This is a genomic window from Fluviicoccus keumensis, from assembly GCF_004217445.1.
GTDB classification, from domain to species: domain Bacteria; phylum Pseudomonadota; class Gammaproteobacteria; order Pseudomonadales; family Moraxellaceae; genus Fluviicoccus; species Fluviicoccus keumensis.
In genome coordinates, this window is sequence record NZ_SHKX01000001.1 from 1 (window position 1) to 85,409 (window position 85,409).

General features: G+C 62.4%; 77 protein-coding genes and 1 riboswitch. Of the genes, 41 read left to right on the top strand and 36 right to left on the bottom strand.

Annotated elements, in window-relative coordinates; all coding sequences use genetic code 11:
- Positions 1 to 135 precede the first annotated feature (135 nt).
- Complete coding sequence (locus EV700_RS00005; protein ID WP_130410309.1) at positions 136 to 1,830, bottom strand: bifunctional protein-serine/threonine kinase/phosphatase; 1,695 nt, start codon at positions 1,828 to 1,830, stop codon at positions 136 to 138.
- Positions 1,831 to 1,993: 163 nt separating this feature from the next.
- Positions 1,994 to 3,463 (bottom strand): MFS transporter, encoded by a 1,470-nt coding sequence (locus EV700_RS00010; RefSeq protein WP_130410310.1) that lies wholly within the window; start codon positions 3,461 to 3,463, stop codon positions 1,994 to 1,996.
- A gap of 369 nt (positions 3,464 to 3,832) precedes the next feature.
- Here EV700_RS00010 and EV700_RS00015 point away from each other — a divergent pair, with 369 nt between their 5' ends.
- The 5 genes from EV700_RS00015 to EV700_RS00035 all read left to right on the top strand — a co-directional run bounded on the left by EV700_RS00015 (position 3,833) and on the right by EV700_RS00035 (position 11,998).
- Positions 3,833 to 5,053 (top strand): NAD(P)/FAD-dependent oxidoreductase, encoded by a 1,221-nt coding sequence (locus EV700_RS00015; protein ID WP_130410311.1) that lies wholly within the window; start codon positions 3,833 to 3,835, stop codon positions 5,051 to 5,053.
- Positions 5,010 to 7,721: a molybdopterin-dependent oxidoreductase gene (locus tag EV700_RS00020; RefSeq protein WP_207224528.1), complete on the top strand. Its 2,712-nt coding sequence runs from the start codon at positions 5,010 to 5,012 to the stop codon at positions 7,719 to 7,721. The genes EV700_RS00015 and EV700_RS00020 overlap by 44 nt, the downstream gene beginning before the upstream one ends.
- Positions 7,722 to 7,867: 146 nt before the next feature.
- On the top strand, positions 7,868 to 10,396 hold the full coding sequence (nirB, locus tag EV700_RS00025) for a nitrite reductase large subunit NirB (protein WP_130410313.1): 2,529 nt from the start codon (positions 7,868 to 7,870) through the stop codon (positions 10,394 to 10,396).
- Positions 10,397 to 10,569: 173 nt separating this feature from the next.
- Positions 10,570 to 10,896 (top strand): nitrite reductase small subunit NirD, encoded by a 327-nt coding sequence (nirD, locus tag EV700_RS00030; RefSeq protein ID WP_130410314.1) that lies wholly within the window; start codon positions 10,570 to 10,572, stop codon positions 10,894 to 10,896.
- An 82-nt stretch (positions 10,897 to 10,978) separates the two neighbouring features.
- On the top strand, positions 10,979 to 11,998 hold the full coding sequence (locus EV700_RS00035) for a hypothetical protein (protein ID WP_130410315.1): 1,020 nt from the start codon (positions 10,979 to 10,981) through the stop codon (positions 11,996 to 11,998).
- 9 nt (positions 11,999 to 12,007) lie between these two features.
- On the opposite strand, the gene EV700_RS00040 is transcribed toward EV700_RS00035, so the two are convergent.
- Positions 12,008 to 14,380 carry a PAS domain S-box protein gene (locus EV700_RS00040; protein WP_165391275.1) on the bottom strand — a complete coding sequence of 791 codons (2,373 nt, stop codon included), beginning with the start codon at positions 14,378 to 14,380 and terminating at the stop codon, positions 12,008 to 12,010.
- Positions 14,381 to 14,580: 200 nt separating this feature from the next.
- Between EV700_RS00040 and EV700_RS00045 the strand changes: the two genes are divergently transcribed.
- The 3 genes from EV700_RS00045 (at position 14,581) to EV700_RS00055 (ending at position 17,279) form a co-directional block, all read left to right on the top strand.
- The gene (locus EV700_RS00045; RefSeq protein WP_130410317.1) at positions 14,581 to 15,510 is read left to right on the top strand and encodes a metal-dependent hydrolase; all 930 of its coding nucleotides are present in this window, start codon (positions 14,581 to 14,583) and stop codon (positions 15,508 to 15,510) included.
- A 179-nt stretch (positions 15,511 to 15,689) separates the two neighbouring features.
- A complete protein-coding gene (locus EV700_RS00050) occupies positions 15,690 to 16,070 on the top strand; it encodes a helix-turn-helix transcriptional regulator (protein ID WP_130410318.1) in 381 nt (126 codons plus the stop codon).
- Positions 16,071 to 16,109: 39 nt separating this feature from the next.
- On the top strand, positions 16,110 to 17,279 hold the full coding sequence (locus EV700_RS00055; protein WP_130410319.1) for a hydroxymethylglutaryl-CoA reductase: 1,170 nt from the start codon (positions 16,110 to 16,112) through the stop codon (positions 17,277 to 17,279).
- 2 nt (positions 17,280 to 17,281) lie between these two features.
- Here the strand turns inward: EV700_RS00055 and EV700_RS00060 are convergent, their stop codons facing one another.
- A complete protein-coding gene (locus EV700_RS00060; RefSeq protein ID WP_207224529.1) occupies positions 17,282 to 18,262 on the bottom strand; it encodes an esterase/lipase family protein in 981 nt (326 codons plus the stop codon).
- 15 nt (positions 18,263 to 18,277) lie between these two features.
- The gene (locus tag EV700_RS00065) at positions 18,278 to 19,474 is read right to left on the bottom strand and encodes a multidrug effflux MFS transporter (protein ID WP_242610154.1); all 1,197 of its coding nucleotides are present in this window, start codon (positions 19,472 to 19,474) and stop codon (positions 18,278 to 18,280) included.
- Between the two features lie 171 nt (positions 19,475 to 19,645).
- On the opposite strand from EV700_RS00065, the gene EV700_RS00070 reads away from it, so the two are divergent.
- A complete protein-coding gene (locus EV700_RS00070) occupies positions 19,646 to 21,436 on the top strand; it encodes an ABCB family ABC transporter ATP-binding protein/permease (protein ID WP_130410320.1) in 1,791 nt (596 codons plus the stop codon).
- A complete protein-coding gene (locus EV700_RS00075; RefSeq protein ID WP_130410321.1) occupies positions 21,433 to 22,311 on the top strand; it encodes a patatin-like phospholipase family protein in 879 nt (292 codons plus the stop codon). The genes EV700_RS00070 and EV700_RS00075 overlap by 4 nt, the downstream gene beginning before the upstream one ends.
- 66 nt (positions 22,312 to 22,377) lie before the next feature.
- Here EV700_RS00075 and EV700_RS00080 read toward each other — a convergent pair whose 3' ends face one another.
- Positions 22,378 to 24,396 carry a TonB-dependent copper receptor gene (locus EV700_RS00080; protein WP_130410322.1) on the bottom strand — a complete coding sequence of 673 codons (2,019 nt, stop codon included), beginning with the start codon at positions 24,394 to 24,396 and terminating at the stop codon, positions 22,378 to 22,380.
- Between the two features lie 217 nt (positions 24,397 to 24,613).
- On the opposite strand from EV700_RS00080, the gene EV700_RS00085 reads away from it, so the two are divergent.
- From EV700_RS00085 to EV700_RS00095, 3 genes are all read left to right on the top strand, one after another.
- Entirely contained in the window at positions 24,614 to 26,026 is a 1,413-nt protein-coding gene (locus EV700_RS00085) for a WS/DGAT/MGAT family O-acyltransferase (RefSeq protein WP_130410323.1), read from the top strand.
- 64 nt (positions 26,027 to 26,090) lie between these two features.
- Positions 26,091 to 26,795 (top strand): outer membrane beta-barrel protein, encoded by a 705-nt coding sequence (locus EV700_RS00090; RefSeq protein ID WP_130410324.1) that lies wholly within the window; start codon positions 26,091 to 26,093, stop codon positions 26,793 to 26,795.
- Positions 26,796 to 26,895: 100 nt separating this feature from the next.
- Positions 26,896 to 27,933 carry an NAD(P)H-dependent flavin oxidoreductase gene (locus tag EV700_RS00095; protein WP_130410325.1) on the top strand — a complete coding sequence of 346 codons (1,038 nt, stop codon included), beginning with the start codon at positions 26,896 to 26,898 and terminating at the stop codon, positions 27,931 to 27,933.
- 143 nt (positions 27,934 to 28,076) lie between these two features.
- On the opposite strand, the gene lnt is transcribed toward EV700_RS00095, so the two are convergent.
- Both lnt and EV700_RS00105 read right to left on the bottom strand, forming a co-directional pair.
- Positions 28,077 to 29,588 (bottom strand): apolipoprotein N-acyltransferase, encoded by a 1,512-nt coding sequence (gene lnt / locus EV700_RS00100; RefSeq protein ID WP_130410326.1) that lies wholly within the window; start codon positions 29,586 to 29,588, stop codon positions 28,077 to 28,079.
- On the bottom strand, positions 29,581 to 30,429 hold the full coding sequence (locus tag EV700_RS00105) for an HlyC/CorC family transporter (RefSeq protein ID WP_130410327.1): 849 nt from the start codon (positions 30,427 to 30,429) through the stop codon (positions 29,581 to 29,583). Before EV700_RS00105 ends, lnt begins: the two co-directional genes overlap by 8 nt.
- 125 nt (positions 30,430 to 30,554) lie before the next feature.
- Here EV700_RS00105 and EV700_RS00110 point away from each other — a divergent pair, with 125 nt between their 5' ends.
- Positions 30,555 to 30,806 carry a hypothetical protein gene (locus EV700_RS00110; RefSeq protein ID WP_130410328.1) on the top strand — a complete coding sequence of 84 codons (252 nt, stop codon included), beginning with the start codon at positions 30,555 to 30,557 and terminating at the stop codon, positions 30,804 to 30,806.
- A 3-nt stretch (positions 30,807 to 30,809) separates the two neighbouring features.
- On the opposite strand, the gene ybeY is transcribed toward EV700_RS00110, so the two are convergent.
- Positions 30,810 to 31,295, bottom strand: a complete 486-nt coding sequence (gene ybeY, locus EV700_RS00115) for an rRNA maturation RNase YbeY (protein WP_130410329.1) — start codon at positions 31,293 to 31,295, stop codon at positions 30,810 to 30,812.
- Complete coding sequence (locus EV700_RS00120) at positions 31,292 to 32,353, bottom strand: PhoH family protein (protein ID WP_130410384.1); 1,062 nt, start codon at positions 32,351 to 32,353, stop codon at positions 31,292 to 31,294. The genes ybeY and EV700_RS00120 overlap by 4 nt, the downstream gene beginning before the upstream one ends.
- A gap of 191 nt (positions 32,354 to 32,544) precedes the next feature.
- Here EV700_RS00120 and EV700_RS00125 point away from each other — a divergent pair, with 191 nt between their 5' ends.
- The gene (locus tag EV700_RS00125; RefSeq protein ID WP_130410330.1) at positions 32,545 to 32,787 is read left to right on the top strand and encodes a hypothetical protein; all 243 of its coding nucleotides are present in this window, start codon (positions 32,545 to 32,547) and stop codon (positions 32,785 to 32,787) included.
- 49 nt (positions 32,788 to 32,836) lie between these two features.
- Here the strand turns inward: EV700_RS00125 and EV700_RS00130 are convergent, their stop codons facing one another.
- From EV700_RS00130 to EV700_RS00155, 6 genes are all read right to left on the bottom strand, one after another.
- Complete coding sequence (locus tag EV700_RS00130) at positions 32,837 to 33,334, bottom strand: hypothetical protein (protein WP_130410331.1); 498 nt, start codon at positions 33,332 to 33,334, stop codon at positions 32,837 to 32,839.
- A 110-nt stretch (positions 33,335 to 33,444) separates the two neighbouring features.
- Positions 33,445 to 33,942, bottom strand: a complete 498-nt coding sequence (locus EV700_RS00135) for a DUF4124 domain-containing protein (RefSeq protein ID WP_130410332.1) — start codon at positions 33,940 to 33,942, stop codon at positions 33,445 to 33,447.
- Between the two features lie 105 nt (positions 33,943 to 34,047).
- The gene (locus EV700_RS00140) at positions 34,048 to 34,449 is read right to left on the bottom strand and encodes a helix-turn-helix domain-containing protein (RefSeq protein WP_130410333.1); all 402 of its coding nucleotides are present in this window, start codon (positions 34,447 to 34,449) and stop codon (positions 34,048 to 34,050) included.
- A gap of 1 nt (position 34,450) precedes the next feature.
- Entirely contained in the window at positions 34,451 to 34,741 is a 291-nt protein-coding gene (locus EV700_RS00145; protein WP_130410334.1) for a type II toxin-antitoxin system HigB family toxin, read from the bottom strand.
- Between the two features lie 81 nt (positions 34,742 to 34,822).
- Positions 34,823 to 35,671, bottom strand: a complete 849-nt coding sequence (locus EV700_RS00150) for a pirin family protein (RefSeq protein WP_130410335.1) — start codon at positions 35,669 to 35,671, stop codon at positions 34,823 to 34,825.
- Complete coding sequence (locus EV700_RS00155; RefSeq protein ID WP_130410336.1) at positions 35,668 to 36,666, bottom strand: LysR substrate-binding domain-containing protein; 999 nt, start codon at positions 36,664 to 36,666, stop codon at positions 35,668 to 35,670. Before EV700_RS00155 ends, EV700_RS00150 begins: the two co-directional genes overlap by 4 nt.
- 108 nt (positions 36,667 to 36,774) lie before the next feature.
- Here EV700_RS00155 and gstA point away from each other — a divergent pair, with 108 nt between their 5' ends.
- From gstA to EV700_RS00170, 3 genes are read left to right on the top strand one after another with little or no spacing between them, the layout of a single operon-like run.
- The gene (gene gstA, locus EV700_RS00160) at positions 36,775 to 37,383 is read left to right on the top strand and encodes a glutathione transferase GstA (RefSeq protein WP_130410337.1); all 609 of its coding nucleotides are present in this window, start codon (positions 36,775 to 36,777) and stop codon (positions 37,381 to 37,383) included.
- A gap of 35 nt (positions 37,384 to 37,418) precedes the next feature.
- A complete protein-coding gene (locus EV700_RS00165; RefSeq protein WP_130410338.1) occupies positions 37,419 to 38,597 on the top strand; it encodes a benzoate/H(+) symporter BenE family transporter in 1,179 nt (392 codons plus the stop codon).
- Positions 38,598 to 38,614: 17 nt separating this feature from the next.
- Positions 38,615 to 38,830, top strand: coding sequence for a 2-hydroxymuconate tautomerase family protein (locus EV700_RS00170; RefSeq protein WP_130410339.1), 216 nt, complete (start codon positions 38,615 to 38,617; stop codon positions 38,828 to 38,830).
- Here EV700_RS00170 and EV700_RS00175 read toward each other — a convergent pair.
- Together EV700_RS00175 and EV700_RS00180 are read right to left on the bottom strand one after the other, a co-directional pair.
- Complete coding sequence (locus tag EV700_RS00175) at positions 38,827 to 39,780, bottom strand: creatininase family protein (protein ID WP_130410340.1); 954 nt, start codon at positions 39,778 to 39,780, stop codon at positions 38,827 to 38,829. The two genes, EV700_RS00170 and EV700_RS00175, sit on opposite strands and share 4 nt — an antisense overlap.
- 13 nt (positions 39,781 to 39,793) lie before the next feature.
- Complete coding sequence (locus EV700_RS00180) at positions 39,794 to 40,309, bottom strand: Mpo1 family 2-hydroxy fatty acid dioxygenase (RefSeq protein ID WP_130410341.1); 516 nt, start codon at positions 40,307 to 40,309, stop codon at positions 39,794 to 39,796.
- 101 nt (positions 40,310 to 40,410) lie between these two features.
- On the opposite strand from EV700_RS00180, the gene EV700_RS00185 reads away from it, so the two are divergent.
- Together EV700_RS00185 and EV700_RS00190 are read left to right on the top strand one after the other, a co-directional pair.
- A complete protein-coding gene (locus tag EV700_RS00185; RefSeq protein WP_130410342.1) occupies positions 40,411 to 41,127 on the top strand; it encodes a Crp/Fnr family transcriptional regulator in 717 nt (238 codons plus the stop codon).
- Between the two features lie 80 nt (positions 41,128 to 41,207).
- A complete protein-coding gene (locus tag EV700_RS00190) occupies positions 41,208 to 41,651 on the top strand; it encodes a GNAT family N-acetyltransferase (RefSeq protein ID WP_130410343.1) in 444 nt (147 codons plus the stop codon).
- Between the two features lie 66 nt (positions 41,652 to 41,717).
- Here the strand turns inward: EV700_RS00190 and EV700_RS00195 are convergent, their stop codons facing one another.
- Positions 41,718 to 41,987, bottom strand: coding sequence for a hypothetical protein (locus tag EV700_RS00195; RefSeq protein ID WP_130410344.1), 270 nt, complete (start codon positions 41,985 to 41,987; stop codon positions 41,718 to 41,720).
- A gap of 169 nt (positions 41,988 to 42,156) precedes the next feature.
- On the bottom strand, positions 42,157 to 43,080 hold the full coding sequence (locus EV700_RS00200; protein ID WP_130410345.1) for a metal-dependent hydrolase: 924 nt from the start codon (positions 43,078 to 43,080) through the stop codon (positions 42,157 to 42,159).
- 111 nt (positions 43,081 to 43,191) lie between these two features.
- Between EV700_RS00200 and EV700_RS00205 the strand changes: the two genes are divergently transcribed.
- From EV700_RS00205 to EV700_RS00215, 3 genes are all read left to right on the top strand, one after another.
- Positions 43,192 to 44,199, top strand: a complete 1,008-nt coding sequence (locus EV700_RS00205) for an AraC family transcriptional regulator (protein ID WP_130410346.1) — start codon at positions 43,192 to 43,194, stop codon at positions 44,197 to 44,199.
- Positions 44,200 to 44,328: 129 nt separating this feature from the next.
- Complete coding sequence (locus EV700_RS00210) at positions 44,329 to 45,645, top strand: ammonium transporter (protein WP_130410347.1); 1,317 nt, start codon at positions 44,329 to 44,331, stop codon at positions 45,643 to 45,645.
- Between the two features lie 108 nt (positions 45,646 to 45,753).
- A complete protein-coding gene (locus EV700_RS00215; protein ID WP_130410348.1) occupies positions 45,754 to 46,137 on the top strand; it encodes a hypothetical protein in 384 nt (127 codons plus the stop codon).
- A gap of 35 nt (positions 46,138 to 46,172) precedes the next feature.
- On the opposite strand, the gene EV700_RS00220 is transcribed toward EV700_RS00215, so the two are convergent.
- Entirely contained in the window at positions 46,173 to 46,454 is a 282-nt protein-coding gene (locus tag EV700_RS00220; RefSeq protein ID WP_130410349.1) for a hypothetical protein, read from the bottom strand.
- Positions 46,455 to 46,709: 255 nt separating this feature from the next.
- Positions 46,710 to 48,068, bottom strand: a complete 1,359-nt coding sequence (gene miaB, locus EV700_RS00225) for a tRNA (N6-isopentenyl adenosine(37)-C2)-methylthiotransferase MiaB (protein WP_130410350.1) — start codon at positions 48,066 to 48,068, stop codon at positions 46,710 to 46,712.
- Between the two features lie 184 nt (positions 48,069 to 48,252).
- On the opposite strand from miaB, the gene EV700_RS00230 reads away from it, so the two are divergent.
- Positions 48,253 to 50,178, top strand: a complete 1,926-nt coding sequence (locus EV700_RS00230) for a lytic transglycosylase domain-containing protein (protein ID WP_130410351.1) — start codon at positions 48,253 to 48,255, stop codon at positions 50,176 to 50,178.
- A gap of 80 nt (positions 50,179 to 50,258) precedes the next feature.
- Positions 50,259 to 51,935 (top strand): GGDEF domain-containing protein, encoded by a 1,677-nt coding sequence (locus EV700_RS00235; protein ID WP_130410352.1) that lies wholly within the window; start codon positions 50,259 to 50,261, stop codon positions 51,933 to 51,935.
- On the opposite strand, the gene EV700_RS00240 is transcribed toward EV700_RS00235, so the two are convergent.
- The 7 genes from EV700_RS00240 to EV700_RS00270 form a co-directional block, all read right to left on the bottom strand.
- Positions 51,925 to 52,275 (bottom strand): RidA family protein, encoded by a 351-nt coding sequence (locus EV700_RS00240; RefSeq protein WP_130410353.1) that lies wholly within the window; start codon positions 52,273 to 52,275, stop codon positions 51,925 to 51,927. The two genes, EV700_RS00235 and EV700_RS00240, sit on opposite strands and share 11 nt — an antisense overlap.
- A gap of 53 nt (positions 52,276 to 52,328) precedes the next feature.
- Positions 52,329 to 55,511, bottom strand: a complete 3,183-nt coding sequence (locus EV700_RS00245; protein WP_130410354.1) for a response regulator — start codon at positions 55,509 to 55,511, stop codon at positions 52,329 to 52,331.
- Positions 55,512 to 55,602: 91 nt separating this feature from the next.
- Positions 55,603 to 56,520 carry a hypothetical protein gene (locus EV700_RS00250; RefSeq protein ID WP_130410355.1) on the bottom strand — a complete coding sequence of 306 codons (918 nt, stop codon included), beginning with the start codon at positions 56,518 to 56,520 and terminating at the stop codon, positions 55,603 to 55,605.
- The gene (locus tag EV700_RS00255) at positions 56,517 to 57,401 is read right to left on the bottom strand and encodes a multinuclear nonheme iron-dependent oxidase (RefSeq protein WP_130410356.1); all 885 of its coding nucleotides are present in this window, start codon (positions 57,399 to 57,401) and stop codon (positions 56,517 to 56,519) included. Before EV700_RS00255 ends, EV700_RS00250 begins: the two co-directional genes overlap by 4 nt.
- 153 nt (positions 57,402 to 57,554) lie before the next feature.
- Positions 57,555 to 58,637, bottom strand: a complete 1,083-nt coding sequence (locus EV700_RS00260; RefSeq protein ID WP_130410357.1) for a putative solute-binding protein — start codon at positions 58,635 to 58,637, stop codon at positions 57,555 to 57,557.
- 108 nt (positions 58,638 to 58,745) lie between these two features.
- Positions 58,746 to 59,876 carry a putative solute-binding protein gene (locus EV700_RS00265; protein ID WP_130410358.1) on the bottom strand — a complete coding sequence of 377 codons (1,131 nt, stop codon included), beginning with the start codon at positions 59,874 to 59,876 and terminating at the stop codon, positions 58,746 to 58,748.
- 155 nt (positions 59,877 to 60,031) lie between these two features.
- Positions 60,032 to 61,147: a putative solute-binding protein gene (locus EV700_RS00270; protein WP_130410359.1), complete on the bottom strand. Its 1,116-nt coding sequence runs from the start codon at positions 61,145 to 61,147 to the stop codon at positions 60,032 to 60,034.
- Positions 61,148 to 61,394: 247 nt separating this feature from the next.
- Between EV700_RS00270 and EV700_RS00275 the strand changes: the two genes are divergently transcribed.
- From EV700_RS00275 to EV700_RS00290, 4 genes are all read left to right on the top strand, one after another.
- Entirely contained in the window at positions 61,395 to 62,348 is a 954-nt protein-coding gene (locus tag EV700_RS00275) for a LysR family transcriptional regulator (protein ID WP_165391276.1), read from the top strand.
- Between the two features lie 73 nt (positions 62,349 to 62,421).
- A complete protein-coding gene (locus EV700_RS00280) occupies positions 62,422 to 63,249 on the top strand; it encodes a pirin family protein (protein ID WP_130410361.1) in 828 nt (275 codons plus the stop codon).
- 58 nt (positions 63,250 to 63,307) lie between these two features.
- The gene (locus EV700_RS00285) at positions 63,308 to 64,177 is read left to right on the top strand and encodes a Hint domain-containing protein (RefSeq protein WP_130410362.1); all 870 of its coding nucleotides are present in this window, start codon (positions 63,308 to 63,310) and stop codon (positions 64,175 to 64,177) included.
- 65 nt (positions 64,178 to 64,242) lie between these two features.
- A complete protein-coding gene (locus EV700_RS00290; RefSeq protein ID WP_130410363.1) occupies positions 64,243 to 64,995 on the top strand; it encodes a Hint domain-containing protein in 753 nt (250 codons plus the stop codon).
- Positions 64,996 to 65,879: 884 nt separating this feature from the next.
- On the opposite strand, the gene EV700_RS00295 is transcribed toward EV700_RS00290, so the two are convergent.
- The 6 genes from EV700_RS00295 to EV700_RS00320 form a co-directional block, all read right to left on the bottom strand.
- Positions 65,880 to 66,455: a TMEM165/GDT1 family protein gene (locus tag EV700_RS00295; RefSeq protein WP_130410364.1), complete on the bottom strand. Its 576-nt coding sequence runs from the start codon at positions 66,453 to 66,455 to the stop codon at positions 65,880 to 65,882.
- Between the two features lie 6 nt (positions 66,456 to 66,461).
- A riboswitch (yybP-ykoY riboswitch) is annotated at positions 66,462 to 66,639 on the bottom strand.
- A gap of 43 nt (positions 66,640 to 66,682) precedes the next feature.
- Complete coding sequence (locus EV700_RS00300; RefSeq protein WP_130410365.1) at positions 66,683 to 68,887, bottom strand: primosomal protein N'; 2,205 nt, start codon at positions 68,885 to 68,887, stop codon at positions 66,683 to 66,685.
- A gap of 63 nt (positions 68,888 to 68,950) precedes the next feature.
- Positions 68,951 to 69,991: a M14 family zinc carboxypeptidase gene (locus tag EV700_RS00305; protein ID WP_207224530.1), complete on the bottom strand. Its 1,041-nt coding sequence runs from the start codon at positions 69,989 to 69,991 to the stop codon at positions 68,951 to 68,953.
- 60 nt (positions 69,992 to 70,051) lie between these two features.
- Positions 70,052 to 70,573, bottom strand: coding sequence for a hypothetical protein (locus EV700_RS00310; protein ID WP_130410366.1), 522 nt, complete (start codon positions 70,571 to 70,573; stop codon positions 70,052 to 70,054).
- A 105-nt stretch (positions 70,574 to 70,678) separates the two neighbouring features.
- Positions 70,679 to 71,623: a magnesium/cobalt transporter CorA gene (corA, locus tag EV700_RS00315; RefSeq protein WP_207224531.1), complete on the bottom strand. Its 945-nt coding sequence runs from the start codon at positions 71,621 to 71,623 to the stop codon at positions 70,679 to 70,681.
- Between the two features lie 135 nt (positions 71,624 to 71,758).
- Entirely contained in the window at positions 71,759 to 72,445 is a 687-nt protein-coding gene (locus tag EV700_RS00320; protein ID WP_130410368.1) for a ComF family protein, read from the bottom strand.
- 93 nt (positions 72,446 to 72,538) lie between these two features.
- Here EV700_RS00320 and bioB point away from each other — a divergent pair, with 93 nt between their 5' ends.
- The 6 genes from bioB to EV700_RS00350 all read left to right on the top strand — a co-directional run bounded on the left by bioB (position 72,539) and on the right by EV700_RS00350 (position 78,430).
- Positions 72,539 to 73,561, top strand: a complete 1,023-nt coding sequence (gene bioB / locus EV700_RS00325) for a biotin synthase BioB (protein ID WP_130410369.1) — start codon at positions 72,539 to 72,541, stop codon at positions 73,559 to 73,561.
- A 48-nt stretch (positions 73,562 to 73,609) separates the two neighbouring features.
- Positions 73,610 to 74,782 (top strand): 8-amino-7-oxononanoate synthase, encoded by a 1,173-nt coding sequence (gene bioF, locus EV700_RS00330; protein WP_130410370.1) that lies wholly within the window; start codon positions 73,610 to 73,612, stop codon positions 74,780 to 74,782.
- Complete coding sequence (locus tag EV700_RS00335) at positions 74,779 to 75,495, top strand: alpha/beta fold hydrolase (RefSeq protein WP_130410371.1); 717 nt, start codon at positions 74,779 to 74,781, stop codon at positions 75,493 to 75,495. Before bioF ends, EV700_RS00335 begins: the two co-directional genes overlap by 4 nt.
- A complete protein-coding gene (locus EV700_RS00340; RefSeq protein WP_130410372.1) occupies positions 75,492 to 76,274 on the top strand; it encodes a methyltransferase domain-containing protein in 783 nt (260 codons plus the stop codon). The genes EV700_RS00335 and EV700_RS00340 overlap by 4 nt, the downstream gene beginning before the upstream one ends.
- Complete coding sequence (gene bioD, locus EV700_RS00345; RefSeq protein ID WP_130410373.1) at positions 76,271 to 76,948, top strand: dethiobiotin synthase; 678 nt, start codon at positions 76,271 to 76,273, stop codon at positions 76,946 to 76,948. Before EV700_RS00340 ends, bioD begins: the two co-directional genes overlap by 4 nt.
- 72 nt (positions 76,949 to 77,020) lie before the next feature.
- A complete protein-coding gene (locus EV700_RS00350) occupies positions 77,021 to 78,430 on the top strand; it encodes a C13 family peptidase (protein ID WP_130410374.1) in 1,410 nt (469 codons plus the stop codon).
- Positions 78,431 to 78,466: 36 nt separating this feature from the next.
- On the opposite strand, the gene EV700_RS00355 is transcribed toward EV700_RS00350, so the two are convergent.
- Positions 78,467 to 78,940, bottom strand: a complete 474-nt coding sequence (locus tag EV700_RS00355) for a DUF4124 domain-containing protein (protein WP_130410375.1) — start codon at positions 78,938 to 78,940, stop codon at positions 78,467 to 78,469.
- 400 nt (positions 78,941 to 79,340) lie between these two features.
- On the opposite strand from EV700_RS00355, the gene EV700_RS00360 reads away from it, so the two are divergent.
- The 6 genes from EV700_RS00360 (at position 79,341) to EV700_RS00385 (ending at position 85,263) form a co-directional block, all read left to right on the top strand.
- A complete protein-coding gene (locus EV700_RS00360) occupies positions 79,341 to 81,065 on the top strand; it encodes an acetolactate synthase 3 large subunit (RefSeq protein ID WP_130410376.1) in 1,725 nt (574 codons plus the stop codon).
- A gap of 2 nt (positions 81,066 to 81,067) precedes the next feature.
- Positions 81,068 to 81,559, top strand: a complete 492-nt coding sequence (gene ilvN / locus EV700_RS00365; RefSeq protein WP_130410377.1) for an acetolactate synthase small subunit — start codon at positions 81,068 to 81,070, stop codon at positions 81,557 to 81,559.
- Between the two features lie 77 nt (positions 81,560 to 81,636).
- Positions 81,637 to 82,653, top strand: coding sequence for a ketol-acid reductoisomerase (gene ilvC / locus EV700_RS00370; protein WP_130410378.1), 1,017 nt, complete (start codon positions 81,637 to 81,639; stop codon positions 82,651 to 82,653).
- A gap of 160 nt (positions 82,654 to 82,813) precedes the next feature.
- Positions 82,814 to 83,611, top strand: a complete 798-nt coding sequence (pssA, locus tag EV700_RS00375) for a CDP-diacylglycerol--serine O-phosphatidyltransferase (protein WP_130410379.1) — start codon at positions 82,814 to 82,816, stop codon at positions 83,609 to 83,611.
- A 34-nt stretch (positions 83,612 to 83,645) separates the two neighbouring features.
- Positions 83,646 to 84,650 carry a protein-methionine-sulfoxide reductase catalytic subunit MsrP gene (gene msrP / locus EV700_RS00380; protein WP_130410380.1) on the top strand — a complete coding sequence of 335 codons (1,005 nt, stop codon included), beginning with the start codon at positions 83,646 to 83,648 and terminating at the stop codon, positions 84,648 to 84,650.
- A gap of 1 nt (position 84,651) precedes the next feature.
- Positions 84,652 to 85,263, top strand: a complete 612-nt coding sequence (locus EV700_RS00385) for a protein-methionine-sulfoxide reductase heme-binding subunit MsrQ (protein ID WP_130410381.1) — start codon at positions 84,652 to 84,654, stop codon at positions 85,261 to 85,263.
- The last annotated feature ends 146 nt before the right edge of the window (positions 85,264 to 85,409 follow it).

An 85,409-nucleotide genomic window follows, 5' to 3' on the forward strand; every position in this document is an offset into this window, starting at 1 on the left:
AGCGTCAGACACTCGATCTATAACCCGTCGGGGACGGCTATGGCCACTTTGCTTTCAGCGGCCTACTGTCAGGTGAATACCATCACTACACATATAAACCAATTTTGAGTTCATGATGATGCGTCAGGCGAAGTCCTACCGCAGCAACCATCCCCCCATCACCAAATTCCCCACCACCGACACCGCCGCCAGCACCTTCCAGAACAACACCGGATCGCGCTCCAGCCACGGCTTGCCCGCCAGCGTCAACGCCGTGTTCGGCGTGCGGATATCCGCCAGGAACTCGCTCAACTCCGGATAGCGATGCTCCGCATTCAGGCTCAGCGCCTTCGACAACGCGGCATCCAGCCACACCGGCACATGCGCGTTCTGCTTGCAGGCGCTGGTGTAGGCCAGCTTGCGGAAATCGCCCGGCGAGACCGCATTCACATAACCCGGCCCGTAGGGAAACTGCCCGGTCAGCAACTCATAGAACAACACCGCCAGCCCGAACTGGTCGGCGCGATGATCCCGCTTCACCCCCAGCGCGTACTCCGGCGCGGCATACTCCGCCGCGCCCGGCCGCAGCGTCAGGTTCTCGCTCAGGCTGCCGACGGTGGCGCTGCCGAAGTCGATCAGCACGAGTTTCCCGTCTTTCGTTACCAGAAAATTATCCGGCTTTACATCCTGATGCAGGGTCTCCCGGCGGTGCAGTGCGCGCAGGGCTTTAACCGCGGGTAGGGCAAAGGCCATCACCGTTTCCACCGGCGCATCCGGGTTGTCGCCGCGCCATTGCCGCAGGGTTTGCCCCTCCACATAGTCCTGAATCAGGTACAGGAAAGTGCGCGGCCGTTCCGGGGCATGGGTGCGGATGATTTCCGGCTGGTGGAAACGCTGGCCGATCCAGTCTTCGCGCTGGAAGGCGCGCAGGGCTTCGGGGTCGTCACTGAGGTTGGGAGACGGTGATTTCAGGGCGTAGACCCTGCCGCTGGCCAGATCGGTGACGCGGTAGAGGTGGCTGCGGGCGTTGGCGTGAACTTCGGCTTCGATGCGGTAACCGTCAATGATCCGGCCGGGTTGCAGCGTGTCGGGCAACAGCGGCAGGGCGCTTTCGTCGGCCACGTGCTTGTCGGCGGGCGGTAGCGAGACGATTTCCACCAGTTGGCAGGAGCGGTTGTCATCGCTGTGCCGTGCTTCGGCGCAGGCCAGCAGTTCCTCGCAGCGTGCTTCCAGCGTTTCCGAGCGCATGGCGACAATGTCGCACAGTTCCCGCGAGGGCACGAAACCGTGGATGCCGTCGGTGGTCAGCAGGTAAAGGTCGCCGGGTTGCACGTTGATTTCGCGGTAGTCCATTTCCACCCGCCAGGCCATGCCCAGCGCGCGCGTCAGCTGGTTGCCGTGGCGGGTGACCAGCGCGTGGTCGGTAGTCAGGCACTCCCAGTCGTTGCCGCGCAAGCGCCACAGGCGGCTGTCACCGATATGGAAAATGTGCCCGGTGGCTCCCCGCACCACCAGCGCGGTGAAGGTGGTGAGGAAGGCTTGATGGGCGTGTTGATAATGCTGGCCCTGACCGTGCAGCCAGCGGTTCAGCGCCTCCAGCACCTTGGCGCCGGAGGTCTTGACCGACCAGCTGGCCGGGGTGGCGAAGAAGTCATTGAGGAAATTGGTGACACTGGTTTCCGCCGCGATCCGTCCGCCTTCCACGCTGCTGACGCCATCGGCGATGGCTGCCGCGAGAGTGCAGGCCGACAAGCCGTGGCCTTGCGGCAGGTGCAGGCCGATCGCGTCATCATTGCCGGTCTTGGGGCCGGTGGCGGAGAGTTGGGCGGCGCGGGCGGTGAGGGTGGGCACGGGTTAATTCTCCATAAAACACCTCCCTCTCCCCCAGTGGGAGAGGGCCGGGGAGAGGGGTGCGGAAAGTCGCCCGGACACAACGGCAGTTCAAGATCGGCCGCAGTACCCCTCTCCCTAACCCTCTCCCACAAGGGGAGAGGGAACTTTCAGCGGAGTCGTGTTACTCCACGGCAATCAAATGCACATTCCCCTCGGCATCCTTTTCCACCATATGGCCCTTGGGTTCGCTGATGTACAGACCGCCCAGGAAGGCCACCGCTGAGGTTCCGGCCAGCACCACGAAGAAGGCGGAGGGGCTGACGAAGCTGAGCACGGTGAGGAAGACAACGCCGCCGACGTTGCCGTAGGCGCCCGCCATCCCGGCGATCTGGCCGGTCATGCGGCGCTGGATCAGCGGCACCACCGAGTAGACCGCGCCACAGGCGCACTGCACGAAGACGGAGGTGGCGATGACCACGGCAATCGCGCCGCCCAGCGACCAGCTGCCGTTCATTTGCGACATCAGCAGGTAGCCCAAGGTCTGGCCGCCCAGCGCAATCAGCAGCATCTTGCGGCGGCCGAAGGCGTCGGAGAGGAAGCCGCCGCCGGGACGGGCGAACAGGTTCATCACCGCGAAGCAACCGGCGGTCATGCCCGCCATCACCTTGCTGACGCCGAAGTTGTCGATGAAGAACATCGGCAGCATCGACACCACCGCCAGTTCGGAACCGAAGCAGGCCATGTACGCCACGTTGAGGATGGCGACTTGCTTGAACTGGTAGCGCGGGGCGGCGGGGTGTTCGCCGGTGAACAGATGCTTGTTGACGTGCCAGATCTTGCTCCACTGGTAGACGGCCAGCGCGGCGATGACGGCGTAGGCGATATAGGCGCTATTCATCGACAGCAGTTTCAGCCCGGCCGGGGACAGACGCCAGGTGAGGATGGCCAGCGCGGCGTACAGCGGAATGTTCATCAGCGCGTAGGCGATGAAATCGCCCTTGCTGGTGACTTCCAGCCCGCCAACCTTTTGCGGCTTGAAGTAGGTGGAGCCTTCCGGGGTGTCGCGAACACCACGATAGAAGATGACGCTGTAAACGATGGCGATGATGCCGGTGCAGGCGATGGCGTAGCGCCAGCCGTCGTCGCCACCGAAGGCGAGGGCGAGGGCGGGCAGCGACATCGAGGCCACGGCCGCGCCGAAGTTGCCCCAGCCGCCGTAGATGCCTTCGGCGATGCCGACTTCACGCGCCGGGAACCATTCGCTGACCAGACGGATGCCGATCACGAAGCCCGCGCCGACCGAACCCAGCAGGAAGCGGGTGACGGCCAGCCATTCAAAGGACTGGGCGGCGGCGAAGGTGAGACAGAGCACACCGCAGAAGGCAAGCAGGAAGCTGTAGCTGCGGCGCGGCCCGTATTTGTCCACCAGCACGCCCACCAGAATCCGCGTGGGGATGGTGATGGCGACGTTCAGCATCAGCAGAGCTTTCACTTGCGCGTCGGTAAGGTGGAAATAGGCCTTGATGGTGGGCATTAGCGGCGCGGCGGCGAACCAGATGATGAAGGTGATGAAGAAGGCCAGCCAGGTGTAGTGCAGCGTGCGGATGCGCGGCACGTTCCAGGAGAGTAGCGGTAGCGTCTTGAATTTCATGGTTCAGGTCTCGCAACGGGGGCAAAAGGGTTCGTTACACCGTCGGCATTGACGGTATCGAAGGTCATTCAGCGCGCCATTGCGTGAAACCCGGTCTTGGAAACTGTTAAGCAAGGAGCGTGCCAGTGGTAAAGCCGGGTTTTCCCGGCCCTGGCGGCGGTGAAAGCCCCAAAACAGGCGTTCGGCGTGCTTTTGGGGCGATTTGTGCGTTGATCTGGTGCGGTGCACTACGGGCAGGCACGGTCGGGATCACACAGGTTTTTTTCGGCCTATAGATGAAGGGTTAAGGCCGCCGGCACCGTGTTGCTCGGTTGGCACAACTTTTGCCTTGGCGGTTGTAAACCTATTTTGGATTGAGTGGTCATCGCCATGAACAAAGCGAGACTGGTGGTCATTGGCAACGGCATGGCCGGGATGCGCACGGTGGAGGAGTTGCTGAAACTGGCGCCCGACCGTTACGAGATCACGGTGATCGGCCGCGAGCCTTACGGCAACTACAACCGCATCATGCTGTCGCCGGTGCTGGCCGGGGAAAAGCAGTTCGACGACATCGTGCTGCACACGCCCGAGTGGTACAAGCGCCACGGCATCGAGCTGGTGTCAGGGCAGACGGTGGTCGATATCCACCGTTCCAGGCGCGAAGTGCTGACTGATGGCGGTCTGGTCTTCCCCTATGACCGCCTGCTGCTGGCTACCGGCTCGGTGCCGTTCATCATCCCGGTGCCGGGACACGATCATCCCTCGGTGGTCAGCTTCCGCGACATCCAGGACGTGGAGCGCATGCTGTCCGTAACCGAGCACAAGCGGCGCGTGGCGGTGATCGGCGGCGGCCTGCTGGGGCTGGAAGCGGCCAACGGCCTGCTGAAGCGCGGTGTTGAAGTTACGGTGATCCACGATGTGAACTGCCTGATGAACCGGCAGCTGGACAGCGAGGCCGCGCACCTGCTGGAGCAGGATCTGGCTGCGCGCGGCATGAAGTTCCGGCTGGGCGCGCAGACCAAACAGATTGTCGCCCGCGACGGCGAGCATCTCAGCCACATCGAGTTCAAGGACGGCTGCCTGCTGGAAACCGATCTGGTGATCATGGCCGTCGGCATCCGTCCCAACGTGGCGCTGGCGAAACAGGCCGGGCTGCAGGTGGACAAGGCGATCCTGGTCAACGACACCCTGCAAACCTTCGACCCGAAAATCTATGCGGTCGGCGAGTGCGTGCAGCATCGCGGCAGCCTGTTCGGGCTGGTGGCGCCGCTGTATGAGCAGGCGCGGGTCTGCGCCACGCATCTGGCCGAAATTGGTGTCAGCCGTTATGTGCAGAAAGCCACCGCAACGACGCTGAAAGTCAGCGGTGTGAACCTGTTCTCCGCCGGGGATTTTTCCGGCAAGGACGCAGAAGTGATCGTGCTGCGCGACATCGCCGCCGGGGTCTACAAGCGCTTGTTCCTGAAGGAAAACAAGCTGGTGGGCGCGGTGCTGTTCGGCGATACGCAGGATGGTTCCTGGTATTTCGACCTGATCGGGCGGCAAGCCAATGTGGCCGGTCTGCGCGATGAATTGTTGTTTGGCAAACGGGAGATGGCGGATGCTTGCTGATGCGGTTGTGAAGACCACCTGCGCCTATTGCGGGGTCGGTTGCGGCATCGCCGCCACCGTCACCGATGCGGCGGCGCGGGTGGTGGACATCAAGGGCGATATCACCCATCCCGCCAACTTTGGCCGCTTGTGTTCCAAGGGCTCGTCGCTGGGTGAAACCGTCAGTCTGGAAGGACGGCAGCTGGTTCCGGAAATCAACGGCCAGCCCGTCGCCTGGGCCACGGCAACGACAAAAATTGCCAGTGAATTCAAGCGTATCCGTGACCAGCATGGCCCGGACGCGATTGCCTTTTATGTCTCCGGCCAGTTGCTGACCGAGGATTATTACGTCGCCAACAAGCTGATGAAGGGCTTTATCGGCAGCGCCAACATCGATACCAATTCGCGGCTGTGCATGTCGTCGGCGGTGGCGGGTTACAAGCGCGCCTTCGGGGCCGACAGCGTACCCGCCAGTTACGAGGACTTCGCCCATGCCGAGCTGATGGTGCTGGTCGGTTCCAACACCGCCTGGTGCCATCCGATCATTTTCCAGCGCATCAAGGCGATCAAGGCCGAAAAGCCGAACCTGAAGGTGGTGGTGATCGACCCGCGTGAAACCGCCACTCATGAAATTGCCGACCTGCACCTGCCGATCAAGTCCGGCGGCGATGTGCTGCTGTTCAACGCGTTGCTGGCCGAACTGGCGGAACGCGGCGCGGTGGATACGCTGTTCACTGCCGCGCATTGCACCGGGCTGGAAGCCGCCGTGGCCTCGGCCAAGGCCGATCGCGGCGACCGCGCCACGCTGGCGGCACGGCTGGGCATTCCCGCCGACCGCCTGCACACCTTCTTCGACTGGTTTACCGCCACCGAACGCACGCTGACGATGTATTCGATGGGCGTCAACCAGTCCAGCGCCGGCACCGACAAGGCCAACGCCATCATCAACTGCCATCTGGCCACCGGCCGTATCGGCAAGCCCGGCGCGGCGCCGTTCTCGCTGACCGGCCAGCCCAACGCCATGGGCGGCCGCGAGGCGGGCGGCCTGGCGAACATGCTGGCGGCGCACATGGATCTCGAAAATCCGGCGCACCGCGAGCGCGTGCAGCGTTTCTGGGGAGCGCCGTCGATTCCGCAACAGCCCGGCCTGAAGGCGGTGGACCTGTTCGACGCCGTGCATGAGGGCAAGGTGAAGGCGGTGTGGATCATGGCCACCAACCCGGTGGTGTCGTTGCCCAACGCCGACCGCGTGCGCGCGGCGCTGGAAAAATGCGAGCTGGTGATTGTCTCCGACTGTATCGCCGACACCGACACCATGCGGCTGGCGCACATCAAGCTGCCCGCGCTGGGCTGGGGGGAGAAGGACGGCACCGTCACCAATTCCGAACGCCGCATTTCCCGGCAGCGCGGGCTGTTGCCGCCACCGGGCGAGGCGAGGCCGGACTGGTGGGCGCTGGCGGCAGTGGCTAAGGCGATGGGCTACGCCGAGGCCTTTGCTTACGATCACCCGGCGCAAATCTTCCGTGAACACGCCGCGCTGTCCGCCTTTGAGAACAATGCCGAATCCGGTATCCGCGACTTCAATATCGGCCTGCTGGCGCAGCTGGACAACCGTGAGTACAACGCGCTGAAGCCCGTGCAGTGGCCGGTGACGCCGGACGCGCCGCTGGGCACCGAACGGCTGTTCACGGACAACCGTTTCTACACCCCGGACGGCAAGGCCCGGCTGGTGCCGCTCGCTTATCGTGCGCCGGTCAACGCGCTGTCGGCGGACTATCCGCTGGTGCTGAACACCGGCCGTATCCGCGACCAGTGGCACACCATGACCCGCAGCGGACTGACGCCGCGCTTGCTGCAACATATTGGTGAGCCGTTCGCGGAAATGCACCCCGATGAGGCAAAAAATCGCGGCCTCACCGAAGGCGGGCTGGTGCGTCTTTCCAGCCGCTGGGGCAAGGCGGTGGCGCGGGTCCAGTTCAGCACAGGCCAGCAGCCGGGTCATGTCTTCATGCCCATGCACTGGACCGGCGTGCTCAGCCGCAGCGGTCGTGTCGGCGCGGTGGTGAACCCGGCGGTGGACCCCGTTTCCGGTCAGCCCGAGAACAAGCACACGCCGGTGGCGGCGGAACGTTATCCCGCCGCCTGGCACGGCTATCTGCTCAGCCGCGCGCCGTTGGCCCTGCCCGCCGTTGATTATGCGGTGGCGATCCGGCTCGACAACGGCTGGCGCTACGAGTTGGCTAATGACCATGTCCCCGATGACTGGACCGGCTGGGCGACCGCCTGGCTGCAACAGCCGGAAGGGGAAGTGCTGGAATATCAGGATGTTACGCGCGGCATTCACCGTTACGCCTGGATTGCCGACAGCGTGTTGGCGGCGCTGGCCTTCTTCGGACCGGAAGCCGAATTGCCGCCGCGCGCCTGGCTGCAGTCGCTGCTGGGCAAGCCGGTGGATGCGCTCAGCCGCCGCGCGCTGCTGTCGGGCAAGCCCGCCGATCCGGAGGCCGATGTCGGTCGCATCATTTGCGCCTGCTTTGGGGTGGGGGAGAAGACCATCACCCGCGCCATTGGTCAGCAAAATTTAAAAAATGTCGCGGAAATCGGCAAATGCCTGAAAGCTGGCACGAATTGTGGATCATGTCAGCCAGAGCTGAAAAAACTCATTCCCTGTGAGGCGATCCCCGCCTGACAGAACCAGTCCTCCGAACCGGCAACGTCGTCGGCGGTGGGACTTCAGCAACACCCGTAACCTTTTTTGCAGACAACGTCGTCTGTGTGCGCCGCCGGAAACGCAACCGGTCGGACGCTTCCAGCCTTTAACCGCAGGAGACAGCGATGCGTATAGTCATGATTGGTCACGGCATGGTCGGACAACGTTTTCTGGAAACCCTGGCCGCCCGCGCCGGGGACATGGTGCACGTCACCGTCATTGCCGAAGAGGCCCGCCCCGCGTATGACCGGGTGCAACTCTCAGCCTTCTTCAACGGCAAGACTGCCGAAGACCTCAGCGTCACCCCGCACGATTTCTTCGACGCCACCGGCTACCAGCTGAAGCTGAACACCCGCGCCACCGGCATCGACCTGGCGGCCAAGACCGTCAGCACCGCCACCGGCGAAGTGGTGCCCTTCGACAAGCTGGTGCTGGCCACCGGCTCCTATCCCTTCGTGCCGCCGGTGCCGGGCAACGACCGCGAAGGCTGCCTGGTCTACCGCACCATTGAAGACCTGGAAGCCATCCGCGACGCCGCCGCCAAGTCGAAGGTGGGCGTGGTGGTCGGCGGCGGCCTGCTGGGGCTGGAAGCCGCCAAGGCGCTGAAGGACCTGGGCCTGCAAACCCATGTCGTCGAATTCGCGCCCCGGCTGATGGCGGTGCAGATTGATGACGGCGGCGGCCGCCTGCTGCGCCGCAAGATCGAGGCGCTGGGCGTTGGCGTCCACACCGAACGTAATACCAAGGAAATCGTCGACGGCGAAACCTGCCGCCACGCCATGAACTTTGCCGACGGCAAGGTGCTGGAAACCGACATGATCCTGTTCTCCGCCGGTATCCGCCCGCGTGACGAACTGGCCAAGTCCTCCGGCCTGATGGTCGGCCCGCGCGGCGGCATCGCCATCGACAACGTCTGCCGCACCAGCCACGAAGACGTTTACGCCATCGGCGAATGCGCGCTGTGGGACAACAAGATCTACGGACTGGTAGCGCCCGGCTACAGCATGGCCGATGTCGCCTGCAACCACTTGCTGAATGGCCATCACAAGGAATTCCTCGGCGCCGACATGAGCACCAAGCTGAAGCTGATGGGCGTCGATGTGGCCTCCATCGGCGACGCGCACGGCAGCACGCCGGGCAGCCTGACCTATGTCTACGTCGATGACCGCGCCGAAATCTACAAGAAGCTGGTGGTGTCTTCCGACGGCAAGAAGGTGCTGGGCGCGGTGCTGGTCGGCGACGTGGAAAGCTACGGCGACCTGCTGCAACTGAAGCTCAACGACATGGAACTGCCGGACAAGCCGGAAGTGCTGATCCTGCCCGCGATGGAAGGCAGCCCGCGCAAAGCCTTCGGCCCGGACGCGCTGCCGATGAGCGCGGTGATCTGTTCCTGCAACAACGTCACCAAGGGCGATATTTGCAGCGCCATCGACGGCGGCGTGAAAGATCTGCCCGGCCTGAAGGCGTCCACCAAGCTGGCCACCAGCTGCGGCGGCTGCTCGGCGTTGGCCGGGTCCGTCCTCAAGTGCGAACTGGAAAAGCGCGGCGTCGAAGTGAAGAAGGACCTGTGCGAACACTTCGCCTTCTCGCGCCAGGAGCTGTTCCACCTGATCAAGGTCGAAGGCATCCGCAGTTTTGACGAATTGGTCAGCAAGCACGGCAAGGGTCTGGGTTGCGACATCTGCAAGCCGACGGCGGGCTCCATCTTCGCCTCGCTGTGGAACGAGCACATCCTGAAGAAGCCGCTGGCCGGCCTGCAGGACACCAATGACTACTTCCTGGCGAACATGCAGAAGGACGGCACTTACTCGATCGTGCCGCGCATTCCCGGCGGCGAGATCACCCCGGACGGCCTGATCACCATCGGCGCCATCGCCAAGAAATACAACCTCTACACCAAGATCACCGGCGGCCAGCGCATTGACCTGTTCGGCGCGCGCATGGAGCAACTGCCGGTCATCTGGAAGGAACTGGTCGATGCCGGTTTTGAGTCCGGCCACGCCTACGGCAAGTCGGTGCGCACGGTGAAGTCCTGCGTCGGTTCCACCTGGTGCCGTTACGGGGTGGGCGACTCGGTCGGCTACGCCATCGACATCGAAAACCGCTATCGCGGCCTGCGCTCGCCGCACAAGCTGAAGTTTGCGGTCAGCGGCTGCACCCGCGAATGCGCCGAAGCGCAAAGCAAGGACGTCGGCATCATCGCCACCGAGAAGGGCTGGAACCTGTATGTCTGCGGCAACGGCGGCATGAAGCCCCGTCACGCCGAACTGCTGGCCAGCGACCTCGACCGCGAGACGCTGATCAAGTACGTCGACCGCTTCCTGATGTTCTACATCCGCACCGCCGACCGCCTGCAACGCACCAGCGTCTGGCGCGACAACATGGAAGGCGGCCTGGAATACCTGAAGGCGGTGATCATCGACGACTCGCTGGGCATTGGCGAGGAACTGGAAAAGCAGATGCAGTACCTGGTCGACACCTTCGAATGCGAATGGAAGGCCGCCATCAACGACCCGGAAACGCTGAAGCGCTTCAAGCCCTTCGTCAACAGCGACGAGACCGACAGCAACGTGGTCTTTGTCGATGAACGCGGGCAGATCCGTCCGGCTACCGGCGCGGAGAAGAAGGGCCGGATCGCGGTGGCGGAGGTTTGAGCGTAACCGAACACGCTTGGCTCCCTCTCCCGTTGCGGGAGAGGGCGGGGGAGAGGGGTGCGGCGGTGGCTCTGAGATAACGGTGTGTTTGAGTCACTTTCCGTATCCCCCCTCTCCCTAACCCTCTCCCCCCTAGGGGGAGAGGGGACTACATCATCAAGAGGAAAAACATCATGTCGAGCACTCTCGTCAAAGTCTGCAAGGTCCACGATATTCCCGTCAATCTCGGCGTCGGCGCGCTGGTGAAGGGCGAGCAGGTGGCGCTGTTCCATCTGCCCACCGGCGAAATCTACGCGCTGGGCAATTTCGACCCCTTCTCGGAAGCCAACGTGCTGTCACGCGGGCTGGTGGGCGACCTGCAAGGGCAGAAGGTGGTGGCGTCGCCGATCTACAAACATCACTTCAACCTGCAAACCGGGGAGTGCCTGGAAGACGCCGGGGTGAAGATTCCGGCGTATGCGGTGGTGGTGCAGGGCGACGAGGTCTATCTCGCGGTTTGAGCGGGCCATTTTGTCCCGATGACACCTGCTGCGAAATGGTGCAAGACTGGTATGATCGGCGTCAGTGACCTGGAGCGCCACCATGACCGACGATCAGCCCGAACAGCCCGTTTCGCCTGAAATACCGGAAGAAAGTCCCCGACCGACGCTGGCGCGCCGCGCGCTGGAACGCGCCACGGATGTCGCGGTAGCGGTGGCCGGCGTAGCGGGTGGCGCAGCCAAGACGGCGGTCGATGTCGCGGGCGGCACGGCCCGCGCCGTGGTCGAGGCCGCCGGAGAAGCCACCGCCGTGGTGGTGGAAGTGGCGGGCGATAGCGCCCGCACCGCGCTGGAACTGACCTCCAGCGGCGCTTCCATGGCCGCCAAGCTGGCCGAGGGCAGCGCCCGCGTTTCCGCGCAGATTGCCAGCGAAACGGCGCGGCTGGCGGCGCAGATCGCGCAGGAAGCCGCCCTGCAAATGGCCCAGACCTACCTGGGCAAGTCCACCATGACCTTCGCCCTGCCGGAAAGCCTGATCAACAAGCATCTGCGCGAAATGGCGAAGGAATACGATTTCATCGACTACGTCACCGTCGACTGCGACAAGGACCGCCTGCTGGTGGTGCTGGACGGGCATCACGAGCGTCTGGTCTATACGGTGACGCTGCAGTTCGACGTGCTGGAATGCAAGGTATCGCACGAGGAGAAATTCCTGCTGTTGCGGCTGGTGGATGAAAACCTGGATGCGCAGATGCGCGAAGCCAATCCGTTGGCGAACTTCGCGCTGCGGCAGGTGGCCAAGCGCGGTTTCAAGATCGCCAACAAGATTCCGGTCTATGCGCCCATGGTGCAGATGCTGGACCGCCTGCCTGGCCTCAGTCAGGAAGGGCCGCGCCTGTGGCGGGTGGCGCTGCACGAAAGCCATCTGATCGACCTGCTCAACAACCGTTCGTGGATGGTGGACAAGCTGATGAGCCTGAGCGACCTGAGCGTGCTGCCGGGGCTGTCGATTCTGAAGGACAGCCGGGAAATGCTGATCCGGCTGGTCAACCAGTTTGAAATCCGCTCGATGCGGGTGATGCCGGGGCGGCTGGAAGTGCTGATCGGGATCAATACCGACTGAGGCGGGCGTTTACAGCGCCCGCACCGCCGCCAGGATTTCGTCCATCGGGCAGCTTTTCACCAGATACGCCTTCGCGCCCGCCGCCAGCATTTCTTCCGCCATCTCGTCACGGGCGTGCATCGACAGGCCGATGATGCGGATCTGCGGCAATTCCGCCGTAATGCGTCGGGTGGCCTCCAGCCCGTTCAGCCGGGGCATCGACACATCCATCAGGGTCACATCCGGCCGTAGCGCCTGCGCCTTTTCCACGGCGTCCAGACCGTCCACGGCTTCTCCGACAATCTCCATGTCCGGTTCCTTTCCCAGCAACTGCACCAGCCCTTGTCGCAATACCGCATGGTCGTCTACCACCAGCAGCCGGATGCGGTGACGGTTGGCGCGGGCGGGCCGCCCCTTGGGCGAGGCGGTGGTGTCGGGAGGGAAGACCGCATCGGTGTCGGCGGCGTCTTCGCCCGCCGCCGGCACCTGCAGGGTGATTTCCGCGCCGTGGCCGGGCTGGCTGTTCACGGTCATGGTACCGTTCAGCAACGCCAGCCGCTCGCGGATATTGAACAGCCCGAAGGTCTGCTGGCGGGTGATGGCGTGACCGGGATCAAAACCGCATCCGCTGTCGCTGACAACAATCGTCAGGCCCGCTGCCGATGCAAACAGGCGTAACCGGGCGCATTTGGCCTCGGAATGCTTGACGATATTGAACAGCAACTCCCGGACGGCATGAAACAGGGTCAGACTGGTTTCCTCGGTCAACCCCGGCAGCGCGGTATCGCATTCCACGGCCACTGTCAGGTCGTGCTTTTCCTGCATCCAGCGCGCCAGCCAGTGCATGCCCGCCGCGAAACCGGCGTCACGGAAAATCGGCGGCGCCAGCTCCATGGTCAGTGCGCGCGCGCCGTCAATGCATTCGCCGAGAATGGCCATCAACTCGGTCGCCATGTCCTGCACGCCGGGGTCGGGGCTGCGCGCGGCCATCCGCGATACCGTCAGTTTCGCCGCTACCAGCAGTTGCTGCTGGTTGTCGTGCAGGATGCGGGCAATGCGCCGGCGCTCGCGGTCTTCCGTTTGCACCAGGTCGGCGGCCAGCGACTGGAACTGTCGGTTGCGCAGCCGCAGCTCGTCGCAGGTGCTGTCCAGCTTGCGGGTGCGTTCGGCCACCCGCTGCTCCAGTTGCCGGTTAAGATCGTGCAGCGCCTGTTCGCCGCGCTTCAGCGCGGTGATGTCCTGACCCACAGACTGGAAGCCGGTCATCCGGCCCTGTGCATCGAAGAATGCGCGGTTGGTCCAGCGCAGATAGACGGTGGAGCCATCGGCGCGGGGATGGGTTTCCTCATGGGTTTCCAAGGGCGAGTCGGGTGTCAGCGCCGCCAGCTTGCCGCGAACCATGGCCTGGTCCGCCGGGGTCAGCAGGGTGTAGAAGTTCAGCCCGGTCATGTCGGCTTGCGTCAGGCTGAACGCGGAAGCCAGCACCTGGTTCACATAAGTCAGCGTGCCGTCCGGTTCGCCGGTGGCGATGAACAGCGGCATGTCTTCCGCCAGCCGCCGGTACTGGCGTTCACTGGCCTGCAGCTCCTGCTGCCGCTTGAAGTCGGTGATGTCGGTGATGATGACGAAAAAGCCCTGAACCTCGCCGTCCACCCGGTGCGCGATATACTGCGCCCAGACATAGCAGCGCTCTCCATCAGCCTTGGTCAGCAGCCGCTCGAATTGCGGGTTTTCACCGCGCAGCACCGCCTCGATATAAGGGCGGTTAAGGCTGAACAGCTCTGGTCCCAGCAGCTCCTCCATGCGGATGCCGCGCATTTGCTCAGGCGTGCGACCAAACCAGGTGAGGTAGGCGCGGTTGGCGAAGGCGCAGCGCAGGTCGCGGCTCCAGTAGCCCAGCATTGAGGTAACGTTGTCCGCCACGGCTTCGGCAAAATGCAGGTTGGCGTCGGCGGCTTCGCGCGCCTGTTTCAGGTCGGTGATATCTACCGTGACGGTGACGCAGGCCGCGTCCGCGAAGGGCAGGGGGGCGGCGCTGACTTCCACCCAGATGGTGTTTCCATCCTCCTTGACGATACCGATCACTTCCTGGCGGATCGTCGTCTGCTCGCGCATGGCGCGAGTGGTGGGGAAGCTGGCGGCTTCGTAGGGCTGCCCGTCGGGTTGCAAATAGCGTCGATCCCGGTAACGGCCGTTCAGGATATCGTCGGAAGACAACCCGAGGATTTGCTCCAGGGCAGGATTCAGGCCCTGCATGCGGCCCCGGGAGTCCATGATGGATACCCCGACCGGCAGCAGCCGGAACAACGTTCGCCAGGTTTCCTCGCAATTGCCGGGGCGGGCGGGCATTGCGGCGGGACGGTCAGACCCGGAGGCGGTGGCGAGCGTATTATTGTTTTTCATGATCACAGCCATGCAATCTGTAGGGACATTATGCAACGACTGGGTCGCGGCGGCTACAGGCGGCAGATTAACGTTTCCTTAACGCGGCGGCCCGGCTGTCCCCAAATGATAAAAATCTGACCTCAACGCACCTGTTTACCGGACGTTTGTATTGTTACTTTCAATGCGTACATCAGCCAATGTCACATTGAGAGCCAATCATGACCGCAGCCGCCACCGAACTTCACAGCAATCCGGCCCCCAAGGCCGCCGCCCGTCAAGCGCTGGGCACGACCGTCAACATTCCCCCGCGTCGTCTGGATTTCGAGTTCAAGGCTGAACAGTATTCGCGTTATTTCTACGGCAACGACCCCTTCCTGTCGTCGTTCTGGAACACCTTCTCGTCGCTGCTGCCGCAGGGCGAATTCTTCTTCGTGCAGGCGGTGCGCCATTACCGCGACAAGATCACCGACCCGACGCTGAAGGCGCAGGTGGCCGGGTTCATCGGTCAGGAAGCCATGCACAGCAAGGAACACGACACCTACAACGAAATGATGGTGAAGATGGGCTTCCCCGTCGACAAGCTGGACCGCGATGTCGGCAAGCTGCTGAAGCTGGTGGCGAAAACGCTGCCGAAGAGCATGCAACTGGCCGCCACCGTCTGCCTGGAGCACTACACCGCCATCATGGCCGAGCAGCTGCTGCGCAACCAGGCGCACCGCGACATGATGCAGGATTCGCAGACCCTGAACATGTGGCTGTGGCACGCGCTGGAAGAAAACGAGCACAAGACCGTGGCCTACGATGTCTACGAACAGGAAGTCGGCAGCTATGCGCTGCGCGTCTTTGCCATGGTCATCACCACCATCGTGCTGTTTGCGGTGATGGCCGCCTTCCAGGCGCGTATGCTGGCGGCGGACGGCCAGTTGTTCAAGTTCCGCCAGAATATCAAGGGCTTCCGCTTCCTGTTCGGCATCAAGGGCCTGTTCGCCGATCTGGTGCCGCAGTTCTTCGATTTCTTCCGTCCCGGCTTCCACCCCAGCCAGCACGACACCGTCGCCCTGCTGGAAGAGTGGAAGCAGAAGCTGTTCGCGCCCGATGGCGACCTGTACGCCCAGTTGAAGAACAAGGCGGCTGTTGGCGTCCACTGAGTCCGGGCTTTACTTTCGGCAGGCTGCTTCCTCAGCGCCTGCCTTTTTTCTGTCTGGCGGGCCGACTGTCTTTTCTGACTTCCGGCCCCGTTCCGAATACCAATGCCTGTCCGCCGCCGCTGTGCGATCGTGTCGGCAGTCCAAGCTTGCGCACCGCCCGGCGGTAATCCGAGGTCATCATGCAGGAATCCCTTCACATCCACGAATCCGCGCCCCGCGAACCGGCGGTCCGCTTTCTGCGCACCGAGTCGATGAAGGCGGTGGTGCAGCGCACGCTGGCCGCCGTGCGCGAGGCGATGCCGTCGCTGGAACAGATGGCGGAACGCTTCAGCATGTCGTCTCGCACGCTGAAGCGGCGCTTGCAGGGCGAACAGGCCCGTTACAGCGATCTGGTGGAAAGCGAGTTGCGCCAGCGTGCCGAACGGCTGCTGCGCGAGGAGCGCCTGCCGGTAGCGGAAGTGGCGCACCAGTTGGGCTATCATGACGTCTCGAACTTCTCGCGGGCTTTCCGGCGCTGGACCGGCCGCACCCCGCGCGAGTTCCGCGAAAGCCGCCGCTGACCGCCGGCGGGCACATCAACAACAACAAGGAACCCCGCCATGCAGAAACTTCCCCGCGACCCTCAAAACGACTACAGCCGCGAGATGGCGGCCACCCGCCGCGCCGTGGTGACCGCCGAAACCGGCGCGGCGCTGGAGCATATCGGCGGCTTTTCCTTCGACCCTGCCTGCCTGCCCGGCAACATTGAAAACTTTGTTGGCGTGGCGCAGGTGCCGCTGGGCATGGCCGGGCCGATGCGCGTCAACGGTGAGCATGCGCAGGGCGATTTCTACATTCCCATGGCCACCAGCGAAGGCACGCTGGTGGCCAGCTATTCGCGCGGCATGCGCCTGACCCGCGAGGCGGGCGGCATCACCACCACGGTGATTGACGACGCCATGCAGCGCGCGCCGTTGTTCGTGTTCCAGGATGCGCGCGCCGCCCGTGATTTCGGGCAGTGGGTCGAGGCCAACTTCGACACGATCAAGGCCAAGGCGGAAGAGACCACTTCCAGCGGCAAGCTGCGCAACATCGAGCAGTACGCGCTGGGCAAGATGCGCTGGCTGCGCTTCTGCTACACCACCGGCGACGCCGCCGGGCAGAACATGGTCAGCAAGGCCACCCGTCACGCCTGCCTGTGGATGCTGGACCAGAATCCGCCGGGGCTGGAGCATTTCACGCTGGCGGCGCAGTTCGATACCGACAAGAAACATTCCCACGTCAATAGCCTGCACACCCGCGGCAAGCGCGTGGTGGCGGAAATCACGCTGCCCGCCGCCCTGATCACCGACGTGATGCACACCACGGCGGCGGCGCTGCACAAGCAGCGACAGTTCTCGAACATGGGCACCATGCTCTCCGGTTCCATCAACAACGGCGCGCATTTCGCCAACGGCATCACCGCCATGTTTATCGCCTGCGGGCAGGATGTGGCCAACGTGGCCGAATCGTCGGCGGGCTTTGTCTATGGCGAGATCAAGGATAACGGCGATTACTATTTCTCGGTGACCATTCCTTCGCTGATCGTGGCGACCTATGGCGGCGGCACCGGCCTGCCCACCCAGCGCGAATGCCTGGCGGTGCTGGGCTGCGTGGGCAAGGACAAGGTCTACAAGCTGGCGGAACTGGTGGCGGCGACGGTGCTGTGCGGCGAGTTGTCGCTGTCGGCGGCGATCGTCTCGGACCAGTGGGTGTCCAGCCACGACCAGCTGGGCCGCAACCGCAAGTAGACTTATAGTCCGGCGCGTTTCAGGCGGTTGGCGTGCTGGCGGTAGACGGTTTTCGGGTTGGTCTCGAACATGCTGACCAGCCCGCGCAGCTGGTTCACTTCGTCCAGATGGTTCATGAAGTAATTGTCGCGGATCACCCGGCCAAGATGGCTGGAACAATGTCCCACCATGCCGTCGTTCGGTTCGTCGATCAGCAGGCCGGTCACCGCCAGCGCCCCGTCCGAGATGTCCAGCAGGTTGGTGAGGTGGCCGGTGCCGCTCCACGAGTAGTAATGCACGCCATTGACCACCGGCGCGCCTTCGCCGCAATCCGTCACCGGAACCGCCTGCGGGAAGTGGCGGTTGAACGCCTTGGCGCCGTCGGTGGTGACCGCCGCCAGCGCCGCCAGGGCGTCCTGGGTGTAGGCTTCTCCCGATAATCCGTCCAGGCGGGTGAACACCCGGCTGATCCGGTCGCGGATGACGCGGGCGGCCTGCGGTCCGATCGGTGAGTTCCGCAACCGCGACTGGATGTGGTCGGCCACCGCCGAGCCCTTGTTCGGGCCGCCGATGCTGGTGACGGAGGCGACCAGGGCGGGCTTGACCGCCGCCACATAACGGATCGACATCGCGCCGTGGCTGTGCCCGATCAGGTTGACCTTGCCCGCGCCGGAAATGGCGACAATATCCTCCACCTGCTTCAGCAGCTGTTCGCCGCGCACCTCGGAAGAATGGAATGACGCTACCTGTGTCAGATAGACCGTGGAGCCGGTGGCGGTCAGGTCCTTGGGAATGCCGTACCAGTAGTCATGGTCGCCGATGCGGGTGAAACCGGCCATGCCGTGCGCGAACACCAAGGGGTAGCGGGTGCGGGTATAGGTGGAGAGAATGCGCACCGGTTCCGCCGTGCGGCAGCCGTCGGTGGCGCAAATCTGGTAGGTCGCCTCGGGAACGGGGGGCGCGCCCAGCACCAGCGGTACGGCGGCAAGCAGCAGGACTTTCAACCGTGGTCTCCCGATTCAGGCAGAACGGTGCATGACCGGTCGTAAAACGATCCGGTAGCACACCCAGGCGCCGCCGCCGCAGACGCTCATCACTACCATCAGCGGCAGCGCGTCCGGTCGTTGCCACAGCGCCAGCCAGGCGCTGACCACGGTGGCGGTCAGGAATTGCAGCGATCCCATCAGTGATGAAGCCGCGCCCACCCGGTGTTGCGGCTGCGAGGCCAGCGCCATCGCCCCGGCGTTGGGGGAAATGAAGCCGAGGCTGGTCAGGTACAGGAAGAACCCAGCCAGCAGCACCGGCAACGACAGCAATCCCGCCCGTTCCAGCGCCAGCAGGCTCAGCGTCACCAGACCCGGCAGCCAGATGGCGCGTCCCAGCAGCAGGTTCATTTCCAGCTTGCGCAGCAGCCGCGCATTCACCTGGCTGGCGGCGATAAAGCCCGCCGCGTTCAGGCCGAAAGCGATGCCGTAATGCGAGGGACTCAGCCCTTTCAGCGTGATCAGTACCTGCGGTGACCCGGCGATGTAGGCGAACATGCCGGTAAAGGCCAGTCCCGACGACCAGGTGTATCCCATCAGCTTGCGGTCCTGCAGCAGCAGCCAGAAGGTTTTCAGCGTTTGCGTCACCGACAGTTCGTCGCTGCGGTGCTGGTGGCCATGCGATTCGGTGAGGCTGCGCCACGCCCAGATCAGGAACAGCAAGCCTGCGCCCGCCTGCACGGCGAAGATGGCGCGCCAGTCCGCCACTGCCAGCAACAGGCTGCCCAGGCTGGGCGCCAGGATCGGAGCCAGCCCCATTACCAGGATCAGCCGCGACTGCGCCTGTGCGGCCGATCGGGCGTCGCAGCGGTCGCGCACCACCGCCCGGCTCAGCACCATGCCCGCGCATGCGCCCAAGGCCTGCAGGAAGCGGAGGGCGGTCAGTTGGTGGAGGTTGTCGGCGAAGATGCAGGCGAAGGAGGCGACGGTATAGACGCCCAGCCCGAACAGCAGCGGCGTGCGGCGACCGATGCGGTCACTGACCGGGCCGTAAAAGAGCTGGCCCAGCACCAGCCCGATGAAGAAACCCGACAGCGTCAGTTGCGCGCCCGCGCCGAACTGGCGTTCGATGGCGGGGAAGGCGGGCAGGTACATGTCGATGGCCAGCGGACCCAAGGCGACAATGGCCCCGAGCAGGATCAGCCAGGACGAGGAAGGGCGGGTTTGGGTCAAGGGGAATCTCCGGACGATGGGGCATTCTAACCCGACGGCGCGGACTGTGCGTTCCCGGTATCGCACACGGCGTGTTTCCCCACCGGCAACACCCCGGCCGGTGATCACTTACACCGGCATTGCGCGCGCGGGTGTATGCTTCCACCTTTAAGATTCCGGATTCCGGCCTACATGCGACACACCGCTCCCGACAGCGAGGCCCCCAGCGGCCCGCGCAACGACTGGCAAACCCTGAAAACCCTGTTTCCCTACCTGTGGCGGTACAAGACCCGCGTCGTACTGGCCTTGTCATTCCTGGTGCTGGCGAAAGTGGCGATGGTGTCCATCCCGCTGATCCTGAAGCATATTGTCGACGACCTTTCCAACGGCCCCAAGGCGCTGTTGGCGGTGCCGGTCGGGCTGATCCTCGCCTACGGCGTGCTGCGGCTGGCTTCCACCGCCTTCGGTGAACTGCGCGACGCCGTCTTCGCCAAGGTGGCGCAACGCGCCATCCGCAACGTGGCGCTGGAAACCTTCAACCACCTGCACAAGCTCAGCCTGCGTTACCACCTCAACCGCCAGACCGGCGGCGTCACCCGCGACATCTCGCGCGGTACGCGCGGCATCGGCTCATTGCTCAGCTTCATGCTGTTCAACATCCTGCCCACCATCCTCGAAATCGGCATGATCACCGCCATCCTGGTGACGCTGTACGACTGGCGCTTCGCCGTGGTGACGCTGGGCACCATTGTCGTCTACACCGCGTTTACCGTCATTGTCACCGAGTGGCGCAACAAGACCCGCCGCGAGATGAACGAGCTGGATTCCAAGGCCAACACCCGCGCCGTCGATTCGCTGCTGAACTATGAAACGGTGAAATATTTCGGCAACGAGCAGTGGGAAGCGAAGCGCTACGACCACGCGCTGGAGCGCTGGGAAGACGCGGCGGTGAAGAACGAGATTTCGATCGGCATCCTCAATAGCGGCCAGTCCGGCATCATCGCGGTCGGCATCACCATCCTGGTGTGGCTGGCGGCGGACGGCGTCGCCCGGGGAACGATGACGCTGGGCGACCTGGTGGCGGTGAACGCCTTCCTGATCCAGCTCTATGCGCCGTTGAACATCCTGGGCATGGCCTACCGCGAGATCAAGCAGGCGCTGACCGACATGGAGCGCATGTTCAGCCTGATGCGCGAGGATGCCGAGATTGAAGACGCGCCCGATGCCGTACCGCTGGCGACGCGCTCGGCGACGGTGGAATTCGCGGGCGTGGATTTCGGCTATGACGCCAAGCGGCAGATCCTGCATGGCGTCGATTTCCGTATTCCCGCCGGCCAGACGGTGGCGGTGGTGGGCAGTTCCGGGGCGGGCAAGTCGACGCTGTCGAAGCTGCTGTACCGCTTCTATGATGTCGGCGGCGGCGTCATCCGCATCAACGGCGCGGATGTGCGCACCCTGACCCAGGCCAGCCTGCGCGCCCACATCGGCATCGTGCCGCAGGACACGGTGCTGTTCAACGACACCATCTACTACAACATCGCCTACGGCCGCCCCGACGCCACGCGCGAGGAAGTGATGGAGGCGGCGCGGTCGGCCAGCATCCTCCACTTCATCGAGTCGCTGCCGGATAAATGGGACACCACGGTTGGCGAGCGCGGGCTGAAGCTGTCCGGCGGCGAGAAGCAACGGGTGGCGATTGCGCGGACGATCCTGAAGAACCCGCCGATCCTGATTTTCGACGAGGCGACCTCGGCATTGGACTCGCAGACCGAGAAGGCGATCCAGGCGGAATTGGCGCAGATTTCGGCATCGCGGACGACACTGATCATCGCCCACCGCCTGTCGACCATTATCGATGCCGACGAGATCCTGGTGATGGAACACGGCCGGGTGGTGGAGCGGGGGCCGCATCGGGAACTGCTGGCGCAGGAAGGGGTTTACGCGAAGATGTGGGCGCTGCAACTGAGCGAGGAGGAGGCGTGAAAACCGTTTCGCTCGTCCTGGGCAGCGGCGGTGCGCGCGGCCTGGCCCACATCGGCGTCATTCACTGGCTGGAGCAGAACGGCTACGTTATCCGGTCCATTTCCGGCTGTTCCATCGGCGCGCTGGTCGGCGGCATCTACGCGGCGGGCAAGCTGGACGAGTTCGAGCAATGGGTGCGCGCCATCACCCGCATGGACATCCTGTCGCTGATGGACATTTCCTGGAGCAAGAGCGGCTTGCTGAAAGGGGACAGGGTGATCAGCACACTGGCCGGGCTGGTGGGGCATCAGCAGATCGAGGAACTGCCGATCCGCTTTACCGCCGTCGCCGCCGATGTGCAGCACGAGAAGGAAGTCTGGCTCAATTCCGGCAGCCTGTTCGACGCCATCCGCGCCTCCATTTCGCTGCCCTTGCTGCTGACGCCGCATGCGGTCAACGGCGTGGTGCTGATTGACGGCGGGGTGCTGAACCCGGTGCCGATCGCGCCGACCTTCAGCGATGACACCAGCCTGACCATCGCCGTCAATCTGGGCGGTCCGATGCAAGTGGTCGCGCTGCCTGAACCCAAGCCCGCCCCGGCGGCGGCCCCGACCTCGGTCATCCATGACAAGATCGGCGGCTTCATCAAGCGCCTGCAACCCGAAAAAGTGAAAAGCCTGTCGCCGGACTGGGGCATCTACGATGTCGCCAACCAGGCCTTCGACGCCATGCAGGGCACCATCGCCCGCCAGAAACTGGCGGCCTATCCGCCCGACGCCATCATTGAGATCGCACGCAATGCCTGTGGTACGCTGGAGTTTGATCGCGCGGCGGAGATGATTGCTCTTGGGTATCGGAAGGCGGAAGAGAGTCTGGGCAAGTCCGCCAAAAGCTAGCGGCGGTAAAAAAGACCCGGACCGCAGGGGATGGCAACGGTCCGGGAAAGCCTTGATGCGGATGCTTCAGAAGCGTTGCGCCAGCTTCAGCCACAGCGTGCGGCCCGGTTCGTTGACGCGGGTGGTCTGCACATAGCCGGGAATCGTGCCGCCCGCGCGGCTGACCGCTTCGGCGTAAGTCACATCAAACAGGTTGTCCACCCCGGCGCTCAGCAGGCCGCCGGTCCACGGCTGCCAGCTGCTGTTCACCGAGAACACCACGAAGCCCGGTGTGGTCCCGATATCCTTGCCGACAATGTTGCCCTTGCCGATATCGACGCGGCTCTGGTCATCCACCGCCCGCAGCAGCGCGCCCAGCGACCAGGTCGCGGCGGCATAATTCAGTCCAATCCGCAGTTCCAGCGGCGACACCTGCGCCAGCGCCGTGCCGTCGGTGCGGTTGTCGCCCCGGGCATAGGCGAGGCTGGCGTCGGCCTTCCACGCGCCGAAACGCTGCGAACCGCCCAGTTCCGCGCCCCAGGTGCGGGCGTCAATGTTGCGGGTAACGCCGGTGGCCTTCTGGTCCATGGTGCCGCTGCTGAAGTCCACCAGCAGGTAATCGTTGATGCGGTTGGCGAACACGGCAGCGGACAGCTCGCGGTCGCCATTCTTGTAGATGGCGCCGGCATCCAGCTGCAGCGTCTGTTCCGGCGCGGCGCTGTCAAAGGCGCTGTCGCCGCTGACGCCGCGCTTGGCGATCAGTTCCCAGTAGTCGGGGAAGCGCTCGCTTTCGCTCAGCCCGGCAAAGACGGTGGTCGGGCTGTCCGCCAGCTCGCGCTCGTAGCGCAGGAAGCCGCTGGACAGGTTGTCGTCGCGGCTGTGTCCGGCGGTCGGGTTCATGTGCATGGCCATGCCGCCCATCGTCATCACCATGATGCTCTGGCGCAGATCGGTGGCTTCCCACCGGTCGAAGCGCGCCCCGGTAATGACGCGCTGCCGCTCGCCGACCGCCTGTTCCAGTTCGGCGAACAGGCCCTGCTGGCTGAACGAGGCATCGTCGGCCCAGGCCTTGTAGACGCCGCTGGGCGGCGCGCTGCGCGAGCTGTGGTCGTTGTCCTGGGCGTCGATGCCCAGCGTCAGCTCCGTGGCGTCGCCCAAGGCCAACCGTCCCGATACCTTGCCGCCCTTCGTTTCCCGCTTCAGGTTGGCGTAGCCCATCATGCCGGGGGTGCGCAGCGTCTGGTCATCCATGATGTGATCAACGCTGTTGGCAAAGAGATGCACCTCCAGCTGATCCAGCCGCCCCAGTTGCTTCCATTCGGCGCGCAGGTTGGCGCTGTCGCGCAGGAATTGCGTGCCGTCCATGGCGCGGTCGGCGTAGGCAGCTTCACCGTCGCTTTGCGCGGCGGCCAGTTCGAAGCGGGTATTGGCGTCCGGCGTCCAGCCCAGCGCGCCGTTGACGCTGTGGCGGCGGTATTCGGCGTGCACGGCGTTGCCGTCGCCGTCGCTGTAGTCATCGGACGCGGAATTGCTGCCGGTCAGCTGCACATAGCCCAGTCGGTTGCCGAAGGCGGCATCCACCAGTTCGTCATGGCGTCCGGCGCTGCCCGCCAGCAGGCTGGCGTAACCGCGAATACCGGATTCGGCAAACGGCGGCATCTTGCGCTCGAACAGCACCGTGGCGGCGGAGTTGCCGGGACCATGCTGCACGCTTTGCGGCCCCTTGATGACGGTGACGGCGTTGTAGATTTCCGGATAGATGTAGGCGGTGGGGGCGTCCATCCGGGCGTTGCAGCCGCCCAGGATGTTCTCGCCGTCGACCAGGATGCCCAGCCGCGACCCGGCCAGGCCGCGGAAGGTGGCGTCGCCGTCGGTGCCGCCCTTGCGCACGACGTTGAAGCCGGGAATGGTCTTCAGCGCATCGGCGCCATCATGGGCGGGCAGCGGCTGGCGCGGGCTGCGCGGATCGGTTTCCACATGCAGCGGCTGTTCCATGGCGGTGGCGGTGACAACCACGGCGGGCAGGCGCAGTTCTTCATCAGCGTGGGCGGCCGCGCTCAGGACGGACAGGATGGCCAGCGGCAACAGTTTGGGACGTAAAGTCATGGCGGAGTTCCGGAAGACAAGGGGGAAACGGGCGGGCAGGGCGGGCGCGTTCCGGGCGAAGGGAACGGCGGCGACTGCCGGATCATGTGGAAAATTATAGGGTTGCGCGCTGCGCGCCAGAATGCGGCATATTGTCGCAGCCGCGCCGCGCTTGAGGTCGCGGCAGGCCCTTGCTACTCTCGGAATACCCTCTGTCGGTCTTCATAAGGAAAACAACATGGCCGCCTCAAAACGCCTCAACAGTCTCGACTGGTCGTTCCTGGCCGGAGAAACCCGCGAATCGATGATGCATGTCGGCGGCCTCATGACCTTTGTCCCGCCCGATGACGCCCCCGCCGATTTCCTGCGCCAGCTGATGGACGAAGTCCGCGCCGACACCAACGTGCAGTCGCCGTGGAACCTGAAGCTGCGTCATCCCGACCTGCTGACCCACCCGCTGCAAAGCTGGGTGGAAGACCGCAACTTCGATGTCGAATACCACGTGCGCCGTTCCGCGCTGCCCACCCCCGGCGACGAGCGCGAGTTGGGCATCCTGGTGTCGCGCCTGCACAGCCACAACCTCGATTTCCATCGTCCGCCCTGGGAAGTGCATTTCATCGAAGGGCTTGAAGGCGGACGCTTCGCCATCTACTTCAAGGTGCATCACGCGCTGGTGGACGGCTACACCGGCATCAAGATCCTGTCGCGCAGCATGTCGCACACGGCAGAAGCCCGCGACACGCCGCTGTTCTACCTGATTCCGCCGCCGCCGCGTCCGCCGCGCACCCGCAAGGAAGACCCGGCCCCGACGCTGGAAGCCTTGTGGCAGGGCGTGCAGGGCCAGCTGGATGTCTCGCGCAGCGCCGTCAACGCGCTGATGGCGGTGATCCGTTCCGCCCGCAAGCAGGACCACCAGCTGGTCGCGCCGATGCAGGCGCCGTTGTCGCCGCTGAACCAGAAGATCAGCCGCAACCGCCGTTTCGCCACGCAGCAGTTCCCGGTGGAGCGTCTGAAGCGGGTGGCGCGCGCGGGCGGCGGTACGCTCAACGACGTGGTGCTGGCCCTGTGCGCCGGTTCGCTGCGCCGCTTTCTGGACGAACAGGGCAGCCTGCCCGCCCAGCCGTTGACGGCCATGCTGCCGGTGAACGTGCGGCCCAAGGATGATCCGGGCGGCGGCAATGCCGTCGGCGCGATCCTGGCCTCGCTGGCCACCGACGAGCCGGGCGCGGTGCAACGCCTGCAGGCCATCATCGAATCCACCGGCCATGCCAAGGAACAGCTGCAGGGCATGTCGAAGAACGCGATCATGCAGTTCAGCCAGATGCTGATGGCCCCGATGCTGCTGTCGATGCTGCCCGGCGCGGCGGGGCGGGTGCGTCCGGCCTTCAACGTCGCCATCTCCAACGTGCCGGGGCCGGAAAACCCGTTGTATTTCCGGGGTTTCCGGCTGGATTCCTATTTTCCGCTGTCGATCCCGTTCAAGGGTTATGCGCTCAACATCACCGTGGTCAGCTACGCGCAGACGCTGAACTTCGGCTTCATCGGCTGCCGCGACGCCTTGCCGCACCTGCAACGGCTGGCGGTGTACAGTCGCGAGGCGCTGGAAGACCTGGAAGCGGCGTTGGGGCTGGAACCGGCGGGCGAGGCTTGACGCTGACCGCCTTCCCCGTGTCCAATGCGCCCCTTTCCAAAACAACAGGGACAGGGGCACCGTGATGAAGGCAGTCTGGATCGGGATGATGGCGGTATTGGCGTCGATGGCGCAGGCGGATGAAGGCCGGTTCTATCTGGGCGGCGGACTGGGCATGGCCTATGTCAAGCAAAGCGGCCCGGATGAGTCACTGACCGGCATTGCGAAGGCCTACGGTTCGCGCGTCATGACCACGCACATCACCGAATACCGCTTTGACTCGTCTACCGAAACCGCCTGGCGGCTGAGCGGCGGCATGCGCTTGTCCGGCCCGTTTTCGCTGGAACTGGCCCTGTTCGATCTCGGTAACGCCAGCGCCGAGGAATATCAGCACATGGAATTCACCGATGGCTCCTTTGTGGATACGACCCGGCCGGTCAACATCCATAATCGTGGTGCGTCACTGGGCGTGGTGTTGGACAAGCCGCTGCATGCCGGTGTCCGCCTGCTGGGCGGACTGGCGCTGGCCCGCACCTCCCAGACGCGGGATTATCCGCAGCCGGTGACATCCATCAGCGTCATTACCAATGACACGGGCAGCGTTACCGGCTTTGTCCAGTATCAGGCGCATCAGACCGAAACGGAAACTTCCACCGACCTGAGCGCTACCGCCGGAGTCGCGTGGCTGCTGTCGCCGCGCTGGGAGTCGCGATTCATGGTCAGCGGCCAGGCGGTGGGTGAGGGTCGGGTGCTCGACGCCCAGCTGGGGCTGTTCTATCGCCTGCCCTGAACCGGCGGCCGGAAGCGGCAAATGGCCGCTTCCCCACTTCCCAACCAAGCATCCGCTCTGCTACACATAGCGCCTGAGCAATCCGCAGGCGCTGTCATCCATGAAAACCCGCATCACCGAACTGTTGGGCATCCGCTATCCCGTCCTGTTGCCCGGCATGAGCTGGATTTCCACCCCGGAACTGGTGGCGGCCGTCTGCAATGCGGGCGGATTGGGCATCCTCGCCCTCGGTCCGTTGAATCCCGAGCAGACGCGCGCCTCCATCCGCCGCGTGCGTGAACTGACGGACAAGCCCTTCGGCGTCAATTGCGCGCTGATCATGCCCGGCGCCAAGGAAAACGCGCAGGTGGCGCTGGATGAGCAGGTGCCGGTGATCAATTTCTCGCTGGGCAAGGGCGACTGGCTGATTGAAGGCTGTCATGCCTACGGCGGCAAGGCCATCGCGACGGTGACGACGGCGAAGCATGCGCTGGCGGCGGAAGCGCAGGGCGTGGACGCCCTGCTGGTGACCGGCCACGAAGCGGCGGCGCATGGCGGCGAGGTCACCTCGCTGGTGCTGGTGCCCGCTATTGCCGATGCGGTGAAGATTCCGGTGATCGGCTGCGGCGGCTTTGCCGATCAGCGCGGCCTGCTGGCGGCGCTGGCGCTGGGCGCGGAGGGCGTGGCGATGGGCTCGCGTTTCGCCACCTGCGCCGAAAGCCCGGTGCATGCCCGCACCAAGCAGGCCGTGGTCGAGAAGGACCAGCACGACACCGTCTATTCCGCCAACTTTGACGGCTTGCCCGCGCGCTACATGAAAACCCCCACCGCCGACCGCCTGACGCGCAAGCCGATGGGCTTCATTCCCGCCGCCTGGCATGCCCTGCTGGCCGCCCGCGCCCTGGCGGTGCCGGTGTGGAAGGTGTTGGCGGGACTGCTGGTGGAGCCGGGCAAGATTCGGCTGCTGGCGCTGTTCGGAGCCGCCACCCCGCGCCTGAAGGCCGCCACCGAGCAGGGCGACCTGGAAACCGGCATGCAGTTCATCGGCCAGTCGCAGGGATTGATCCGCGACGTGGTGAGCGCGGAAGTGGTGATGCAGCGGGTAGTGGGGGAGATCGGGATCGGCTGGAACGCGGTTCAGGCCAAGATCACCGCGTAGGTTTTCCCTCTCCCAAGGTCTGGGAGAGGGTGGCGCGTAGCGCCGGGAGAGGGTTCGGTGGTGGTGGCTTGAAGAGTCTTGCCCGGGCGACTGGCCGTCCCCCCCCCCCTCTCCCTGGCCCTCTCCCCCTGAGGGAGAGGGGATTAAGTCTTCTTCCCCCGCCATACCCCCAGCCCCAGCATCAACCCGCACAACATCATCACCGGCGCATAGCCGAAGCGCAGGTACGGGGTTTGTCCGGTGGTCATGAACACCTGGCCGCGCAGCACCGTGCGCTTGAACTGCGGCGCATGTTTCACGATGCGGCCGTGCTCATCAATAATGGCCGAGATGCCGTTGTTGGTGCCGCGCACGAACCACTTGCCGTTTTCCAGCGAACGCATCCGCACCATCTGCAAATGCTGGTCGGGGCCGATGGAGTGGCCGAACCAGCCGTCATTGCTGATGGTGATCAGGAAGTCGGCATTGACCGCATTGCGGCGGGTCAGCTCCGGGTAAGCCACTTCGTAGCAGATGGCCGCGCCGGCGCGGTAGTCGCGCACCAGCAGCGGCGTCTGGCCCGGCTCGCCGGCGCTGAAGCTGGACATGTCGCGGCTGAAGAAGGGGATGCTGCCGCGCAGCAGGCTTTCAAAGGGAATGTATTCGCCGAACGGCACCAGCCGTTGCTTGAAGTACAGGCCGTAACCCTGGCCGATGGCGGCGATGCTGTTGTAGAACGGCGGAATGCCTTGCTTGTCCAGCTTGCGCAGGTCGGCGAAGGGAATGCCGGTCACCAGCGTGCTGTGCGCGGTCAGGGCGTTGTTTTCCATTTCCACCAGAAACTCGGAAGCCTCGTACTGGAACATGGGAATGGCGGCTTCCGGCCAGATCACCATGTCCTGACCCCACTCGTTCTTCGACCACTGGCGATAGATATCCAGTGTCTTGTCACGCCACTCCAGCTGCCATTTCACGTCCTGCGGAATATTGCCCTGCACGATGCTCAGGCTCAGCTTCTGTGCCGGATCGACCTTGCTCCAGGCATGCAGGCCCAAGGCCGCGCCGCCGCCCCAGATCAACACCATGACCAGCCCGGCGGGCCAGCAGCGCCGCCCCCCCTTCAGCAGCGCCGCCGCCATCTGCGCGCTCACCACCGCCAGCAAACCGACCCCGAACACGCCCAGCACCGGCGCGTAATGTTCCAGCGGCGTATCCAGGAAGGCATAGCCGGTAAACAGCCAGGGAAAACCGGTGAACAGCCAGCTGCGCATCCATTCGAAGGCGATGAACAACGGCGCAAAGGTCAGCAGCGCAGCGCGGTCCAGCCGGAAACGCCGGTACAGGAAAGCCATCAGCGCCGTCAGCGAGCCCATGATGACCGCGACCAGCCCGACCATGATGACGGACAGCCACGCCGGGGTATGACCGAAATCGTGGATCGAGATATACAGCCACCATACGCCCGCACCCCACAGGCCGATGCCGTACATCCAGCCGATGCGGGCGGCGCGGCCGGGACGTTGCCCGTGCAGCAGCTCCGCCAGCAGCGCCGGCGCCAGCAGCGCCAGCCCCCAGACATTGAACGGCGCCAGCGCCAGGACGAACAGGGCTCCGGCCAGCAAGGCCAGCACCGGCGCGGCCCAGGGGCCGCGCAGGGTTTCAAGCAGCTTATTCATGCGGAAGTTTTTCGACCTTGAGCACTCGGATCATGCGGGCGTCGGCGGCCAGCACGGTAAAGCGGTAGGGGGGAATGTCGATGGATTCGTTGATGTTCGGCAGCCGTTCGAACTCGCTCAGCACAATGCCGCCGACGGTATCGAAATCCTCGTTGCTGTAACGGGTGGCGAACTGCTCGTTGAACTCGGGGATGGGCGTGATCGCCTGCACCACCCAGCTGCCGTCTTCCTGCTCGCTGATCCAGTGCGAGTCCTCGTCGGCATCGTCATGTTCATCGTGGATGTCGCCGACAATCTGCTCCAGCGCGTCTTCCAGCGTCACCAGCCCGGCCACGCCGCCGTACTCGTCCACCACAATGGCCAGATGGCTCTGCTTGTCGCGGAACTCGCTGAGCAGCTTGTCGATGTGGGCGGTTTCGGGGATGCAAAAGGCAGGGCGCAGATAGTCTTTCAGGCTGAAGCGTTCATTGTTGCGGCCGATCATGCGCAGCAGGTCTTTCGCCAGAAGGATGCCCACCACCTCGTCCGAATTGTCCTCGGCCAGCACCGGAAAGCGCGAGTGCGCCGACTCGATCAGCACCGGCAGGAAGTCCTTGGGTTCGTCGTCATCGCGGATACAGATCATCTGCGCGCGCGGCACCATGATTTCCCGAACCTGCATGTCGGCCACGCGCAGGGTGGCTTCAATGATCCGTTCCGCCTCGGCGTCCAGCACCCCGCGCTTGCCCGCGCTGCGGATGATTTCACGCAGTTCCTGCCGGTCTTGCGGTTCGTTGCTCAGCAGGCCGGTCAGGCGGTCCAGCCAGGATTTGTTCGCTTCGTTGCCTCGGTCATCACTCATGGTGCGGTGCGGGTTGTGGTCGGGACGGGAATTGTGACGGCAGCGGGGGGGAATTGCCAGTATTTTGGGCCTTTGCCGGGCTTCTGCTATGCTGCCGGAACGCCCTTTTCCGATGACCGGAGGCCATGATGCGCCGTGAACTCTGCCTGCTGCTGCTTGCCGCCGCCCTGAGCGCTTGCGGCAAGGAACCGCCGCCTCCCGCCCCGAAAGTAGAAACCCCGCCGCCCGCCGCCGATACCGGCCGTGCGGAAACCCGCGCCCTCAACAATCTGGATGGCGTCGGCTATAACGGTGAAGCCATCCGCAACAAGGTGGATGGCGCCATGAACGCCACCGATGACTACAACAAGCACATGCAGGAACAGGCGGACCAGTAAGCCTCAGTCCGCTTCCACATAGGGATTGGCGATGCCCAATCCCGCCAGCACCTGAATCTCCAGCCCCTCCATTTCCTCGGCCTCGTCATCCTCGATGTGGTCGAAGCCCAGCAGGTGCAGCACGCCGTGCACCGTCAGGTGCGCCCAGTGTTCGCGCGCCGCCTTGCCCTGTTCCTCCGCCTCCGCGAACACCACCGGCACGCAGATGATGATGTCGCCCAACGGCTCGCGCGGCAGGCTGTCGAGCACTTCTTCCGGTAGTTCGGAAGGGAAGGACAGCACATTGGTCGGCTTGTCCTTTTCTCGGTATTCGCGGTTCAGCGTCTGGCTCTCTTCCGCCTCCACCAGCCGGATCGCCATTTCACAGGGCTTCTTCCGGCCCGCGCCTTCCAGCGCAGCCTGCACCCACAGCTTGAAATCGGCCAGCTTCGGCAAATCCTTGTGCTTGGCCGCCTTTTGCCAGGTCACGGTACACAGCGGCTTGCTCATTCGGCGTCATCCCCGTCATGGTCGCGGCGTTCCCGGCGCGGGCGGTCCACCTTGGGCGGGTGTTCCTTGTCCCAGCTTTCATAGGCTTCGACAATGTGCTGCACCAGCGGATGGCGCACCACGTCGCGGCTGCTGAAGCGGGTGATGTGGATGCCCGGCACGTTGTCCAGCACGCGGATGGCGTGCGACAGCCCGGACTGAGTACCGCGCGGCAGGTCCACCTGGGTAATGTCGCCGGTAATCACCGCCTTGGAGCCGAAGCCGAGGCGGGTCAGGAACATTTTCATCTGTTCCGGCGTGGTGTTCTGGCCTTCGTCGAGGATGATGAAGGCGTGGTTGAGCGTGCGGCCGCGCATGTAGGCCAGCGGAGCCACTTCAATCACCTGTTTCTCGATCATCTTCGCCACGCGCTCGAAGCCCAGCATTTCGTAGAGGGCGTCGTACAGCGGGCGCAGGTAGGGGTTGATCTTCTCGGTGAGGTCGCCGGGCAGGAAGCCCAGCTTTTCCCCGGCCTCGACGGCGGGGCGCACCAGCAGGATGCGGCGGATTTCATCGCGCTCCAGCTGGTCGACGGCGCAGGCCACGGCCAGGTAGGTCTTGCCGGTGCCGGCGGGGCCGACGCCGAAGCTGATGTCGTGATTGAGGATGTTCTGCACGTAGCGGCGCTGGTTGTGGCCGCGCGGACGGATGCTGCCCTTGCGGGTGTAGAGGGCGACGTCTTCGTCCTGGCGCGCTTCGGCGGCGTCTTCGGCCGGGGTTTCCGGCAGCGGGGCGTCGGCGTCGGCGGGGGTGTCCTGGCTGGTCTGGATCATGAGATGGATGGTGTCCGTGGTCAGGTCGGGGCTTTGCGCGGTTTCGTCATAGAGCCGGGTCAGCAGGCGTTCGGCGCGGGTGACGGCGGTGAGCGGGCCGTGCAGGTGGAAGTGGTGTCCGCGGTGGTGGATGCGGATGCCGAGGCGTTCTTCCAGCAGCTTGATGTGTTCGTGCAGGGGGCCGCAGAGGGCCGTCAGGCGCTGGGGGTCCGGCGGGGTCAGGTGTAGCTGGCGGATGGTGGTGATGCTGCTGTTCAAGCTGGGGGTGGCTCCGGGGTGGGGGCTTGGGTTTGGGGTAAGTATAGCTGAGGCGGGGAGGGGCGGGGAGCGGGGTTTTGGGGCGTTGACGGTGGGTGGGTGGGGGAGTAGATTTCGGGTGGGCGAACTAGGTGAGATGCGAAGTCTGTCGTTGAAATGAAGTGGGGCATGGAAGTTATATGACTGTAGTCGTTAATGGGGTCATCTACGAGTTCACGCGAGGCAGCGATATCATTCGTGATGGCATGTTCTTGGAAGTGTCAGTCAAAGATACTAATCCGCTAAGACAGGTCGCAGAGATTTTCTACTCGGATGCCACTGCACAGTTCTTTTTATCTTGCTTTGAGTCAGATGTTCCTTTGCAAGTCTTAGAGGAGCTTATTCGTATTGCACACAGAGACCTGCCGCCCATCAAATCATGAGAAGTGCCCTACAGGCAAGCCGTGGACGACAGCGGATTTTTCTTCAACCTTAGTGTTGTTTGCAATGCCCTCCCCAGTCAGGCCATTGAAAATCTTCGGAGTATTTAAATAGTGTCTCCCTCGTTTTCAATGAGAATGAACTGCCTCGATACTTCACCTTAAGATTTATTTCCCCTTTGCAAAAAATATACTCATCACGCCCCTTATAGGCTAAAATCCATTCGTGCTTGTTGAAGTTCCTAAGATAAACATTAAACATTTCGTTTGGTTGGTGTATTGATTCAACACTGTTTCCTATCCACACAGTAGTTCCTTTCATAATTGATTCCGTATGAGCTATCTTTGCCCCGCCTCTATTTAAGTGTGCCGAAAGTCGAACGAGCTCAGGATAATAATCATATCCTCTATGGCGAAGACATCCCCGGACAAGACCTAAGCCGACAATCAAGACAAAAAGAGCATAATAATACTGCGCAGTTTGTTCATTTGGCCACCAAGGCCGCATCTTAGAGTCCGTTTTTTGCTTATCAATTTCATTAGGCCACATAGCATCCCTTATTGGAAAATTATATAAAATAATGGTGATAAACCAAAACTAGGGCCTGAGCGAAAAATCGCTTTCCTATCAAGCCTGATCTTTTGGTGGTACCTGCGCTCCTACAAGGGAATCTTCCTGACCTCGGTACGGGCGGGATCAACGTTAACACACAGATCCTTAAAATCCTGAACATCCCAACGCCATGAAATCAGTTTGCTTTTCCCGCAGGCAAGAACAAAGAAAACCTTTGATACACCACCCATGGCAACAAATCGGCCTTCATTAATGGAACTTTCCTCGGCCCGCAGGATAGTGGCATTAATATTGTTTTCAGTGAAGAACCTCGCGATCTTGCCGCAGTCATAACAATTGCTTCCGGCATAAAGCGTAACCTCCCTGTTTGTGACGAGAGGAGCTGGAGCATGATTTTCGGTATTCGGTGCTTTCGGAGCCGGTGACGGTAAAGCCGGCTGTTCGGATTTTTTATAGGTGGAGTGATCACTCCCTGGCGCTTTGTCGGTGAATTGGACTCGCCCCGATGCATCGACATAGCGGTATATTTCTGCAGAGGCTTGAGCACAAAATAAAATGACAGTAAAAAATAAAGGCAGTCTCATCTCGGTTTCGTCCTGTATTCAATGTATCCGTGATCGGTAGGGTGAGAGATTTGGGGGGCAGCGCAAAAATAAATTTCCTGACTGGCTATGGGGTGACATGGTTATTCAAAAAAACGTCTCCACCGACACCCCGAACCGCTTCGCCAGTTCCCGAATCTGCCGCACATTCAGCCGCCGTTTCCCGCTCAAAATATCCGAAACCACCGACTGCGCTCCAACCTCCGGCAAATCCGCCTGCCCCAGCCCATGCTGCTGCATCAGAAAGACCAATGCCGACCGGCCGTCACCTTCAGGCATCGGGTAATGCACCGTTTCATAAGCGGAAACCAGATCGCCCAAATGTTCCACCAAACCCGCCAGCGAATGGCTCTCATCGTCGCCGATTACGTCCAGTAACTCATCCAGTGCCTCCACCAAGGCTTGGTAATCCGCCTCGCAGGTGGGTTTGGACAGCAGGGGGGCTACAAAGCGCCAGTGCTCAGCGGCCTGTTGGGTCAGCTTGTTCATGTCAGTCCTCCTTCCAGTCGCCTTTGTCATATTCACTGTGCGTCAGAATGTGCCGGACATAGACGCGCTTGCCCTGATACAGCACGAAGGCGATCAGGCGCAGCTTGTTGCCGCCGATATCAAAAACATGATGCTTGCCTACCTTGTCCACAGCTGGGAACAACTGCTTCATGGCGGCAAAGTCGCCAGGTTCATTGGCCTTCATCAACCTGTACCAGCCATCCAGGGCGGTAGCGGCTTGCGGCCATTTCTGTATCGCTTCAACAATCCTTGCGTGCGAGATGATGTGCATGGTTTCTTATCGCAATTTGCTATGTTCAATGTAGCAGGAAATGAGGTGCATAGCAAATTGCTATGTGCTGGTTTTGAGCCTTCACCCCGCCAACTTCCCCGCCTTGAAATCCTCATACGCCTGCAAAACCTCCTCATAGGTATTCATCACAAACGGCCCATGCCCGTTGATCGGCTCATCAATTCGCGCCCCGCTCAACACCAGCAAGCGGCAATCTTCCAACGCCTTCACCGTAAACCCCGCCCCATGCTGCCCCATCACCGCCAGCCCGCCTTCCTCCATCGGTTCGTCCCCGAACGCCAGCCGCCCCGACAACAGGTACACCAGCGCCGTATCCCCATCCTCCGTCGCAAACACCGCCTCCCGGTCTGAGGGCAAGCGCACATCCAGCACGTTCATCCGCGTATGCGTCAGCGCCGGTCCGCGCACACCTTGGAATTCCCCCGCAATCACCCGCACCGAACCGGTTTCCAGTTCCACCACCGGAATATCCGCCCGTGACAGGTTCTGGTAACGCGGATCGCCCAGCTTGTCCTTGGCGGGCAGGTTCACCCACAACTGGATCATCTCGAAGCGCCCGCCGTGCTGGCGGAAGCCCTCGCTGAACAATTCCCGGTGCACCACGCCGCGCGCGGCCGTCATCCATTGCACATCCCCAGGCCCGATCAGCCCGCCGCCGCCCGACGAATCCCGGTGCTCCAGCTCGCCGTCATGGACAATGGTCACCGTCTCGAAACCGCGATGCGGATGCTCATGCACGCCCCTTAACGGCGAACCCGGCAGCAGGCGGCCGGGGCCGATATGATCCAGCAGCAGGAAGGGGGAGGTGGTGCCGCCCAGGTCGTACCAGGACAGCACCGAGGTGACCGGGCTGAAGTCGGCGACGGCGGAGCGGCCGTCGGTGCGGTGGATGAAGGCGAGGGATTTCATGGGACGGTACTCCGGCGAAAGCCATCGCTGAACACGTTGTCGCGCACCACCAAGCGTTGATGGGCCTCCATCGCTTCCCGGTTTTGCTTCTGACACTGCCGTTCCGCCTGCTCCCGCATCCATTCCGCAAAGAATCCGGTAAAGGCCCGCACCTTCGCCGACAGATGCCGCCGGTTCGGATACACCGCATAGATCGGCAGCGTCTCGCTTTCATATTCCGGCAGCACCCGCACCACGCGTCCGGCTTCCAGATGCGGCCGGGCGATGTAGCAGGGCGTGCTGAACACCCCCTGACCCTGCGCCGCCATTTCCATCAGGAATTCCGAGTTGTCGCTCTGCACCGAGCCGGACACCTTCACCTCGTGCCGTTGCCCGTCCGGGCCGGTGAAACGCCACTGGCCCTTGTCCGAATCGTGTTCGTAGAGCAGGCAATCGTGGGCGCTCAGGTCGTCGGGCCGCCGCAAGGGAGGGGCGCTGGTCAGGTAGTCCGGCGCGGCTACATGCAGCAGCGTGGTGCGGCCGATCTCGCGCGCCACCAGATTCTGCGAGCCCACCGGGCCGATGCGCAGGGCGAGGTCGAAGCCTTCTTCCACCAGATCCACCACCCGGCCGGACAGCGAGACATGGAACTGCAATTGCGGAAAGCGCAGCCGCGCTTCCGCCAGCGCCGGGGACAGGTAATTCAGCGCGAAGCCCACCGAGGTGGTGATGCGCAGCGTGCCCTGCGGATTCAGCGACTGTTCGCCGACGGCGGCTTCGATCGCCTCCAACTCCTGCAACCATTGCGCGCATCGTTCGTAATAGGCCTGGCCGCTTTCGGTCAGGCCCAGACGGCGGGTGGTGCGGTTCAGCAGCCGTGCCTGCAGATGGCTTTCCAGCTGCGCCACCCAGCGCGAGACGGCGCTGGTGGACACGTTCAGGCGTTCGGCGGCGGCGGCGAAGCTGCCGGTATCGACGACGGTGCAGAACACGCGCATGGCTTCAAGACGGTCCATGATTGTCCCGGAAAATAAAATGGATTGTTCTATGATAGAAGGTTTATCCCGGAAAGCGAAATGAATATGCTCTGTCCACGGATTCAACCCACCCGAGGAACCAAGATCATGAAACTGTATTTTTCGCCCGGCGCCTGCTCGCTGTCTCCCCACATCGCCCTGCGTGAAGCCGGCCTGCCGGTGGAACTGGTGAAGGTCGACCTGCGCGCCAAGACGCTCAGCGACGGCAGCGATTTCCGCGCCGTGAACCCGAAGGGTTATGTGCCCGCCATCCAGCTGCCGGACGGCAGCCTGCTGACCGAAGGCCCGGCCATCGTCCAGTACATTGCCGACCAGGCTCCGCAGTCCGGGCTGGCCCCGGCCGCCGGGACGCTGGAACGCTACCGTTTGCAGGAAACGCTGAACTACATCAGCACCGAACTGCACAAGAGCTTCTCGCCGCTGTTCAACCCGAACGCTCCCGAGGAATGGAAGGCGCAGGTGAAGACGATGCTGGCGGCGCGTTTCGACCTGCTCAGCGCCCGTCTGGACGGCCAGAGCTACCTGTTCGGCGAGCAGTTCACCGTTGCCGACGGCTACCTGTTCACCGTGCTGAACTGGACGCGGATGGTGGGTATCGACCTGTCGGCCTGGCCGGTGCTCACCGCCTTCCAGAAGCGCGTGGCGTCGCGTCCGGCGGTACAGGAAGCGCTGGCGGCGGAAGGCCTGAAAGGCTGATACTGCGTTCCCCCTGAAACCCGCCGGAGTGTTGGATGGCTGTCCGTTTGTATCGTGATGCATCGTTGTCGGCCGTCATGGCGGGTTTTGTCACCGTGCTGGTCGGGTTCACCGCCTCCGGCGTGCTGATCTTCCAGGCCGCGCAGGCACTGGGCGCCACGGCGGCGCAAACGGCGTCGTGGTTGTGGGCGCTGGGCGTGGGCATGGCGGTCACTTCGATCGGCCTGTCGCTCCGCTACCGTACGCCCATCGGCACCGCCTGGTCGTCGGCCGGGGCGGCGCTGCTGATCGCCAGTCAGGGCGTGTCCCTGGGCGAGGCGATCGGCGCGTTCATGCTGTCGGGATTGCTGATCGGGCTGGTCGGTTTTACCGGGCTGTTCGAGCGGCTGATGAACCGGATTCCGTTGTCGATGGCCTCGGCGATGCTGGCGGGCATCCTGCTGCAATTCGGCATGAACGCCTTTACCGCCATGACGCAGCGCTTCGAACTGGTCTTCCCGATGTTCGTGGCGTACCTGCTGATGCGGCGCTGGAAACCGCGTTACGCGGTGATCGGCGCGCTGCTGACCGGCAGCGCCATTGCGGCGGCGTTGGGGCAATTGCATCTGGGTTCGGTGCGGCTGGAAGCGGCGATGCCGGTATTCATGATGCCGGAGTTTTCCTGGCATGCGCTGCTGGGGCTTGGCGTGCCGCTGTTCGCGGTGACCATGGCTTCGCAGAACCTGCCGGGCGTGGCGGCCATCCGCGCCACCGGCTTCAATCCGCCGGTGTCGCCGGTGGTGGGCTGGACCGGCGCGGCGACGCTGGCGCTGGCGCCGTTCGGGGCCTTCGCCATCAACCTGTCGGCGATCACGGCGGCGATCATGCTGGGGCGGGAAGCACACCATGAGCTACCGCGTCGCTATGTCGCGGCGGTATCGGCGGGGGTGTTCTACCTGCTGATCGGCATCTTTGGGGCGACGGTGAGCGCGCTGTTCGCCGCTTTCCCCAAGGAGCTGGTGCTGGCGCTGGCCGGACTGGCCTTGCTCGGCACCATCGGCAACGGCCTGGCCACGGCGGTGGAGCGGGAAACGGAACGGGAACCGGCCATCATCACCTTTCTGGTGACGGCCAGCGGCGTCAGCCTGCTGGGCGTGGGCTCGGCGTTCTGGGGGATTGTCGCGGGCGGGCTGGCGCTGGTGGCCGCCCGCAGTTTCAGCGGATCAAAACATTAAGCCACAGGAGTTACATCATGCCGTACGTCAACATCAAGATTACCCCCGACGGCGCGACGCCGGAAAAGAAGGCCGAGCTGATCGCCGGGGTGACGGAACTGCTGCAACGGGTACTGAACAAGAACCCCGCCACCACGGTGGTGGTGATTGATGAAGTGAACACGGATAACTGGGGGATCGGCGGGGAGAGCGTGACGGTGATTCGGGAGAGGGCGGCGAAGGGAGGGGCTTAAACCCTTCCCCCCAGCACCCCCGCCACCGGCCGCAACCACTGGAACTGCGCCTTCGGCGCTTCCGCCCGGCCCCACAGCACTTGCTGGCAGCCCTCTTCATACAGCGGCAGAATCAGCTGTTCCACAAAAAATTTCCCCGCTTGCGGCGTCGCCAGCGACGGATAGCTGGTATAGCCCGGAAACGGTTTCAGCTTCATCCACGCCATCGCCACCGACGTATGCTCGATCTCGCGCGCCAAGGCGGGCAATCCGCCCAGCAGTTTGGTGACCGGCTTCAGCGGCGCGGGGACGTCCAGATCGGGGCAGGGCGGCAGCGTGCGGTAGATGTCCGACACCGTGTCCGGGGCCACTTCCAGCGCCACTGAAGTCTCGAAGAACCCGGCGTGTAAATCGAAGGGCAGGCGCGGAAAGACGATGTCGAAATCGGCGGGGTTGTCCAGCGTGTCGCGCAGGCCGCGGAAACGGGCCTCGTCGTAATTCACCACCGCGTTCAGCAACAGGTCAAACACCGACAGCGAGGGAATGCCCGCCTTGGCCAGCCGCTCGATCCCGGCATGGATGGCGTGGCAGTGGAAGGGCGAGCCGTGGAAGGTATGGAAGATGACCCGCTTCGCGCCCAGCGCGATCAGTCCGTCGCAGACGCCGGTGACCAGCTTCGCCAGCTGCGTGTAGGTGACGCCCACGGAACCGTCGCCCGGTGTCGGGTCGCTGCCGAAGTCGATGACGCCGCCGACCAGGAAGGGATGGTTCTCGCCCCGCACCGTGTTCAGTCGCGCGTGCAGCCGCCGGGCGATGCGCTCGCTGAGGATGCGGTCGTTGCCCAGCGACAGGTGCGGGCCGTGATATTCCACCGGGTTGACCAGCACATGCACCGGCAGGCCGGTGGCCAGCAGCTCACGGGTGCGGTGATGCGGCACATACAGCAGTTGTTCGTGCAGGGCCAGGCTCATGGCGGTCTCCGGATCAGGAACGGATCAGCGTCGGACCGGCGCGGCGCAGCACTTCATCCTTTTCCTTGCGGGCCAGGCCGACGGCGAAAGCGACTTCCGCCACCAGGAACAGCGGCCCCACCAGCAGGCCGACCAGATCATCCACAAAGGCCGGTTTGCGTTTCTCCCAGTAATGTCCCACGAACTGGAAGATCCAGCCGATCACGAACAAGGCGATACCAATGGCGACGGCCTGTTCCGGCTGCGCCTGCACAATCGCTTCGCCGCCCAGCACCATGCCGATCATCAGCGCGGTCATGGTCAGGCCGAAGGCAAGGTCGAGACGCAGGTAGAACAGGCTGGACAGCAGGGCCAGGATAATCGCGGCGCTAAGAGTCAGGCCGCCCAGGCTGAACGACAGCGCCGGAACGGACAACAGCGTGGTGATCGACAGCACGATCAGCGGGATGCCCACGAAATGGGTGGCGATGTTGCGCTTGTCGCGGTGATACTCGGCGTACATGGTCAGGTGATCGGTCAGGGTCTTCATGGGAATGCTCCTCATTGTTGTTTGATCATCATAGTCAATTCCTTGACGGCCTTTTGTCATCTATCCGACACTTGGATGGAATTTATCCGGAACCTTGCCTTATGTCGTCTTCCTCACGTTCCGATATTGCCGCTCATCGCGAGGCCATTGCCGCCGGCCGCTGGTTCGGCGGCCTGCCCGCCGCCCTGCAGGACGCCCTGCTGGAAGGCGCGGTGCTGCATGCGCTCGACACCGGCCAGCGCCTGTTCGCGCGCGGCGATGCCTTTGACGGCATCTACAGCGTGGTGCGCGGGGCCTTGCGCACGGTCGGCGTCAACGAGAACGGCAAGGAAGCGATGCTGGCCATTCTGGAGCCGTGCAGCTGGTTTGGCGAGATCGCGCTGTTTGACGGGCTGGCGCGCACGCATGACGTGATCGCCGACCAGCCGTCGCTGGTGCTGCGCGTGCCGAAGGCGGCGCTGGAGGCGATGCTGGCGGCGAATCCCGGCTGGTGGTACTGGTTCGGCCTGTTGCAAAGCCAGAAGATGCGTTTTGCCTTCATTGCACTGGAGGAGGCGGCGTTGTTGCCCGCGCCGATCCGCGTGGCGCGGCGGCTGGTGTACATGGCGGAAGGCTATGGCGAATGGCAGGATCGCTCGCGGCGGGTATTGCCGCTGCCGCAGGACCAGCTGGCCAGCATGCTGTCGCTGTCGCGGCAGACCATCAACCAGGTATTGCGGCAACTGGAAGGGCAGGGGTTGGTGAGGCTGAGTTACCGCGAGCTGGAAATCCTGGATCTGGACGGTTTGCGCCGGGCGGGCAATCCCGCTGCGAATTGATTGACGAATGAGCGGAAAAGTCGCAGCATTGGCGGCTTGTCATACCCCTGTCATGGGTATGGGTTTGCGAGAAGAAGAACATGGGTTTCGAGGTCAAGACGCTGGATATCCGCAATGAGGCGGATGTCGCCGGGTGTTTCCGTCTGTTTGTGATTTTGCGGCCGCACCTGACGCCGGACGAGTTCCGTCGCCGGCTGGAAGTGCAGTCCGCCGAAGGTTATTCGATTGTCTACATGGAACTGGACGGAGAGATCGCGGCGGCGGCCGGTTGCCGGGTGATGTCGTTCATGGCCTGGGGCAAGGTGTTTTACGTGGATGACCTGATTGCCGATCCCGACAAGCGCCGCAACGGCCTGGGCGGGGCGATGATCGACTGGCTGATCGAGGAAGGCAAGCGTCGCGGCTGCGATGAAATGCATCTGGACACCGGCTACCAGCGTCAGGACGCCCACCGGCTTTATTTGCGCAAGGGCATGCTCTTCGCCGGTCATCACATGGCGCTGAAGTTGACCTCCGCTGCCTGAAGCCCGGTCAGTCCGCCAATAAAAAAGCCCCGTTCACCGGGGCTTTTTGCTGCGCGGCGTTCCGGCTCAGAGATGGGTTTTCAGGATCACCGCCACCGGCACCCCGAACACCAGCAGTCCCAGCAGCGACCACACCCCCATCCGCAGCGGAAACGCCGCCTTTTCCCCGCCGGTATAGCACACGTAATACGCCAGGAACGGCACCACCACGGACAGCAGTCCCAGCTTGCGGTTGACGCCGATGGCGGAAATCACGGCAAAGACATAAGCCAGCGCGAACACGATAAAGCTGCAGGCCAGCAGGATCATCAGCAACGGGGTGAGGGTGGTCAGCATGGGAATTCCTTCGACAGGCAATGTCCCATTGTAAACCGGTCGCAGGCTGAGCGGCGAAACGAAAACCGGGAAAACAGCGGATGGGTGGCATCCTTGCCGGGTCATGCCACGGGTGTGTGACATTCGGGAACCGGCGGACTGGGCGTCCGCCGGAAATCCTGGACAGGCTTTAGGCGGCCACAGCCGTCTTGGTGGCTTTCTTCTTGCCGGAAGTCTTCTTCAATTGCGCGCTGAGGGTGCCGTCGGCGCCGAACAGCTTTTCACGCCATTCATGCAGCAGCGCGTCGGTGTCGTGATCCTTCGGGTGGAAACCGGGACGGAAGTAGTCCAGGTATTGCGGCAGCAGGCGCGAGAACACGCCTTTTTTGCCGCCCCAGCAGTACTTCAGGCCGTTCCAGTTGTCCTTGAAATTGGTCAGTTTGCCGTCGGCGGCCAGCATGCGGGTGTGGTTGATGGCGACCACGGCGAAGAAGATGGCGGTGACCGGAATCATGGTGCCCGCGCGCAGCAGGTAGCTGCCGCTGACCTGCTCGTAAACGTCGTAGGCGACGGTCTTGTGCTCGTTTTCTTCCAGCGCGTGCCACATCCACAACTGGCGCATTTCCGGGCTGAACTTTTGCTGGACGTCCGGGTCACGCAGCAGCATTTCGGCGATGATGGCGGTATAGTGTTCCAGCGCGGTGGTAATCGAGATCTGCACGGCTTTCGGCAGGAACTTCTGGCCGAAGCGCAGCAGGTAGCCCAGCTCCTTGTCCTGTTGCGTCACCGGGTAGCCCATGCGGGTGGCGGCTTCGTTGAAGGCGGCGTGTTCCTTGCTGTGCATGGCTTCCTGACCGATGAAACCGGACACCTGGGCGCGCAGCACCGGGTCGGTGATCTGGTCGCGGTAGGCGCGCACCGATTCCACGAAGAACGATTCGCCTTCCGGGAACAACGCCGACAGCGTGGTCAGGAAGCTGCTCAGGAAGGGACTGTCGTCGTAGTAGTAACGCTTCATCGTTTCCGGGAATTCGAAATCCAGACGGCGCGGCGGAATATTGACGCTGGCTCCGGTGGGCTGGCGGGTGGCGGCGGAAGCGGTGCTGGTAGTCATGTCAACCTCTATTGTTACATTGACGAATGTCATACTTGCAATTTAACCGTACGTACGTATGGTAAACAGGTGACTTGGTGCCAGTTTCATATCATTTGGGGACAACAGACGATGCATGATTCACCCAGCCTGCCGATGGTTTACGCCCTGTTCATCGTGGATATCGTTTCGCGCTGGGGCGTCAGCGATGCACAGTTGCTGGAAGGCACCGGCCTGACCCGCGAGATGATGTTGGAACCGCAGCGCCGCCTGGCGCTGGACGATTTCAACACCCTGATCATCCGCGCCCGCGACCTGACCGGCGAGACGGCGCTGGCGATGCATTTCGGGGTGACGATGCAGGTGTCGCTGCACGGCTTTGTCGGTTTCGCCGCCATGACCGCCGCCACCGTGCGCGAGGCGCTGACCGTGGCCGAGCGCTTTATCGGCATGATCAGCAATGCCTTCGAGTTGCGCGTGGAGGAAGGCCCGCAGGAGGCCAGCCTCACCATCATTCCCCACACCGACCTGCAGCCCCTGCGCGAGGCGGCCATCATCGGCCTGATTTTCGGCTTCGTGCACATGGGGCAGGCGGTGACGGGCAAGACCCTGACCGGTCGCGCCGAGGTCGAGTTCGCCGAGCCGCCCTACCTGGCGCCGATCAAGCAATACCTGCCCGGACCGGTGGAGTTCGACCGGCCGGTCAACCGGCTGATCTTTCCCTCGTCCTACCTTGACCTGCCGATGATCATGGCCAATCCGGTGGCCAGCCAGATGGCACTGACCCAGTGCGAACAGGACCTGCGCCGTTTCGGCATGGAAAAACCCTTTGTGGCGCAGGTGAAGGCGCTGATGTATGACGAGCGGCGGGGTTTTTCGACGCTGGAACAGGTGGCTGAACGCCTGCACATGTCGGAGCGGACACTGAAGCGCCAGTTGGCGGGCAACCAGGTCGCCTACAGCGACCTGGTGGAGGAGGCGCGCAAGCAGATGGCGACCGACCTGCTGGAAGACCCGCGCCTGAGCCTGGAAAGCGTGGCCGAGAAGCTGGGCTATTCCGATGTGGCCAATTTCAACCGCGCCTTCAAGCGCTGGACCGGGCTGACGCCCAGCGGATGGCGCAAAAACCAGCGCGGATAGATCGTTATTTCACCGTTGCGGTGCGTCTTGCACCGATGGTGTGCATTGGCACGAATTTGACGCAAATCCCGGGCCGAATTCTTGGCCCGCTTGTTGCAAGACTCCTGATGATACTTTTCAGGAGGCACCATGAAACCGTCCCGCGTATCCCCGCCGTTACTGACGGCTTTGTTCCTGCTGCTGGCGTCGTCCCAAGCGCTGGCGGAGTCCGCCCCTTTCCGTACTACCCCGGACAAAATCAGTGCAGGCGATACCGCATGGATGCTGACATCAACCGCGCTGGTGCTGTTGATGACCCTGCCAGGGCTGGCGCTGTTCTACGCCGGCATGGTTCGCAAGAAGAACGTGCTGGCGACGCTGCTGCAAAGCTTTGCCGTCTGCTGTCTGGTCACCGCCTTGTGGGTGGCCGTGGGCTATTCGGCGGCGTTCACACCCGGCAGCCCCTATTTGGGCGGCTTCGGCGAGGCTTTCCTCAACGGCATGGTCTTTGACCGCGTCGCCGGGGTGGTCAGCGTCAGCCATATCGCCCCGACCATTCCCGAATCCGTATTCGTGATGTTCCAGATGACCTTCGCCATCATCACCCCGGCGCTGATTACCGGGGCCTTCGCCGAGCGCATGAAGTTCGGCGGTCTGATGCTGTTCATGGCGCTGTGGTCGTTGCTGATCTATGTGCCGGTGGCGCACTGGGTCTGGGAGCCGGGCGGCTGGCTGGCGTCGATGGGCGCGCTGGACTTCGCCGGCGGCACGGTGGTGCACATCAACGCCGGGGCGGCCGGTCTGGTCTGCGCCTTCTATCTGGGCAAGCGCCACAATTACGGGCGTGAACCGTTCTTCCCCAACAACCTGGGCCTGACCATGATTGGTGCGTCGCTGCTGTGGGTGGGCTGGTTCGGCTTCAACGCCGGGTCGGCGGTGGCGGCGGACGGCCGCGCCGGTCTGGCGATGTTGGTGACGCAGCTGGCCACCGCGATGGCCGCCATGACCTGGATGCTGGTGGAGTGGATTCAGCGCCAACGCGTTTCTCTGCTGGGCGCCTGTTCCGGCGCGGTGGCGGGGCTGGTGGCGATTACCCCGGCATCCGGCTTTGTCGGCGTCAGCGGCGCCTATGTGATCGGCATGGTGGCGGGTATTGCCTGCTACTGGGGAGCCACCGGCCTGAAGCGCATGCTGGGCGTGGATGACTCGCTGGATGTGTTCGGCATCCACGGTATTGGCGGCATTGTCGGTGCGCTGTTGACCGGCGTCTTTGCCCTGCCGGAGCTGGCCGGGGGGCCGGGTAACGTTGGCGTACAGGCGATCGGGGCGTTCACGACCCTGGCTTACAGCGCTGTCGGCACGCTGCTGATTCTGGTGGTGGTCGACAAGCTGGTCGGCCTGCGCGTGGACGCCGAACATGAGCAGGTCGGCCTGGACCTGTCGCAGCATGGCGAGCAGATTCCCTGAGCCGGGCCTTCCTGACGCCCGGACCGGATCCGGGCGTTACCCTTTTTCCCATGACCCGCAGGTGCGCCGCACCTGTTTCCATCCCTACCTTGTTGGAGTCAGATGATCATGAATGACGCCCCGCACCATACCGAGCTGATGATGCTCGCCAGTCAGATCTATGTCCGCATGCGCCGTTGCAACGGCCGGATTGTGGACGCGGTCTACATGGTCAAGAACGAGGCCTATGCCCGGGAAATCCTGGATCTGGCCATGCAGCAGACCGACACCGAGTTGCAGATGCTGGCCAGCCGCTATGAGGGCTGGCTGGAGCCGGTCACACCCGTGGCGCTATCGGTTCCGCCCCAGGCTCCGGTGGTCGACCTGCCGGTGCTGACATTACCGGTCCGTCCGGGATTGCAGGTGGTGGAAAAACCGCAACCGGCCCCGGAACCGGCCCATCTGGTCACGGAAGAGGAAGTGGCGCAGCACTACGTGGGTGCGCTGCGCTGATCGGCAGCGTTCGTGGCCTACCGGGATGGCGCGGCTTACGAACGCTTGCGGAAGTTCAGCACCACCAGATTGGAAGAGGAGGGTGCGGTCGCCTTGCCGTTGACCCGGTCCCAGTCCTGACCGCAATCCAGACAAGTGAAGGCGGCGAAGCCGGTACGCACCAAGCGCACATTCTTGTGACCGGACTGGCAGCGTGGGCAGGCGTCTTCAAACTTGTCTGAACAATATTGGTTGGGGCAGAAAGGGCGGGCGGCGTCATGGCCGACCATCACCAGGCGGAAGCCGCAGGCCGTGCAGGTATTTTCGGTTGTGATCATGCTGCTGATTCCTCGTGTCAGGTCACGAAAATCCGTCTTGTTTTTGCTTTTCTCTCTGCTCCGAATATAAGGATCGTGTGTGGTAAATATAGTTGCGGATTTACTGGCGGTAGGGGAATTCCGATAAGTGGTTCACAGAAATATTATGTAACAACTGGCTAACCATTAACCCGATCATCGGTCAGGTTGAATGCGAACGCTATATTAACAATTGGCGGACGGATTAACGGGCCGGGTAATCCGGCCCGGCAATAATCAGGCTTCCATAATGACCGGTGCGCTGCCCAATAACGAGTTAATACTGGCAACTTCCAGAATATCCACGTCGACGAATTTGCCGATCAGTCCGGCATCGCCGGGGAAGTGCACCCAGCGCGTATTGCCCGCAATGCCGATCAGGTGGCCGGGGTAGCGGTCGGACTCGCGTTCCACCAGCAGCCGTTCACGTTTGCCCAGCATGGCTTCGGTCTTGCGCTGCGTCTGCTGGCGGATGCGCTCCTTGAGGATATGCAGGCGCTGTTTCTTGTCGGCTTCCGGCGTCGGGTCCGGCAATTCGGCGGCCGGAGTGCCCGGACGCTTCGAGTAAATGAAACTGTAGGAATGGTCGTAACCGATTTCGGCAATCAGGTTCATGGTGGCTTCAAAATCGGCATCGGTTTCGCCGGGGAAACCGATAATGAAGTCGGAGGAAATATGCATGTCCGGACGGACGGCCATTAATTTCTGAATGCGCTGGCGATAATCCGCGACAGTATGATTCCGTTTCATGGCGGCCAGCACATTATCCGAGCCGGATTGCACCGGCAAATGCACATGCGAAACCAGTTGCGGAATATCGGCATAGGCGGCGATCAGGTCATCGCCGAATTCCAGCGGGTGCGAGGTGGTATAGCGGATGCGGCCGATGCCGGGAACCTCCGCCACATGGCGCAGCAGTTCGGCAAAGCTGCAGATCTCACCGTCGTGGAAAGCGCCGCGATAGCCGTTGACGTTCTGGCCCAACAGCGTCACCTCGCGCACGCCTTGCGCGGCCAGGTGCGCCACCTCGGCGATCACGTCATCGAAGGGGCGCGACACTTCCTCGCCACGGGTATAAGGCACCACGCAGAAGGTGCAGTACTTCGAGCAGCCTTCCATGATCGAGACAAAGGCCTTGTGGCCTTCCACCTTCGGTTCGGGCAGGAAGTCGAATTTCTCGATTTCGGGGAAGCTGACATCCACCAGCGTGATCTTGCGGCTGTCGCGGGCATCCAGCATTTTCGGCAGGCGGTGCAGGGTTTGCGGGCCGAACACCACGTCCACGAACGGGGCGCGTTTCTGGATGTTGTCGCCTTCCTGCGAGGCGACGCAGCCGCCGACGCCGATCACCAGCTCCGGGCGCTTTTCCTTCATTTGCCGCCAGCGGCCCAGTTCGGAAAACACTTTCTCCTGCGCCTTTTCGCGGATGGAGCAGGTATTAAGCAGCAGCACGTCGGCATCGTCGGGCGTGTGCGTGCGCACCATGCCGTGCGACGAGCCCAGCAGGTCGGCCATGCGCGAGCTGTCGTACTCGTTCATCTGGCAGCCCTGGGTTTCGATATAGACTTTTTTGGGCTGGGTCGGGGTTGTGGACATGCTGGCGTACCGGTTGACCGCGAAGGGGGCGACATTATAGCGGGACGGGGCCTGAACGGGGAGGGCTGACCGGTTTTGTTACAGAGAAGGCATTCTGCCGACCGGCGGCAGCGGGTACCCTGTACCGATCCGGGCGCGTTATTCCGACGTTGCGCCGCTATCGCCCGCAAAAGGACCTGTTTTCATGTTTTCCAGACGCCTTCTCGCCGCCATGACCGTGATCTGGCTGGCCGCCGCATTCCCCGCCCGGGCCGATGACAAGGATTACCTGCTGGCCCGGGAAGCCTGGCAGCAGGGCGACCTGACCGCCCTGGCCGCGGCCCAGGCTCGCCTGCAGGGCGATCCGCTGGTGATCTACGCCGATTACTTCCTGCTGGGCAAGGATGCGGCTTCCATGTCGCCCGACGCCGTGCGCGCGTTCCTCACCAAATACCCCGATACGCTGCTGGCGGACAAGGTTCGCACCGACTTCCTGCGTTTGGCCGGCCGCAAGGGGGACTGGGCTGTCTGGAATGAACTGGCTTCGGGGCTGCAAAACCCGGATGCGGAATTACGCTGCTTCGACCTGCAAGCCCGCGCCGCGGTGGCGGCCGACACTCCCGCCGTCATGGCGGAAGTGCGCAAGAATCTGTGGTTCACCGGCAAGGACCAGCCGGCGCCCTGCGAGGCCCTGCTGGCGCAGGCGGAGGCCCAGGGCGTCATATCCCCGGACGAGTACTGGGACCGCCTGCGGCTGGCCCTGCAAGGCGGCAACAACGCGCTGGCGCGGCGGCTGGCGGGCAAGCTGGGTATCGACCTGCCCGCACCGCAACTGACCAAGCTGGCGGCGGCCCCGAAGGCCTGGCTGGCCCGGCCGGATGTGGAAACCCGCATCGGTCATGAACTCTATCTGGCGGCGCTGGCGCGCTACAGCCGCGATGCGCTGGAAGACTCGCTGGCGCGCTGGAAGGATGTGCAGTCGCGTTTTGACGCCGAGAGCCGCGCCTATGGCTGGCGGCTGCTGGCGCTGGCCGGGGCGCGCAAGCAGGATGAACGGGCGGTGGATTGGTTCAAGCAGAGCGAGGATACGTTGTGGGCGGAAGGCGACCGCGAATGGCAGTTGCGTATCGCCATTCGCGCCGAAAGCTGGCCGGATGTGCTGTTCGCCATCAACCACCTGGGGCCGGAGCGGCAGCAGGAGCGCGCCTGGCGCTACTGGCGCGCCCATGCCATGCAGAAAATGAACGACAAGCCCGTGATTGTGCAGGCCATCTACAGCGGCTTGGCGGTGGATGATGATTATTACGGCCTGCTGGCGCGCGACCACCTGGGCAAGCTGCTGACCAAAGCCCCCGACGCCTACAAGCCGGTGCCCGCCGATATCGAACGGGCGCAGCTGGACCCCGGCATCCAGCGCGCCTTGCGGCTGTATCTGCTGGACCAGCGTCCGGAGGCCATCCGCGAGTGGAACTGGGCCTTGCGCAATGCCGATGACCGCTTCCTGCTGGCGGCGGCCGAGCAGGCCGCCAACGCCAAGTGGTATGATCGCGCCATTTATGCCGCCGAGCGCACCAAGCAGCTGCACAGCTACAGCCTGCGTTACCTGACGCCGTTCCGCGAGGTGGCGCAAGGCTACGCCCAGGAATTCGGGGTTGATCCGGCCTGGGTTTACGGCCTGATGCGGCAGGAAAGCCGTTTCGTCACCAACGCCAAGTCCGGCGTCGGTGCGGGCGGGCTGATGCAGGTGATGCCGTCCACCGCACAATGGGTGGCCAACCGGCTGAAAATCCCCTATCACGCCGGGATGGCGAACGAAGTGGGGATGAATATCCGGCTGGGCACCTATTACCTCAGCAATGCGCTGAAAAACCTGGGGAATCAGCCGGTGCTGGCCACGGCGGGCTATAACGCCGGTCCCAACCGGGCGCGGCAATGGCAGCACGCCGTCAAACCGCTGGATGCCGATGTCTATGTGGAAAGCATTCCCTTCACCGAAACCCGCGACTACGTGAAAAAGGTGATGACCAACGCCGTGCATTACGCCATCGGCTTCGGCATGGGGCCGCAATCCATCAATGCCCGCATGGGCGTGATTCCGCCGCGTAACCAGGCGGTCCCGGACATGCCCTGAGCGCCGGCAGACGGCTGGCGTTGACGAACAGCGGCCGCTGACCTACGGTTTCAGGGAAAACAAGAACAAGAAGGTTTGACATGCCTGATTTCCATGCGGGGAGGAAGGCGGGCGGCAGGGGCTTCGGAGCCGGCGTCCTGCTGTTCCTGCTCCTGTGGCTGCAGGTGTTTGCGCCCCCCGTCTGTGTCGCTGGGGAAACCGTGGAAATAGAGCCGGTGCGCCTGCAACTCAAATGGCGGCACCAGTTCCAGTTTGCCGGTTATTACGCCGCCCTGGAAAAGGGCTATTACCGCGAGGCGGGTTTCGATGTGGCGATCCTGCCCGCGCATCCGGGCCTGGACCCGGTGCGCCAGGTGGCGACCGGTCAGGCCGACTTTGGCGTGGCTTCGTCAGAGCTGGTGCTGGACTACGCCAACGGGGAGCCGGTGGTGGTGCTGGGCGTCATTTTCCAGCACTCGCCGCTGGTGCTGTTCGCCCGTCGCGCCGCCGGCATCGCCACGGCGCAGGACCTGGTCGGCAAGCGGGTGGCGCTGGCCGATTCCGAGTCCGAGCTGCTGGCCTATCTCCAGAACGAACATATCCCCCTGAACCGCCTGCAGCGTGTCCGGCACGATTTCAGCCCGGTCAGCCTGCTGGAGGGCAAGGTGGACGCGCTGGCCGGGTACGACACCGACGAAACCTGGTTCCTGCGCGATCATCTGGATAACTTCATCCGTTTCACCCCCCGCGCCAGCGGCGTCGATTTCTACGGCGACACCCTGTTCACCTCCGCCACCCGGGTGGCGACCGATCCCGAACGGACCCGCGCCTTCCTGGCCGCCAGCCTGCGCGGCTGGGACTACGCCCTCAGTCATCAGGCGGAAATGGCGGCGCTGATCCACGAGCGCTATGCCCCCGACCTGCCGGTGGAAAAGCTGTTGTTCGAGGCCGACCAGATGGCGCCGCTGATCCGTTCGGACATGGTGGAGCTGGGCTATAGCCACGAAGGGCGCTGGCGGCACATTCTGGATACCTATCGCGCCTTGGGCATGCTGCCAGCCGACCGGTCGGTCAATTTGCGCGCCTTTTTGTTCCAGCCTGCCCGACAGCTGGATTACCGCTGGCTGATGTGGGTGGTGCTGGCCAGTCTGGCGGCGTTGTCGCTGATGAGCTGGGTCGCCAGCCGCTTTTACCGGTTGAACCAGCAACTGGCCCTGCAGCTGGCCGAGAACCGCGAATTGCAGGAGCGGCTGCGGCAGGAAGCGATCCGCGACCCCCTGACCGGATTGCATAACCGCCGTTATCTGAGTGAAACCCTGCAGCGCGAACTGTCGCGGGCCTTGCGCGAGGCGTCGCCGGTCAGTCTGGTGATCATCGATATCGATCATTTCAAGGAGATCAACGATTCGCTGGGCCATTCCGCGGGCGATGAGGTGCTGACGGCCGTGGCCGCCATTCTGCGGGATGGTTGCCGTGACAGCGATATTGCCTGCCGCTATGGCGGCGATGAGCTGGTGGTGGTGATGCTGAACGCGACGCCGCAGGCGCTGGCGGCGCGGGTGGAGCGCTGGCGGGCATCTCTCTCGGTGATGGAATTCCACGGTCAGGCGTTGCGGGTAAGCTTCTCCGCCGGCGTGGCGGGCTTCCCCCGTAACGGCCTGAGTGAGGACGCGCTGCTCGTGGCGGCGGACAAGGCGCTGTATCTGGCCAAGCAGCAGGGCCGCAACCGCACCGTCACCGCCCCGGTAATGCCCGAGGCGGCCGTCTTCAGCGGATGACAGCCGCCGTGGCCTGGATTTCCACCCGGTAGCCCGGATGCGCCAGTTTGGCCTGCACGCAGGCGCGCACCGGCGCAGTGCCGTGCGGCACCCAGGCATCCCAGATCTGGTTGAAGGCGTCGATATCGCGAATGTCGGCCAGGAAAATGGTGACCATCAGCAGGTGGGACGTGGAACTGCCCGCCTGATGCAGGCTGGCGGTCAGTTGTTCCAGGACTTCGACTGTTTGCACTTCCAGCGAGGCGTCCGGCGAATTGGCGACCTCCACGACATAGACCGTGGAGTTGTGAATGACCAGGTGCGACCAGCGGCTGGTGGTTCCGATGCGGGTAATGCTCATGACAGGCTCCGGGCGGCGGATGGAGACGGGCGGGGCGAGGGGGCCGCCGCCCCTCAGCCCCGGGGCCACAGTTGCTGCACCAGCATCTGTTTCAGGTTCTCGAAGGCTATCGGCTTGACCAGGCAGTTGTCCATGCCCGCTTCCAGGCAACGGACCTGCTGGTCCGGCATGGCGTGGGCGGTCAGGGCAATGATGGGGATGGCGGCCAGGCCCCGGCTCTTTTCCTGATCGCGGATGCGGCGCGACGCCTCATAGCCGTCCAGCTCCGGCATTTCGCAATCCATCAGGATCAGGTCGTAGCGTCCTGGAGCGTCCCCCTGCATCCGCACCGCCTCCAGGCCGTTGACGGCTATCTCTGCCGTCATGTCCAGCTTGCGCAGCATGCCGGTAATGACCAGGCGGTTGACCTGGTTGTCCTCGGCCACCAGCACCCGGCGCCCTTGCAGGACCTTGCGCAAGGCTTCGTGCCCGGCATCGGCCGTTAACGGCGCGGCCGCATCGGTGCGCGCGCCCACCAGACTCAGCAACTGGTTGCGCAGCACGGTGGCGGATGCCGGTTTGTGCAGTACCGCGTCCAGCCCGGCGCCGGCCAGGTCTTCTGGCGACGGGTGGGCGCGCAGCGGCGTCAGCAGCAAGCGGCGTGCGCCCGCCGCCAGTCCTTGCGCTTCAATCTCGCGGGCCAGCGTCAGGCCGCCGTCGGCCAGACCCAGATCCAGCGTCAGGTAGTCGTAGGGCCGGCCGCTTTCCCGGGCGGCCCGCAGCCGGTTCAGGGCTTCGCCGGCGGTATGGGCGGTGTCGGCGGTCATCCCCCAGGATGCCGCCTGTTCGCTGATCATGCGGCTGAAATCCGGAGAATTGTCCACCAACAGCAGCCGCTTGCCGTTCAGGGCGGTCAGCGAAACCCGGTGATCCTCGCAGTAATGCTCGCCCGCGCGTTCAAACGGCAGCGTGACGGTGAACAGCGAGCCTTCGCCGTAGCGGCTTTGCACCTCGATGTCGCCGCCCATCATCACCGCCAGCCGCTTGCAGATGCTCAGTCCCAGACCGGTGCCGCCGAACTGGCGTGTGGTCGAGGCGTCCGCCTGGCGGAAGGCGTCAAACAGTCCGGCCTGCTGCGCCGGGGTCAGGCCGATACCGGTGTCGCTGACTTCCAGGCAGAGCTGCGGACGGGCATGCTCCTCGCGCACGAAGACTCTCAGGGCGATGTGCCCCTGCCGGGTGAACTTGAAGGCATTGCTGAGCAGGTTGATCAGGATCTGGCGGATGCGCAGCGGATCGGCGCGGATCAGCACCGGCGTTTCCGGCGCAATGGACGCCAGGAACTCCAGCCGTTTCTGCTCGGCGGTCAGGGCGAAGATCGAGGCGCATTCCAGCAACAGGCTTTCCAGGTCCATGTCGATGGTTTCGATGGCCATCTTGCCCGCCTCGATCTTGGAGTAGTCGAGGATGTCATTGATGATGTTGAGCAGCGTGCGTCCGGAAATCCGGATCACATTCAGGTATTCCTGCTGCTGGGCGCTGAGGCCGGTGTCCAGCAGCAGTTCGGTCATGCCCAGCACCCCGTTCATGGGAGTGCGGATTTCGTGGCTCATGTTGGCCAGGAAGCGGCTCTTGGCTTCATTGGCGCGGTCTGCTTCCAGCCGGGCGGCCTCCAGTTCGGCATTACGCTCGCGCAGGGTGCGGGTGTGCAGGGCAATCGCCCGCTCCAGGTGCTGGCGGCGGCCGGTGCTGGCCAGGGCGTAGATCACCGCCAGGCTGGTGCTGATCAGGCCGGTGACCAGCACCAGCCAGGTCAGCCAGTTCTGATAGGACGCCAGTCGCTCCTTCGTGGGCCAGACATCCACCCGCCAGATCTGGCCTCCGGCCTGCAGGGTGGATACGTGATGCAGTCCCATGTCCTGTGCTGTCCGTTTAACCGTTGCGGACAGGGGAGCGCCGTAGATGACCTCGCTGTGGTGCAATTGGTGAACCTGGAAGGTATATCCTCCCGGGAAGACGCCTTGCCGCAAACGGTCCAGCACCCAGGGCACGTCCAGCTCGACCACAATGAAGCCGTGTTGCCGTTCCGGGGAGACATTCAGGTTGACCGGCGTCAGCAACAACGTCCCGGCGCCGTTTCCGGAGACGGTCGGCGACAGCAGGCTTTCGCCGCTGTGCAAGGCCTGGAGGATAACGGGAGCATAGAGCGGCTCGGCCAGCAGGTCGCGCCCCGGTTGCTGCATCGGCGTAAGATGCGGCTCGATATAAGTCAGCGGCAAGGCGCGATGGACATCCGGCCGGGCCGCCGCACCCGCCGTGGCGTCATCCGGGGTCAGGGTCGGGCCGATCAGCGGCGCCCAGGAGACCGAGCGGACTTCCGGATGGGTGGGCAGCCAGCTGTCCACAAACCGCCTGAACTCCATCGCCGACACAAAGTCGCTGCTTTCGAAAAGCCCTCGCGCCAGCCGGGAGAACTGCTCGTATTCCGCATAACGCTGCTGCATCTGGCTGACTGCGCGCTCGCTGGTCAGCCGGAAGTTGGCGGCGCGGTCGCGGTTTTCCAGCGCCATGGCCAGGAAAAAGGCGGAGGTGGCCAGGGCAAACGTCAGCACGGAGACCACGGTGACAATGGCGGCGCGGTTGCGGTTGAAATAGGGGTGGGGCATTCCCCAGACCAGGAACAACGGGGTGAAGGTCAAGACCCCGATGCTGTCGCCGACCCACCAGACCAGCCAGTTCTGCACCAGGTATCCGGCGGGAATGGCTCCGGCCAGATGCAGGACCGAAACGCTCCAGGAGGCGTTGAACAGCGTGGCGACAATGCCGCCCAGACCCAGCATGCGCAGGATGTCCGCCGGTTCGTCAAACCCCGGCGAAAAAGCCACGAAGCGCCGGATCAGCACCACGCCGATATAGGTCTGGACGGCCGCGCCCAGCCCGACCGATAACGGCAGCCACGGGACCTGTTCCAGCGGGCTGACCCCGCGAATGGCGGCCATGACCAGCAAGTTGCTGGCGAACGACCCCAGGGCCACGCCGGGCAGCAGGCGGTTGCCGAATTGCAGCACCCAGGCCAGGGCTATGCCGGACGCGGGCCACACGATGGTGGCGTAGCCCGGCGGCGCGGCCAGTTTCAGGCCCAGCTGGCTGAACAGGAAGTAGGTCAGCGCCAGCAGCAGGTTGCCCACCAGCACATGCTTGGCCAGCTTGCCGGCGAGGGTTTCCACAAGTGGAGGAAGAGCGGTGGCGGAGGCCATGGTCAGGTCACTGTTTTTCTTATCCTGATAGTCAGGACTCTAGCACACGCGGCTTGCGGCGCGACACGCCCGGCCGCGCCTCCGGTCGGGTTCAGGCGCATGTCAGCATGCCGTTGGCGAGCAATTCCCGGAATCCCTGGCGGATGCCGGACAGTAACGGGTCGGCGGCCCCGGCGGCGCGCATCTGTGTCAGGATGGCGGCCACATCGGTTTCTCCGTCAAGATGGCCGACCAGCGCGCTGAATCCGTCCGGGAGTTCCAGGAACCGGTGCTCCACTTCCGGCTCACAGCGCGAGTTGCCAATGATCACCGCCCGCGACACCAGCAAGCGCGGATTTTCCGCGCGCAAGGCATGATCGCGGTCCGCCGCCGTCAGCGGCTGCCGTTCCAGACGCCGCCACAACTCCGCGCCGCCGCCCGCGCACAGGCAGGCTTTCAGTTCGGCATAGGGGCGGGGCAGTCGCGCGGCGTCCACGCCGGTGGCCAGGGTCAGCCGAAGGTTTTCCCAGTGCTCCGGGATAGCGGCGTCGGCTTCGGGTGCAGATTCGTCCTGCATCGTCATGAAGCGCACGATGGCGGATGAGCGGGCCATACCCGTTTCCGCGTCCAGAATGTCCAGAACGCCGCCCCGCACGTCTTCCGGCTCCGGGCTGTCCTCGTCAATCCAGGCCCGCAACCGGGCGGCGAACGCAGTCGCCCGCTCCAGCGGATGTTCCTGCATGGTGTCGGTATCGATCAGTGCTTTCAGCGTTTCCAGCCCGCCGTGTAACGAGGACACCAGACTGAACGATAGCGGGAAACTGCGGCAGAGCTGCGACAGGATCAAGCCGGCGCGCAGACCGGCCTCGAATTCCAGCGCATCGTGACGGATGGCGGCGAAGTCGCGGATTTCCTCGGCGCTGAGGCGATAGGAGGCCAGCGCCGTCGCCGGATCGCGGCGGAAACGGTCGCGCAGCCGCCGGTCGAACAGCAGGTGGAACAGCACTTCTTCCTGGGCGTGCAGGCTCATGGCGTGTCTCCGGCGGCGGCGACCAGTTCCGCATTGCCGCTCAGGCGCTGTACCAGACCGCGCAGGCGTTGCACGGTCGACAGCACGGTAGTGGCGTCGCGGCCTTCGCACTCATAACAGACCGCCTTCAGGTTCGGCAGGCGCGGCAGCAGACTTTCCAGCATCCGCCAACTGGGCTCCAGGATGTCGCATTCATGGGCATCCACGTAGATCGGCCCCTGTTCGCCGTCCTTGAGACGGCCGCCCGCAATGTGGACTTCCACCACGCGCCGGCAATCCAGCGCCGCCAGGTCGTCCAGAATCCGTCCGCCGCAGGCCATTTCCCACGATACCAGATGACCCATGTCCAGCAGCACCGCACAGTCGGCGGCCTCGGCCAGCCGCCCGAAGAAGGTCATCAACGGCATCGTGCCGACGGTGAAGGTCATTGGCGGCGGCTCGATGGCGACGGTGACCGGAATCACGTCCCGTACCTCGCGCACCCGCGTGATGGCCTGTTGCAGCGAAGCTTCGTTCAGAATGGGCGGAATGAAGTATCCCAGTTGGGTGGAATAGCCGTGACTGTCGCCCCAGAAACAGTAGGCGCAATCCTGGGCAAACCAGGGGGAGCGCACGCGACGGATGTGTTCCGCCGCGGTTTCAAGCCACAGACGGGAATTCGGGAATGTGCCGCAGAAGTTGATGAAGGAGGGATGAAACAGCACTGTCGCTCCGGCGGCATGAATGCGCTCAACCTCGTCGAGGACCCGGTCGGCCTCGACTTGCGCCGCATATTCCACAAAGCGCGGTCCGCCCGGCGTACTCACCAGCGCTACCGGATCGGGTTCGGAAGCCAGGCTGAGGCTGACGCCCACGCCCAGCACGGGAAGGTGTTCTAGCATGGATGGGGCCGTCTGCGGGTAAAGGCGGCTACGTTAGCACAGCCGGAGCGGGGCTTCAGCCCCAAAAAACAAGGCAGCCCGAAGGCTGCCTGAGTGTTGGAGAAACATCTTTATTGTTCTGGTCCACCGTCCCTGGTGTTGGGTGGTGTCCGGTTATTCCAGGTTCATCGTGCATTCTTCGTTGGTTGGCTCGATGCGGCAGCGCACCTTCTTCATCAGCGACATCATCTTCTTGTCATACATGCCTTCCTTGGTCATGTTGACGCGGACATCGCGCATCAGGCGGACATATTTCTCCTGGTCGGCCTTCGACAGGTCAAGCCAGTATTTCTTGGGAATATCGGCTTCGCTGGCGTTGACCATGCGCTCCACCACGTCCAGCTTCGACAGGGCGAACTCGCGCATCTTCTGCACGCGCTCGTCGAAATCCGGCACATCCTTGATGAACTTGTCGCGGCGGATGAGGATGGTGGCGGTAATTTGCGCCAGCGGGAAACGGAAGATGGCGCCCTTGGTGCCCAGGCCCTTGTACAGCTCCAGCGGTTTGAAGGCGACGGCGGGGGCGGCGATGATGTCCACCTGGCCGTTGTTGAACTTGCCCGCGAAGTTGGTGATGTCGGACGCCACCGGTTGCGCGCCCAGGTTCTGCACGATCTTGGCCTGCGCCTTGTCGAAGTCGAGCACGGCGACCTTCTTGCCCGCCGCCTTTTCAATGGAGTTGATCTGGCGGTCGTTAACCATCACATAAGCGCCGCCCAACGGAATGACCGCCGCCACTTGATAGGGGCCGCTGATGGTCAGCGGCGCCAGTTTCGGGTTGGCCAGACTGGCGATCAGCTCGCGCACATGACGCCAGGTGGGCAGCGCGCCCGGTGAGTCGATACTGCCGATGAAGAAGTTGAACTGCTTGGCGCGCATGGTGGTGATGGCCACGCCGTCGCACTGGCCGGCCTTGAAGTCTTCGGCGGCGACGCGCTCGTCGGTATAGGCCTTCAGTTCGGCGTTCACGTTCCACTTCTTCGCTTCCAGCGCCAGGTCACGGGCATAGCTGAAGGCGTCGCCGGTGGTGCCCATGATGTCGAAGATACAGAACTTGATGGTCAGCGGTTTGCCCAGCGGCTTCATGGTGGGCATGCCCGGCGACGCGGCGGGAGCAGGGTCGGCAGCCAGGGCCAAACCGGGAAGGGCCAGCATGGCCATCAGGGCGGAGGTCTTGAGCAGGGAGGTTATGCGCATGTTGTGTCTTCCGGCAGAGAGATCTTGTGGTTTTGGGCAATCATACCGCACCCGGCGGCGGGAGGCATTGACCGCCCGGCAGGGAATTACGGTGATGGCGAAGGACGGTCACTCGTCGGTCATGCTGCATTCCGGATTGGTGGGCTCCATCTTGCAACGGATTTTCTTCAGCACCTTCATCATGCGCGGGTCGTAATAACCGTCCTTGGTCATCTGGATGCGGGCTTCGCGCATCATGATCTTGTAGCGTTTTTCATCCGCCGGATTCAACTCCATCCAGTATTTGGCCGGAATATCCTTCTCCTGCTTGTCGATGTAGGTGAAAAGCTCGTCCAGGAACTCGTCCATGAACTTCAGGGAGACCGCGCGCAGGCTCATCATCTTCTGGTCCAGATCCGGCAGCTTCTGCTTGATGCGGTCACGGTTGATCACCAGGCTGCCGGTAATCTGCGCCAGGGGGAATTTGTAGATGGCGCCCTGCGTGCCCAGGCCCTTGTACAGCTCCAGCGGCCGGAACGCGATGGCGGGGGCAGCCACGATGTCCACCTGCCCGTTGTTGAACTTGCCCGCGAAGTTGGTGATGTCGGACGCCACCGGCTGCGCGCCCAGCTTCTGCACCATCTCGGCCTGCGACTTGTCCCAGTCCAGTACGGCAATCTTCTTGCCCGCCGCCTTCTCGATCGAGTTGATCTGCTTGTCGCGCACCATCACGTACAGCGCGCCCACCGGCAACACGCCCACGATCTGGTAGGGTTCGGTAATCGACAACGGAATCAGCTTCGGGTCCAGCAAGGTCTTCAGCAATACCCGCATGTGTTCATACGAAGGCACGCCGCCCACCGAATCGACACTGCCGATGAACGAATTGAACTGCCTGGCGCGCAGAGTGGAAATCCCGGCGGCGTCGCACTGCCCGGCCTTGAAGTTCTCGGCGGCGATGCGCTCGTCGGTGAAGACCTGGATTTCGGTATAGACGTTCCAGCGCCGGGCGATCAGCACCAGATCCTTGGCGCGGTTATACAGTTCGCCGTTCTTGCCGAGGATGTCGAACAGGCACACCGACACGTGCAGCGGCTTGTCGAGGGGCGGCGGCAGGCCGTCTTCGCCGGGTTTCAGGTCCTTGGCGATCGCCATGATTTCGGTAGCGTGCGCCGGAGCGGACGGGACCGCGGTCAGCGCGGCAGAGAGCGCCAGCGCACCCAGCAGGCCGGGCAGGCAGGCGGAAAGACGTTTGAGCATGGCGGCAGACCTCGACAATCGGGTTATGGTTGTTATTCCGGGAGTCCACGGGAAAGCATAAGCCGGGAGCAGGAGCGGCGAATTGGCCGTCGTGACAAAGTAAAAGGGCGGCGGAGTGTGGCTCCGCCGCCCTTTCGGCCGTCGTATCGGCCCGATTACTCATCCGGCAGCGAGCACTCCGCTTCGTTGGGCTTCAGCTTGCAGCGCACTTTCTTCTGCAGTTTCATCATGCGGGCATCGTAATAACCTTCCTTGGTCATCTGGATGCGGGCATCGCGCATCATCATCTTGAAGCCGTCTTCGTTGGCCTTGTCCATCGGCAGCCAATACTTGGCGGGAATATCCTTCTCGGTCTTTTCCAGCAGCTTGAAGATCTGGTCCAGCATCTGGTCCAGGAACTGCCCGGCGATGCCGCGGAATACTGACAGTTTTTCATCCAGGTCCGGCAGCTTCTTCTTGATGCGGTCGCGGTTGATCACCAGGCTGGCGCTCATCTGCGCCAGCGGGAATTTGTAGATGCCGCCGTATTCACCCAGGCCGCGATACAGCTCGAAGGGCCGGTAGGCCAGGGCGGGCATCACGATGATGTCCACCTGGCCGTTGTTGAACTTGCCGCCGATGTTGGTCAGGTCAGCCGACACCGGCTGCGCGCCGATGCGCCGCACGATCTCGGTCTGGGTCTTGTCCCAGTCCAGCACGGCAATCTTCTTGCCCGCCGCCTTTTCAATGGAGTCGATATGGCGATTGTTGACGTGCACGTAAGCGCCGCCGATCGGCATCACGCCCAGGATCTGGTATTGGCCGGTAATGGTCATCGGCGCGATTTTCGGATCCAGCAGGGTATGCAGCAGCAGGCGCATGCTTTCATAATCGGGCACGCCGCCCACGGCATCGACGCTGCCCATGAAGGGGTTGAACTGGCGGGCGCGCAGGGTGGAAATCCCGGCGGCGTCGCACTGGCCGACCTTGAAGTTCTCGGCGGTGACGCGCTCGTCGGTAAACACCTTCAGGTCGGCATAGACATTCCAGCGCTGGGCGATCAGCGCCAGATCCTTCGCCTGGCTATAGAAGTCGCCGTTCTTGCCCTGGAAGTCAAAGAAGCAGACGGTGACGTGCAGCGGCTTTTCCAGCGGCGGCGGCAGGCCGTCCTGACCGGGTTTCAGTTCTTCGGCGGCAGACAGGATTTCGGATTCGGCCATCGCCGGTACAGCGGCGGCCAGCAGGCAGCAGGCCAGCAGATGACGGGAAAACCGTTTCAGGAAGGAACCCATGCATTGACTCCGTGTTGCGCGGGTATACGGATGACCGCGGCTTGATTATTGTTATGGCAGTGCGTTTTTCGAGTAAAAACTCTAACCCACAATTTCGGCGATGGTAGGGCATGGTTGTCGGAAAAACAAGCCGCTGGTCCGGCAGCGCCCCTTCCGGCCATTGACTGTTGGAAAAATGCGATCGTTGCTCGTCGAAACCGGACGGGCGTCACCGGCCGATTCAGTCGGCATCATGGAGAATCAAGGCATGCAATACCGTCTGGAAGACATTGAAACCTTCCTGCAAGTCGCCGACACCGGCAGCATTACCCAGGCCGCCGAGCGCCTCTGCGTCAGCAAGTCGGTGATCAGCAAGCGCATCGTGCGGCTGGAAGGCATGCTGGGCATCGCCTTGCTGCACCGCTCCACGCGCGGCGTCACCCTCACCGATCGCGGCCAGGCCTTCAGCCAGCGCGCCCTGCGCATTATTGAAGACCTGAACCTGGCGGCGGACGAAGTCGCCGAGCACGGCAACGAGCTGGTCGGGCAGATACGCATCGCCGGGCCGCTCAGTTTCGGCTCGCGCTATCTGGGTGAGTTGCTGTTTCCTTTCATGGCGCATCATCCGCGTTTGCAGGTATCGCTGGATCTGGAAGACCGCACCGTCGATCTGGTGCGCGAGGGCTATGACCTCGGCATCCGCGTCACCCGTTCGCCGGCGCTGGAACTGCGCGCCCGGCAACTGGCGGTCAGCCGCCGCGTGGTCTGTTGCAGTCCCGCCTACGCCGAGAAGCACGGCCTGCCCAAAACGCTGGACGAACTGCTGAAGCACGAGGCCATCGGCTACTCCAACGTCAGCGCCAGCCAGTTGTGGCAGTTCGAACCGGAAGCGCCCGGCGGCGAGGTGCGGGCGCTGGCGATGCGCGGCCGCATCATGGTCAACAACGGCGAATCGGCCCGTTCCGCCGCCGTCGCCGGGTTGGGCGTGGCCATGCTGCCGCTGTTCATTGTCGGCGACGCGCTGTGCAAGGGCGACCTGATCATGCTGCCCGACCTGGCCGAGCCGGTGCCCGACCACATCTTCGCCGTCTACCCGCAAACCCGTTATGTCAGTCGGGCGGTGCGCGGCGTCATCGATTACCTCGTCACTTCCCTGAGTGAAACCCCGCCCTGGGAACGCGGCCTGCCGTGCCGTGGTGTTCGCCCCTTGGAAACACCGTGAGCGTTCGCGCGGCGCTTCTGCCGCTTCCGCATCAGGCTTACAGTGGGCGCATCCACTGAATGAGGGTTTCATCATGACAACCAGACAAGTCACCGGGCTGGTGCGCGGCCAGGCCGCCAGTGACGGCGCGGGCGTAAAGCTGTCGCGCGTGATCGGCAACAGCCAGGTGTCCATGCTCGACCCGTTCCTGATGCTCGACGAGTTCCGCTCGGACGAAGCCGGGGACTATATCGCCGGTTTTCCCGACCACCCGCATCGCGGCTTTGAAACCGTGACCTACATGCTGGCCGGGCGCATGCGCCACCACGACAACCAGGGCAACAGCGGCCTGCTGGAAGCGGGCAGCGTGCAATGGATGACCGCCGGGCGCGGCATTGTCCACTCGGAAATGCCGGAACAGGAAGACGGCCTGATGTGGGGCTTCCAGCTGTGGGTGAACCTGCCCGCCCGCGACAAGATGATGCCGCCGCGCTATCAGGACATCCGTCCCGAACAAGTGCCGGAAGTGGCCTTTGACGGCGGCAAGGTCCGGGTAATTGCCGGGGAATTCGCGGGCGTGGCCGGGCCGGTGGAGGGCATTGTCACCGCGCCGTTGTATCTCGATGTGCGGCTCCACGCGGGCGGACAGTTCGCGACGGCGGTTCCCGAGGGGCATCATGCCTTTGCCTATGTCTATCAGGGCGGGGCGGTGATTGCCGGGAAGCCGGTGGCGCGCGGGCAACTGGCCATTCTGGGTGATGGTGACCGGGTGGAGGCGGCGGCGGGTGATGAACCGGCGTCGCTGATTCTGGTGGCGGCGCAGCCGTTACGGGAGCCGGTGGCGCGTTATGGCCCGTTCGTGATGAATTCGCAGGCGGAGATTTATCAGGCGTTTGCGGATTTCAGGGAAGGGCGGTTTTGAGGTGGGTCCGGGGGCTTTAGGCTCCCGGGCTTTTTGGTGGGTTGGAAGGGGGTGGGAAATGGATGGCGGATTTGTAGCGGGGACGTTGGTGCATACGGACAAGGGATTGGTGCCGATTGAGCAGATAAGGGTGGGTGATTTGGTGCTTTCGAAGCATGAGAATGGGCTGTGGGAGCAGGCTTATAGGCGTGTGGTTAATACATTTGGCTCGCATGAGCTTAAGAAAGTCTACGCAATACGCTATGTTGACAAAATCCCGCAGGAAGGACAGTGGCTTCCTAATAGCGATAATGATTATGAGACACTTTATCTCACTGATAACCATCCAGTATGGGTTGAGAGAATTGGAAAGCAAGCGGCGATAGTTTTAGCTGATGAGCAAGATAAAGAGTATGTTGATCCTGACTTGAGGTTGGAATGGATTCGTGCTGGAGATATACGCACTGGAATGCGTATGGTTTTGTCTGATGGGCGTAATGGTTGTATTGTTGAGTTAAATGAGAGGGTTTTCGGTACAGATATTAGCGGTCTTTATTACGAGCAATTTGGATTTAATGCGAGTTATGTCGTTGATATGCGATATTCTGAGGTTAATAGGTATTTTGTTGCCGATCATTTTGATGAAATGCTGGATCGTGATGATACTGATAGAAACTCGATTTTCGGCGACCCTAAAAAGCACAAGGTTGTTCAAGAGTTTTTTGAGTATTGGCATTCGCATCGTCGTCAGAAATATGAAAATGGTGCCGTTTCTTCCCGAATTGATATACCAAATCCAGTCTTGGTAGATAATTGTGTTAAGGAAGGGTTTGGTGCTAATAGTCGAAACTATGACCGTGCTCGTGCACATATTAAGGTTTATAATATAGAAGTTGAGGAATATCATACGTACTATGTTGGTGAGCTTGGGTTGTGGGTGCATGATTGACCCTGAATATAATAGCACTTTGATTAATCAGTACTGGTGAATTAAATTTCGTTGAGGAACACTGAATGAGCCATCAGACGATTGATGAAAGCGGCTTTGTAGCGGGGACGTTGGTGCATACGGACAAGGGTTTGGTGCCGATTGAGCAGATCAAGGTGGGTGATTGGGTGCTTTCGAAGCATGATAATGGGCAGGGGGAGCAGGCTTATAAGCGTGTGGTTAATACATTTAAGTCTGATATGAAATTATCTATATTTCGTATTGGGTTTTGGTTAAAAGATGACCCATCATTCCCGTCCTTGTTCTGTACGGATAATCATCAATTTTGGTTGGATGGATTAGGGTGGACAAAACTGCATGACTTTCCAAAATATGAAGAGGTATCTGGTAACGTTTTAAGGGGCTTCCTTGGCGACAGAATTATTGTTAATTCAAACCCTTGGCCGCCTCTCCGGAAAACGGAAGTCGAGGATATTGCGATATGTAGCCATGATTTTCAGTGGGATGAATGCGCGGGTTACTCTTTGATGGTGGATTTTCGGCAAGGGCGTCCAATTTTGGTTGGAGGGACTGATGGCTCTTGGAGCGAATTATCCAAGGTTAAAAATGTGTCACATTCGGAAGAGATAAAATACCTGCCTTCGCTTGATAGTGACGATCCCGAGGCCCATTTTTATCTGAATGCCATGGGTGATGACTGGACGCGGGCTGAAGAGGAATTAGGTAATGTCTATAAAACTCATGTCTGCAATTTAGAAGTAGAGGATTATCATACCTATTATGTTGGTAAAGCCGGTATTTGGGTAAGGTCTTGTTAGTAAATAGCGCCATTAAAAACTAATGCCGTTGACGAAAATAATGTTTACTTGTTGAGGTTAAAGGATATGGACTCTCGGAACCTTGTTGAAAGCGGCTTCGTGGCGGGGACGTTGGTGCATACGGACAAGGGTTTGGTGCCGATTGAGCAGCTTAAAGTGGGGGATATGGTGCTTTCAAAACATGAAAGCGGTGAAGGGGAACAGGCATATAAGCCTGTTATAAATATATTTAGGAATGAGGATGAGCCTGTTTTACAAATAGCATACAGTGATGTATCAAAATCAATGGACCATTTAAACGTTAAATTGTTATACCTTACTGCAGAGCATTTAATTTGGGTAGTGGAGGATGTTAATGGTAACGCTGTTAATGATTGGGTTAGAGCTCGAGATGCAGCGGGGTCTGTGATTTTACTTGCAAGTGGTGTTTTGGCAGAGGTTGGCTCAGTTATGGATGTGTGGCCTACTGACTGTGATGATATAGGTTATTCAAATGATTGTATGGAGGAATTTCCTGGTATTGTTATTGATTTTAGTGGTGGCAAAATCCAGAGCTATCATGTGGAAGTGTATTTTAGTGGAGTGAATAACAACTTTTCTGACGAAACCATAGATTTTGACGAAAGTCTTGATGTGGTTGTTCGTTTTCTTGATTACATAGAAAAAGGTGTTCCTAGTACCGATATTTTTAGAAAATCAGTATACAATATTGAAGTTTCTGATTTTCATACATATTATGTTGGCACTGATGCTGTTTGGGTGCATAATGAAGGGAATTGCCAGTATCGAGAATTTAATGTTCCTTGGGATGATAATAGTCAGCAGAAAGGCATAGTTTTGCCGCCAGACCTGCAGGGCAAGCCGGGCGGCAACGGGCTCCACCTTCAAATAATCCCCGTACTCCCCACCAGCACGAACACCCCGATCGCCGCAAAAATAGCCGCGCAAATGCCGTGGATCAGTTTCAGCGGCAGCTTCTGCGCGAAATGGTTGCCCAAGTACACTGCGGGCACGTTCGCCAGCATCATCCCCAGCGTGGTGCCACAAATCACCCACACAAAATCGGCGGCGTAACGCGCGCCCAGCGCCACGGTGGCAATCTGCGTCTTGTCACCCATTTCCGCCAGGAAAAAGGCGATGGTGGTGGCGCCAAACACGCCGAAGCGGTGTTCCTTTTCGCCTTCCTCGTTATCCATCGTGTCCGGCACCAGAATCCATGCCGCCATGGCGATGAAGGACAGGCCCAGAATCCAGCGCATCGCTTCCGCGCCAATCAGTTGCGTCAGCCACATGCCCACCGCCCCGGCAAAGGCGTGATTGACAATGGTGGCGACAAATATACCGGCGACAATCGGAACAGGCTTGCGGAAGCGGGCGGCCAGCAGGAAGGCAAGCAGTTGGGTTTTGTCACCCATTTCAGCAAGGGCGACCAGCGCGGTGGCGATCAGGAAGGCATTCATCAGGCTATCTCCGGGGCGGCTAACAATTCCCATGACCTGACAGCCTCGGCCGACCCCGTGGCGAAGCATCAGGTCAAAGGTCTGGTCAGGCCGAAGCTGTACGCACCATGTTCTGAGGAACAATTATGTTGATACGTACCTGCCCGCAGGGCGCGGACAGCGACTACTCCCCAATGACGGCGCGATTCTAGCAGAAGAGGCGCGGCGCGGGCCAGTCCGTTTTCCGGTCAGGCGGTTTCCTGCGGGTCCACGTCCAGCGTCCAGCGGATGCGCTTGGCGGTGGGCAGGTTCGGTAAAAGCGGCAGCCAGCCGTCCAGGAAGTGGTGCAGGGCGGGGCGGTTGCCGCTTTTCAGCAGCAGGTGAGCGCGGTATACCCCGGCCTTTTTCTCCATCGGCGCGGGAATGGGCCCCCAGAATTCAGGCTCATTTCCCAGCGCTTGCCCTTGCGTCACGGCTTCCTGCAGAAATTGCAGCGCCAGTTCCGGAGCGTTGGCTTCGGCGCGCAGCAACGCGAGGTGACCGTAGGGCGGCAGGCCGATCTGGCGGCGTTCTTCCAGCGCGACGTCGGCAAAGGCGCTGTAGCCGCCGTTCAGCAGTTGCTTCAGCAGGGCGTGGTCGGGCTGGTGGGTTTGCAGCAGCACCAGTCCGGCCTTGTGCGCGCGCCCGGCCCGGCCCGCCACTTGCGTGATCAGTTGCGCCACGCGTTCCCCGGCGCGGAAATCGGCCCCCAGCAGGCCGCTGTCGGCCTCCAGCAGCGCCACCAGCGTTACGTTGGGGAAGTGGTGGCCCTTGGCCAGCATCTGCGTGCCGACCAGGATGGCGGCGTTGCCCTTGGCCACTTGGTCGTACAGGTTCTGCCAGCTGTCCTTGCGGCGGGTGCTGTCGCGGTCGATGCGGTGCACGTCGGCCTTGGGAAACAGCTCCTTCAGACTTTCTTCCACCCGTACCGTGCCCGCCCCGATGGCGCGCAGTTCTTCACTTTGGCAGGAGGGACACTGTTTCGGGGGGCGCTCGCTGTAGCCGCAATGATGGCAGTGCAGCCGTACCGGATCACGGTGCAGGGTGGTGCGGGCGTCGCAGCGCGGGCAGACGGCCTGCCAGCCGCAGTCGTGGCACAGCAGCACCGGGGCAAAGCCGCGCCGGTTGATGAAGACCAGCACCTGTTCGTCGTGGTTCAGGCGCAGGGCGATGGCGCGGTGCAGGGCGTCGGTCAGGCCGCCGCGCAGTTTCTGGCCGCGCAGGTCGATCAGCTTGATGTCGGGCGCTTGCGCGGATGCGGCGCGCTCCTGCAGCACCAGATGCTCATAACGGCCGCTGCGGGCATTGCCCAGCGTTTCCAGGCTGGGGGTGGCCGAGCCCAGCACCACCGGGCAACCCTGCAACTGGCCGCGCATCACCGCCAGGTCACGGGCGTGATAGCGGAAGCCTTCCTGTTGCTTGAAGGAGAGGTCGTGTTCTTCGTCGACAATGATCAGGCCCAGATGCGGCATCGGCGTGAACAGCGACGAGCGCGTGCCGATGACGATCCCGGCATGGCCGAGGAAGGCGCGCCGCCAGGCTTTCAGCCGCTCGCGCTCGGTCAGGCCGGAATGCAGCAAGGCGATGTCGGTGGCGAAACGGGCGCGGAAGCGGGAGACAATCTGCGGCGTCAGCCCGATTTCCGGCACCAGGATCAGCACTTGCTGGTGACGGCGCAGGCAGGCTTCGACGGCTTGCAGGTAAACCTCGGTCTTGCCGCTGCCGGTGATGCCCTCCAGCAGGAACGGCTGGAAGTGCCCCAGTTTCCCGGTGATTGCCTCAATCGCGGCGGTCTGTTCGGCGTTAGCCACCAGCGGCGCTTCCGAGAGCTGGAAACGCGGATGGGTAAAGGATTGCCGGGTTTCACCGAACGACTCGGCCAGCCCCTTGCGCGCCAGCGCGTTCAGGCTGTCGCGGCCAATGCCCATGTGCGTCAGGAAGTCTTCGCTGATGCCATGTTCGCCATGCAGCAACAGGCCGTCCCAGGCAATCAGCTGTTTGGGGGCGTTGCGCAGCGCATGCCGGTCCAGCGCGCGGCCGCTGTGCGTCAGCCGCCAATGGATCGGGTTTTCAAACAGGTCATCGCCCTGACGCAGCAGCGCGGGCAGGGCGGTGTCGAACACTTCGCCCACCGGGTAATGGTAATAGCGCGCTGCGCGCAGCAGCAGTTCCATCACCGGCTCCGGGAATACCGCCACCGGGTCCAGCAGCGCCTTGGCGAATTTCAGCTTGTCTTCGGGGGTGTCGGTGTGGTCGCTGATGCCGGTAACGATGCCGATCAGGTCGCGCGGGCCGAAGGGCACCTTCACCCGCGCGCCCAGGGCCGGCAGTTCGCTGAACGTGGCGGGAATGCGGTAGTCAAAGGTCTTCCGCAGCGGGACGGGCAGGGCGACTTGCAGGAAATGGCGGCTCATTCGGCATCGGGTCGTTATCGTTATCGGCCTATTATGCCTGAATCCGCGCCCTTGCCGAGGGCTTCAGCCGCCGCGCGGATACCAGCGTTCCAGCCCGGCCAGGCGGTAGGCGCGCCGTGCCTCCTCCTGTTGCGGCAGCCACTGTTCCCACGACGCGGTGGCGCGCAACATGAAGTCGAACAGGGTCAGATGACGGCGCAGCACCCGTTTCAGGCGGTGCGGCAATACCGGGTTGAAGTGGCCGAACCAGTCGAACAACTGCCGGGGATTCTTCTTCACCCACAGCCATGAGCCCATTTCCAGCGTGAACGGCAGGAAGAAACCGGGATCGCCACTGTCGAGGTGTTCCTGGTAGAGGTAATCCCACAGGTCGCCGTGCGTGGTGTAGTTCAGCGACTGCGGCTCCATCAGGTAGAAGTCGTGGTTGGGATAGGTGCTGTTGAAGATATGACGCAGCGCCACGGCCTCGGCCAGATGCGGCGGTACCTCACGGCTGCGCGCCCAGGGAAACCAGATGCGGTCGCGCAGGCCGAAGCCGGAGTGGCAGTCCATGGCCATGGCGAAGGGGCGGTGCAGCATCGATTCGCGCACGACGCGGATCAGCGCCTCGGCTTCCGGCTCCAGCCGGTGTTCGCCGCGATACCAGGGCAGATGCCGCGACAACCGCTGTCCGCCCAGCGGCCAGGCGGTATAGCCATGCGCTTCCACCGGGGCGTTGCGCATCAGGTCGACCCCGGCCGGATTGGCGCGGGTGTTCAGCGCCAGCCCGCCGACGTTGATCATCGGCAGGCACACCAGCCGCACCTTCTGCAGCAGATCCTGCAAAGACACATCCCAGTCCAGCCGCGATACCAGGCTTTCCAGCCAGGCCAGCAGCACCTGGCTGCCAATGCGCTCCATGCCGTGAATGCCGCCGAAGAAGCCCGCCACCGGGGCGTCCGGGGCGGTGCTGCCCATCTCCAGCCGCCACACCGGCAACTCGCGGCCATGCAGCGGCACGCGCAGCACGCATTCGGCGCGCACGGCGGAACCGGCCCGGTCGAGCAGGTTTTCAAGCAACTGGAGTTCGGGGAGCGTATTGCGGGAGGGCAGCAGCGGGTTCATGGATCGGGAGTCTCGACGGTCCGGCAGGGTGCAGACAGTCTAGACTCCCGATATGACAGATCAGTAACGCAGGCCCAGGCCGAAGGCGATATTGTCGAGGTGACGCGCCGAGTCGTACTTTTCCCAGGTCATGGACACCACGAAACGGTTGTTCGGGTAGTAGTCCAGCACACCGGGACGCTTGAAGACGCCGTGCATGGCGTTTTTGGTGAAAGTCCAGACGACGGGCAGATCCATCTCGCTGTGCACGCGATAGATGGCGTCTTCGGTGCCGTAACCGACTTGCAGTTGCAGCAGGCGCTTGTAACCGGAACCGACAAAGACACTGAAGATGGGGTTGTCGGTGCCTTCCGGGAAGTATTTCAGGCTGCCGCCGGTGTTGAAGGTATCGCGGGAATAGATGGCTTCACCGCCCACGCCCCAACCGGGAGCGCGTCGGCCGCCGATGGTCTGGCTCAGCGTGCTGCTGACGACAATGGCCGATTCATAGGCCGGAAACTGGATGGGACGGTCGGCCGCCATGGCCTGGGTGCTGAACCCGCCCAAAGCAATGAGAAAGATTTTTTGTAGTTTAGACAGCATGACAACCCAATCCGTGCAGGCAAAATTCGCCCCGATTATGCCGCTTTTGCGCCGACAGGGCTACTTGCAATGCAAAAATGTGCCAACTTGGCGGCAATACCCGGCCTAGAGCCAGCCGCGGCGGCGGAAATACCAGTAGGGCAGGACCGCGGACAGGATCATCAGCAGGATGGCGTAGGGATATCCCAGATGCCAGTGCAGTTCCGGAATCCACTCGAAGTTCATGCCGTAAATGCTGGCGATCATGGTGGGCGGCAGGAACATCACGGCGGCGACCGAAAAGATCTTGATGATCTTGTTCTGGTTGACGTTGATGAAGCCGAGGGTGGTGTCGAGCAGGAACTTGATCTTGTCGAACAGGAAGGAACTGTGCGCGATCAGCGACTCCGAGTCACGGATCACATCGCGCAGGCGCTCGCTCTGCTCGGCGTTCAGCACGCCGGCGCGCAGCAGCAGGTACAGCATGCGCTGCAGGTCGATCATCGAGATCCGCACCTTGCCGTTGATGTCTTCCTGCGACGCGATGGCGGTCAGCAGCGATTCCATGTCGTCGTTTTCGGCGTTGCCCAACACCTGGCGGCTGGTTTCTTCCAGGTCGGCATGAATCCGTTCCAGGATGTCGGCCAGGTTTTCCACCTTGGTTTCGAACAGCCCCAGCAGGATGGATTTCGAATTGTTGATGTTGACCAGACCCTTGCGGCCGCGCATCCGGAACAGCCGGAACGCCGCCAGTTCTTCTTCCCGCAGCGTAAACAGCCGCACGCCGTTGAAGATGAAGGCGGCGGAAATATTTTCGGGATTGTTGTCGGCGTAGTTCAGGAAATACGAACTGATGTGCAGGCCGTAGTCATTCTCGTAGAAGCGGGAGCTGGCCTCGATCTCGTACAGGTCGTCGATGGTCGGCAATTCCTGGGCATAGGCAATGCGGATCCAGTCGCGTTCCTCGTCGGTGGGATTGATCAGATCCACCCAGATGACCTCCGGTCCCAGATCAGCGGCGGCATTGATCGCAATCTGCTCAAGCGCACCTTTGTTCAGGGAAAAGGCCATCAGCATAAGGTCATACTCTCTCGCGGCGGGGCCAGGATGGATGGAAGCGAATCGGTCTATTCTAACCCCAAACTGTCACAGAGTGGCCAGACGTATGTATTTTAAAAGGTAATTCCCCGCCACGGCTCCGAAGCCTCACAGCGTCCGGGCCAGCGTCCAGACCTCAACCCGTCCCACCCCGGCGCGCTGCAGCATCTCCGCCAGATGCCTGACGGTTGCGCCCGTGGTCAGGACGTCATCCACCAGCGCCACATGGTCGGGCAATCCGCGCAGTTTTCCGGCCCTGAACGCCAGGCGGATATTACGGTCGCGCTGGGCGGCGTTCAGCCCTTTCTGGGCGGGCAGGCCGCGACGGCGCTCGAAGACATCCGTCCGCACCGGAATCCGCAACAGGCGGCCGGTTTCCCGCGCCAGTTCCAGGGCCTGGTCAAACCCCCGGGCTTGCAGTCTTTCCATGGCCGCCGGAACCGGAATCAGCACGGCCGGCCGAGCGCCCGCATGGCGGCGCACCCGTGACGCCAGCAGCCAGGCCAGCGGCCGGGCGGACTCATGGCGCGGCAACTCCTTGAACTGGTGGATCAGATGATCCATCGGGAAGCGGTAGTAGGCGGCGCACAGCACGGCGCTGAACGGCCAGTCGGCCGGGCTGCAGGGACAACTGCCGGGTTCGGCCTCGGGCATGCCGCAGGCGGTGCAGTCCGCGCCGGTCAGGGGCAGGTCAGGCAGGCAGTCGCGGCACAGCCCGGAGACGCTGCCGGTTATGGCCCGGCATAACAGGCAGGGGGAGCCCGGCAGCAGCAGGTGTTTAATCAGCGAGATCATGGTAAAGTTTTTCCATCCTTGAAACTTGACGGCCCGTATCCATACGGGCAACATACCAAGCAACCGCTTGGTTCAACATTCCGGGGGAATCCGATGACCGCTGTCCGCCATGACTGGAGCCGCGCCGAGCTGCGCGCCTTGTTCGACCTGCCGTTCAACGATCTGCTGTTCCGGGCGCAAACCGTGCACCGGGAGCATTTCGACCCCAACGCAGTCCAGGTCAGCACGCTGCTGTCGATCAAGACCGGCGCTTGCCCGGAAGACTGCAAATACTGCTCGCAGTCCGGCCATTATGATACCGGCCTCGACAAGGAAAAGCTGCTGGAAATCGAGAAGGTGGTCAACGAGGCCAAGGCCGCGAAATCCACGGGCGCCAGCCGTTTCTGCATGGGCGCCGCCTGGCGCAGCCCGCGCGACAAGGATATGCCCTATGTGCTGGAAATGGTGAAGCAGGTGAAGGCGCTGGGTCTGGAAACCTGCATGACGCTGGGCATGCTGGCCCCGGAGCAGGCGAAAGCCCTGGGTGAAGCCGGACTCGATTACTACAACCACAACCTCGACACCTCGCCGGAGTATTACGGCAAGATCATCACCACCCGCAGCTATGCAGACCGCCTGAACACGCTGGCGCATGTGCGCGAAGCGGGTATCAAGGTGTGTTCCGGCGGCATCATCGGCATGGGCGAGAAGCGTGAAGACCGCATTGGCTTGCTGATGGAACTGGCCAATCTGCCCGAGCATCCGGATTCGGTGCCCATCAACATGCTGGTGAAAATCGCCGGGACGCCGCTGGGTGATGTGGATGACCTGGAGCCGTTCGAATTCGTCCGCACCGTGGCGGTCGCCCGCATCATCATGCCGAAGTCCTTTGTGCGCCTGTCCGCCGGCCGCGAAAAAATGAACGAGCAGCTGCAGGCCTGGTGCTTCTTCGCCGGCGCCAACTCCATCTTTTATGGTGAGAAACTGCTGACCACCAGCAATCCCGAAACCCATGCCGACCGTCAGCTGTTCGACAAGCTGGGTATTCACGCCTTGCAGGTCGAGACTGCGGTGGCCGACAGCCTGCCGGTCACGCCCAAACCCGCCACGCTCTGGCGTGACGCCATGTCAGCCTGACGGTCGTTGCGTTCGCGGCGTCAGGCCGCGGGCGCAGGAGCCTTTCCCATGTCCCTGCAAGCCTTCCGCCTGGACGAAAAGCTGGCGGAACGCCGCTTGCAACAGCGGCTGCGCCAGAGCAAGACCCACGACTCCGCCCAAGGCGTCTGGCTGGTGCGGGACGGACGCCGTTTCCGCAATTTCTCCAGCAACGACTATCTGGGATTGGCGGCTCACCCGCAGGTGCAGGCGGCGCTGGTGGACGCGGCCGGTCGCTACGGCGTTGGCAGCGGCGCCGCGCACCTGGTTTGTGGTCATACCCGCGAACACCAGGCGCTGGAAGAAGAGTTGGCGGCCTTCACCGGGCGCGAAGCCGCCTTGCTTTTTTCCACCGGTTACATGGCCAATCTCGGCCTTATCCAGGCGCTGGCCGGACGGGGGGATGCGGTTTTCGAAGACCGGCTGAACCATGCCTCGCTGCTGGATGGCGGATTGACCTCGGCGGCCCGATTCCAGCGCTATCGCCATAATGATTTGGCCCATTTGCGCACCTTGCTGGAAACGACAGATGCCAACGCCCGTCTGCTCGTGACCGACGCCGTGTTCAGCATGGATGGCGATCAGGCTCCATTGCCCGGACTGGCTGCGCTGGCGCGCGAGCATCAGGCCGCGCTGATGGTGGATGACGCCCACGGCTTTGGCGTGCTGGGGCCGCAGGGGCAGGGCGCACCAGCTGCTTCCGGTTGTTCGGCGGACGATATACCCGTTTACATGGCGACGCTGGGGAAGGCGCTGGGCACGTTCGGCGCTTTTGTGGCGGGAAGTCGCACCTTGATTGATTACCTGACCAATTTCGCGCGACCATTCATCTATACCACCGCCATGCCGCCCGCGCTGGCGGCGGCTACCCGGCAAAGTCTGCGTCTGGTGCAAGCGGAGACTTGGCGGCGGGAGCATTTGCAACAATTGATCCGACGTTTCCGTCGTGAGGCGCTGGCGCAAGGCTGGCCGCTGATGCCCAGCGAGACCGCCATTCAGCCGCTGCTGCTGGGGGAGGAATCCCGGGCGCTGGCCCTGAGCGCCGCTCTGGAAAAGCGCGGCTTCTGGGTGACGGCGATCCGCCCGCCAACGGTCCCGGTCGGGCAGTCGCGGTTGCGGATTACCCTGACCGCCTCGCATAACCATGACGATGTGGACGCCCTGCTGGCGGCGCTGTCGGAGCTGCGGGAGTCCGGGTTATGAGCCGCCCGCCGCTGGTCTTGCTGGCCGGATGGGGCACCCCTGCGGCGGTGTGGACGCCGTTGCTGCTGGCTTTGCAGGCTCGTTTCGAGGTCACTGCGCTGGACCTGCTCGATGGCGGGGAAGGGGAGATCCGCGATTATCTCGCCCGGTTGCATGCCAGAACGCCCGCCAATGCGGTCTGGCTGGGATGGTCACTGGGCGGAGTCGTCGCGGCGCATTATGCGGCGGCATTTCCCGCGCGGGTCCGTCAGCTGCTGCTGGTGGCGGTCAATCCGTGTTTTGTCCAGCGTGATGATCATGCCCATGCCATGCCCGCTGCGGTCTTTGCCGATTTCCGCCGTGACTTCGCGAGGGATCCGCAGGCAGCGTGGCAACGGTTTCTCTCGCTGCAGTGTCTGGGCGGAGCGGATGCGCGGGCGGACCGCCGCGAACTGCAGGCTCGGTGCGGCAAGGTTTTGCCGGCCCCGGCGGCCCGGCTTGAAAGGCAACTGGACTGGCTCGGGCAGGAGGATATCCGTCCGCTGCTGCCGCAGCTGTCCTGCCCCGTCGCCTGGCTGGGCGGATTGGGCGACACCCTGGTTCCACCGGCGGCCGGTGTTCACGCGCTTCATGAAGCTACGTGCTTCGCGGATTCGGCGCATGTGCCGTTCCTGAGCGAGCCGGAGCGCTTCTGCGAGTGGGTCTGTGCACGCACGGCGGGAGTGACAGGGTGACAGCTTCGATGGTGATGCCGGAGCAGGCGCGGATCGCGCAACGGTTTGGCGATGCCGCCCACGCCTATGATGCCGAGGCCCTGGCGCAGCGGCACTCCGCGGCAGCCTTGCTGACCGGTATCCGGGCCAAGGGCCGGGCGCTGGATGTTGGCTGCGGCACCGGCTGGCTGGCAGGGCAGTTGGCGGCGCAGCCGGAGGTGACCGAGGTGCTGGCGCTGGATATTGCCCGTCCGATGCTGCAATCCGCCGTCCGGATGCATCCCTCCCTGCGTTGCATTCAGGCGGATGCCGCCGCCATGCCCGTCGCCTCCGGCAGCATCGATCTTCTGGTCAGTAATTTCGCCCTGCAATGGCTGTCTTCGCCGGACCGGTTTGCCTCGGAGCTATACCGTGTGTTGGCCGCACAGGGCTGTTTCCGGCTGGCAGTGCCGGTTGCCGGAACGCTGGGGGAACTCTCGGCGGCCTGGGAGCGGGTTGAGGAAAATCCCCCGATCAATCGTTTCCTGTCGTCCGGAGCCTGGGCTGAAACCTTGCTTCGTCACAACCTGAAAATCCAGACGCAGGCCGTGACGCCCCTGTTCCAGTATTATCCGACCGTCCGCGAGTTGCTGCGGGCCTTCAAACGCATCGGTGCGAATGAAACCCTGTCGCCGCGCCGGAGCGGCATGTGGGGCAAGGGAAAGTTGCAAGCGCTGGAGTCGGCCATGGAGCCCTACCGGACACCGGCAGGACTGCCGCTGCGTTACGACGTTTTGCTCATTACGGGATACAAACCATGAAAGCCTATTTTCTGACCGGAACCGATACCGGGATCGGCAAGACCACGGTTGCCTGCGCCTTGCTGGCGCGGGCGCGGAAGCAAGGGTTGTCCACGCTGGGGTTGAAACCCGTCGCCGCCGGTTGCGAGCAGACGCCCGACGGCCTGCGCAACAGCGATGCCCTGATGCTGCAGGCGGAGAGTACGGTCAAGGTGAGCTATCCGGAGGTGAATCCGGTGGCTCTGGAAGCGCCGTTGTCGCCGCATCTGGCTGCGAAGGCTGCGGGTCGACGCCTGACCATCACCCAGCTGACCGGTTTTGTCCGCGCCGGATTGTCGCACCGTCCCGATCTGGCGTTGGTCGAGGGGGCGGGCGGCTGGCGCGTACCGATCAGCGACCGCGAATTGCTGTCCGCCTTGCCCAAGGACCTGAGGATGCCGGTGGTGCTGGTGATAGGCTTGCGTCTGGGCTGCCTGAATCACGCCATCCTGACGGCCGAAGCGATCCTGAAGGATGGCTTGCGGCTGGCGGGTTGGGTTGGCAACCGTGTTGACCCCGACATGGCTGACCCCGAGGGCAACCTGGCGACCTTGCGCAATCTGCTGCCCGCGCCGTGTCTGGGGATTGTCCCTTATTTGCCGGACGGGTCACCGGAGGCGCTGGCGTCACACCTCGACATCGCCCCATTGCTGTAGACCAAGGCAGGGGCTGTCCGCCCCCAAGATTCTTGCTATTATCCGGCGCGGAATCCCAAGGATACTTCCGTCATGTCCCATCGGCCGCTTGGCCTTTTCCTGCGTTCCTTCGCCGACAACATTCTGGCCGCCCTGTGTATGCTGGTCGGTCTCCGTCGCGCGTTCAGTCATCTGCATCCCGCACCGATCCAGTTCCTGTGTTTCCTTGCGGGCAGCCTGCTCACCAGCCTCACCTTCGACATGGTCAGCGAGGGGTTTCCCGGCGCCCCGGATCCGGTGGGCTTTGCCGTATTCCTGCTGCCGCCGTTTTTCTGGCTGATCTTCGGGGTGTTCCTGGCGCAGCGCTATGGCGTTTGGCGATTGGTGCTGGGGCCGGCGATCCTGTGGCTGGCCGCCGATATCATTGTCGGCCTGATCCAGTCCGGTATCCAGTGGGCGGGTCAGGAAGAGTGGCTGCCGGTCTGGCTGGGCGACTGGGTTCCTGACATTTATCTGGGGCTGTTCGCCTGGCCGACAGTCAGCCTGATCGTGGTCTTTGGTCGCCAGCTGGCCTGGACCTGGTGGTTGCGGATCATTGTCATGGCTGCAGCCCTGACGTTCCTCTATGGCTGGTCCTATCTGTTCTCCGATCAGCGGCTGTGGTACGCGGAAACCGAGGTCGGCGATGCGCCGCCGCCCCGCATCACCGAGGAAGCCGCTTTTTACATGCAGCCCTTGCTGCTCAATCGTGCGTTGGCGCGAGTGGAGCCGGGGACGCCGGGGAAAGTGGACTGGTATTTCCTGGGGATCGGCGGGGCCGCCTATCAGAACGTATTTCGTCGTGAAACGGAGTCGGTGCAGAGTCTGTTCGATACCCGGTTTGATACCCAGGGGCATTCCCTGGTGCTGATCAATGACGATGACACCGCGTTGACCCAGCCGATCGCCACGCGCACCAGCATCGCCCGCGCCCTGGAAACGCTGGGCAAGCGCATGAACCCGGACGAGGATGTCCTGTTCCTGTTCATGACCTCGCATGGTTCGCGTGACGGGTTGTTCGAGCTCAGTCACCAACCCTTGCAGCTGCAGGGTATTACCCCTGTCTGGCTGAGGACGGCGCTTGACAAGGCGGGCATCCGCTGGCGGGTGATTGTGTTGTCATCCTGCTATTCGGGCGCGTTCATTCCGGCGCTGAAAACCCCCGGTTCCTTGGTGATTACGGCCGCCGCCGCTGACAAGACCTCTTTCGGTTGCTCCGATGACGCGGACTTTACGTATTTCGGCCGGGCCTTCTTCGATGAGTCGCTGCGTCAGGATCACTCGCTGCTGGAAGCTTTCGCCTCTGCAAAAAAATCGATTTCCCAGCGCGAAAAGGAGGAGGGCTTCCAGCCTTCGGAGCCGCAGATATCATTGGGAGGGGAAATGGCCAAGGTCTTGCCGGTGCTGGAGAAGAGTCTTTTTCCAGTCGTGGATACGACTGCTGGCGAGGCGGACGCGCCCTGATCCGGATACAGGACGCGCCCGCGCTGCCAGCGGGCATTACATGCAGTATTCCTTGATGTGTTTCTGCGTTTCTTCCATGCGTTTCTTTTTGTCTTCCTCGGTCATCGTCTTCACGCCGCCCTTGCCGTCATCCATGCTGACATTGGCTTTCTGCAATGTCTCCATGTCCTGTTTCCAGATAGGGCAGTTGGGTTTGTTCAGGGCCTTTTCCTTTTCTTTGGCAGACAGTGTGGTCTTGCTGTCGCTAGCCTTCTTGTCGGAATCATCGCGGTTTTTGGCCTGATCCTGACGCTTCTTTTCCAGATCGGCGATGGCCTGTTCGCTATCCACCGGGATACGGGTACGGACATTGACGGTCTGGACGGTCGAGGGCTTGCCATTGGCTTCGGGAGGGCTTTGGGAATAATGCGTAATACCCTTGTCATCCACCCACTTGTAGAAGTTTTCGCCGGCGAAGGCGCTCAGCGAGAGCATGCCGAATAAGGTTATTGTTATGAGTTGCTTGTTCATCGTTGAATGGCTCCAGCCATAATATGAGACGGCTTATGGCAACGAATATAGCCTCTTTGCGTGAAGTTGATAAGGCATGCGGCGTGTAAGAAAGTGTATTCCGCTGTCTGGTTCCAAAAAAAAGCCGCCATGACTTGACACGGGCGGCCTAAGTCTAAAAAATGTTACCCTTTTTAGTGGACGGGTTGTTGTGCCGCAAGTCACCCTCTTGCGCCACCCAACCGAGGCGATGCCGGTCCGGACCCGCTGAACGCGGGCCGGAAGAAACGACTTGTCAGACAGTAGCGGCCTACCCGGCCCGAGGTCGCAGCGCACCCAACCGGTGCCGGCAACGAGTCAGGCGGAGCCCCTCTGATCCAGTCGACAGGCAGCCAGGCTGCCATCTGCAAGGGTGATACTCGTGGAACTTTTATCTGGTGGTGATATGCTCATCCGCGCCCTCGCCGACGAGGGGGTGGAATATCTGTTCGGCTACCCCGGCGGCGCGGTGCTGCACATTTACGACGCGGTCTTCCGGCAAGACAAGGTCAAGCACATTCTGGTCCGCCATGAACAGGCGGCCGGCCACATGGCCGACGGTTATTCCCGCGCCACCGGCAAGACCGGCGTGGTGCTGGTGACTTCCGGCCCCGGCGCAACCAATACCGTCACGGCCATCGCAACAGCCTACATGGACTCGATCCCGATGGTCGTCATTTCGGGCCAGGTGCCGTCGCACCTGATCGGTGAAGACGCCTTCCAGGAAACCGACATGGTCGGCATTTCCCGCCCGATCGTGAAGCACAGCTTCCAGGTCCGCAAGGCTTCCGACATTCCGGGCATGGTGAAGAAGGCGTTCTACATCGCCGCTTCCGGTCGTCCCGGTCCGGTAGTCATCGATATTCCCAAGGATTGCACCAACCCCAACGACAAGTTCCCGTACGAGTATCCTGAAAAGGTCAAGATGCGTTCGTACAATCCGCCCGGACGCGGTCATGCCGGCCAGATCCGCAAGGCGATCGATGAGCTCGTCCAGGCCAAGCGTCCCGTCATCTATACCGGTGGCGGCGTGGTGCAGGGCAATGCCTCGCACCTGCTCACCGAACTGGCGCACCTGCTGAACTATCCGGTCACCAACACCCTGATGGGCCTCGGCGCATTCCCCGGCACCGATCCGCAGTTCATCGGCATGTTGGGCATGCATGGCACCTACGAAGCCAACATGGCCATGCACCATTCCGACCTGATCCTGGCTATCGGCGCGCGCTTTGACGACCGCGTAACCAACAACCCGAAGAAGTTCTGCACCGGCGCCAAGGTCATCCATATCGACATCGATCCGGCCGCGATCTCCAAGACCGTGTCGGCGCACATTCCCATTGTCGGCGCGGTCGAGCCGGTGCTGACGGAAATGTTGTCACAGCTCAAGCAGCTGGGCGTCAGCAAGCCCAATCCCGACGCCATGGCCCAGTGGTGGAACCAGATCAACCAGTGGCGCGCCCATCACGGCCTGCGTTACGAGCCCGCCAAGCCGGGCGAGATGAAACCGCAGGAAGTGGTCGAGATGCTGTACAAGGTGACCGACGGCAAGGCCATCATCACCTCCGACGTTGGCCAGCACCAGATGTTCGCCGCGTTGTACTACAAGTACGACCGTCCGCGTCAGTGGATCAATTCCGGCGGTCTCGGCACCATGGGCTTCGGCCTGCCGTCCGCGATGGGCGTCAAGATGGCCTTCCCGGAAGAAACCGTGGTCTGCATCACCGGCGAAGCCTCCATCCAGATGAACATCCAGGAGCTGTCCACCTGCCTGCAATACGGCCTGCCGGTCAAGATCCTCAACCTGAACAACCGCGCCCTCGGCATGGTGAAGCAGTGGCAGGACATGCAGTATGAAGGTCGTCACTCCAACTCCTACATGGAGTCGTTGCCGGACTTCGTCAAGCTGGTGGAAGCTTATGGCCACGTCGGCATGAAGATCACCGACCCCGCCCAACTGGAAAGCAAGATGCGTGAAGCCATGGCGATGAAGGATCGCCTGGTGTTCCTGGATGTCTATGTGGACCAGTTCGAGCATGTGTACCCGATGCAGATCCAGGGTAACTCCATGCGTGACATGTGGCTGTCGAAAACGGAGCGTACCTGATCATGCGTCGTATCATTTCTGTCCTGATGGAAAACGAGCCGGGCGCGCTGTCGCGCCTGGTCGGCCTGTTCTCCCAACGCGGCTACAACATTGAAACGCTGACCGTCGCCCCGACCGACGATCCCACCCTGTCCCGCCTGACGCTCACCACCAATGGCGACGAACAGAAGATCGAGCAGGTCACCAAGCAACTGAACAAGCTGGTGGAAGTGGTCAAGGTCGTCGACCTCAGTGAAGGCGCGCACATCGAGCGCGAGCTGATGCTGATCAAGGTCAAGGCGACCGGCGCCATCCGCGCCGAGATCAAGCGCACGGCGGATATCTTCCGCGGCCAGATCGTCGACGTCACGCCCACCACCTACACGCTGCAGCTGGCCGGCACCTCCGACAAGCTGGATGCCTTCATCCAGGCGCTGTCGGAAACGACGGTGCTGGAAGTTGTGCGCAGCGGTGTCTCGGGCATCGCCCGCGGCGAAAAGGTTCTGAGTATTTAACGCTAACCATGCCCTTCCCGGACGGGGAGGGCCAGGCTCGGGGCGATCCCCGGTCCCCCCAACCAAGAGGAACTCTCATGCAAGTTTATTACGATAAAGACGCCGACCTTTCCATCATCCGCGGCAAGAAGGTCTCCATCATCGGCTACGGCTCGCAAGGCCACGCCCATGCCCAGAACCTGCGCGATTCCGGCGTTGACGTCACCGTCGGCCTGCGCAAGGGCGGCGCTTCCTGGACCAAGGTCGAAGCTGCCGGCATCAAGGTCGCCGAAGTGGACGAAGCCGTGAAGGGCGCCGATCTCGTCATGATCCTGCTGCCGGACGAAAACATTCCGGAAGTCTACGCCAACAACGTTGCTCCCAACATCAAGCAGGGCGCCACGCTGGCTTTCGCCCACGGCTTCAACGTTCACTACAATCAGGTTGTTCCCCGCGCCGACCTCGATGTGATCATGGTCGCCCCGAAGGGCCCGGGCCACACCGTGCGTTCCGAATACCTGAAGGGCGGCGGCGTGCCGTCCCTGATCGCCATCTACCAGGACAAGTCCGGTAACGCCAAACAGATCGCCCTGTCCTACGCAGCGGCCAATGGCGGCACCAAGGGCGGCGTCATCGAAACCAACTTCCGCGAAGAAACCGAAACCGACCTGTTCGGCGAACAGGCCGTGCTGTGCGGCGGTGCCGTGGAACTGGTGAAGATGGGCTTCGAAACCCTGGTGGAAGCCGGCTATGCTCCGGAAATGGCCTACTTCGAGTGCCTGCACGAGCTGAAGCTGATCGTCGACCTGATGTACGAAGGCGGCATCGCCAACATGAACTACTCGATTTCCAACAATGCCGAATACGGTGAATACGTGACCGGTCCGGAAGTCATCAACGAGCAGTCCCGTGAAGCCATGCGCAACGCCCTGAAGCGCATCCAGACCGGCGAATACGCCAAGATGTTCATCCTGGAAGGCCGCACCAACTACCCGTCCATGACCGCCCGTCGCCGCCTGAACGCCGCCCACCCGATCGAAGTGGTCGGTGGCCAACTGCGCGCGATGATGCCGTGGATCCACAAGAACAAGCTGGTCGACCAGACCAAGAACTGATCTGTCAGGCTTGTTCGGGAAAAGGGCGCACCGGTTGCGCCCTTTTTCATTTTTTCACTGAAACAAAATCCCGATAACACGCATCCAATCAACAAAGCCGTAGCATCCGGCGGATGGCGTGATTATCATCGGGGTTTTCCAGCGGACAGGTGCTTCGCACATGCAAAAACCTACTGATGATCAGGATGACTACGAAGGCATCACCTTCGAGGTAGAAGAAGAGGAAGAGGACGGGGCCGGGCGAAAGGTGCGTAACAAGGGGATTTACCTGTTACCCAACCTGTTTACCACGGCAGCCCTTTTTTCCGGCTTCTACGCCATCATCGCCGCCATGAAGGGCCAGTTCGAACCGGCCGCCAAGGCCATATTCATGGCGGCGGTTTTTGACGGTATGGATGGCCGTGTAGCGCGGATGACCAATACCCAAAGCGCTTTTGGGGAGCAATATGATTCGTTGTCCGACCTGGTCTCGTTCGGCGTTGCACCGGCTTTGCTGGCTTATAGCTGGAGCCTGAATCATCTTGGCAAGTTTGGCTGGATTTGCGCCTTTATCTACCTGACATCGGCAGCATTCCGGCTCGCACGGTTCAATGTACAGATCGGCAGCGTCGACAAGCGTTATTTCATCGGCCTTGCCAGCCCGTTGTCGGCGGCTTTGGTTGCCAGCATGGTCTGGGCCTCGGTGGATAACCATATCCCGGGCCTTGACGGCGATTACGCCATCCTGCCGGCCATCATGACGGTTCTGGCCGGCTTTTTGATGGTCAGTAATTTCCGCTACTACAGCTTCAAGCAGCTGGATCGTAGCCGGGTGCCGTTCGCGGTGATGCTGCCGGTCGTGCTTGTCATTGGAATTGTCGCCAATGACCTGCCGATCGGATTGCTGGCCGTATCGATTGTTTATGCCGCTTCAGCGCCGGTTACCGCGCTGTGGAACAAATTACGTCCCGCCGCCTGATCCCCACGGGTTGGGCGCGGCGCAGGAGATCGCCATGCCCAACCGCTCCCTGACCGGCTCCCCGGTCGCATCTGATGACATCACGCCCGAATCGGTATTCCTCAAACGTCGCGACCTGCTTGCCGGGTTGGGGTATCTGGGGATGGCCGCCTTGCTGCCTGCTCAGGCGAACGCTGCCGGCCCCGCCTATGTGGCGCAAGCTGATCGCGCCAACGCACCGGCTTGGCTTCGGCAAAAAATAGCCGGTCGAAAAGGGGGGGCGAATACGACCGGCGAATCCTTGACGCCCTATGACAGTGTCAGCACCTATAACAATTTCTACGAGTTCGGGCTCGACAAGGAAGATCCTGCCGAACGGTCTGCGGATTTCCGCCCGGATCCATGGCGGGTTACGGTGGACGGCTTGTGCAACAAGCCCGGCAGCTACACGCTGGAAGACATCCTGAAGCCTCACACGCTTGAAGATCGCATATATCGCTTCCGTTGCGTGGAAGCCTGGTCAATGGTTGTGCCATGGTTGGGATTCCCCTTAGGGGATTTGTTGAGCCGTTTCGATCCCAAGGCAGAGGCCAAGTATGTAGAGTTCACGACGCTGGAGGATTCGGCGCAGTTTCCAAACCAGAAAAGCCGCGCACTGGACTGGCCTTACGTGGAAGGCTTGCGTCTTGATGAGGCGCTGCATCCGCTGACGATCATGGCTGTCGGAGTTTATGGTCGCAGCTTGCCGCCGCAAAACGGAGCGCCATTGCGGTTGATTGTTCCCTGGAAATATGGATTCAAGAGCATCAAATCCATCGTGAGAGTTCGCTTTACCGCCACCCAGCCACGCACCACCTGGGCAATGATGGCTCCCAATGAATATGGGTTCTACGCCAACGTCAATCCGGCGGTGGATCATCCTCGTTGGTCACAAGCCCGAGAGCGACGTTTGCCTGCTTCATTGTTCAATCCCAACTGGCGGCCGACCTTGCCGTTTAACGGCTATGCGCGTGAGGTGGCCGGACTGTATTCCGGCATGGATCTCAGGAGGTTTTTCTAAAATGCGGGCCGGTTCATGGCAGAAATTCGTCAGTCTGCTGGTTTGGACGGGCCTGTCTTTGCCGTTGCTGATCATGATCGGCCAGGCGATTACCGGGCATTTGGGGCCGGATCCTGCCAAGGCGCTGGTGGATAGCAGCGGGCTCTGGACCATTCGCCTGCTTTGGTTGACGCTGGCTATGACGCCGCTGCGGATTATTACCGGTATGAACGGGTGGGTCCGCTATCGTCGCAGGTTGGGCCTTGGCGCGCTCTTTTACGCATGCATTCATTTGTCCTGCTACGCGGTGTTTTTCCTGGAAGGAGAGTGGGTGGCCCTTGTCCGGGAGATAGTCAAGCGGCCCTATATCGTTGTCGGCTTCATGGCCTGGCTTTTGCTGTTGCCGCTCGGCCTAACCTCGACTCGCCAATGGCAAAGAAAACTCGGTCATAACTGGCTGCGTTTGCATAAAGCGGTATATCTGATTGCATTTCTGGCGTTAATACATTTCATCTGGCTGAAAAAACTGGGTATCTGGGCAGTTTGGCCCTATGCGCTATTATTATTGGTCATGATGGCGTTACGTACACCGGTTATTAAACGAGCGATTCAATCCGCGCGGATTAATAAATAAGCGCAATATGGTGTTTTTGGATGAAATCCGGTCACTCGGTGTGAATCTCCCTGAAATGCGTTGACAGGATATTCTGGGGGCCTATAATGCGCCCCACGCTGACGCGCTGCTGGCTGAATAAGCCTAGCAAAAACAACAACTTGCTT

Bases quoted from the DNA above. Each gene is read 5' to 3' on its own strand.
- EV700_RS00215 (WP_130410348.1), top strand. From the start codon at position 45,754: ATGAATGACGCCCCGCACCATACCGAGCTGATGATGCTCGCCAGTCAG.
- EV700_RS00230 (WP_130410351.1), top strand. From the start codon at position 48,253: ATGTTTTCCAGACGCCTTCTCGCCGCCATGACCGTGATCTGGCTGGCC.
- EV700_RS00255 (WP_130410356.1), bottom strand. From the start codon at position 57,401: ATGCTAGAACACCTTCCCGTGCTGGGCGTGGGCGTCAGCCTCAGCCTG.
- EV700_RS00250 (WP_130410355.1), bottom strand. From the start codon at position 56,520: ATGAGCCTGCACGCCCAGGAAGAAGTGCTGTTCCACCTGCTGTTCGAC.
- EV700_RS00140 (WP_130410333.1), bottom strand. From the start codon at position 34,449: ATGAACAAGCTGACCCAACAGGCCGCTGAGCACTGGCGCTTTGTAGCC.
- EV700_RS00310 (WP_130410366.1), bottom strand. From the start codon at position 70,573: ATGCTGTCTAAACTACAAAAAATCTTTCTCATTGCTTTGGGCGGGTTC.
- EV700_RS00080 (WP_130410322.1), bottom strand. From the start codon at position 24,396: ATGACTTTACGTCCCAAACTGTTGCCGCTGGCCATCCTGTCCGTCCTG.
- EV700_RS00035 (WP_130410315.1), top strand. From the start codon at position 10,979: ATGACCGACGATCAGCCCGAACAGCCCGTTTCGCCTGAAATACCGGAA.
- EV700_RS00190 (WP_130410343.1), top strand. From the start codon at position 41,208: ATGGGTTTCGAGGTCAAGACGCTGGATATCCGCAATGAGGCGGATGTC.
- EV700_RS00095 (WP_130410325.1), top strand. From the start codon at position 26,896: ATGAAAACCCGCATCACCGAACTGTTGGGCATCCGCTATCCCGTCCTG.
- ilvN (WP_130410377.1), top strand. From the start codon at position 81,068: ATGCGTCGTATCATTTCTGTCCTGATGGAAAACGAGCCGGGCGCGCTG.
- EV700_RS00295 (WP_130410364.1), bottom strand. From the start codon at position 66,455: ATGAATGCCTTCCTGATCGCCACCGCGCTGGTCGCCCTTGCTGAAATG.
- ybeY (WP_130410329.1), bottom strand. From the start codon at position 31,295: ATGAGCAAGCCGCTGTGTACCGTGACCTGGCAAAAGGCGGCCAAGCAC.
- EV700_RS00300 (WP_130410365.1), bottom strand. From the start codon at position 68,887: ATGAGCCGCCATTTCCTGCAAGTCGCCCTGCCCGTCCCGCTGCGGAAG.
- bioF (WP_130410370.1), top strand. From the start codon at position 73,610: ATGTCCCTGCAAGCCTTCCGCCTGGACGAAAAGCTGGCGGAACGCCGC.
- nirD (WP_130410314.1), top strand. From the start codon at position 10,570: ATGTCGAGCACTCTCGTCAAAGTCTGCAAGGTCCACGATATTCCCGTC.
- EV700_RS00265 (WP_130410358.1), bottom strand. From the start codon at position 59,876: ATGCTCAAACGTCTTTCCGCCTGCCTGCCCGGCCTGCTGGGTGCGCTG.
- EV700_RS00245 (WP_130410354.1), bottom strand. From the start codon at position 55,511: ATGGCCTCCGCCACCGCTCTTCCTCCACTTGTGGAAACCCTCGCCGGC.
- EV700_RS00260 (WP_130410357.1), bottom strand. From the start codon at position 58,637: ATGCGCATAACCTCCCTGCTCAAGACCTCCGCCCTGATGGCCATGCTG.
- EV700_RS00010 (WP_130410310.1), bottom strand. From the start codon at position 3,463: ATGAAATTCAAGACGCTACCGCTACTCTCCTGGAACGTGCCGCGCATC.
- EV700_RS00285 (WP_130410362.1), top strand. From the start codon at position 63,308: ATGGATGGCGGATTTGTAGCGGGGACGTTGGTGCATACGGACAAGGGA.
- EV700_RS00125 (WP_130410330.1), top strand. From the start codon at position 32,545: ATGACTGTAGTCGTTAATGGGGTCATCTACGAGTTCACGCGAGGCAGC.
- EV700_RS00170 (WP_130410339.1), top strand. From the start codon at position 38,615: ATGCCGTACGTCAACATCAAGATTACCCCCGACGGCGCGACGCCGGAA.
- bioB (WP_130410369.1), top strand. From the start codon at position 72,539: ATGACCGCTGTCCGCCATGACTGGAGCCGCGCCGAGCTGCGCGCCTTG.
- corA (WP_207224531.1), bottom strand. From the start codon at position 71,623: ATGGCCTTTTCCCTGAACAAAGGTGCGCTTGAGCAGATTGCGATCAAT.
- EV700_RS00270 (WP_130410359.1), bottom strand. From the start codon at position 61,147: ATGGGTTCCTTCCTGAAACGGTTTTCCCGTCATCTGCTGGCCTGCTGC.
- EV700_RS00220 (WP_130410349.1), bottom strand. From the start codon at position 46,454: ATGATCACAACCGAAAATACCTGCACGGCCTGCGGCTTCCGCCTGGTG.
- EV700_RS00085 (WP_130410323.1), top strand. From the start codon at position 24,614: ATGGCCGCCTCAAAACGCCTCAACAGTCTCGACTGGTCGTTCCTGGCC.
- EV700_RS00180 (WP_130410341.1), bottom strand. From the start codon at position 40,309: ATGAAGACCCTGACCGATCACCTGACCATGTACGCCGAGTATCACCGC.
- msrP (WP_130410380.1), top strand. From the start codon at position 83,646: ATGCCCAACCGCTCCCTGACCGGCTCCCCGGTCGCATCTGATGACATC.
- EV700_RS00145 (WP_130410334.1), bottom strand. From the start codon at position 34,741: ATGCACATCATCTCGCACGCAAGGATTGTTGAAGCGATACAGAAATGG.
- EV700_RS00240 (WP_130410353.1), bottom strand. From the start codon at position 52,275: ATGAGCATTACCCGCATCGGAACCACCAGCCGCTGGTCGCACCTGGTC.
- EV700_RS00135 (WP_130410332.1), bottom strand. From the start codon at position 33,942: ATGAGACTGCCTTTATTTTTTACTGTCATTTTATTTTGTGCTCAAGCC.
- EV700_RS00350 (WP_130410374.1), top strand. From the start codon at position 77,021: ATGTCCCATCGGCCGCTTGGCCTTTTCCTGCGTTCCTTCGCCGACAAC.
- miaB (WP_130410350.1), bottom strand. From the start codon at position 48,068: ATGTCCACAACCCCGACCCAGCCCAAAAAAGTCTATATCGAAACCCAG.
- EV700_RS00050 (WP_130410318.1), top strand. From the start codon at position 15,690: ATGCAGGAATCCCTTCACATCCACGAATCCGCGCCCCGCGAACCGGCG.
- EV700_RS00335 (WP_130410371.1), top strand. From the start codon at position 74,779: ATGAGCCGCCCGCCGCTGGTCTTGCTGGCCGGATGGGGCACCCCTGCG.
- lnt (WP_130410326.1), bottom strand. From the start codon at position 29,588: ATGAATAAGCTGCTTGAAACCCTGCGCGGCCCCTGGGCCGCGCCGGTG.
- nirB (WP_130410313.1), top strand. From the start codon at position 7,868: ATGCGTATAGTCATGATTGGTCACGGCATGGTCGGACAACGTTTTCTG.
- EV700_RS00185 (WP_130410342.1), top strand. From the start codon at position 40,411: ATGTCGTCTTCCTCACGTTCCGATATTGCCGCTCATCGCGAGGCCATT.
- EV700_RS00205 (WP_130410346.1), top strand. From the start codon at position 43,192: ATGCATGATTCACCCAGCCTGCCGATGGTTTACGCCCTGTTCATCGTG.
- ilvC (WP_130410378.1), top strand. From the start codon at position 81,637: ATGCAAGTTTATTACGATAAAGACGCCGACCTTTCCATCATCCGCGGC.
- EV700_RS00150 (WP_130410335.1), bottom strand. From the start codon at position 35,671: ATGAAATCCCTCGCCTTCATCCACCGCACCGACGGCCGCTCCGCCGTC.
- EV700_RS00040 (WP_165391275.1), bottom strand. From the start codon at position 14,380: ATGAAAAACAATAATACGCTCGCCACCGCCTCCGGGTCTGACCGTCCC.
- EV700_RS00385 (WP_130410381.1), top strand. From the start codon at position 84,652: ATGCGGGCCGGTTCATGGCAGAAATTCGTCAGTCTGCTGGTTTGGACG.
- EV700_RS00280 (WP_130410361.1), top strand. From the start codon at position 62,422: ATGACAACCAGACAAGTCACCGGGCTGGTGCGCGGCCAGGCCGCCAGT.
- gstA (WP_130410337.1), top strand. From the start codon at position 36,775: ATGAAACTGTATTTTTCGCCCGGCGCCTGCTCGCTGTCTCCCCACATC.
- EV700_RS00305 (WP_207224530.1), bottom strand. From the start codon at position 69,991: ATGAACCCGCTGCTGCCCTCCCGCAATACGCTCCCCGAACTCCAGTTG.
- EV700_RS00015 (WP_130410311.1), top strand. From the start codon at position 3,833: ATGAACAAAGCGAGACTGGTGGTCATTGGCAACGGCATGGCCGGGATG.
- EV700_RS00070 (WP_130410320.1), top strand. From the start codon at position 19,646: ATGCGACACACCGCTCCCGACAGCGAGGCCCCCAGCGGCCCGCGCAAC.
- EV700_RS00130 (WP_130410331.1), bottom strand. From the start codon at position 33,334: ATGTGGCCTAATGAAATTGATAAGCAAAAAACGGACTCTAAGATGCGG.
- bioD (WP_130410373.1), top strand. From the start codon at position 76,271: ATGAAAGCCTATTTTCTGACCGGAACCGATACCGGGATCGGCAAGACC.
- EV700_RS00290 (WP_130410363.1), top strand. From the start codon at position 64,243: ATGAGCCATCAGACGATTGATGAAAGCGGCTTTGTAGCGGGGACGTTG.
- EV700_RS00200 (WP_130410345.1), bottom strand. From the start codon at position 43,080: ATGACTACCAGCACCGCTTCCGCCGCCACCCGCCAGCCCACCGGAGCC.
- EV700_RS00090 (WP_130410324.1), top strand. From the start codon at position 26,091: ATGAAGGCAGTCTGGATCGGGATGATGGCGGTATTGGCGTCGATGGCG.
- EV700_RS00175 (WP_130410340.1), bottom strand. From the start codon at position 39,780: ATGAGCCTGGCCCTGCACGAACAACTGCTGTATGTGCCGCATCACCGC.
- EV700_RS00320 (WP_130410368.1), bottom strand. From the start codon at position 72,445: ATGATCTCGCTGATTAAACACCTGCTGCTGCCGGGCTCCCCCTGCCTG.
- EV700_RS00210 (WP_130410347.1), top strand. From the start codon at position 44,329: ATGAAACCGTCCCGCGTATCCCCGCCGTTACTGACGGCTTTGTTCCTG.
- EV700_RS00235 (WP_130410352.1), top strand. From the start codon at position 50,259: ATGCCTGATTTCCATGCGGGGAGGAAGGCGGGCGGCAGGGGCTTCGGA.
- EV700_RS00020 (WP_207224528.1), top strand. From the start codon at position 5,010: ATGAATTGTTGTTTGGCAAACGGGAGATGGCGGATGCTTGCTGATGCG.
- EV700_RS00195 (WP_130410344.1), bottom strand. From the start codon at position 41,987: ATGCTGACCACCCTCACCCCGTTGCTGATGATCCTGCTGGCCTGCAGC.
- EV700_RS00105 (WP_130410327.1), bottom strand. From the start codon at position 30,429: ATGAGTGATGACCGAGGCAACGAAGCGAACAAATCCTGGCTGGACCGC.
- EV700_RS00275 (WP_165391276.1), top strand. From the start codon at position 61,395: ATGCAATACCGTCTGGAAGACATTGAAACCTTCCTGCAAGTCGCCGAC.
- pssA (WP_130410379.1), top strand. From the start codon at position 82,814: ATGCAAAAACCTACTGATGATCAGGATGACTACGAAGGCATCACCTTC.
- EV700_RS00055 (WP_130410319.1), top strand. From the start codon at position 16,110: ATGCAGAAACTTCCCCGCGACCCTCAAAACGACTACAGCCGCGAGATG.
- EV700_RS00045 (WP_130410317.1), top strand. From the start codon at position 14,581: ATGACCGCAGCCGCCACCGAACTTCACAGCAATCCGGCCCCCAAGGCC.
- EV700_RS00165 (WP_130410338.1), top strand. From the start codon at position 37,419: ATGGCTGTCCGTTTGTATCGTGATGCATCGTTGTCGGCCGTCATGGCG.
- EV700_RS00355 (WP_130410375.1), bottom strand. From the start codon at position 78,940: ATGAACAAGCAACTCATAACAATAACCTTATTCGGCATGCTCTCGCTG.
- EV700_RS00110 (WP_130410328.1), top strand. From the start codon at position 30,555: ATGATGCGCCGTGAACTCTGCCTGCTGCTGCTTGCCGCCGCCCTGAGC.
- EV700_RS00155 (WP_130410336.1), bottom strand. From the start codon at position 36,666: ATGGACCGTCTTGAAGCCATGCGCGTGTTCTGCACCGTCGTCGATACC.